Source organism: Methyloceanibacter superfactus (genome assembly GCF_001723305.1).
GTDB classification, from domain to species: Bacteria; Pseudomonadota; Alphaproteobacteria; order Rhizobiales; family Methyloligellaceae; genus Methyloceanibacter; species Methyloceanibacter superfactus.
The window spans coordinates 1-110,887 of record NZ_LPWF01000013.1; the positions used below are offsets into that span (position 1 = coordinate 1).

General features: G+C 65.4%; 110 protein-coding genes, 2 tRNA genes, 14 pseudogenes and 1 riboswitch (1 of these 127 cut by a window edge). Of the genes and pseudogenes, 58 read left to right on the forward strand and 68 right to left on the reverse strand.

What is annotated here, in order from left to right; translation table 11 throughout:
• Together AUC69_RS03760 and AUC69_RS19860 are read right to left on the reverse strand one after the other, a co-directional pair.
• The coding region (locus AUC69_RS03760; protein WP_069440974.1) for an AsmA family protein at positions 1-2,512 on the reverse strand (2,512 nt) is incomplete at its 3' end.
• A gap of 137 nt (positions 2,513-2,649) precedes the next feature.
• Positions 2,650-2,976, reverse strand: a pseudogene (locus AUC69_RS19860) (hypothetical protein); the annotation flags it as partial.
• 238 nt (positions 2,977-3,214) lie between these two features.
• Here AUC69_RS19860 and AUC69_RS03770 point away from each other — a divergent pair.
• Complete coding sequence (locus AUC69_RS03770; protein WP_069440976.1) at positions 3,215-3,478, forward strand: DUF3303 domain-containing protein; 264 nt, start codon at positions 3,215-3,217, stop codon at positions 3,476-3,478.
• 19 nt (positions 3,479-3,497) lie between these two features.
• On the opposite strand, the gene AUC69_RS03775 is transcribed toward AUC69_RS03770, so the two are convergent.
• The 5 genes and pseudogenes from AUC69_RS03775 to murA all read right to left on the reverse strand — a co-directional run bounded on the left by AUC69_RS03775 (position 3,498) and on the right by murA (position 7,671).
• Positions 3,498-3,950, reverse strand: a complete 453-nt coding sequence (locus tag AUC69_RS03775) for an arsenate reductase ArsC (RefSeq protein WP_083239065.1) — start codon at positions 3,948-3,950, stop codon at positions 3,498-3,500.
• 3 nt (positions 3,951-3,953) lie between these two features.
• Positions 3,954-4,484: a UPF0262 family protein gene (locus AUC69_RS03780; RefSeq protein ID WP_083239066.1), complete on the reverse strand. Its 531-nt coding sequence runs from the start codon at positions 4,482-4,484 to the stop codon at positions 3,954-3,956.
• Positions 4,485-4,486: 2 nt separating this feature from the next.
• Complete coding sequence (gene hisD, locus AUC69_RS03785; RefSeq protein ID WP_069440977.1) at positions 4,487-5,785, reverse strand: histidinol dehydrogenase; 1,299 nt, start codon at positions 5,783-5,785, stop codon at positions 4,487-4,489.
• Positions 5,786-5,796: 11 nt separating this feature from the next.
• Entirely contained in the window at positions 5,797-6,309 is a 513-nt protein-coding gene (locus AUC69_RS03790) for a DUF2948 family protein (RefSeq protein ID WP_069440978.1), read from the reverse strand.
• Between the two features lie 73 nt (positions 6,310-6,382).
• Positions 6,383-7,671: pseudogene (murA, locus tag AUC69_RS03795) on the reverse strand (UDP-N-acetylglucosamine 1-carboxyvinyltransferase).
• 492 nt (positions 7,672-8,163) lie between these two features.
• Here murA and AUC69_RS03805 point away from each other — a divergent pair.
• Together AUC69_RS03805 and AUC69_RS03810 are read left to right on the forward strand one after the other, a co-directional pair.
• Positions 8,164-8,238 (forward strand) — tRNA-Thr (locus AUC69_RS03805).
• 154 nt (positions 8,239-8,392) lie between these two features.
• Positions 8,393-8,629 carry a hypothetical protein gene (locus AUC69_RS03810; RefSeq protein WP_141700572.1) on the forward strand — a complete coding sequence of 79 codons (237 nt, stop codon included), beginning with the start codon at positions 8,393-8,395 and terminating at the stop codon, positions 8,627-8,629.
• Positions 8,630-8,635: 6 nt separating this feature from the next.
• On the opposite strand, the gene AUC69_RS18925 is transcribed toward AUC69_RS03810, so the two are convergent.
• The 6 genes and pseudogenes from AUC69_RS18925 to AUC69_RS18260 form a co-directional block, all read right to left on the reverse strand.
• A complete protein-coding gene (locus AUC69_RS18925) occupies positions 8,636-8,908 on the reverse strand; it encodes a TSUP family transporter (RefSeq protein ID WP_204377258.1) in 273 nt (90 codons plus the stop codon).
• Between the two features lie 124 nt (positions 8,909-9,032).
• Complete coding sequence (locus AUC69_RS18930; RefSeq protein ID WP_204377259.1) at positions 9,033-9,431, reverse strand: TSUP family transporter; 399 nt, start codon at positions 9,429-9,431, stop codon at positions 9,033-9,035.
• 44 nt (positions 9,432-9,475) lie between these two features.
• The gene (locus AUC69_RS03820) at positions 9,476-10,960 is read right to left on the reverse strand and encodes a GTP-binding protein (protein WP_069440981.1); all 1,485 of its coding nucleotides are present in this window, start codon (positions 10,958-10,960) and stop codon (positions 9,476-9,478) included.
• A complete protein-coding gene (gene cysD, locus AUC69_RS03825) occupies positions 10,960-11,865 on the reverse strand; it encodes a sulfate adenylyltransferase subunit CysD (protein ID WP_069440982.1) in 906 nt (301 codons plus the stop codon). The genes AUC69_RS03820 and cysD overlap by 1 nt, the downstream gene beginning before the upstream one ends.
• Positions 11,862-12,701 (reverse strand): phosphoadenylyl-sulfate reductase, encoded by an 840-nt coding sequence (locus tag AUC69_RS03830; RefSeq protein WP_244500079.1) that lies wholly within the window; start codon positions 12,699-12,701, stop codon positions 11,862-11,864. Before AUC69_RS03830 ends, cysD begins: the two co-directional genes overlap by 4 nt.
• Positions 12,695-12,886: pseudogene (locus AUC69_RS18260) on the reverse strand (DUF934 domain-containing protein); the annotation flags it as partial. The pseudogene AUC69_RS18260 and the gene AUC69_RS03830, both read right to left, overlap by 7 nt.
• Between AUC69_RS18260 and AUC69_RS18265 the strand changes: the two are divergent.
• Positions 12,815-13,024 (forward strand): hypothetical protein, encoded by a 210-nt coding sequence (locus AUC69_RS18265; protein WP_069440983.1) that lies wholly within the window; start codon positions 12,815-12,817, stop codon positions 13,022-13,024. The pseudogene AUC69_RS18260 and the gene AUC69_RS18265 overlap by 72 nt on opposite strands.
• Here AUC69_RS18265 and AUC69_RS03840 read toward each other — a convergent pair.
• From AUC69_RS03840 to AUC69_RS03855, 4 genes are read right to left on the reverse strand one after another with little or no spacing between them, the layout of a single operon-like run.
• Positions 12,996-14,651 (reverse strand): nitrite/sulfite reductase, encoded by a 1,656-nt coding sequence (locus tag AUC69_RS03840; RefSeq protein WP_069440984.1) that lies wholly within the window; start codon positions 14,649-14,651, stop codon positions 12,996-12,998. The two genes, AUC69_RS18265 and AUC69_RS03840, sit on opposite strands and share 29 nt — an antisense overlap.
• Positions 14,638-14,937: a DUF2849 domain-containing protein gene (locus AUC69_RS03845; protein WP_069440985.1), complete on the reverse strand. Its 300-nt coding sequence runs from the start codon at positions 14,935-14,937 to the stop codon at positions 14,638-14,640. The genes AUC69_RS03840 and AUC69_RS03845 overlap by 14 nt, the downstream gene beginning before the upstream one ends.
• Positions 14,930-16,360 (reverse strand): siroheme synthase CysG, encoded by a 1,431-nt coding sequence (cysG, locus tag AUC69_RS03850; protein WP_069440986.1) that lies wholly within the window; start codon positions 16,358-16,360, stop codon positions 14,930-14,932. The genes AUC69_RS03845 and cysG overlap by 8 nt, the downstream gene beginning before the upstream one ends.
• Positions 16,360-16,716, reverse strand: coding sequence for a 2Fe-2S iron-sulfur cluster-binding protein (locus AUC69_RS03855; protein ID WP_069440987.1), 357 nt, complete (start codon positions 16,714-16,716; stop codon positions 16,360-16,362). The genes cysG and AUC69_RS03855 overlap by 1 nt, the downstream gene beginning before the upstream one ends.
• Positions 16,717-17,216: 500 nt before the next feature.
• On the opposite strand from AUC69_RS03855, the gene AUC69_RS03865 reads away from it, so the two are divergent.
• A complete protein-coding gene (locus AUC69_RS03865; RefSeq protein WP_141700573.1) occupies positions 17,217-18,704 on the forward strand; it encodes a beta strand repeat-containing protein in 1,488 nt (495 codons plus the stop codon).
• A complete protein-coding gene (locus AUC69_RS03870) occupies positions 18,671-20,056 on the forward strand; it encodes an autotransporter outer membrane beta-barrel domain-containing protein (RefSeq protein ID WP_069440990.1) in 1,386 nt (461 codons plus the stop codon). The genes AUC69_RS03865 and AUC69_RS03870 overlap by 34 nt, the downstream gene beginning before the upstream one ends.
• A gap of 248 nt (positions 20,057-20,304) precedes the next feature.
• Here the strand turns inward: AUC69_RS03870 and mscL are convergent, their stop codons facing one another.
• Complete coding sequence (gene mscL, locus AUC69_RS03875; protein ID WP_069441065.1) at positions 20,305-20,724, reverse strand: large conductance mechanosensitive channel protein MscL; 420 nt, start codon at positions 20,722-20,724, stop codon at positions 20,305-20,307.
• 129 nt (positions 20,725-20,853) lie between these two features.
• On the opposite strand from mscL, the gene AUC69_RS03880 reads away from it, so the two are divergent.
• From AUC69_RS03880 to pip, 3 genes are read left to right on the forward strand one after another with little or no spacing between them, the layout of a single operon-like run.
• Complete coding sequence (locus AUC69_RS03880) at positions 20,854-21,147, forward strand: DUF4212 domain-containing protein (RefSeq protein WP_069440991.1); 294 nt, start codon at positions 20,854-20,856, stop codon at positions 21,145-21,147.
• A gap of 3 nt (positions 21,148-21,150) precedes the next feature.
• Positions 21,151-23,016, forward strand: a complete 1,866-nt coding sequence (locus tag AUC69_RS03885; RefSeq protein WP_069440992.1) for a solute symporter family protein — start codon at positions 21,151-21,153, stop codon at positions 23,014-23,016.
• A gap of 2 nt (positions 23,017-23,018) precedes the next feature.
• Positions 23,019-23,996: a prolyl aminopeptidase gene (pip, locus tag AUC69_RS03890; RefSeq protein WP_069440993.1), complete on the forward strand. Its 978-nt coding sequence runs from the start codon at positions 23,019-23,021 to the stop codon at positions 23,994-23,996.
• An 8-nt stretch (positions 23,997-24,004) separates the two neighbouring features.
• On the opposite strand, the gene AUC69_RS03895 is transcribed toward pip, so the two are convergent.
• Complete coding sequence (locus tag AUC69_RS03895) at positions 24,005-24,442, reverse strand: secondary thiamine-phosphate synthase enzyme YjbQ (protein ID WP_069440994.1); 438 nt, start codon at positions 24,440-24,442, stop codon at positions 24,005-24,007.
• A gap of 252 nt (positions 24,443-24,694) precedes the next feature.
• On the opposite strand from AUC69_RS03895, the gene AUC69_RS17295 reads away from it, so the two are divergent.
• The 4 genes from AUC69_RS17295 (at position 24,695) to AUC69_RS03910 (ending at position 29,544) form a co-directional block, all read left to right on the forward strand.
• Positions 24,695-26,827, forward strand: a complete 2,133-nt coding sequence (locus tag AUC69_RS17295; protein WP_069440995.1) for a hypothetical protein — start codon at positions 24,695-24,697, stop codon at positions 26,825-26,827.
• Positions 26,820-27,632, forward strand: a complete 813-nt coding sequence (locus AUC69_RS17300) for a peptidoglycan-binding protein (protein ID WP_158008006.1) — start codon at positions 26,820-26,822, stop codon at positions 27,630-27,632. The genes AUC69_RS17295 and AUC69_RS17300 overlap by 8 nt, the downstream gene beginning before the upstream one ends.
• A gap of 161 nt (positions 27,633-27,793) precedes the next feature.
• The gene (locus tag AUC69_RS03905) at positions 27,794-28,720 is read left to right on the forward strand and encodes a sulfite exporter TauE/SafE family protein (protein ID WP_069440996.1); all 927 of its coding nucleotides are present in this window, start codon (positions 27,794-27,796) and stop codon (positions 28,718-28,720) included.
• Positions 28,717-29,544 (forward strand): TIGR02186 family protein, encoded by an 828-nt coding sequence (locus AUC69_RS03910; protein ID WP_083239072.1) that lies wholly within the window; start codon positions 28,717-28,719, stop codon positions 29,542-29,544. The genes AUC69_RS03905 and AUC69_RS03910 overlap by 4 nt, the downstream gene beginning before the upstream one ends.
• 16 nt (positions 29,545-29,560) lie before the next feature.
• Here the strand turns inward: AUC69_RS03910 and pdeM are convergent, their stop codons facing one another.
• The gene (gene pdeM, locus AUC69_RS03915; protein ID WP_069440997.1) at positions 29,561-30,286 is read right to left on the reverse strand and encodes a ligase-associated DNA damage response endonuclease PdeM; all 726 of its coding nucleotides are present in this window, start codon (positions 30,284-30,286) and stop codon (positions 29,561-29,563) included.
• A complete protein-coding gene (locus AUC69_RS03920) occupies positions 30,273-32,804 on the reverse strand; it encodes a ligase-associated DNA damage response DEXH box helicase (RefSeq protein ID WP_342018520.1) in 2,532 nt (843 codons plus the stop codon). Before AUC69_RS03920 ends, pdeM begins: the two co-directional genes overlap by 14 nt.
• Before the next feature lie 145 nt (positions 32,805-32,949).
• On the opposite strand from AUC69_RS03920, the gene AUC69_RS03925 reads away from it, so the two are divergent.
• Complete coding sequence (locus AUC69_RS03925) at positions 32,950-33,252, forward strand: DUF6460 domain-containing protein (RefSeq protein WP_069440998.1); 303 nt, start codon at positions 32,950-32,952, stop codon at positions 33,250-33,252.
• On the opposite strand, the gene arsC is transcribed toward AUC69_RS03925, so the two are convergent.
• The 4 genes from arsC to AUC69_RS03940 are packed head-to-tail and all read right to left on the reverse strand — an operon-like array spanning position 33,249 to position 35,030.
• Positions 33,249-33,596 carry an arsenate reductase (glutaredoxin) gene (gene arsC, locus AUC69_RS03930; RefSeq protein ID WP_069440999.1) on the reverse strand — a complete coding sequence of 116 codons (348 nt, stop codon included), beginning with the start codon at positions 33,594-33,596 and terminating at the stop codon, positions 33,249-33,251. The two genes, AUC69_RS03925 and arsC, sit on opposite strands and share 4 nt — an antisense overlap.
• Entirely contained in the window at positions 33,593-34,294 is a 702-nt protein-coding gene (pyrD, locus tag AUC69_RS03935; RefSeq protein ID WP_342018525.1) for a dihydroorotate dehydrogenase (quinone), read from the reverse strand. Before pyrD ends, arsC begins: the two co-directional genes overlap by 4 nt.
• Positions 34,216-34,683: a dihydroorotate dehydrogenase gene (locus AUC69_RS18935; RefSeq protein ID WP_280136611.1), complete on the reverse strand. Its 468-nt coding sequence runs from the start codon at positions 34,681-34,683 to the stop codon at positions 34,216-34,218. Before AUC69_RS18935 ends, pyrD begins: the two co-directional genes overlap by 79 nt.
• Positions 34,680-35,030 (reverse strand): DUF952 domain-containing protein, encoded by a 351-nt coding sequence (locus AUC69_RS03940; protein WP_069441000.1) that lies wholly within the window; start codon positions 35,028-35,030, stop codon positions 34,680-34,682. The genes AUC69_RS18935 and AUC69_RS03940 overlap by 4 nt, the downstream gene beginning before the upstream one ends.
• A gap of 222 nt (positions 35,031-35,252) precedes the next feature.
• Here AUC69_RS03940 and AUC69_RS17305 point away from each other — a divergent pair, with 222 nt between their 5' ends.
• The 4 genes from AUC69_RS17305 to AUC69_RS17310 all read left to right on the forward strand — a co-directional run bounded on the left by AUC69_RS17305 (position 35,253) and on the right by AUC69_RS17310 (position 36,967).
• Positions 35,253-35,405 (forward strand): hypothetical protein, encoded by a 153-nt coding sequence (locus AUC69_RS17305; RefSeq protein ID WP_158008008.1) that lies wholly within the window; start codon positions 35,253-35,255, stop codon positions 35,403-35,405.
• 121 nt (positions 35,406-35,526) lie between these two features.
• Positions 35,527-36,168, forward strand: a complete 642-nt coding sequence (locus AUC69_RS03945; RefSeq protein ID WP_069441001.1) for a S24 family peptidase — start codon at positions 35,527-35,529, stop codon at positions 36,166-36,168.
• A 45-nt stretch (positions 36,169-36,213) separates the two neighbouring features.
• On the forward strand, positions 36,214-36,582 hold the full coding sequence (locus AUC69_RS03950; protein WP_069441002.1) for a hypothetical protein: 369 nt from the start codon (positions 36,214-36,216) through the stop codon (positions 36,580-36,582).
• Entirely contained in the window at positions 36,557-36,967 is a 411-nt protein-coding gene (locus tag AUC69_RS17310) for a thermonuclease family protein (protein ID WP_069441003.1), read from the forward strand. Before AUC69_RS03950 ends, AUC69_RS17310 begins: the two co-directional genes overlap by 26 nt.
• A 42-nt stretch (positions 36,968-37,009) precedes the next feature.
• Here the strand turns inward: AUC69_RS17310 and AUC69_RS03960 are convergent, their stop codons facing one another.
• The 4 genes from AUC69_RS03960 to AUC69_RS03975 form a co-directional block, all read right to left on the reverse strand.
• On the reverse strand, positions 37,010-37,237 hold the full coding sequence (locus AUC69_RS03960; RefSeq protein WP_069441004.1) for a hypothetical protein: 228 nt from the start codon (positions 37,235-37,237) through the stop codon (positions 37,010-37,012).
• A gap of 218 nt (positions 37,238-37,455) precedes the next feature.
• A complete protein-coding gene (locus tag AUC69_RS03965) occupies positions 37,456-37,848 on the reverse strand; it encodes a hypothetical protein (protein ID WP_069441005.1) in 393 nt (130 codons plus the stop codon).
• Positions 37,849-38,062: 214 nt separating this feature from the next.
• Positions 38,063-38,446, reverse strand: coding sequence for a hypothetical protein (locus tag AUC69_RS03970; RefSeq protein WP_069441006.1), 384 nt, complete (start codon positions 38,444-38,446; stop codon positions 38,063-38,065).
• A gap of 159 nt (positions 38,447-38,605) precedes the next feature.
• The gene (locus AUC69_RS03975; protein ID WP_069441007.1) at positions 38,606-40,228 is read right to left on the reverse strand and encodes a lysine--tRNA ligase; all 1,623 of its coding nucleotides are present in this window, start codon (positions 40,226-40,228) and stop codon (positions 38,606-38,608) included.
• A gap of 183 nt (positions 40,229-40,411) precedes the next feature.
• On the opposite strand from AUC69_RS03975, the gene AUC69_RS03980 reads away from it, so the two are divergent.
• Positions 40,412-40,825, forward strand: a complete 414-nt coding sequence (locus tag AUC69_RS03980; protein ID WP_069441008.1) for a tellurite resistance TerB family protein — start codon at positions 40,412-40,414, stop codon at positions 40,823-40,825.
• Positions 40,826-41,015: 190 nt separating this feature from the next.
• A complete protein-coding gene (locus AUC69_RS03985) occupies positions 41,016-41,243 on the forward strand; it encodes a hypothetical protein (protein ID WP_069441009.1) in 228 nt (75 codons plus the stop codon).
• Here the strand turns inward: AUC69_RS03985 and AUC69_RS17315 are convergent.
• Positions 41,216-42,574, reverse strand: a complete 1,359-nt coding sequence (locus AUC69_RS17315; protein ID WP_069441010.1) for a hypothetical protein — start codon at positions 42,572-42,574, stop codon at positions 41,216-41,218. The two genes, AUC69_RS03985 and AUC69_RS17315, sit on opposite strands and share 28 nt — an antisense overlap.
• Positions 42,575-42,946: 372 nt before the next feature.
• Positions 42,947-43,624, reverse strand: coding sequence for an NADPH-dependent F420 reductase (locus AUC69_RS03995; RefSeq protein WP_158008010.1), 678 nt, complete (start codon positions 43,622-43,624; stop codon positions 42,947-42,949).
• Positions 43,625-43,730: 106 nt separating this feature from the next.
• Here AUC69_RS03995 and AUC69_RS04000 point away from each other — a divergent pair, with 106 nt between their 5' ends.
• From AUC69_RS04000 to AUC69_RS04010, 3 genes and pseudogenes are all read left to right on the forward strand, one after another.
• Positions 43,731-44,666, forward strand: a complete 936-nt coding sequence (locus AUC69_RS04000; RefSeq protein ID WP_342018521.1) for a LysR family transcriptional regulator — start codon at positions 43,731-43,733, stop codon at positions 44,664-44,666.
• Positions 44,667-44,764: 98 nt separating this feature from the next.
• A complete protein-coding gene (locus AUC69_RS04005) occupies positions 44,765-45,427 on the forward strand; it encodes an HdeD family acid-resistance protein (RefSeq protein WP_069441012.1) in 663 nt (220 codons plus the stop codon).
• A 180-nt stretch (positions 45,428-45,607) separates the two neighbouring features.
• A pseudogene (locus AUC69_RS04010) lies at positions 45,608-46,479 on the forward strand (sterol desaturase family protein).
• A gap of 21 nt (positions 46,480-46,500) precedes the next feature.
• Here AUC69_RS04010 and AUC69_RS04015 read toward each other — a convergent pair.
• Positions 46,501-47,391, reverse strand: a complete 891-nt coding sequence (locus tag AUC69_RS04015; protein WP_083239073.1) for an ABC transporter substrate-binding protein — start codon at positions 47,389-47,391, stop codon at positions 46,501-46,503.
• 491 nt (positions 47,392-47,882) lie between these two features.
• Between AUC69_RS04015 and AUC69_RS04025 the strand changes: the two genes are divergently transcribed.
• Positions 47,883-48,563 (forward strand): glycosyltransferase family protein, encoded by a 681-nt coding sequence (locus tag AUC69_RS04025; RefSeq protein WP_141700575.1) that lies wholly within the window; start codon positions 47,883-47,885, stop codon positions 48,561-48,563.
• A gap of 13 nt (positions 48,564-48,576) precedes the next feature.
• Positions 48,577-49,503: a glycosyltransferase family 2 protein gene (locus tag AUC69_RS16020; protein ID WP_342018526.1), complete on the forward strand. Its 927-nt coding sequence runs from the start codon at positions 48,577-48,579 to the stop codon at positions 49,501-49,503.
• On the opposite strand, the gene AUC69_RS04035 is transcribed toward AUC69_RS16020, so the two are convergent.
• Positions 49,467-49,541, reverse strand: a tRNA-Gly gene (locus AUC69_RS04035). The two genes, AUC69_RS16020 and AUC69_RS04035, sit on opposite strands and share 37 nt — an antisense overlap.
• Before the next feature lie 124 nt (positions 49,542-49,665).
• Here AUC69_RS04035 and AUC69_RS04040 point away from each other — a divergent pair.
• Complete coding sequence (locus AUC69_RS04040) at positions 49,666-50,643, forward strand: radical SAM protein (protein ID WP_069441070.1); 978 nt, start codon at positions 49,666-49,668, stop codon at positions 50,641-50,643.
• A 17-nt stretch (positions 50,644-50,660) separates the two neighbouring features.
• Entirely contained in the window at positions 50,661-51,434 is a 774-nt protein-coding gene (locus AUC69_RS04045) for a haloacid dehalogenase type II (protein ID WP_069441015.1), read from the forward strand.
• Between the two features lie 8 nt (positions 51,435-51,442).
• Here the strand turns inward: AUC69_RS04045 and AUC69_RS04050 are convergent, their stop codons facing one another.
• The gene (locus tag AUC69_RS04050; protein ID WP_069441016.1) at positions 51,443-52,027 is read right to left on the reverse strand and encodes a hypothetical protein; all 585 of its coding nucleotides are present in this window, start codon (positions 52,025-52,027) and stop codon (positions 51,443-51,445) included.
• 135 nt (positions 52,028-52,162) lie between these two features.
• On the opposite strand from AUC69_RS04050, the gene AUC69_RS04055 reads away from it, so the two are divergent.
• On the forward strand, positions 52,163-52,543 hold the full coding sequence (locus tag AUC69_RS04055; protein WP_069441017.1) for a hypothetical protein: 381 nt from the start codon (positions 52,163-52,165) through the stop codon (positions 52,541-52,543).
• A gap of 6 nt (positions 52,544-52,549) precedes the next feature.
• On the opposite strand, the gene AUC69_RS04060 is transcribed toward AUC69_RS04055, so the two are convergent.
• Both AUC69_RS04060 and AUC69_RS04065 read right to left on the reverse strand, forming a co-directional pair.
• On the reverse strand, positions 52,550-53,911 hold the full coding sequence (locus AUC69_RS04060) for an alanine/glycine:cation symporter family protein (protein WP_069441018.1): 1,362 nt from the start codon (positions 53,909-53,911) through the stop codon (positions 52,550-52,552).
• A 69-nt stretch (positions 53,912-53,980) separates the two neighbouring features.
• Entirely contained in the window at positions 53,981-55,174 is a 1,194-nt protein-coding gene (locus tag AUC69_RS04065) for a 2'-deoxycytidine 5'-triphosphate deaminase (protein ID WP_083239075.1), read from the reverse strand.
• A gap of 112 nt (positions 55,175-55,286) precedes the next feature.
• Between AUC69_RS04065 and AUC69_RS04070 the strand changes: the two genes are divergently transcribed.
• From AUC69_RS04070 to AUC69_RS19240, 4 genes are all read left to right on the forward strand, one after another.
• Positions 55,287-56,003 carry a DJ-1/PfpI family protein gene (locus tag AUC69_RS04070; protein ID WP_069441072.1) on the forward strand — a complete coding sequence of 239 codons (717 nt, stop codon included), beginning with the start codon at positions 55,287-55,289 and terminating at the stop codon, positions 56,001-56,003.
• A 43-nt stretch (positions 56,004-56,046) separates the two neighbouring features.
• Positions 56,047-56,124, forward strand: a riboswitch (SAM riboswitch).
• Positions 56,125-56,204: 80 nt separating this feature from the next.
• The gene (locus AUC69_RS04075) at positions 56,205-57,413 is read left to right on the forward strand and encodes an O-succinylhomoserine sulfhydrylase (RefSeq protein ID WP_069441019.1); all 1,209 of its coding nucleotides are present in this window, start codon (positions 56,205-56,207) and stop codon (positions 57,411-57,413) included.
• A gap of 26 nt (positions 57,414-57,439) precedes the next feature.
• Positions 57,440-57,784: a M20/M25/M40 family metallo-hydrolase gene (locus AUC69_RS19235; RefSeq protein WP_342018522.1), complete on the forward strand. Its 345-nt coding sequence runs from the start codon at positions 57,440-57,442 to the stop codon at positions 57,782-57,784.
• A 52-nt stretch (positions 57,785-57,836) separates the two neighbouring features.
• Positions 57,837-58,559, forward strand: a complete 723-nt coding sequence (locus tag AUC69_RS19240; protein WP_342018523.1) for a M20/M25/M40 family metallo-hydrolase — start codon at positions 57,837-57,839, stop codon at positions 58,557-58,559.
• 3 nt (positions 58,560-58,562) lie between these two features.
• Here the strand turns inward: AUC69_RS19240 and AUC69_RS04085 are convergent, their stop codons facing one another.
• The 3 genes and pseudogenes from AUC69_RS04085 to AUC69_RS04100 form a co-directional block, all read right to left on the reverse strand.
• Complete coding sequence (locus AUC69_RS04085; protein ID WP_069441020.1) at positions 58,563-59,498, reverse strand: Hsp33 family molecular chaperone; 936 nt, start codon at positions 59,496-59,498, stop codon at positions 58,563-58,565.
• Between the two features lie 140 nt (positions 59,499-59,638).
• Positions 59,639-60,552 (reverse strand): annotated as a pseudogene (argF, locus tag AUC69_RS04090) (ornithine carbamoyltransferase); the annotation flags it as partial.
• 48 nt (positions 60,553-60,600) lie between these two features.
• Positions 60,601-61,788 carry an aspartate aminotransferase family protein gene (locus AUC69_RS04100; RefSeq protein WP_069441023.1) on the reverse strand — a complete coding sequence of 396 codons (1,188 nt, stop codon included), beginning with the start codon at positions 61,786-61,788 and terminating at the stop codon, positions 60,601-60,603.
• Between the two features lie 385 nt (positions 61,789-62,173).
• On the opposite strand from AUC69_RS04100, the gene AUC69_RS04105 reads away from it, so the two are divergent.
• Positions 62,174-62,680, forward strand: a complete 507-nt coding sequence (locus AUC69_RS04105; RefSeq protein WP_069441024.1) for a GcrA family cell cycle regulator — start codon at positions 62,174-62,176, stop codon at positions 62,678-62,680.
• A gap of 72 nt (positions 62,681-62,752) precedes the next feature.
• Here the strand turns inward: AUC69_RS04105 and phoB are convergent, their stop codons facing one another.
• The 7 genes from phoB to AUC69_RS04140 form a co-directional block, all read right to left on the reverse strand.
• Entirely contained in the window at positions 62,753-63,478 is a 726-nt protein-coding gene (phoB, locus tag AUC69_RS04110) for a phosphate regulon transcriptional regulator PhoB (protein ID WP_244500081.1), read from the reverse strand.
• Between the two features lie 3 nt (positions 63,479-63,481).
• Positions 63,482-64,213: a phosphate signaling complex protein PhoU gene (phoU, locus tag AUC69_RS04115; RefSeq protein ID WP_069441025.1), complete on the reverse strand. Its 732-nt coding sequence runs from the start codon at positions 64,211-64,213 to the stop codon at positions 63,482-63,484.
• Positions 64,214-64,238: 25 nt separating this feature from the next.
• The gene (gene pstB / locus AUC69_RS04120; RefSeq protein WP_069441074.1) at positions 64,239-65,033 is read right to left on the reverse strand and encodes a phosphate ABC transporter ATP-binding protein PstB; all 795 of its coding nucleotides are present in this window, start codon (positions 65,031-65,033) and stop codon (positions 64,239-64,241) included.
• 66 nt (positions 65,034-65,099) lie between these two features.
• Complete coding sequence (gene pstA / locus AUC69_RS04125) at positions 65,100-66,746, reverse strand: phosphate ABC transporter permease PstA (protein ID WP_069441026.1); 1,647 nt, start codon at positions 66,744-66,746, stop codon at positions 65,100-65,102.
• The gene (pstC, locus tag AUC69_RS04130; RefSeq protein WP_069441027.1) at positions 66,739-68,118 is read right to left on the reverse strand and encodes a phosphate ABC transporter permease subunit PstC; all 1,380 of its coding nucleotides are present in this window, start codon (positions 68,116-68,118) and stop codon (positions 66,739-66,741) included. Before pstC ends, pstA begins: the two co-directional genes overlap by 8 nt.
• 146 nt (positions 68,119-68,264) lie before the next feature.
• Positions 68,265-69,302 (reverse strand): PstS family phosphate ABC transporter substrate-binding protein, encoded by a 1,038-nt coding sequence (locus AUC69_RS04135; protein WP_069441028.1) that lies wholly within the window; start codon positions 69,300-69,302, stop codon positions 68,265-68,267.
• A gap of 180 nt (positions 69,303-69,482) precedes the next feature.
• Complete coding sequence (locus AUC69_RS04140; RefSeq protein ID WP_244500082.1) at positions 69,483-70,670, reverse strand: ATP-binding protein; 1,188 nt, start codon at positions 70,668-70,670, stop codon at positions 69,483-69,485.
• A 477-nt stretch (positions 70,671-71,147) separates the two neighbouring features.
• Here AUC69_RS04140 and AUC69_RS04145 point away from each other — a divergent pair.
• A pseudogene (locus AUC69_RS04145) lies at positions 71,148-71,648 on the forward strand (methylated-DNA--[protein]-cysteine S-methyltransferase); the annotation flags it as partial.
• Here the strand turns inward: AUC69_RS04145 and AUC69_RS04150 are convergent.
• On the reverse strand, positions 71,645-71,998 hold the full coding sequence (locus AUC69_RS04150; protein ID WP_069441031.1) for a gamma-butyrobetaine hydroxylase family protein: 354 nt from the start codon (positions 71,996-71,998) through the stop codon (positions 71,645-71,647). The pseudogene AUC69_RS04145 and the gene AUC69_RS04150 sit on opposite strands and share 4 nt — an antisense overlap.
• A gap of 4 nt (positions 71,999-72,002) precedes the next feature.
• Positions 72,003-72,197, reverse strand: a complete 195-nt coding sequence (locus AUC69_RS04155) for a DUF6494 family protein (RefSeq protein ID WP_069441075.1) — start codon at positions 72,195-72,197, stop codon at positions 72,003-72,005.
• Between the two features lie 84 nt (positions 72,198-72,281).
• Between AUC69_RS04155 and AUC69_RS04160 the strand changes: the two genes are divergently transcribed.
• The 3 genes from AUC69_RS04160 to AUC69_RS04170 all read left to right on the forward strand — a co-directional run bounded on the left by AUC69_RS04160 (position 72,282) and on the right by AUC69_RS04170 (position 75,637).
• Positions 72,282-72,482, forward strand: a complete 201-nt coding sequence (locus AUC69_RS04160; RefSeq protein WP_069441032.1) for a hypothetical protein — start codon at positions 72,282-72,284, stop codon at positions 72,480-72,482.
• Positions 72,483-73,487 (forward strand): GTP 3',8-cyclase MoaA, encoded by a 1,005-nt coding sequence (moaA, locus tag AUC69_RS04165; RefSeq protein ID WP_069441033.1) that lies wholly within the window; start codon positions 72,483-72,485, stop codon positions 73,485-73,487.
• Between the two features lie 191 nt (positions 73,488-73,678).
• The gene (locus AUC69_RS04170) at positions 73,679-75,637 is read left to right on the forward strand and encodes a putative bifunctional diguanylate cyclase/phosphodiesterase (protein ID WP_069441034.1); all 1,959 of its coding nucleotides are present in this window, start codon (positions 73,679-73,681) and stop codon (positions 75,635-75,637) included.
• A 41-nt stretch (positions 75,638-75,678) separates the two neighbouring features.
• Here AUC69_RS04170 and AUC69_RS04175 read toward each other — a convergent pair whose 3' ends face one another.
• Entirely contained in the window at positions 75,679-76,446 is a 768-nt protein-coding gene (locus tag AUC69_RS04175; protein WP_069441035.1) for a hypothetical protein, read from the reverse strand.
• Positions 76,447-76,533: 87 nt separating this feature from the next.
• Positions 76,534-77,723: pseudogene (apbC, locus tag AUC69_RS04180) on the reverse strand (iron-sulfur cluster carrier protein ApbC).
• Between the two features lie 882 nt (positions 77,724-78,605).
• Between apbC and AUC69_RS04185 the strand changes: the two are divergent.
• The 4 genes from AUC69_RS04185 to AUC69_RS04205 all read left to right on the forward strand — a co-directional run bounded on the left by AUC69_RS04185 (position 78,606) and on the right by AUC69_RS04205 (position 81,180).
• Complete coding sequence (locus tag AUC69_RS04185) at positions 78,606-79,157, forward strand: hypothetical protein (protein ID WP_141700576.1); 552 nt, start codon at positions 78,606-78,608, stop codon at positions 79,155-79,157.
• A gap of 42 nt (positions 79,158-79,199) precedes the next feature.
• Entirely contained in the window at positions 79,200-79,703 is a 504-nt protein-coding gene (locus tag AUC69_RS18940; RefSeq protein ID WP_280136612.1) for an Ivy family c-type lysozyme inhibitor, read from the forward strand.
• 51 nt (positions 79,704-79,754) lie between these two features.
• Entirely contained in the window at positions 79,755-80,066 is a 312-nt protein-coding gene (locus tag AUC69_RS04200; RefSeq protein ID WP_141700577.1) for an Ivy family c-type lysozyme inhibitor, read from the forward strand.
• Positions 80,067-80,175: 109 nt separating this feature from the next.
• On the forward strand, positions 80,176-81,180 hold the full coding sequence (locus tag AUC69_RS04205) for a zinc-dependent alcohol dehydrogenase family protein (RefSeq protein ID WP_069441076.1): 1,005 nt from the start codon (positions 80,176-80,178) through the stop codon (positions 81,178-81,180).
• On the opposite strand, the gene AUC69_RS04210 is transcribed toward AUC69_RS04205, so the two are convergent.
• Entirely contained in the window at positions 81,177-81,377 is a 201-nt protein-coding gene (locus AUC69_RS04210) for a hypothetical protein (RefSeq protein ID WP_069441040.1), read from the reverse strand. The two genes, AUC69_RS04205 and AUC69_RS04210, sit on opposite strands and share 4 nt — an antisense overlap.
• Positions 81,378-81,610: 233 nt before the next feature.
• Between AUC69_RS04210 and AUC69_RS04215 the strand changes: the two genes are divergently transcribed.
• On the forward strand, positions 81,611-82,249 hold the full coding sequence (locus AUC69_RS04215) for a LuxR C-terminal-related transcriptional regulator (RefSeq protein WP_342018527.1): 639 nt from the start codon (positions 81,611-81,613) through the stop codon (positions 82,247-82,249).
• Here AUC69_RS04215 and AUC69_RS04220 read toward each other — a convergent pair.
• Positions 82,246-83,536, reverse strand: a pseudogene (locus AUC69_RS04220) (ATP-binding response regulator). The gene AUC69_RS04215 and the pseudogene AUC69_RS04220 overlap by 4 nt on opposite strands.
• Before the next feature lie 96 nt (positions 83,537-83,632).
• Positions 83,633-84,796: an FIST N-terminal domain-containing protein gene (locus AUC69_RS04225; RefSeq protein ID WP_069441042.1), complete on the reverse strand. Its 1,164-nt coding sequence runs from the start codon at positions 84,794-84,796 to the stop codon at positions 83,633-83,635.
• 350 nt (positions 84,797-85,146) lie between these two features.
• Here AUC69_RS04225 and adh point away from each other — a divergent pair, with 350 nt between their 5' ends.
• The 4 genes and pseudogenes from adh to AUC69_RS04245 all read left to right on the forward strand — a co-directional run bounded on the left by adh (position 85,147) and on the right by AUC69_RS04245 (position 88,764).
• Positions 85,147-86,667, forward strand: coding sequence for an aldehyde dehydrogenase (adh, locus tag AUC69_RS04230; protein ID WP_069441043.1), 1,521 nt, complete (start codon positions 85,147-85,149; stop codon positions 86,665-86,667).
• A gap of 5 nt (positions 86,668-86,672) precedes the next feature.
• Positions 86,673-87,452 carry a phosphatase PAP2 family protein gene (locus AUC69_RS04235; protein WP_244500083.1) on the forward strand — a complete coding sequence of 260 codons (780 nt, stop codon included), beginning with the start codon at positions 86,673-86,675 and terminating at the stop codon, positions 87,450-87,452.
• Positions 87,442-87,803 (forward strand): annotated as a pseudogene (locus tag AUC69_RS04240) (DUF779 domain-containing protein). The gene AUC69_RS04235 and the pseudogene AUC69_RS04240 overlap by 11 nt, the downstream one beginning before the upstream one ends.
• Before the next feature lie 115 nt (positions 87,804-87,918).
• Positions 87,919-88,764 (forward strand): response regulator, encoded by an 846-nt coding sequence (locus AUC69_RS04245; protein ID WP_069441044.1) that lies wholly within the window; start codon positions 87,919-87,921, stop codon positions 88,762-88,764.
• Here the strand turns inward: AUC69_RS04245 and AUC69_RS04250 are convergent.
• From AUC69_RS04250 to AUC69_RS04270, 6 genes are all read right to left on the reverse strand, one after another.
• Positions 88,761-89,336, reverse strand: a complete 576-nt coding sequence (locus tag AUC69_RS04250; protein WP_069441045.1) for a GGDEF domain-containing protein — start codon at positions 89,334-89,336, stop codon at positions 88,761-88,763. The two genes, AUC69_RS04245 and AUC69_RS04250, sit on opposite strands and share 4 nt — an antisense overlap.
• 23 nt (positions 89,337-89,359) lie before the next feature.
• On the reverse strand, positions 89,360-89,707 hold the full coding sequence (locus AUC69_RS04255; RefSeq protein WP_069441046.1) for a response regulator: 348 nt from the start codon (positions 89,705-89,707) through the stop codon (positions 89,360-89,362).
• 95 nt (positions 89,708-89,802) lie between these two features.
• On the reverse strand, positions 89,803-90,060 hold the full coding sequence (locus tag AUC69_RS04260) for a hypothetical protein (protein WP_069441047.1): 258 nt from the start codon (positions 90,058-90,060) through the stop codon (positions 89,803-89,805).
• 8 nt (positions 90,061-90,068) lie between these two features.
• Positions 90,069-90,611: a hypothetical protein gene (locus tag AUC69_RS04265; protein WP_069441048.1), complete on the reverse strand. Its 543-nt coding sequence runs from the start codon at positions 90,609-90,611 to the stop codon at positions 90,069-90,071.
• Between the two features lie 34 nt (positions 90,612-90,645).
• A complete protein-coding gene (locus AUC69_RS19615; protein WP_425283500.1) occupies positions 90,646-90,747 on the reverse strand; it encodes a hypothetical protein in 102 nt (33 codons plus the stop codon).
• Positions 90,748-90,846: 99 nt separating this feature from the next.
• Positions 90,847-92,622 (reverse strand): cation:proton antiporter domain-containing protein, encoded by a 1,776-nt coding sequence (locus AUC69_RS04270; protein WP_069441049.1) that lies wholly within the window; start codon positions 92,620-92,622, stop codon positions 90,847-90,849.
• Between the two features lie 365 nt (positions 92,623-92,987).
• Between AUC69_RS04270 and AUC69_RS04275 the strand changes: the two genes are divergently transcribed.
• The 5 genes from AUC69_RS04275 (at position 92,988) to AUC69_RS04295 (ending at position 95,848) form a co-directional block, all read left to right on the forward strand.
• The gene (locus AUC69_RS04275) at positions 92,988-94,283 is read left to right on the forward strand and encodes a DEAD/DEAH box helicase (RefSeq protein WP_069441050.1); all 1,296 of its coding nucleotides are present in this window, start codon (positions 92,988-92,990) and stop codon (positions 94,281-94,283) included.
• Positions 94,280-94,525, forward strand: coding sequence for a hypothetical protein (locus tag AUC69_RS04280; protein ID WP_069441051.1), 246 nt, complete (start codon positions 94,280-94,282; stop codon positions 94,523-94,525). The genes AUC69_RS04275 and AUC69_RS04280 overlap by 4 nt, the downstream gene beginning before the upstream one ends.
• Before the next feature lie 18 nt (positions 94,526-94,543).
• Positions 94,544-94,747, forward strand: coding sequence for a hypothetical protein (locus AUC69_RS04285; protein ID WP_069441052.1), 204 nt, complete (start codon positions 94,544-94,546; stop codon positions 94,745-94,747).
• Positions 94,748-94,764: 17 nt separating this feature from the next.
• The gene (locus AUC69_RS04290; RefSeq protein ID WP_069441053.1) at positions 94,765-95,013 is read left to right on the forward strand and encodes a hypothetical protein; all 249 of its coding nucleotides are present in this window, start codon (positions 94,765-94,767) and stop codon (positions 95,011-95,013) included.
• A gap of 211 nt (positions 95,014-95,224) precedes the next feature.
• A complete protein-coding gene (locus AUC69_RS04295; protein ID WP_141700579.1) occupies positions 95,225-95,848 on the forward strand; it encodes a hypothetical protein in 624 nt (207 codons plus the stop codon).
• Positions 95,849-95,867: 19 nt separating this feature from the next.
• Here AUC69_RS04295 and AUC69_RS04300 read toward each other — a convergent pair whose 3' ends face one another.
• The 5 genes and pseudogenes from AUC69_RS04300 to AUC69_RS04320 form a co-directional block, all read right to left on the reverse strand.
• Positions 95,868-96,329 (reverse strand): hypothetical protein, encoded by a 462-nt coding sequence (locus tag AUC69_RS04300; protein ID WP_069441055.1) that lies wholly within the window; start codon positions 96,327-96,329, stop codon positions 95,868-95,870.
• 210 nt (positions 96,330-96,539) lie between these two features.
• A complete protein-coding gene (locus AUC69_RS04305) occupies positions 96,540-97,109 on the reverse strand; it encodes a sarcosine oxidase subunit gamma (protein ID WP_083239080.1) in 570 nt (189 codons plus the stop codon).
• Positions 97,110-97,136: 27 nt separating this feature from the next.
• Positions 97,137-100,119 (reverse strand): annotated as a pseudogene (locus AUC69_RS04310) (sarcosine oxidase subunit alpha family protein).
• Between the two features lies 1 nt (position 100,120).
• The gene (locus AUC69_RS04315; RefSeq protein WP_069441057.1) at positions 100,121-100,384 is read right to left on the reverse strand and encodes a sarcosine oxidase subunit delta; all 264 of its coding nucleotides are present in this window, start codon (positions 100,382-100,384) and stop codon (positions 100,121-100,123) included.
• A 9-nt stretch (positions 100,385-100,393) separates the two neighbouring features.
• Positions 100,394-101,642, reverse strand: a pseudogene (locus AUC69_RS04320) (sarcosine oxidase subunit beta family protein).
• A 103-nt stretch (positions 101,643-101,745) separates the two neighbouring features.
• Here AUC69_RS04320 and AUC69_RS19620 point away from each other — a divergent pair.
• The 6 genes and pseudogenes from AUC69_RS19620 to glnT all read left to right on the forward strand — a co-directional run bounded on the left by AUC69_RS19620 (position 101,746) and on the right by glnT (position 107,850).
• Entirely contained in the window at positions 101,746-102,678 is a 933-nt protein-coding gene (locus tag AUC69_RS19620; protein ID WP_425283501.1) for an AraC family transcriptional regulator, read from the forward strand.
• A 65-nt stretch (positions 102,679-102,743) separates the two neighbouring features.
• Entirely contained in the window at positions 102,744-103,475 is a 732-nt protein-coding gene (locus tag AUC69_RS04330) for a helix-turn-helix domain-containing protein (RefSeq protein WP_069441058.1), read from the forward strand.
• Positions 103,476-103,592: 117 nt separating this feature from the next.
• A complete protein-coding gene (locus AUC69_RS04335) occupies positions 103,593-104,483 on the forward strand; it encodes a class II glutamine amidotransferase (protein ID WP_069441059.1) in 891 nt (296 codons plus the stop codon).
• 2 nt (positions 104,484-104,485) lie between these two features.
• Positions 104,486-105,173: pseudogene (locus AUC69_RS04340) on the forward strand (protein glxC).
• A pseudogene (locus tag AUC69_RS04345) lies at positions 105,173-106,500 on the forward strand (FMN-binding glutamate synthase family protein). The pseudogenes AUC69_RS04340 and AUC69_RS04345 overlap by 1 nt, the downstream one beginning before the upstream one ends.
• 45 nt (positions 106,501-106,545) lie before the next feature.
• Positions 106,546-107,850, forward strand: a complete 1,305-nt coding sequence (gene glnT, locus AUC69_RS04350) for a type III glutamate--ammonia ligase (protein ID WP_069441060.1) — start codon at positions 106,546-106,548, stop codon at positions 107,848-107,850.
• Positions 107,851-108,155: 305 nt separating this feature from the next.
• Here the strand turns inward: glnT and AUC69_RS04355 are convergent, their stop codons facing one another.
• The 3 genes from AUC69_RS04355 to AUC69_RS04360 are packed head-to-tail and all read right to left on the reverse strand — an operon-like array spanning position 108,156 to position 109,753.
• A complete protein-coding gene (locus AUC69_RS04355) occupies positions 108,156-108,368 on the reverse strand; it encodes a hypothetical protein (protein ID WP_069441061.1) in 213 nt (70 codons plus the stop codon).
• Between the two features lie 33 nt (positions 108,369-108,401).
• A complete protein-coding gene (locus AUC69_RS18275) occupies positions 108,402-108,611 on the reverse strand; it encodes a hypothetical protein (RefSeq protein ID WP_244500085.1) in 210 nt (69 codons plus the stop codon).
• The gene (locus AUC69_RS04360) at positions 108,608-109,753 is read right to left on the reverse strand and encodes an ammonium transporter (protein WP_244500086.1); all 1,146 of its coding nucleotides are present in this window, start codon (positions 109,751-109,753) and stop codon (positions 108,608-108,610) included. The genes AUC69_RS18275 and AUC69_RS04360 overlap by 4 nt, the downstream gene beginning before the upstream one ends.
• A 331-nt stretch (positions 109,754-110,084) precedes the next feature.
• Between AUC69_RS04360 and AUC69_RS04365 the strand changes: the two genes are divergently transcribed.
• The gene (locus AUC69_RS04365) at positions 110,085-110,645 is read left to right on the forward strand and encodes a hypothetical protein (RefSeq protein WP_083239081.1); all 561 of its coding nucleotides are present in this window, start codon (positions 110,085-110,087) and stop codon (positions 110,643-110,645) included.
• A 49-nt stretch (positions 110,646-110,694) separates the two neighbouring features.
• Here the strand turns inward: AUC69_RS04365 and AUC69_RS04370 are convergent.
• A pseudogene (locus tag AUC69_RS04370) lies at positions 110,695-110,887 on the reverse strand (trimethylamine N-oxide permease); it runs 1,404 nt beyond the window's last position.

Here is a 110,887-nt window from a genome sequence, read left to right on the forward strand (position 1 = left end):
GGCGGGGGCGCCGCTTCGGCGGCGGCGCCTGCGCGGCAGCGGGGGCCTCGGCCTCGGCCGGCGCGGCGTCGCCGGACGCCGGCGCGGCGGTCTCGCCCGGCACAGGCGGCGCGGTCTCACCTTGCGGCGCCACGGCTTGGCCTTGCGGCGCGGCCCCGTCCTTCTTCTTGACGCCGAGCACCTGACCGATGCCGCCGAGCACGCCTTTGGTGATCGCCGTCGGGACGGCCACGCTCTTCTCCACGAGACCGCCGTCGCCCGTATCGATGCCGAGCAGATTGGTCGGCATGGAGATCAAGCCGCCACCGAGCGCGTTGAGCTGACTATACGCGGCGACCGGATTTTCGAGCACGCCGACGATGTCCGGATAGATCGCCGGATTGTCCCACGGACCGGCGACAGCGATAGGCACGGGGAAGCCCAGCATGTTGTTCTTGCCGCTTTGCCCTTCGACGCTCGCCAGCATGAACGGATTGACGCGGAACTTGAGGCGCTGCGCCGGGATGTCGACGGTGCCGGCGCCGCCGACGGAGACCAGCGGCCCCAAGAGCCGCAAATCGTCGGTGACCGCCTGACCGCTAGCGATCTTGAAGCTGGCGCCGAATTTGTTGAAGACGGTCTTGGCTTCCTGCTTGAACTGCCAGCCGGTGAGGATGCCGGTGGTCAGGGTGCGCAGCATGTTGGCGACGTTGAGCCCGCGCAGCGCACCGTCGGTGAAGTTGAAACTCGCCGAGCCGTTGAGGCTCGACACCATGGCCCGCTCGCTGTCGCCGCTGGCGGCGAGATCGGCATCGAGCGCCGCCTTGCCCTCGATGGTGGTGAAGTCGGCGACATCGCGCAAAAACGGATAGGCGTCGAGACCGGCGAGCGCGAGCTTGAGGCTATAGGCCGGCGCCGGCCCGCTCGCATCGATCACGAGGTTCAAGGAGCCGCCGCCGCCATAGGCCTTGAGGTCCGGCGCGGCGATCGTGAGCTTGCCGCCGGCAAGCGTCGCCTTGACCGTGGCGGCGCCGATGCGGATGCCCTCATGGACCGCTTGATCGAGCGTCAGGGTGATGTCGGCATTGACGCCCTTCAGGGCCAAGACGCCGATCTTCTCCGCGCGCCAGCCGAAACCGCTGTCTCGCGTGCCGGGCTTGGCCGCCGGCTTGGGCGCAGGCGCCTTGGACGCGGGCGCCTCGGATGCGGGCGCTTCCGCTGCCGGGATGCCGGCGGCGGGCGGGGCGATGGCAATCTCCGTCTCGCTGCCGGGCGGCGCCGCCAAGGGATTGCCCCCCGTTGGGGGCGCCGGGGTCTTGGCTTTCTCGGCCGGGACCGTCTGCTCCGGCGGCGGCGCGGCATCCTTGGCTTGCCCTGTGGAGGTCGCGTTAAGGGTCGCGGTGATGGTCGGCACGTCGCCCGCGAGATTGGCGGTCATCGCGCCCGACACGGTCTGCTCGCCGGTCGCGGCGGTGATGGGATCGAGAACCAGGATGTCGTCTTTATATGTGCCGTTGCCGGTCAGCCGGTATGGGCCGGAGACGGCGGTGAAGCCGGTCAAAACTAGCGTGTCGTCCTTGTAGTAGGCCGCGCCGTCGACGGAAGCGGGGGCCGGCAGACGGTCCGGTGCATCGATGGTGATCTTGATCGGCGCCGGCTCGCCGCCGAGGAGCTTGTCGATGGCCGTGACCGAGCCCGCGATCTTCGCCGGCTTGCCGTCCTCGGTCACGGTGACGTCGAGGATCACCGCATCGTCCTTATAGGTGGCATCGCCGGCGATCGTCCGCTCTCCGAGCTTCGCCGTGAAACCGCTCAGCGACAGGGCGTCGTCCTTGTAGAGCGCCGCACCGGACAGCGTGTCCGCGCCCGAGGCCGCGGTGAACCGGGGTAGCGCGAAGGCGCCGTCTTTATATGTGGCGGTGCCGGACAGATCCGCGCCAGCCGGAAGATAATCGGGCGCAGCGACCTTCAGTGCGAGCGGCGCCTCGCCGCCGGCGAAAAACTGGTCGATCTGGTTCAGCGCGCCCGTGATCCCGACCGGCTTGCCGTCGATGGCGGCGTTGACGGCGACGGTCAGGGCGCCGTCGGCAAGCTTCGCCCGGCCGGCAAAGGGAGTCTTGTCGAAGCTCCCTTGCGCGATCGTCAGGGTGTCGTCGGCGTAGGTGGCGTTGCCGGAGAGCGTATGGGCGCCTGACCGGGCGGCGAATTCCGCCAGCGTCAGCGTGCCGTCCTTATAGGTCGCCGCGCCGTCGATCGTGGCGCCGTCGGGGAGAAGGTCCGGAGATCGGAGCGCCAGCTTGACCGACGACGGCCCGCCGGCGAGGAGCTGCGCGAAGCTGCCGATCGAACCCGACGCCGCCACCCGGTCACCGTCATAGCTGCCCGAGGCCTCGAAGGTGAGCGGGCCGTCGGCATGCGGAAGCGTCGCGTCGAGATCGAGGCCGGTGACCCGCTTGCCGGGGGCGCCGTCGGACTCGGGCAGAATGACGGTGCCGTTGCGGACATGCAGCTTGTCCAGGGTGAGTTGCTGCATCGTGCCGGCCGGCTCGGGCGCATCAGCCGCGGCGGCTCCGGCGCCGCGCCCTCCGGTTCCGCTCCCTGGGGCAGCGGCAGTTTGACGACCGGATCGACGAGCGTCATCTCGGTGAACTGCACCTTGCCGGTCAACAAGCCGCTCAGCACCAGACCGAATCGCACATTCCGCGCCGTGGCGAACTCGGCCGGGCCGCCCGCCGCCGGTTGGGCGATGCCGACATCTGACGCCACGAGATCGAGGGAGGGAAAGAGCGCGATCTTGATGGGGCCGTCGACGCGCACGCGGTAGCCCGTGGTCGATTCCACTTGGGCCAAGGCCTTTTTCCACAATGCGTCGGTGGAGATGAACAGCGGCGCGATGAAGACGAGTCCGGCGCCGATGACTGCGAGAATCGCAAGGCCAATCAAGATACGTCGCAAAACTTTTCCCTTCGAGCAGGCTAGAGCCCCAATTGTCGCCAAAAATGGCGCAAGGCGGCCCTAACCTAGGGACAAATGGCGGCGGAGTCTTGTCTCGGCGGGAGGGCCCGTGGGATCACGGACCCTCTTTCAGCGCATCACTGCCCACAGATCTGTCTTTCGCGATCAATGTCGCCAAGGCAGGCGATAGCCGAATTTCTTTAACAGAGGTGCCGTAAATTCCCTCTGATTGGTCGGGCTGAGGCAGCGCGGCTTCACATGAAATCACCGGAGAAACCCCATGCTGTTCGTTTGCTACGTGACCATTGACCCCGACAACCGCGACGAGAGCCTCGCGCGCTTCAAGGAGCAAGGCATCGTCGAGCCGAAAGGCGCCAAGCTGCTCGGCGCCTGGATCTCGCTGACCATGCAGGAGACCTGGGCGATCTTCGAGGCGGACGACGCCGCGGCGATCATGAAGCTCTACGAGCCGTGGACCGACCTCAACGTGCATGAGATCGCCCCGGTCATGACCTTCGACGAACTGAAGAAAGTCATCAGCTAAAGGCGCCGGCGCGAGAAGACTAGACGCTCGGCGCCCCCGCCACCGGGAAGCGTTGTTTGATCTTGGCAAACAGCCGATCGCGCACGATGCGATAGGCGTCGAGAATCTGCTCGCGGCTGCCGGTCGACAGCGTCGGGTCCGGCGTCGGCCAATACTCCACGTCGATGGCGTAGGCATGGGCGAGATCGAGGGCCGCGTGATGGGCCTCGGGCGCCAAGGTGACGATGAGATCGAAAGAGGTGTCGTGCAGATCGGCGATCGACACCGGAACATGGCGCGACATGTCGATGCCGATCTCCTCCATCACGGCGATGGCGAAAGGGTCCGGCTCGCCCGGGCGCACGCCGGCGGATTCCACATAGACGCGATTGCCGGCGAGATATTTGAGAATGGCGGCGGCCATGGGCGAGCGGACGGCGTTGCGGCTGCAGGCGAAGAGCACGGCGCCTGGCAGGTCGCCCCTATCGCCCACCCATCAGCCCTTCCAGTGCAGCGCGCAGAGCAGCGTGAACAGGCGTCTTGCCGTGGCGATGTCGACGGCGATCTTGCCGCGTAGCCGCTCCATAAGGAGATGGCTGCCCTCGTCGTGCAGCCCGCGGCGGCCCATGTCGATGGCCTCGATCTTAGAGGCGGGCTGGGTCTTGATGGCGGCGTAATAGCTGTCGCAGATGAGGAAGTAGTCCTTGACGATGCGCCGGAAGGGCGACAGCGACAGCATCACATGCTGCAACGGCGCGCGCTCGGCGTCGTTCACCGAGAAGACGAGGCGATTGTCGGCGAGCGACAGGTGCAGCGTATAGGGGCCCGTGCCTTCATGGCCCTCCAGCTTGAACTTGTTCTTCTCGAGAAGATCGAAGATGGCGACCTCGCGCTCGTGCTCGACCTCGGAATTGTCGCGGCCGAGCGAGGCCTCATCGAGCGTCACCTCGACGAGACGCGCGTCCTCGGCCCAGGACCGGTCTTCCGCTTCGTTGTCTTGCTCGTTCTCTGGCGCGTCGTCGGTCATATCTATTCCGGCAAATTCAAGCGAATGGAGACGGAGCGCCGGTGGGCCTCGAGGCCTTCGGCCCGGGCCAAAGACATGGCGGAGGGCCCGAGCGCCTTGAGGCTGTCGGCATCGAGCTTGAGAATGGAGGTGCGCTTCATGAAGTCGAGCACGCCGAGCCCCGAGGCGAAGCGGGCGCTGCGCGCGGTGGGCAGTACGTGGTTGGTGCCAGCCACGTAGTCGCCGATCACCTCTGGCGTGTAGCGGCCGACGAAGATGGCGCCGGCATCGCTGACCTTCGCGGTGAGTTCATCGGCGTTGCCGGTGGCGATCTCCAAATGCTCGGGCGCGAGACGGTCGGCGAGCGCGGGCGCCTCGTCCAAGCTTGCCACCAGGATCACGGCGCCGAAGTCGTCCCAACTGGCGCGGGCGGTCTCGGCGCGCGGCAGCGTGGCGAGTTGGCTCTCGACCGCTTCGATCACGGCATCGGCGAAGGCCGCATCGTCGGTGATGAGGATCGACTGGGCGGCGGCGTCATGCTCGGCCTGGGCGAGAAGGTCGGCGGCGATCCAGGCCGGGTCGTTCTCGGCGTCGGCGATGACCACGACCTCGGACGGGCCGGCCACCATGTCGATGCCGACCTGGCCGAACACTTGCCGCTTGGCCGCGGCCACATAGGCGTTGCCGGGGCCGACGATCTTGACCACTGGCTTGATGGTCTCCGTGCCGAAAGCGAGCGCGGCGACGGCCTGCGCACCGCCAATGCGATAGATCTCGTCGACGCCGGCAAGCTTGGCGGCCACCAGCACCAGCGGGTTCAACTCGCCGCGGCGGCTCGGCACCACCATGACGAGGCGTTTCACGCCCGCGACCTTGGCGGGAACTGCATTCATCAACACCGAGCTCGGATAGCTCGCCGTGCCACCCGGCACATAAAGTCCGGCCGAGGCGACTGGCGTCCAGCGCTGGCCGATATCGACTCCGCGGTCGTCGGTGTAGCGGTCGTCGCCGGGACGCTGGCGGCTGTGATGATCGAGAATGCGCGCATTCGCCAGCTCGAGCGCGGCAAAGGTCGCGTCGTCCACTTGCGCGCGGGCGGCGTCGACCTCGTCCGCCGAGACGGCGATGCCGGTCTCGTTAAGATCGAGGCGATCGAATTGCCGCGTGAGATCGATCAGCGCGGCATCGCCCTCCTCGCGCACGCGCGCGATGATCTTGGCGACCGCGTCATTGACGTCGGCGGCGCTCTCCCGCTTCTCGCCGAGAAGCGCGGTGAAGCGCGCCTCGAAATCGCGATCGCGCGTATCGAGCCTTTGAGCCATGACAGGGATTCCTATGCGCCCGACGCGCCGGCGTCTTCCGCGCTGGCTGCGGCATCTTCACCGGCCGCCTCTTGTTCGCCGGCACTGGTTTGGCCCGGATGCTCCGGCTTGTGGCGCGTGGGCCAGGCCGGTCCGAGATCGCGCAGCTCCACCTCGAGACATTCCACCTCGAGTTGGACGGTGACGTCGCCGGAGAAGTCGAGCGTGACGCGGCCACTCGGCGCATCGGTCGCCTCGAAGCGAATGGCGAGCAGCGACAGCACGCGATCGGGGACGTGCGGACGGAGATCCTTGTGCTTGGCGCTCAGCACCCGGTCGAATCTGAGCGCGGTGCGGCGCCGCCGGTAGTCCTCGGCCTTCCCGCCGGCCGCCCGCTCCCAGTCGAACCGATTGAGGACCGCGGCGAAGCGCTTCTGCGATGGCAGATACGCCATGTCGCCGACGCGGACGACGGCGTCCTGAAGATGGGACGACACGACCGCGAGGTCTTCTTCATCGAGGGCGAGCAGCTTGAGTGGGGTCATGGTCAAAAAGGCAGCCTCTCTCGCATGGGGGTCCATGCGCCGGGATTGAGGAGAATGCATAACCCAGGAGACGCTAGCCGGAAAGCCGCTCGATCTGGGCGCCGCAAGACCGCAACTTCTCCTCGATGCGGTCGAAACCGCGGTCGAGATGATAGACGCGGCCGATCAGGGTCTCGCCTTGGGCGGCGAGCCCGGCGATGATCAGCGACACGGAAGCGCGCAGATCGGTGGCCATGACCTGCGCCCCGCGCAGGCCGTTCACGCCGTGGACCAGCGCGGTATCGCCCTTGAGATCGATGCGGGCGCCGAGCCGGGCCAGTTCCTGCACATGCATGAAACGGTTCTCGAAAATGGTCTCACGCACCTCGGAGACGCCGCGCGCCGTGCACATCAGCGCCATGAGCTGGGCCTGGAGATCGGTCGGAAAACCGGGGAAGGGCTGGGTCTCGACGTTGACCGCATCGAGACCATGGCCGTTCCGTGCCACGCGGATGCCGGCGTCGCTCTCCTCGACCTCGACGCCGCTACCGCGCAGGAGCTGAAGCGCCTCGTGCAACAGGTCGCCACGGGCGCCTTCGAGGAACACGTCGCCGCCGGTGATGGCGGCGGCCATGGCATAAGTTCCCGTCTCGATGCGGTCGGGGAGCACGGCATGCTCGGCCGCATGGAGCGACGGCACGCCCTGGATATTCAGGGTGGCGGTGCCGATGCCTTCGATCTTCGCGCCCATCTCCACGAGACAGGTGGCGAGATCGGCGACCTCGGGCTCGCGGGCCGCATTCTCGATCACCGTGTCGCCGCGGGCGAGCACGGCCGCCATCAGGGCATTATGGGTGGCGCCGACGGAGACCTTGCCGAGATGGATGCGGCCGCCGATCAGGCCTTTCGGGGCCTTGGCGATGACATAGCCGCCGTCGAGCTCGATATCGGCGCCGAGCGCTTGCAGCGCCGTGAGATGAAGATCGACGGGCCGCGTGCCGATGGCGCAGCCGCCGGGCAAGGACACCGTGGCCTCGCCGCAGCGGGCCAGGATCGGCGCCAGCACCCAAAAGCTCGCCCGCATGCGCGCGACCATCTCATAAGGCGCCGTGGTGTCGACGATCTCGGCCGCGGTCAGGCGGAAGGTCTGGCCGTCGCTGGTGCTCTGGCCGACGCGCTTGCCGGCAATGGTAATGTCCACGCCGTGATTGCCGAGGATGCGGCCGAGCAGCGTGACGTCGGCGAGGCGCGGCACGCCGTGGAGCGTCAGCGTCTCACGGGTGAGCAGGCTGGCGATCATCAGGGCAGCGCGGCGTTCTTGGCACCACTGATGGGTATGGTGCCGCTCAAGCGCTCGCCGCCGACAATGCGGATACGATCCATGACGATGTTGGCTCCCTCGCGCGATCAAGATCCCTCGCGCCGGCAAATTCCCCGTTCGGCCGCCCCACTAGTTCCCTCGGTAGGGCGGCGGGCAGCCAGTCTACTCTCCTAGGCTTAGGTCTGTCCCCCCTCTTTGGGGGACGATTGCGGGGCTTTTCGGGCGCGGCTTTGCGCCTTGCGTTTCAACAGGTTAGCGCGAAGTTCCTGCTCCAGCCGGGCACGGCGGGCCTCGGCCGCTGCGTCGCCCGCCTTCGGCTTCCCGCGGTTGCTACTGTCGTCCTTCGGCTCCGTCATCAGGGGCGTCATATATCATGTGCGGCCCCGGCGCGAAGGCCCCCGAACGTGACTTGTTCTGGCGTTGCCCGCAGCTTGGCCTGGCGTCGCACGCGGCTTGCACCGGCTGCCGCCCTATGGCAGTTTGCGCGCCGCACGCGAGGCCGCCCGAAAGCTTCGAGGGTTTCGCCTCCCGAGCCGATTCACCGGTCTCAATTCGCCGCCGTAGCTCAGTGGTAGAGCGCGTCATTGGTAATGACGAGGTCCTCAGTTCAATCCTGAGCGGCGGCACCAGTTTTCCCGAAAATCTTGCCTGAAGCCGCCTCAACCTTAACGGCGGATTCTGCCTGTTTCGTGCGCTTTGTTGCCACAAAGCGGGTGAAACCTCCGGACCACAATCGGCGTTTAACACTCAGCATTCGGGGGGCACGCTTTACGGAGCATGCCCATGCTTGACGACCTGACGAACCAGACGGCTGGCGAGCGGCCGGAATATCGCGGCTACGAGATCCAGTTGCGGCACGAGTGGTCGAACTGGTGCGCGGCCGTGCATCCGACGCGGGCCAACCTTCCCATTCTCGCCCAATCGCCCCTGCTCACGCTTTCCCTCAACCGGGACGAGGCGCTAGCCGCGGCCAAACGCAATATCGACGAGGCGCTCGGCGGTCTCGAGAAGGTCGCGTAAGGCGGTCTATTTGCTGAGTAGGGCGTAAGCCGCGTAGCACAGTGTCAGCGCCAGCAGCGGCCGCAAGAGCCACTCCGGCGCGACGCCGGCGAGCCGCGTGCCGATGAGGATGCCAGGGATCGACCCGCAGAGCAGCGCCACCAGAACACCCGGATCGACATGGCCGAGCCCGAGATGGCCGGCACCGGCGACCAGCGTCAGCGGTACCGCATGGGCGATGTCGGACCCGACGATGCGCTTGGCCGGCAGCGCGGGAAACAGGAAGGCCAGCACCACCACGCCGATGCGCCGGCGCCGACCGATGTCAGAGTCACGAGCAAGCCAAGCGCCGCGCCGAACAGCACCGTGGGAACGGTGCGCGGCGGCACCGTGCCGGTCGCGCTGTCGCCGATGTGTCCCTTCATCAAGATGGGATAGAGCACGATGCGATGGCGCTGACCGGCAGCGCGAAGGCGAGGCCGTAGCGAATCCATCCAGCCATGACGGCGGTGTCGAAAGGAATGAACGCCATGACCGCGAGCACGAGGAGGGCCGCCGGGATGCTGCCCGCGGCTAAGCGCAGCACGATCGGCCAATCGACATTCTCGGCCACATGGTGGCGCCACCCGCCCACCGTCTTGGTCACCGAGGCATAGAGCAAGTCAGTGCCGACGGCGACCGCCGGGGGAACGCCGAAGGTCGAGATGAGTAGCGGCGTCATCAGTGCGCCACCGCCGACTCCCGTCAGGCCGACGAGGAACCCGACTCCAAAGCCAGCGCCAGCGAGCGGCAGCAGGGCCATGGCCCAGCTGAGGTCAACCATTGATGAGAGCCTCCCCCTACGCTACCGGCGAGATCGCACCGTTATTATTGGTCAGCTTCGATCAGAACCGGAACCCCCGCCGAGCGTAGCAGAATTGCCACTTCTTGGGCACGCCGCTCGAATTCGGCACGATCGGCCGGGGAATCGCCGAGATCAGAGCACAGCCCTGCCAGACGCGCACGGTCGAGGACAAGAACATTGTCGCCGACGGCGGCCGCGCCTGTCTGCACCCAGGTAATCACGCCACCCGCCACGGTAGCGCCATCGACGGCGTTGACCAGCACGAAATTGCCGGTGAGTGGGAGGTCGCCGAACAGGTCGAGCGCGGTGGCCCGGCCGAGCAGGATGCGGCAATCGGCGATGTCGTTGACGCCGCATTCATGGGCGGGCGTTACGCCAAGCGTCTCGAAGTCCACCAAAGCCGACACGCTCATGGAGGTGACCGGCGTGAGATCGGTGGCGGTACGCAACAGATAGCCGGCTTCCGGATCGAAGGATTTTTCCGAGAGCCAGACGAGGCGCGCCTCGATGACGTCGGCGTTGACGGGCCGGCGCTTGATCTCCGACAGCACGGCGCCACGCGAGATATCGAGATCGGTGTCGAGCACGAGGGTGACGGCATCGCCCTTCTGGGCGGAGGGCTGGTCGCCGTCCATGGTGGCAATTCGCCGCAAGGTCGCGCCGAGGCCGCTGCGCGCATCGACCACGCGGTCGCCAACACTGATCGTGCCCGAGGTGACGGTGCCGGCATAGCCGCGGAAATCGCCCGAAGCGCGCAGCACGAGCTGCACCGGCATGCGGAACGGCGCATCCTCCGGCTCGACCTTGGGATCGACGTTCTCGAGATAGTCGAGCAGCGTCGGGCCGGTGTACCAGGCCATCTCCGCCGAGCGGGCGACCACATTGGCGCCGGTGAGCGCCGCCACCGGAATGGTTGTGGTCTCGGCAAAATCGAAATTGCCGGCGAGGGCCGCGAAGTCCGCCTCGATGGCGCGGTAGCGCTCTTCCGACCAATCGATCTGGTCCATCTTGTTGACGGCGACAATGACCTTCTTAATGCCGACGAGATTGCAGATGGCGGCATGGCGGCGGGTCTGACGCTTCACGCCGTGACGAGCATCGACCAGCAGTATGGCGAGATCGGCATGGGAGGCGCCGGTGGCCATGTTGCGGGTGTATTGCTCGTGGCCCGGAGAATCGATGATGACGAAGCGGCGGCGCTCGGTCTCGAAATAGCGCCAGGCGATGTCGATGGTGATGCCCTGCTCGCGCTCGGCCACGAGGCCGTCGAGCAGCAGCGAGAAGTCGATGCGCTCGCCGTTGACCGCGCGGTTGTGGGAGGCATGCAGGATGGCGGCGCGCTGGTCGTCGGTGACGCCGGCCGCGTCCCACAACAGACGGCCGATCAGCGTGGACTTGCCGTCATCGACCGAGCCGCAGGTGAGAAGCCGGACCATGGGGCCCAGTTTCTGGCCGGGCGCATGAGCGGTGCCGGGCGAGGTTCTTTCTTCGAGCGCAGCCAAGTTCATCAGAAGTAACCCTCACGCTTCTTCATCTCCATGGCGCCGGCCTGATCGTGGTCGATCAGCCGCCCCGCCCGCTCGGACACACGCGCCTCCAAGGTCTCGGTCACCACGGCGTCGAGATCGGCCGCTTCCGATTCGACGGCCGCGGTCAGCGGATAGCAGCCGAGCGTACGGAAACGCACCTTGCGCGTTTGCGGCGCTTCTCCCGGAAGCAAGCGCATGCGCTCGTCGTCGACCATGAGAAGCTGGCCATTGCGCTCCACCACGGGGCGATCGGCGGCGAAATAGAGCGGCACCACGTCGAGCTTCTCGAGCGTGATGTAGCGCCACACATCGCCCTCGGTCCAATTGGACAGCGGGAAGACGCGCACGGTCTCGCCCCGGCCGAGACGGCCGTTCAAGAGCTGCCACATCTCGGGACGCTGCAGGCGCGGGTCCCAGGTATGACCGGCGGCGCGGAAGGAGAACACGCGCTCCTTGGCGCGGCTCGCCTCCTCGTCGCGGCGGGCGCCGCCGAAGGCCGCGTCGAAACCGCCGGCGTCTAGCGCCTGGCGCAGAGCCTGGGGTCTCATGATGTCGGTATAGATGGACGGCGGATGATCGAACGGGTTCATGCCGCGGGCGAGCCCGTCGTGGTTGGTGTGCACGATGAGATCGAGGCCGAGCTCCTTCACGGTGCGGTCGCGGAAGGCGATCATGTCGTGGAACTTCCAGGTGGTGTCCACGTGGAGCAGCGGAAACGGCGGCTTGGCCGGCCAGAAGGCCTTGCGCGCCAGATGCAGCAGGACGGTGGAGTCCTTGCCGATGGAATAGAGCAGCACGGGCGTGCGGAACTGCGCCGCCGCCTCGCGGAAGATGTGGATGCTCTCGGCTTCGAGAAGCTTCAGATGCGAGGTGAGCGCGGTCATGCGGCTTTCTCTTTTTCTTTCCCGTTCTCGTTCACGTGGAGGCCGCACTCCTTTTTCTCCTCGTTCTCCCACCACCAGCGGCCGGCGCGCGGGTTCTCGCCGGGCTGGATAGCGCGGGTGCACGGCGCGCAGCCGATGGAGACGAAGCCCCGTGCGTGCAGCGGATTCACGGGGATGTTGTTGGCGGCGATGTAATCCATCAGCGTTTCCGTCGACCAGTCGGCCACCGGGTTCACCTTGGTGAGCCCGCGCTCGGCGTCCCAGGCGGCCAACGGCACGTCGGAGCGTGCGTCGGAATGCTCGCGGCGCAAGCCCGTGATCCAGCCTTGGGCGCCGTCGAGCGCGCGGTTCAGGGGACGCACCTTGCGGATCTCGCAGCAGGCCTTGCGGTTCTCGATGGCGTGGCGGAAGCCGAACACGCCGTCGCGGGCGACGAGCTCTTCGACCTCGGCCGCTTCCGGCGTGACGAGACGGATGCGGAGGCGGAAGCGCAGCTCCGACAGTTCGACGGTCTCCAGCACCTCGGGGAACAGGCGGCCCGTGTCGAGGGTGAACACGTCGACGTCGCCCGACTTGTCGGCGCCAGACTTGGCGATGCCGGATTTGGCGATGGCGTGGAGAATGGCCTGATCCTCCAGGCCGAGACTGGTCGAGAAGGCGATGCGCCCTTCGATATGCTCGCCCACCGCCTTGATGCGGGCCACGAGATCGTCGGTCTGGCGCAGCGTCTCATCGAGCGCCAGCGCGGCCTTGCGCGAAGCTCCCAGCGCAGCGGCAGGGTGTTGCGGACGGCGGGCTGATAGTTGCGGCTGATGCGCTCGAGCGAGGCCTTCCACACGCGCTCGGCTTCCGGATCGGCGATCTCGGCGGTGTCGAAGCCGGAGCGCAGCAGGAACTGCGCCTGATCGGGAATGAGATAGCCGATCGCCCTGATCTCGCCCTTGAAGCCGTGCCGCTCGCGCAGCAGGCGCGCGAGGCTGAAGCCGCGCCCGTCGGTGAAGCTCGGAAAGGCGATGGCGATGGGTCCGGCATTGCCGCCGGCCGCGGCGGCGAGCGCGGTCTCGTCGGCCGCGGGCTCCAACACCGTGGCGACCTCGTCGGGCTCGGCGACGAGCCTTCCGGTGGCGAGATCAACGAGCACCATAAAGAGCCTCCTTGAAGGGCGCCGCGCCCACGCGCCGCCACGTTTCGAGGAAGCTCTCTCCCTCGTCGCGGTTTTCGATATAGGTGTCGACGATGGTGTCGATGGCCTGCGGCACGGCTTCCGCGCGGAAGCCCGGGCCGATGATGGTGCCGACCGAGGCGCTGTCCTTCGGATTGCCGCCGAGCGTGATTTGGTAGAGCTCGGTGCCTTTCTTGTCGACGCCGAGAATGCCGATATTGCCGGAATGGTGATGCCCGCAGGCATTGATGCAGCCCGACATGTTCAGCCGCAACTGGCCGATCTCTTCCTGGCGCGAGGGATCCTCGAAGCGCTTGGCGATCTCCTTGGCGATGGGGATCGAGCGCGCGTTGGCGAGGTTGCAGTAGTCGAGGCCCGGGCAGCAGATCATGTCGCCGAGCAGCTCGTTATTGCCGGTGGCGAGGTCCGCCGGCACCAGCGCGTCATACAGCGCGGGCACGTCGGCGATGGCCACATGGGGCAGTACCAGGTTCTGGGTGTAGTTGACGCGCACCTCGTCATGGCCGAAGCGCTCGGTGAGATCGGCGACCAGGTCCATCGCGTCGGAGGACGCATCGCCCGGCGTGCGGCCCGGCTCTTTCAGCGAGATCACCACCGAGGCATAGCCCGGCACGCGATGGGCGAGCACGTTGTGCTTGTACCAATTGGCGAAGGCGGGATCGGAGGCGCGGCGCGCGGCGACCGCCTCGTCGCGGGCAGGCCGCGGCGGCAGATCGGGCGGCGCGAAATAAGACATGATGCGCCGCTTCTCGTCCTCGGGCAGATCGACGGCGGACTTGTGCGTCGCCTCCCAATCGGCCTCGACCTCCTCGCGGAATTTGTCGATGCCGAGCGCGTTGACGAGAATCTTGATGCGGGCCTTGTGAATGTTGTCGCGGCGGCCGAACAGATTGTACACGCGCAAGATCGACTCGATGTAGGAGAGCAGATGCTCCTTCGGCAGGAAGGACCGGATCTCCTGGCCGACATAGGGAATGCGGCCCATGCCGCCGCCGACCAGCACGCGAAAGCCGTTCTCGCCGTTCGGACCCTTGACGATGCGAAGGCCGATATCGTGGAAGGCGGTCGCGGCGCGATCCTCGGCGGCGCCGGAGATGGCGATCTTGAACTTGCGCGGCAGCCAGCTGAACTCCGGATGCAACGTCGACCATTGGCGCAAGATCTCGCACCAGGGACGCGGGTCCTCGAGCTCGTCGACGGCTGCGGCCGCATAGGGATCGGCGGTGACGTTGCGCACGCAGTTGCCGCTGGTCTGGATGCAGTGCATCTCGACGTCGGCGAGCGCGGCCAGCACATCGGGGATGTCGACCAGCTTCACCCAGTTGAGCTGCAGATTCTGCCGCGTGGTGAAATGGCCGTAGCCGCGATCCCATGTGCGGGCGATCATGGCGAGCTGACGCAGCTGCCGCGACGACAGCACGCCGTAGGGAATGGCGATGCGCAGCATATAGGCGTGGAGCTGCAGGTAGAGCCCGTTCCGCAAACGAAGCGGTCGGAACTCTTCCTCGTTCAGCGCGCCCGATAGGCGACGCTCGACCTGGTCCTTGAACTCCGCCACGCGATCGCGAACGAAAGCGTGGTCGAACTCATCATAGCGGTACATCGTACCAGTCCTTCGTCAGTGTTGTGCGGTGGGCGGCGCGGATGCGCTCACGCACGGAAAGCGGATCGACCGCGCCGTCAACCAGCGCGACCGGCATGGGATAGACGCCGACAACCTCGCGCTCGCGCACGGCGTTCTCGGCGATGGTTTCAAGCGCCTTGGTTTCTTCCTCGCCCTCGGCGACTTGCGCGTTGGCGATGGCTTCCGTCCATTGGCCTTCGGCGGCGAGATAGACGACAACGCCGTCGGTGAGGCGGTTGGCGGTGATGACGTTAGGCTTAGCCATAGGCGCGCTTGACCTCCTCGGATGCGAGGATGTCCTCGACGACGCCGGATGCCGGCAGCCCAGCCACTTCGCCGAAGATCAGGACCGCCGGGCTCTTGAGCCCCAGACTTTCCGGATGGGCGGCAAGGGCGGCGATGGTGGTGGCGACGCGGCGCTCGGTGTCGCGGCTGGCGTTCTCCACGGCGAGCACCGGCAGCCCGGTCCGGAAACCGGCCTCAAGCAGCTTCTGCGCGACGGCGGATGCGGTGGTGACGCCCATATAGACAATGAGCGTGTTCTTGCCGGCGGCGAGAGCGGCGAGATCGAGATATTCGAACCCCGGCTCCTGACCGCTCGCCTCATGGCCCGAGACGAAGGTCACGCTGTGAGACACGTCGCGATGGGTGAGCGGAATCTGTAAGCTCGCGGCGGCGGCGATGCCGGCGGTGACGCCGGGCACGATCTCGATGGCGATGCCTTCGGCGCGCAGCGCATCGAGCTCCTCGCCGCCACGGCCGAAGATGAAGGGATCGCCACCTTTCAGCCGCACCACGGTCTGGCCGGCCTTGGCGCGGGCGACGAGCAGGGCATTGATCTCGCTCTGCGGCACGCTATGGGCGCCCTTGGCCTTGCCGACCGGCACCAGCTCGGCCTCGCGGCGGGCATGATCGAGCACGCCATCGCCGACCAGGCGGTCGTAGAAAATGACATCGGCGGATTTCAGCGCGCGCACCGCCTTCATGGTGAGAAGCTCGGGGTCGCCGGGACCGGCGCCGACCAGAAGCACGCGCCCTTGCGATGCGCCCTCGCCGGTCGCCTTCTCGATCGCCTCGTCGATCAGCGCACGGGCCTTCGGCTCATCGCCTTCCAGCATGGCTTCGGCGGCGGCGCCTTCGAACACCGCCTCCCAGAATCGCCGCCGCGGCGGACCGGACGGGACGCGCTCGGCGACGCGGCCGCGGAACTCACCCGCGAGCTTCGCCAGCGCATCGAGGCGCGGATGCAGCTCGCGCTCGAGCCAAGCCCGGAGACGCTGCGCCAGCACGGGCGCCGCCGTGGCGGTGCCGATGGCCACGGTGACCTCGCCACGGTCGACGATCGCCGGCAGCACGAAGGTGCAAAGCTCGGGACGGTCCGGCACGTTCACCGGCACGCCGAGCGCCCGGGCCATGGCCGAGACACGCGTGTCCTCCGCGTCGTCCTCGGTGGCGGCGATGACGAGCGGGCGGCCACGCACCTGATCGATGCCGGGCTGCGGGGTGAGACGCGCGACCTGTCCGGCTTCGGCGAGCTTGGCAAGCTCGGGCACGAGCTCCATCGCCGCGACCTCGACCACGGGCGCCCGTTTCAACAGGAGGCGCGTCTTGATGGCCGCAAGCTCGCCGCCGCCGACCACCAAAGGCGGCCTGCCGTCGAAGCTCACGAAGATGGGGAAGGTGCGCATCAGCCCCGGCCTCCCACCGCCATCGGCTCCTCGGGCGCGTCGGTCAAGCTTTCCGGCGCGAGCTCCACCTCGAGCCCGTCGAGCTCGGGTGTCATGATCAATTGGCAGCACAGACGGGAGCGCTCGTCGACCTGAAAGGCGCCGTCGAGCATCTCCATTTCCTCGTCGGTCGGCGGCACGAGCTTGCCGACCCAGCCCTCGTCCACCCACACATGGCAGGTCGCGCAGGCGCAAGCCCCGCCGCACTCCGCCTTGATGGGGAGACCCCAATCGCGGATCACCTCCATCACGCGCCAGCCCTCGAGGGCTTCAAGGCGGTGGGTGGTGCCGTCGGGCAAGCGGACGGTGATGAACATGTTTAGGCAACCCTCGCAACGCGTTGCGCCTCGACCGAGGCGCTCGTGTACTCGAAACGTGACGGCTTGTCAGGCGCAAGATCACACCGGCGCTGGGCATGGGAGATGCCGCGAGGCGCCGCGGGACGCGGCCCGGACGCAGCTGTACCCGATGCGTTCGCCGCGAAATCTGCGTCGATGAAGTCGATCATCATGTCGCGCGCCTGTCCGGTCACTCTCGGGCCGGTCCCGAGCGTCCCCCTCAATATGGGGGACAGTACTGAAAAATAATTCTTCCAAAAAGAGATTATAATAGAAAAAGTGGAACTTTGTTCCGATAGAGCCTTAAAAGGAGAACTGTTTTTCAAAACAGCTCCCAGACGAACGTTGAATCTCTACGGCCCCCGATGAACGGAAAAGTCTTCTGGCGCCACAGCCTGTGGACGATTCGGCGCCGGGGGCTGGTAAGCGCGCCAAAACCCGCCACAATTGGCTGGGGACAGTTAAGTGGGGGGCTTGAAATGGGGCGGTTGCATCGCCGCAGGCGTGATTTGCGCGCCGATGCGGAGTCCACGTCCACTCAAGCGCCCTCGCGGCCGGCGCGGATCTTTCTCAAGCGCGCCGAGCGCCGCATCCTGCTGGCCGGCACGGCCCTGGTCTCGACCCTGGTCGCCGCCGCACCCGCGCCCGTCTCGGCGCAGCAGGCGGTGAACATCACCGGCTCGCTGGTATCGGTCGACATCACCAATAATCAGAACTGCGTCTTTCCCGGAACGTGCGCCATCATCACCACCTTCGGTCTGGCATCGATCGATTTCACCAACACGGGAAACTTCGCCACCGCGGGCGGCGCCGCCATCGGTATCGCGACCGCTACGGGCGCCTTGGGCGGCTCGATCGACATCAACAATTCCGGCGACATCGCCACCGTCGGCGCGGCCGCGATCGGCATCGAAGCCCTGACGATTGGACCATTCAGTCCGATCAACATTACCAATAGCGGCGACATTGCCACCGCCGGCGCGCTGGCGATGGGCATTTCCGCCAATACCAGCATCTTGGCTCCAAGCAGCCCGATCACGATCACCAATAGCGGCAACATTGCCACCACGGGCCTGGGCGCGATTGGCATCGAGGCGGCCACCTTCGCCAGATCGAGCTCGATCTCCATCGTCAACAGCGGCGGGATCTCGACGCGGGCCCTAAATGGCGACGGCGTCAACGCCGCTACCACCGGGCGCAACAGCGATCTTTCGGTCGTGAATAGCGGCGATATCTTCACGCGGGGCGAAGAGGCCGAGGGCGTCTTTGCCACGACCGTGGGCCGGAATGCCGGGATCAGCATCAACAACAGCGGCACGATCAACACCCGGGGGCGGTTCGCCGAGGGCATCAACGCGGCGACCTACGGAACCAACGGCGATCTCTCCATCGTCAACAGCGGCGACATCGAAACGCGGGGCTTCCTCTCCGACGGCATCTACGCCGCGACATTCAGCGAGAACAGCGCACTGACCATCGTGAACAGCGGCACCGTGCGCGCCCGCGGCGTGTTCGGCTACGGCATCTACGCCCAGACTTATGAACCGTCCTCGCCGATCGAGATTCAAAACTCGGGCGAGATCTACGGCACGACGGTCGGCATCTATACCTATAGCGCCACCTCGACGACGATTACCAATAGCGGCTCGATCTCGGCAGGCAGCGGGCTTGCCATCGACACCGAGGGCGCCAGCACCACGATCAACAATACGGGACTGATCACCGGCTTCATCGACCTCACCGGCAACCGCGACATCTTCAACAACAATGGCGGCGGCGAATTCAACGCCATGCAGACGAGCTATTTCGGCGGCGGCGGCGACGTATTCATCAACAATTCCGGCGCCACGTTGCGCACGGCGGACGACCGCAACAACAGCGAGTTCACCAGCTTCGAGGGACTCGAGCAGTTCAGAACCGCGGCGTCATCACCATGCAGGACGGCAAGCAGGGCGACGTGTTCATGATCTCGAACACCGTCGGCGGCACCGACCTCAGCTTCGACGGCTCGGGCGATTCCACGTTGAAGGTCGACACCTTCCTCGGCGGCCCCAAAACGTCGAAATCGGACATTCTCATCGTCGAAGGCGACGTGACCGGCAAGACGCTCGTTCAGGTGCTGAACACCAATCCCGGCGCGGCGCAACTCGACCGGAAGGGTATCCCCGTCGTCTTCGTCGAGGGCGACGTGAGCAAGAGCAATTTCTATCTGGAGAAGCCGATCGACGCGGGCTTCTTCGATTACGACCTGATCTTCCGCCCGACGGGCAGTGGCGTGTTCGAGCTCAAGAACCATCCGGGCGGCGGCTCGCATATCCTGCCGCATGTCGTGACCTTCACCCACGACACGTTCCACAACACGACGGAGACGTGGTTCGACCAGAGCACGGATCTGCGCGCGCTGCTGGCGGAGGGCTCGGTTTGTAACGATCCGGCCCGCCGGCAAGACGTGGTGCGCTGCCAGCAGCTCTATAATTTCACGCCGGGCGTATGGGTGCGCGGCGCCGGGGCCTGGCTGGACTTGGAGGACAACGCCACCACCAAGGCCAACGGCAAGACCTACCGCTACAATCTCGACCGTGAACTCGACATCTGGACCTTCGAGACCGGCATCGACTTCGGCAAGCGGGACCTGTTCGCCGACGGCGACATCCTGGTGTTCGGCGTGCTCGGCGGCGCGGTCGAGTCCTCGCTCGAGTACAAGTCCTTGAGCCGCAACTTTCATCTGGGAGGCGCCGAGGCCGGCGCCTACGCCACCTATCTGAATGGCGGATTGTTCGTCGACACGCTGTTCAAGGCGCAGTTCCTCAAGCTCGACCCGAGCGACGTCCGCGGCTTCCCGGACAAGCTGGACAGCACGACCTACGGTTTCCGGACCGATACCGGCTACCGCTTCGGCGGCGTGCGGCACGGTCCCTTCTTCGAGCCGCTGGCCACCATCGCCGTCTCGTGGAACGAGACGGACGACTTCGCGCTCGACGGCAACGGCATAGACTTCAACGACGACGAGGATGTGCGCGGCCGCGTCGGCATGCGCCTCGGCACCAGCAGCGAAGTCTGGGAGGGCACCACCATGGAGCCCTTCGTGGTCGGCAGCCTGTGGAGCAACCTATCGGGCTCGCATTCGACGACGCTGACCTCGGGCGGAACGACCTTCAAGTTCACCGACGACCCCGAGGAGGTTTGGGGCGTCGTCTCGGCCGGGGTGAACTTCTTCAACCCGGGCGCCCAGACCGCGGTCTTCGCCAAATTCGACTACACCTTCGCCGAGCAGACCGAAGGCGTCGGCGTCAAGGGCGGCATGCGCTACAACTGGTAAGCGCGTGCCGGGCGGCGCATCCGGCACCATCAACTATTCCGGCTCGGTGTTTGCCGGCGGGAGTGGCGAGACGATCGCGGGCAACTTCGGCGCTATCGGCCGGCATGCGCGTCAGCTGGTAGGACTCTTAAACTTGCGCTACTGGCCTCTGGCTACCTTGAGCGCGTTCACTTGCGCTACCGGCCTCTGGCCTGCTTGAGCGCGTTCACTTGCGCTACCGGCCTCTGGCCTGCTTGAGCGCGTTCGCTCTAGCCGCGCTTCACCAGCGCGTCACGGATTTCCTGAAGCAGCACCACCTCTTGCGAGGGCGGCGGCTCGGTCGCCGGGGCTTCCTCCTGCTTGCGGCGCAGCCGGTTCATGGCCTTGATCACCATGAACAGGACGAAGGCGACGATGGTGAAGCTGATCACGCTGTTGATGAACAAGCCGACATTCATGGTCGGCGCACCCGCCTCCCGGGCCTGGGCCAAGGAGTCATAGTCGGCGCCGCTGAGCGGGATATAGATGTTGGAAAAGTCGACCCCGCCAGTGAGGACGCCGATCGGCGGCATGATGATGTCGTCCACCAGCGATTTGACGATGGTCGAAAAGGCGGCGCCGATGACGATACCGACCGCCATGTCCACCACATTGCCACGCAGCGCGAATTCCTTGAATTCCTGGAGCATCTTGCGCACCTCCCTCCGGCGACATCCCGTCGACTCTCTGCCATGTTTCGGCGCAAATTGCATCCCAAGGCTAGTTTGCAAGCGTGCGCCTAACTGCTACCTGCTTGGTGGAGTTGGGGAGGAGGGAGCGTGACGGGGCAAGGGCCCGATACGGAGCATGCGGTCGAGACCGCGGTGCGCGACCGGCATCAATTGCGGACGCTGGCCGTCGCCATCACGACGCTCGCGGCCGTGCTGTGCGCCGTTATCGTCGTCATCGTCTATGCCCTGTCGCTCAACCGGCTCTGGTTCCTGCATTTCCCGCTCGGGCTCTATCTCCTGGCGCAAGGCCTGCTGATCTTCGCTGTCTTCGTGATGTTCTGGCATGTGCGCGTGCAAGAGCGCATCGACCACACGCGCAGCGTGACCGAAGAGATTGTCTAGCCGATGACCGCCCCGTCGCGTCAGCACACCCCGAACCCGCATCTCGGGGCCTATTACGGCATCATCACCGCCGCCTTCGTCTCGCTGGCGATCATGCTGGCCATGTTCGAGCAGCTCGGCTGGACCGAAGGCGTGATCGCGCGCTGCATGATCCTGCTGCCGCTGGCGCTCTATCTGGTCGTCGCCGTCGGCTCGCGCACGCTCGACGCGGAAGACTACTTCGCCTCGGGGCGGCGCGTGCCCCAGGTCTATAACGCGCTGGTGCTGGCGGCGATCACCGTCGGCGGCGTCGGCTTCTTCGCCTATACCGGCGCGGTGTTCTTCCTCGGCTTCGACGCGCTCGCCATCGGCCTCGGCTGGACTTGCGGCCTGTTGCTCGCCGGGGTGCTGTTCGTGCCGTATTTGCGCAAGGCCGGCGCCTACACGCTCCCCGCCTTTCTCGGTCAGCGCTTCCGGTCGCGCCAGCTCCGCATGGCCGCGAGCGTGGCGCAGGTGGTGCCCACGACGCTGCTGCTCGCCGCCGAGATGAGCATCGCCGCCGTGGTCGCCTCGATCTTCCTGCCGGTGTCCTTTTGGCTCGCCGTGCTGCTCGTCACCCTGTTCGTCGCCGCCGTGGGCATTCTCGGCGGCATGCGCGCCTTGACTTGGTCGGGAAGCGCGGAGTTCATCACCGGCGCCGTCGGCTTGGCCGTGCCGCTCATCGTCGTGTCGGTGCTGCTCACCCACCTGCCCGCGCCGCAATTCACCTATGGCGAGATGTTCGGCTCCTTGAAAGGCGCCGAGACCGCGGCCGGCATGCTGCCGGTGACGCCGGGCGATCTGGCGCCGGCCCTGACCGGCCCCGCGCCCACGGCGGTGACCAAGCCGTTCCTGCAAGCCTTCGGGGCCATCAACGAGGCGGGCTTCCTCGCGCTGTTCTTCTGCTTCGCGCTCGGCACCGCCGCCTTGCCGAGCCTGCTCGTCCGCAGCGGGGTCACCTGCTCGGTCGCCGATCAGCGGCGATCCACCGCTTGGGCGCTGGCGCTGGTGGCGCTGTTTGTCATCACGGCGCCGTCGCTCGCGGTGTTCGCCAAGCTGCTGATGTTCCGCGACATGGCGTTGGCGCCCACGGCAGGCTTGCCGGCATGGCTGTCCGAGTTGAACGGCCGGCAATTGGTGCAGGCGAGCGATCTCAACGGCGATGGCACGCTCGTGGCGAGCGAGATTCTCGTCCTGCGCGATCGCGTGGCGCTGACGCTGCCGATGCTGGCGCGGCTGCCCTTCGTGCTGACCGCGACCCTTGCCTCCGCCGGCATGGCCATCGCGCTAGCGGCAGCAAGCTCTCATCTGTTCACGGTCTCGGCGAGCCTCGCCGACGACATCTACGGCGTGCTGGACAAGCGCCCGATCGCCCTGCCCCGTCTCATGGCGGCTTGGGCGGCGATCGGGGCGTGCGCCCTGTTCACCCTCGTCTTCCTGCTGATCGCCGATGTCGACATCCTGCGCATGGCCGTGACGGCCTTCGCCTTCGCCGCCGCGACCTTCTTCCCGGTTCTTCTGCTGGCGTTGTGGTGGCCGCGCTTCACGTCATGGGGCGCGCTGGCAAGTCTCGGGACCGGATTCGGGATCCTATTTCTCGCCGTCACGGTGGGCGGCCTGTTCGGCATCGCCGAGACCGCCGTGGGCACCGGCATCGCCGGCCTCATCGCCGCGGTTCTGGCGCTCGGCGCCGGTGTCGGGACCAGCCTGTACGGGCCCGGTCCCACCGCCTCAGAGACGGCCTATTACGAGGAGATGCGCAAGCCCGAAGGCGAGACCATGTTCGATCAGGCGCAAGCGCGGGCGCTGACCGCTTCGGCGCGGGAGACCGAGGAGCTGAGTGCGCTCTAGCCATGGACCCGCAACGGACACCAGGCTCGTCACGCCTGTCGCTCTACCCCGAGATCGTTCCGTACCGCACCGGGCGGCTCAAGGTCTCCGACGTGCACGAGCTCTATTTCGAGGAATGCGGCACGCCCTCGGGCAAGCCCGTGGTCATGTTGCATGGCGGACCGGGCGGCGGCATCTCGCCGGTCATGCGCCGCTATCACGATCCGCGCCTCTACCGCATCGTGCTGTTCGATCAGCGCGGCTGCGGCCGCTCCATACCGCACGCCTCGCTTGAGGAGAACACGACCTGGGATCTGGTCGCCGATATCGAGCGCTTGCGCGAACATCTCGCCATTGACCGCTGGCAGGTGTTCGGCGGCTCATGGGGCTCGACGCTGGCGCTGGCTTACGCGGAAGCGCATCCGGCGCGCGTGGCCGAGCTCATCCTGCGCGGCATCTTCACGCTGCGCCGCGCCGAGCTCGAATGGTTCTATCAAGACGGCTGTAGCTGGCTGTTCCCCGACGCCTTCGCCGATTACGTCAAGGCAATCCCCGAGGCCGAGCGCGCCGACATGATCGCCGCCTATTACCGGCGGCTGACGAGCGATGATCAGAAGACGCAAACCGAGGCGGCGCGTGCGTGGAGCGCCTGGGAATGGCGCACGCTGTCGCTCCTGCCCGACTTCGACCGGGTGCGGCAATTCTCGGAGGACCACTACGCCTTGGCCTTCGCCCGGATCGAGAGCCACTACTTCATCAATGGCGGCTTCTTCGAGACCGACGACCAGCTCATCCGCGACGCACGTCTCCTCGCGGACATCCCGGGCGCAATCGTGCATGGCCGCTATGACGTGGTGACGCCGGTCAAGAACGCCTTCGATCTCGCGCGCGCCTGGCCCAAGGCCGATCTGCGCGTGGTGCCGGATGCGGGCCACGCCATGACGGAGCCCGGTATCGTGCACGAGCTGATCGCCGCCACGCGGATCTTCTCCGGGAACTGACGTTTCCTTTAGCCGCCGGCCACTTCGCCGATGAAGCTCAAGGCCACGCGCCGCTGATGGGCAGCATTGCGGTGCTCGATCAGATAGACGCCCTGCCAGGTCCCGAGCGTCATCGCCCCGCCGCGGACCGGGATCGACAGGCTCACGGAGGTGACCATCGCCTTGATGTGGCTCGGCATGTCGTCGGGGCCTTCCTCATGATGGGCGTAAGCCCGGTCCTCCGGTGCCAGGATCTCCAGCGCGTCGAGAAGGTCGCGGCGCACATTCGGGTCGGCATTCTCCTGAATGGTGAGCGAGGCGGAGGTATGGGAGACGAACACGGTGAGGAGGCCGTCTTCGGCGCCCAGGCTGTCGAGCCAAGCCGAAAGCTGCCGCGTGATCTCGACGAAGCCCTTGCCGCGTGTCGGGACGGCGAGAGCATGGCTCGCCTGCACGAGGCCGGCCATGGCGTGTCCCCCTTATTCCCTTTCAGGCGAGCGTCTGTGTCCCGCTCTAGGGCACTCCTTAACACAAAATTTACTCGGGCTTGACACCGTCAGTACGGCCGCTTCGTCACGCGTCTCCTCGGACCGGTCCCACAACGCAAGGGGCGCGGTTCAGCGGCGTCAACGCCTTGGGGAACGGGTATGGCTTCAGAAGCAAGTTGGCAATCGAGCAATGCCGGCGGGGGCAGCACCGCCTTCTCGACGGAGCAGCCAATGGATCAACGCACCGTCGAAAGTCTTTTGCGCCGCCTGGTGGAGCGGGTCGAGGATAGCGAGCGCCGCTACGGCGAAGCCCTCGATGAGCTCCACACGCGGCTCGACAAGCTGTCGCAGACCACGGAAGCCGCGCGGGATACCGGCGCGCCCGAGAACAGCGACACCTTCGACCGCCTGCACGCCCAAGTCAGCGATCTCGCCCGCCGCCTGGAGCAAGACACCTCGACGCCGCTCGACGATTTCGAGCGGCTCGGCAAGGCCCTGTCGGGCGCCCTGCATGGCGACCTGGAAAGCGATTTCGACGACGACGGGGCCTATCCGGCGCCCGAGCCCTTCGGCTACACGCCCGAGCCGAGCCCGTTCGCCAAAGCCGCCATGAGCGGCGACTATTCCGGGGAGCCGGCGCCCGACTCGGCAACCAGAACCGGCTACCCGGATTTCGGCTATGGCGCGGCAGAGTCGGCGCAGCCCGCATGGCGCGAGCCGCAGACCGGCGGGACCGGCGACCTCGACAAGCGGCTGGTGGAAATGGCTCAGCGGCTCGAGGAGTCGATCGGCACGGCGATGCCGACCGGGGCGATCGAGGCCCTAAACACGAGATTGGACGAGATCGGCGGCCAGCTCAGCCAAGCGCTGGAGACGGCCCCGACGCGCGACGCTCTGGAGCATGTGGAGCGGCAAATTTCCGAAATGGGTCAGCAAGTTAGCCGGGCCGAGCAGCAGCTTGGCAAGGTGGCGGGCATCGAGGCCCATCTGATCAAGCTCATCGCGCGCCTGGACGAGAAGGCCGACGCGCCGGCCCCGCAAGCCGATCCGGCGCAGCTCGAAGAGGTTGCCAACAAGGCCGCCGAAGGCGCTGCGCGCCTGGTGGCTGCCGATACGCAAAAGACCAACGAACGCCTCGACGCCATGCATCGCGATCTCACCGCCATGAGCGACAAGGGCCGCGAGAGCGGCGACCGGCTCGTGAGCACGCTCGAGGCGGTGCATGAATCCCTGAAGCAGCTGGTGCAGCAGGTCGAGCGGGGCTCCGCCTTGCAGGCGAAGCCGCGTCCGCCTTTCGTGGAGCGGGCGCGCCAAGCCGACGCCAAGTCCTCCCAGCCGCAAGCCAAGCCCACCATGCAGCAGCCGCGGCCCAGCGCACCCGCCGCCGGCGGTCAGCCCGCCGGTGAAGCGGCGAAGGCCAAGGCGCCGGCGCCTGTTCCCCAGTCGCCGTCCATCGAGCCGGCCAAAGCGACAGCGGCGCCGCAAGCGCCGGCCAAGACCGAACAAGCCGCTGCGGCCCCGACCAGGGAGCGCACGCTGCGCGACCGGCTCGGTGCGGCCATTCCCGACTTCAAGGAGACGGAGGCGGAGACCGAGACCCCGCCGCCATTCGGCCGCGCCAAGCGTCTCGCCTCGGACGACGAAGCCGTCGATCTCGATGCGGCCATGCCTAGCAAGCGATGGCGGGCCTCGAGCATCCGTTCGCGTCTGGGGATGGGCTCGATGCGGAACCCGATGCGCCCGACGATCTCGTGGCGGCGGCGCGCCGTGCGGCGCAGGCCGCGGCGCTCCGGGCCGAAGGACGCGGCGGACGCCGGTCGTCCAATCCTCTGCGGGCAGCGCCGCCGAGCAGCCGGGGCGCCGCAAGCGCTCCTTCCTGATCATTGCGGCCGCCGTCCTTCTCGTGCTGAGCGCGCTCCTACTCTATTCGCGCCTCGGCTCGCGGCCCGAGCCGGCCGCGCCCGAGATCGAGCAGATCACGCCGGCCCCGAGCGAGGGCAGCGGCGAGGACATGACCGCTCCCGACACGGACGGCGCGGCCCCCGCGGCCGAGCCCGAGAAGTCGGGATCGTGGGAGCCGAAGCCGAACATGAACGAGAACCCGTCGGACAGCGCCGCGAGCGGGACCTCGGGCTTCACCGAGATGGCCAAGTCTTCAGGCGGCCGCGTGCCCCCGATGCCGGCCAGCGAGCTGACCCCCGAGCCGCAGCTGGCTTCGCTGAAGCCGTCGGGCATGGCCGTGATGCCGTCGGGCGTGACCTTCTCCATCGAGGATCCGTCCTTCGGCCCCACAGCTGCCCATACTGCCAAACCGGCGCAACTTCCGCTGCCGCCCGAGGCGCTCGGCCCGCTTCCCTTGCGTGAGGCCGCCGCCAAGGGCGACGCCGCCGCGCAATACGCCATCGCCACCCGCTATGCCGAAGGCGTGGGCACGAAGGCCGACCCGAAAGAGGCCGTGAAGTGGCTGGAGCCCGCCGCAGCCGCCGGCCTGGCCCCGGCCCAGTACTCGCTCGCCGCCATGTATGAGCGCGGTCTCGGCGTCGACGCGGATCTCGGCAAAGCACGGTTCTGGTATGCTGCCGCCGCCGCGAAGGGCAACGTCAAGGCCATGCACAACCTCGCCGTCAGCGTCAGCGGACGTGACGGCGGCGAGCCCGACTACACGCTGGCCGTGAAATGGTATCGCGAGGCCGCCGGCTACGGCCTGGCCGACAGCCAATTCAATCTCGGCATTCTCGCCGAGCACGGCCTCGGCATGACGAAGAATCTCAGCGAGGCCTATAAATGGTTCTCACTCGCCGCGGCGAGCGGCGACGCCGAAGCCGCCAAGCGCCGCGAGGTCATCCGGGTGCAGCTCGCCCCGGCCACGCTGGCGGAGGCCGAAGCCGCCGTAACGGCCTGGAAGGTCAAGGTTGCCCCGGCGGACGCCAATGAGGTGGTCGAGCAAGTCGCTTGGGCGGCCACGGCGCCGGCCACGGAAAATACCGCCCTCGTGGCCCGGGCGCAGACGCTCCTCAACGGGCTCGGCTACGACGTCGGCCCGCCCGACGGTCTGATCGGCAGCCGCACCCGTACCGCGGTCAAGCGGTTCCAGAACCGCAACGGCCTGGCCGAGACCGGCGAGATCTCCATCCCGCTCGTCACCCAGCTCGAGCGTCTGTCCAGCTAACGCGGGACGGCCGGCGGCCGCGCCAAGCGGTCCCTTGCGGCAATGATGCCGCGCTCCTCCAAAAAGTGATGACATTTCGGTAAGTTCCGAGCCTAACGCATTGACAGGCTGGCGCGCGGCGAACAGGTTGCAAGAGCGCATCTTTTCCAACGCCCCGGCCGATGTTTCAGATTTATCTGCCTATTGCCGAGATCTCAGTGAACCTCTTGGTGATGCTGGGCCTGGGCGCGGCGGTCGGCTTTCTCTCGGGCATGTTCGGCGTCGGTGGCGGGTTTCTGCTCACGCCGTTTCTGATGCTCTCCGGCATTCCGCCCGCCATCGCCGTCGCCACCGGCGCCAACCAGATCGTCGGCACCTCGGTCTCGGGGACCCTCGCCCAGTGGCGGCGCGGCAATGTCGATCTACGCATGGGCTTCGTGCTCATCGCCGGCGGCGTGGTCGGCGCGTTCGTCGGCGTCTTCCTCCTCAAGATCCTGCGCGAGGCCGGCCAAGCCGGCCTGATGATCTCGCTGACCTATGTGTGCTTCCTCGGCGTGATCGGCGCGCTGATGCTGTGGGAGAGCCTCAACGCCATCCGGCGCCAGAGAGCCGGCAAGACCGTCTCGGCGCGCAAAGCCAGCCAGCACAACTGGATCCACGGCCTGCCGTTCAAGATGCGCTTTCCGCGCTCGCGCCTCTATATCAGCGCCATCCCGCCGCTGGTGATCGGTGGCCTGGTCGGCCTGCTCGCCTCGTTCCTCGGCGTCGGCGGCGGGTTCATCATGGTGCCAGCGCTGATCTATCTGCTGCGCATGCCGACCAATGTCGTCATCGGCACGTCGATCTTTCAGATCATCTTCATCACCGCCATCGTCACCCTGCTGCACGCGACGCTCAACTACACGCTGGACATCGTGCTTGCCTTCCTGCTCGTGATCGGCGGCGTCATCGGCGGCCAGTTCGGCGTGCGCGCCGGACAAAAGTTGCGCGGCGAGCAATTGCGCGCGCTGCTGGCGCTGATGGTGCTCGGCGTGGCCATCCGCATCCTGCTCGATTTGCTGCTCAAGCCGTCCGAGCTGTTCAGCATCGTGCCGCTGTCGGGGGCATGATGAAGACCGCCCTCCTCCAAATAAGTGCTCTCCTCCTCGCCCTGCCGGTGAGCGTGGCGCTGTCGAGCCCGGTGCTTGCACAAAAGAAGGCGGCAGAGCCGGCGGCGGGGGAGCCGGCAAGCCAGGAGCAGGTGCAGTCCGACATCTCCACGCGCGAGATCGCCATCCAGTCGAACTTCACCGGTATCGAGATCCTGATCTTCGGCAGCGTCGACTTCAGCGACTCGCGAACGCCCGGCGAAGGAACCTACGACGTGATCGCGGTCGTGCGCGGCCCCAACGAGCCGATCATCCTGCGCAAGAAGGAGCGGGTCGCCGGAATCTGGGTGAACGGACCGGGCAAGACCTACAGCACCGTGCCGGGCTTCTATGCGGTGCTGTCGACGCGGCCGGTCAGGGCGATCGCCTCGGACCAGACGCTGAAAGCTCTCGGCATCGGCCTCTCCGACCTGGACTTCGGGCGCTATACGCAAGGCAATCCGAACGAGCAGGCCTATCGCTCCGCCATGATCCGGCTGAAGAAGGAGAAGAAGCTGTTTCAGGAGCGGGACGATGCGGTGAAATTCATCGGGCGCAGCCTGTTCCGGGCCACCGTGGCGCTGCCGGTGAATGTCCCGATCGGGCGCTACACGGTCGATGTCTATCTCTTCCGCGACGGCGCGGTGGCGAGCAAGAGCCAGGGCTCGCTTGAGGTCAACAAGGCCGGTCTCGAAAAGCTGGTCTACAGGCTCGCGTTCCAGCGGCCGTTCATCTACGGCCTGCTCGGAGTCTTGATTGCCGTCCTGGCCGGGCTCGCCGGATGGTATGCCTTCCGCCGCGACTAAAGCGCTTGTCGCAAAACTAGTCGGGCAGGAGCAGGCTGCCGAGCACGGGATAGACGGCGTGCCGGCCCATCATCCAGGCTTCGAGCTGGTGGCGCAGGAACAGAGGCCGGAAGGCCTCATGCAGCACATTCAAGCCGCCCGCATAGGCGCCGAAGGCCGGCATCACCAGCCGCTTGCCGTCGGTGGCGAAGCAGCGCCGCCGGATCACGGTGCCGCGCCGGGCAATGCGCGCGATGGGATGGAGATGACCCACGATCTCCGGTCCCGAGGGCGCTTCCGACGGCTCGTGCCTGAGCGTCACCCCGGACATGGAGAGCGTGGCGCAGACGGTGCCGCCAATGCTGTCGGGCAAATGCGGATCGTGATTGCCGCAAATCCAAAACCAGTCCCGGCCGCGCTGAAGCTTGGTCAGCATGGCGAGATCCTCGGCCACCAGATTGTCGGCGCACTCGCTGCGGTGGAAGCTGTCGCCGAGCGCCACCACCCGGGCCGGGTCCACATGGGCGATGATCTTGCCGAGGCGCGAGAGCGTGGAGCGGGTATCGTAGGGCGGCAGCAACATGCCGAGCGCGGCGAATGCGGCGCCCTTCTCCAGATGCAGGTCGGCGACGAGAAGCGTGTCCTCCGCCTCCCAGTAGAGCGCGCCTGCGGCGAGAGGCTTCAGCGCATGACCCGCGACCTCCACATGGGAGCGGAGCGTTGGCGCCGTTTCCGGCATCAGATCGGGCCTAGCGCGCAGCATGTTCCCCCAATGCTTCAGCGATGAGTTCCTCGGCGGTCTCACGCAACAAGGTGTCGCCAATGTCGCTCGGAACGCTCTCGCGCCCGATCTCCAGCATGACCGGCACGGCGAGCGGCGAAACATGACTGACCGCACTATGCCTGATTCGTCCGCCGATCCGGTTCAAGAATTGCCCGAGACGGCCGACGTCGATCAAGCCGGTAGCGGCATCGGCGAAGGCGGCCTTGAGCAGGACGTGCTCCGGCTCGTGCTGACGCAATACATCATAGATCAGATCGGAGGAGACGGTCATCTGCCGCCCGGTCTTCTCGCGGCCGGGGTGACGCCGCTCGATGAGACCGGAGATGATGGCGCAAACTCGGAAGGAGCGTTTCATCAGGTTCGACTCGGCGAGCCACGCGTCGAGATCGTCACCGAGCATGTCCTCGTCGAACAGCGCCGCGAGATCGATGGCACCGGAGCGCACCATCTCGCTCATGTCGTTGAGGCCCCAGATGGCGAGCGCATATTCATTGGCGACGAAACCGAGAGGCGCCGCGCCGGCTCGTTCGAGCCGCCGCGTCAGCAACATGCCGAGACTCTGGTGGGCCAGCCTGCCCTCGAAGGGATAGCAGACGAGATAATGACGCTGACCGCGCGGAAAGGTCTCGATCAACATCTCGTCGGCGGCGGGCACCACGGAGAACTCGGCCTGGAGCCTGAGCCAGTCGGAGACCTGGTCGGGGAGCTTCGCCCAGGCGTCACGCGCGGCCAGCATGTGGCGGACGCGGTCGGCCAGATAGGTGGAGAGCGGGAACTTGCCGCCTTCGTAAGCGGGCACCTTGGGGTCGGTGGCGTGGGCCCGGGTGACGATGGCGTCCATCTCGCGCAAGCCCTCGAAGCGTAAGACCTCACCGGCGAAGACGAAGGTATCGCCGGGGCTGAGCTGCTCGATGAAATATTCCTCCACCTCGCCGAGGACGCGGCCGCCGGCGATCGCGCCGGACTTTTTCAGCGCGCCCCGCGCCAGCCGCACCCGCAGCATGGGCGCCTCGACGATGGTGCCGACATTGAGCCGGTATTGCTGAGCGAGGCGCGGATGGGCGAGGCGGTATTGGCCGCCCTTCGTCCGCTTCAGCTTGGCGTAGCGGTCGTAATTGGCGAGCGCATAGCCGCCGGTGGCGACGAAGGCCAGCACCTGATCGAAGCCGTCGCGGGTCAGCCCCTGATAGGGCGAGGCGCTGGTCACCTCGGCAAAGAGCGCGTCCGGATCGAACGGGCCGGCGCAAGCCATGCCGAGAATATGCTGGGCGAGCACGTCGAGCGCGCCGGGTTTCGGCGGCGGGGTGTCTTGCGCGCCTTCCTCCGCGGCTTCGAGCGCCGCCTGGCATTCCATGACCTCGAAGCGGTTGGCGGGGACGAGCAGCGCCTTGCTCGGCTCGTCGAGACGATGATTGGCCCGGCCGATACGCTGGCTTAGCCGGCTCGCGCCTTTCGGCGCGCCCACATTGACGACGAGATCGACATCGCCCCAGTCGATGCCGAGATCGAGCGTCGAGGTGCAGACCACGGCGCGGAGCTTGCCCGCCACCATGGCCGCTTCGACCTTGCGGCGCTGGCCGACATCGAGCGAGCCGTGATGAAGCGCGATGGCGAGATTGTCGTCATTGCAGCGCCACAGCTCGTGGAACAGCATCTCGGCCTGGGAGCGCGTGTTGACGAACATCAGCGACAAGCGGTGCGCCTTGATCGCCGCGTAGATCTCGGGCAGCGCATAGCGCGCGGCATGCCCCGCCCAGGGCAGATCGGCATCGGACTTGAGAATGGAGATGTCGGCCTTGACGCCACCTTCGGCCATGACGATCTCGGCCAGCCGCGTGGCGGTCTGTCCCTGATGCGGCACCAAGAATGCGGCAAGCTCGGACGGCCGCGCCACCGTTGCCGACAAGCCGATGGCCGTGAGGTCCGGCGACAGGGTGCGCAGGCGCGCCAGATCGAGCGCCAAGAGATCGCCGCGCTTGCTGGTGGCGAGCGCATGCAGCTCATCGAGGATCACGCATTTCAGCGAACCGAACAGCTCGGCGGCGCTCTCATGGGACAGCATCAGGGCGATCTGCTCGGGCGTGGTGAGCAGAATGTCCGGCGGCAGCACGCGCTGGCGGGCCCGGCGCGCGGGTGGCGTGTCGCCGGTGCGCGTCTCGAGCGTGACGGGCAGTGCCATCTCGGCTACGGGCGTTGCGAGGTTGCGGGCGATGTCGGTGGCGAGCGCCTTGAGCGGCGAGACGTAAAGCGTATGGATGCCGCGCGCGGGCGCCGTCTTGGGACCTTTGGCGGCGAGATCGACGAGGCTCGGCAGGAAGCCGGCCAAGGTCTTGCCGCCGCCGGTCGGCGCGATGAGGAGCGTGTCGCGGCCCTTGGCGACCGTGTCCAGAAGGGCCAATTGGTGCACGCGCGGCTGCCAGCCGCGGGATGCGAACCAGCCGGCGAAGGGCTCCGGCAGTTCGCTGTGAGGAATACGGGTCTCGGGGGCCTCCACCACGCGGCTCCGTTTCGCGCTCCCGCGACTTGCCGTGCCTTCGCGCTTTGTCGCGCTCAAAATTCCGCCCTTCTTGATCTTGGCCGGCTCCGGCCCCAATTGTGATAAAATTCGAGTCGAAGCTCTGGACTACAAAGGAAGCGGACAGATGGAACGGTTTTTTGGCGGCAATCCGGCACTTGTCCTGCTCCGGCTGGCGATCCTATCGCTGATCGTCGGCGTCGTCCTGGCGGCGTTGGGCTTCAGCCCCTACGACATCATCCAGAACATCCGCGATCTCGCGGCCCGCATCTACGATATGGGCTTCGTGGCGGTGGAGAAGGCGTTCCGCTACTTCCTGCTCGGCGCGGTCATCGTCTTCCCGGTCTGGGTGGTGATGCGGCTGGTGAAGGTGGCGAGCCGCGACACCAGCGACATGGCGGACACCACGCCATCCAAGCGCGAAGCCTAGACGATCTTCAGCACCGCTTCGGGCGGCCGGCCAATGGCGGCCTTATCGCCCGAAACCACGATGGGGCGCTCGATGAGGATCGGGCTCTTGACCATGAGCGCGAGCAGCTCGTCGTCGGTGTGGCCGCTGTCCTTGAGGCCGAGCTCGTCATAGGCCGCCTCGCCCTTGCGCAGAATATCGCGCGCTTTCAGTCCGAGTTTCTTCAAGATCCGTTTCAGTTCGGCGACCGACGGCGGCGTCTCCAGATATTTCACGACCTTCGGCGCGATGCCCTTGTCCTCGAGCAACGCAAGGGTCTGGCGCGACTTCGAGCAACGCGGGTTGTGGTAGATGGTGACGGTCATACGACGATCTCCGGCAGCTTGGCTTCGGCCCAGTCGGATGCGCGCCGGCCGATGAGGGGTTTGAGCGTCTCGCAGTTTTCGCGCGCCATGGCGTCCATCAATGTTTGCTTGATGCGGGCGATCAGGCCGGGCCCCTCGAATACCAGCCCCGTGTAGAGCTGGATGAGCGAGGCGCCGGCCTCGATCTTGGCGAGGGCCGCCTCCCCGGAGTCGATGCCGCCGACGCCGACGAGCGGCAGCTTGCCTTTGGTGAGCCGATAAACGCGCGCCAGCATGCGGGTCGTGCGCAAAAAGGCCGGACGTCCCGACAGGCCGCCGGCCTCGCGGATCAGCGTCTGGTCGCGGAGATCATCGCGAGCGAGCGTGGTGTTAGAGATGACGATACCGTCGGCGCCGCTGTCCTGAATGACCGCGACGACGTCCGGAAGGTCGGCGTCGGCGAGATCCGGCGCGAGCTTGACCAGAAGCGGCGGGGTTTTGGGCCCGAGGGTATTCCGGGCCGCCTGCACCTTGCTCAGCAGCTCATCGAGCTTCCGCGGCGCCTGAAGATCACGCAAGCCGGGCGTGTTGGGCGAGGAAATATTGACGGTGAAGTAGCGCGCCGCGGGCGCCATGCGCTTCACTCCCTCCACATAGTCGGCGATGCGGTCGGCACTGTCGCGGTTGGCGCCGAGATTGACGCCGACAATGCCGCGCAGACGATCCTTCTGAGACGCGCCAGCGCCGCCGCCTGCCCCTCGTTATTGAAGCCGAGACGGTTGACGATGGCGCGATCGGCATGGGAGCGGAAGACGCGCGGGCGCGGATTGCCCGCCTGCGGCTGCGGCGTCAGCGTGCCCACTTCGGCGAAGCCGAGCCCCATGTCGAGAAGCTGACGCGGCACGCGCGCATTCTTGTCGAAGCCCGCCGCCATGCCGATGGGGTTGGGGAAATCAAGCCCGAACAGGGTTTGCGCCAAGCGCTTGTCGTCCGGGCGGTCGCTGCGCGGATAAATCCCAAGCTCGAGGGTCTTGATGGCGAGCTCATGCGCCCGTTCGGGATCGAAGGCGAGCAGCAGGGTTTGACCGAGACCGAACAGCGCGCTCAAGCCGCCACCCCGTCGGGGAGGATGTGGCGCGCGTCGTCGTCGAGCTCCAGCGCATCGACGGAAACGATGGCATCGAGCGGAAGCGGCCCATAGAGATGCGGGAAGAGATCGCCGCCCCGGGACTCCTCCCATTTCAGGCCGGGACCGAGCCGCTCGGCATCGACGGTGAGGAGCAGCAGATCCTCCTGCCCGCCATAATGCTTGGCGAGCGTTTCGGCGACCTGATGGCCGGCGGAGAGATGGATGAAGCCGTCCCGCAGATCGTCGCCCGTTCCCATGATCCGGCCTTCGCTCTTCGCGGCCTCGAGGGCGGCTTCGGCCAGGATCTTGTAGACGGGCTGGGACATCTTGGACGGGGGTCTCCATTTTTGGCTTCGCGGCGAGACTAGCCGTCCCCTTGGGCCCCAACAAGGTGGCCGGCTTGCCCTATCCCGTGCTGCGACTCCATTTGCGGCTTCTAAGTTGGCATCCGGCCGCCGGCCTCCTATATGGTGCCGGCAAACGCTATCTCCGGAGAAACAATGAGCTATTCGATTCGGCGGGGAACCCCGCCCAATACCAGAACCGTCATGCGCCTGACGACCAGGGATACCGTCAAGCAGGCGCGCGAGCTGATCGAAGGCGGCGACCTCGAGTTCCGAATCTTCAACAGCCGCGGCGAACCGGTCAAACTCAAGGATCTGGAGCGTGTCCTCGAATCGCTGAACGCCCGGTCGGGCTAGCCGGCCCCTCCAAATACGGTGGACGAGCACCGCGCAAATAAGTCATAATTCCTATCTGTAGGCATATATTCCGATTCGGCATGCGCCCGTCGGCTCTTGCCGCCGCTTCGAGGCACACTCCTTGAACAGGCTCACCCATGCCCGGGTTTGGTCGGCTATCGATGCGCTGGCGCGCCGCTATGGGCTATCGGTCTCCGGCCTCGCCAAGCAGGCCGGCCTCGACCCCACCGCCTTCAACAAGTCGAAGCGGGTGACCAGCGAAGGCCGCCCCCGCTGGCCGACCACCGAGAGCATCGCCAAGGTGCTGAGCGCCACCGGCGCCTCCTTCGACGACTTCACCGCGCTGGTCACGGCGGAGCCGCGGCGGCGGAACCCGGCCCAGCCGATCCCGCTGATCGGCATGACCCAGGCCGGCGGCGGCGGGTTCTTCGACGATGGCGGCTTTCCCGTTGGCGGCGGCTGGGACCAGATTCGCTTCCCGCGCGTGGACGACGACAACGCCTACGCGCTCGAGGTCACCGGCGACAGCATGGCGCCGCTCTACCGGGACGGGGACGTGCTCATCGTGTCGCCGAACGCGGCGCCGCGCAAAGGCGACCGCGTGGTGTTGCGCACCCTCGACGGCGAGGTGATGGCCAAGGTCCTGGTGCGGCGAACGGCCAAGACCGTGGAGCTCGCCTCGCTCAACCCGGCCCACACCAATCTCGTCTTTCCGGTCGACCGGATCGACTGGATCGCCCGCATCATCTGGGCGAGCCAATAGCGACAGACCTTAAAGCTGCCGCGCATCTCCCTTAAGATCGCGGCCATGCGGCTCGCCTCACGTCTTCTCACCGCGGCTCTCGGTCTGGCGCTGATCTGGTTCTTCTGGCCGTTCGGCGGCAGCGACGAGGTCGTGACCGCCGTGTCGCCGCCGCCGGTTGGGCAGGATGGGCGCCTGTTCACCCAGCCGGCCGCGCCGATCCCGAGTGCCGCGTCCCCCAAGGCGGCCGGGCCCAATGCGGCAGCCCCCAAGACGGCGCCGGAACAAGCGGGCCATGCCGTTCCCGGTCTGCAAGGCGCCCCGCCGGCCGAGCAGACGGCGGCCCTTTCGACGGACACGGACACCAAGCCCAAACTCAAGCTTCACGCCGAAGCTCTATTACCGGGTAGTGGTGCGCGACGGGGGCACGCTTGAGTCCGCCGGCACCGTGATCGTCCTCGAGGGCATCAAGGCGCGCGCGGCGAACGCCCAATGCAAGGACAAGTCGGGGCACACATGGGCGTGCGGGGCACGGGCGCGGCTCGCGCTGACCCGGCTGATCCACGGCCGCGCCGTCCGTTGCGCCGTGCCCGTGTCAGGCGCGCCGAAGTCGCTGACGGCCCGCTGTAGCGTGGGCGGCAAGGATCTGTCCGTCTGGATGGTGCACCAAGGCTGGGCCGAGGCGGCCGCGCCGGCGGAACCCAAGCTCGCCGAGGCGGCGGACGCGCGCGCAAGAAGCGCATCGGCCTTTGGCGCTGAGCGCCGTCGCACCCCAAAGAAAATGCGGACCAAGCGGCAAAGCCCGATCCGCATCTTCTAGACAGATCACGCCGCTCGCGCGAGCGGCGCTCAGCCAAGGCGACTACGAGTTGTCGCAGATGACCTGGACGTCGATATTGGCTTCCTCGCGGGAGGGATAGCCCTGCTTGCCGATCTGCATGCCGAGCTCGTCCTCGCTGACGAGCTTCTTGTCGATGACGCGGCAATGCTGATTCTTGTCCTTGATGATCACGAACTGGCTGGCGTCGGCGGCAATGGCCGCGCCGGCAAAACCGAAGATCAGAGCGGCCGCAAAGGTGTACTTCACCATGGGGGTGTCCTCCTGAGACAAACGGGGTGGCCGACAAAATGTCGAACGCCTGCATTTCCTGCCACGCCGCTTAATGAGCGGTGAAAGGTTTAGCGCGCCGCTTCAGGTGGTTAGTGCCGCGCTACGCCGTTCATTCAAGTTAGGCGCTAACTTGCCTCAGCGGCCAGACGCAGAAGCGGCCCCGCAAGGGGGCCGCTCCCAATCGCTGATGGCGTTCTCTACTGCGACGCGTTCTCGTCCACAGTCGGCTTCTTCTCATTCTTCATCATCGTCGTGTCGGACCCGGACGACCCGTTGGACATGCGGTCGCTGCCAGACTTCGCGGCGGAGCTGGCATCAGCGCTGACCCAGCCCTTCTTGCAGCCGGCCTTCCATTCCTTGGCCGAAATCCGGCTATCGTTCGAGGTATCGACCCTCGCGAAGTTCAGGATGTAGGGCGCAGCCTTCGCCTTGGAGAGCATTTTGCCGTCAGGGCCTGCGGCCTTCCAAGCCTGCTTGCACTGCGCCTTGTCCAGGATCTGACCCGGGCGGCCAGACGGATTGTCGGCGGCGAGCGCGAGGCCGGTCGTACACATCAGCGCGATGGCGGTCATGGGAATGAGCTTGTTCATGGGAATTTCTCCTTCTGGTTGGAAATGTTCTCGCCAGCGCCGCAGCGGGCGAGCGGCGGCCGAACTGCATTGGCAGAGGCCGGGGGCGAGCATCGCCGCCCTTAGAGAGATTCAATGCATGCCGCCGCTATGAGTTCCGAGGTGTGCGACAAGCGGCCCCGAGAAAAACTCGGAGCCGCCTGTTTGGCTATCCGCTTGGGGAGGAAGCGGTCAGCTACATCTTCTTCTTGTCGGAGCCCTCGCTCATGCCGGGGTCGGAGGGCGTGCCTTCCATGTCCTTCTGGGTGGCCGCGTCGGCGCTGACCCAACCCTTGGCACAGCCGTCTTTCCACTCATCGGCGGAGATCTTGGCGTCCTTGGACGAGTCGACCATCTGGAAGTTCAGGATGTACGGCGTGGCCTTGTCTTCTGACAGGGTATCGCCATCCGGCCCGGCCATCTCCCAGGCCTTTTGGCACTCGGCCTCGCTCAGGATCTTGCCCGGACGGCCGGACGGATCATCCTTCTGCGAACCTTCGGGAACCGGCGCACCGCCGCCGGCAAAGGCATAGGTGGCGCTGGTCAACAGCATCACGGCGGTCAGAGTGGTGAGTCTCATAATACGTCTCCTAACGTTTCCTCGTGGGCTCAGCCCGAAGCCGCGGACTTGTTTCTGTTCCGCGACCCCAGTTGTTGAAGAAACGCGCGGCGGCGGCGTCAGTTCCGAATTGTCTGTGTGGAGATCGCGGCGTTCACCTGAGCCGCGCGGAAGCAGGAGCTAAGCGACGAGGTCGCCCGCCAACGCCTTGCCGATGAGCGCCCGGGTCTCGGGGATGCCGTAGAGCTCGACGAAGGAGCCGAAGCGCGGCCCTTGCGTCTGACCGAGCAGCACCTCGTAGAGCGCGGAGAACCAGTCGCGCAGCGGCTCGAAGCCGTGCTCCTTGCCGACCGCGTACACCTCGCCTTGAATTTCCTCGGCGAGAATTTTTTCGGGCAGCGCGCCGAGGCGGGCATCGAGATCGGTCAGCGCCACGCGTTCCTTGTCGGTCGGCGCGCGGTAGCGCTTCGCCGGCTTCACGAAATCATGGAAGTAGCGGATGGCGTAAGCGACGAGCTCGTCGAGCAGCGGATGGCCCTCCGGCGTCGCGTCCGGCGCGTAGCGGCGGATGAAGCCCCACAGCACCTCGGCGTCCTCGGAGTTCGAGGCGGAGGCCAAGTTCAGCAGCAACGCAAAGCTGATGGGCAGCTCGGCTTCCGGCGGCGTCCCTTTATGGATATGCCAGACCGCGTTCATCAATCTGGCCGACCACTCTTCCTTCGGATACGCGGCGAGATGGCCGACATATTCGTCGACCGCGCGCGGGATCACGTCGAAATAAAGCCGCTTCGCCTTTTTCGGACTTTGAAACATGTAGAGCGCGAGGCTCTCCGGCGAGGCGTAGGTCAGCCACTCCTCGATGGTGAGACCATTGCCGCGTGACTTCGAGATCTTCTCCCCATTCTCGTCGAGGAACAGCTCGTAGTTGAAGCCTTCGGGCTGCTGGCGGCCGAGAATGCGGCAGATCCGGCCTGATAGGCGCACCGAGTCGATCAGGTCCTTGCCTGCCATCTCATAGTCGACGCCGAGCGCCGCCCAGCGCATGGCCCAGTCCGCCTTCCACTGCAGCTTGCAATGGCCGCGCGTCACCGGCACTTGCGTGAGCTTGCCGGTGTCGGGGTCCTTGTAGAGAACGGTGCCCGCGGCGAGATCGCGGTCGATGATGGGGACTTGCAGCACCTTGCCGGTCGCCGGCGAGATTGGCAGGAAGGGGCTGTAGGTGGCGCGGCGCTCCGGCCCGAGCGTCGGCAGGATGACGTCACGGATTTCCTCGTAATGCTCGAGCACCTTGAGCAGCGTCGCGTCGAAGCGCCCCGAGGCATAGCATTCGGTGGCCGAGAGAAACTCGTACTCGAAGCCGAACGTGTCGAGGAAGGCCTTAAGGCGTGCATTGTTGTGCTGGCCGAAGCTCGGATGCTCACCGAACGGGTCCGGCACCTGAGTCAGAGGCTTGCCGAGATGCTGGGTCACCATCTCCTTGTTGGGGATGTTGTCCGGGACTTTCCGCAGGCCGTCCATGTCGTCGGAGAAGCAGATCAGCCGGGTCGGCACCTTGTCCTCGGTGAGCACGCGGAAGGCATGGCGGACCATGGTGGTGCGGGCGACCTCGCCGAAGGTGCCGATATGCGGCAGCCCCGAAGGCCCATAGCCCGTCTCGAAGATGATCGGGCCGGTCGGCTGCGGGATCCGCTTGATGCGGCTCAAGACTTTGCGCGCTTCCTCGAACGGCCAGGCCTTGCTGACATGGGCGTGGGCGAGCAGCTCGGAATTGATCTCGATCTTGGCGCGGGACGCAGAAGCCATTGGTGAGAAAGCCCGTTGGTGATTTTTACGAGTGTTAAAGGGCGCGGGCCCGACAAATTTCACAGTTTTCAGCAACGCGCCAGTATTTCCGCCCTTCCCGCACTCCGGGCTTGCCCGGAAACCTGCAATTTCCTACCGTCGCGCCGCTTCGGGACCAACAGAGACGAGAGAGGTGGAGAGCCCATGACCGCGCCATTGGACCATCACGACGCACTCATCTATGCGATGGTCACCATCTCGGCCGTGGACCGCACGATGACCGACGCCGAGCTCGCCCGTATCGGCGAGATCGTCTCCCACCTGCCCGTCTTCGCCAATTATGACGAGAATAGGCTGATCGCCGCCTCCCAGGCCTGCGGCGAACTCTTGAGCCAAGAGAACGGTCTCGAGGAGGTGCTGCAAATGCTTCGGCTCGCCCTGCCGAAACGCTTGCGCGAGACAGCCTATGCCGTGGCGCTCGAAGTTGCCGCCGCCGACCTCGACGTGCGGCCCGAGGAAACGCGCTTCCTCGAGATGCTGGGCGATAGCCTGGAGCTCGATAGGCTCACCACCACGGCGATCGAACGGGGCATCCGGGCGCGCAACACGGTGCTTTGAGCGAGAAGACCGCTCCCGGACTTTACCTTTTGCGAACACTGGCGGCTGGAACCAAGGGTGCCGCGCGCCCGTTACTGTAGGATGAGCAGTCTCAAGACGGCGCACGTGCGCCTGCAGTTCAATTCAGGAGGAAGACATCATGTGGGGCTTGGCTGAACGCAAGACGTCTAGGTTCGGAAGAGACCTCGACATGGACGACCTCTACGATCAGATCGATACCTTGCGCGGTTACGTGCAGGATCTGTCGCGCAGCGCCGGCAAGAGCGCCGGACATGGCTACGAACGCGCCCGCGATCTGGCATCGGTGGCAGCACATGACGCCGAAGACACGATGCGGGACAACCTTGCCGCCTCGCTCGTGGTCGCCATGGGGCTCGGCGTCGTTGTCGGCTATTTCCTGCGCCGCGGCACCGAGTAGCGCTCAGCGGGCGAGCTTGCCGCGCCGGTGAACAGAGCCCCGCCTATCACGCATGGCACCGCAATCTGCGGCTGACCGAGCGCAGTCGCCGCGACGCAACCGGTGGCGATGGCGAGAGAGCTTGCGGTCATGCCTTTCGACATGCCTGCTTCGGCGCTCAGCTGTCTTTTCTGCGCGTCCTCGATGGCGCCGAACTGATCCTTGCGGATTTTCTCCGACTCGAAGAGCTCGGCCGCCTCGATGACATCCTTCAGCGGCTTGGCCACCTCAGGCGGCTGGCGCTCATATTCCGCGCGGTAGAGCTTGATTAGCTCGCGGTCGCGCTCGGCATAGGAGGCAAGCGTCCACTTCGCGGTGCCGCCGGTCGAAATCTTGTCGACGGCGCTCGGGTCCGTGCTCCAGCCGGTGAAGATCTTGCGGAAGGAGAAGTTGGAGTCCGCGTCGTTCTTGGACCATTGCAGCGCCTGCATGATGCGCATGACAGGCTGATGCTGTCCGGTGGCAACGTAGTAGCCCCAGAGCGCGTAAATACCGGGCGCGCCCCCCTGCTCCAGCGGCAAATCCATCAGGGCCGGACGCTTGCCATTGAGAAAATCGTCGATGAGCGGACGGCGCAGGGGCATGCGCGAGGAATTCTTCTCCAGCAGGGTGCGCCAGTCGGGTCGCCCCGAATAGACGATCGCCCTGATGATGACCTCCTGCTCCTTGTCGGGCATGGGGAACATGCGCGCGACAAGCGCGGGACCGTCATGGGGATTGGTGCCGAGCACGCCGGCGATGAAGCCAATGCAGAACCACTGCTTCTCCTCGTCGCCGAAGAGACCGTAATCGAGCATCGCGTGCACCGCCGCCGGCACGTTCCAAAGATCGGGCTGCTTGCGATAGTTGGACACCCAGTCCATGAGCCGCTCGGGCGAGGAGAACGCGGATTGGGGCGCGGGCTGCTGGGTCTGCGCCGGGGTGAAGGTCGGCGTCGTCTGCATCGCGGGCGCGTAAGCCTGCTGTGGGGCGGCCTGTTGCGGGGTGGCCTGCGCGGGCGCGGCCTGTTGTGGGGCAGGCTGCAGCGGCAGCACCCGTTGGCGCGTGACCGGTTGTGGAGCGGCAGTTGCCGGCTGGGGAGGCAGAGGCTGCACGTCCTCGCGTGCCGCCTTGTCCGCGCGCGCCGCTTGCGGGGCGGGCGATTCCGGCGGGCCCAGACGCTGCGGCGCCGCCTGCTTCGGCACGTAGCTCGTCTTGGGCGCCTCGGACACCGCGCGGCTTTGCGCGGCGCAAGGCAACGCCAAGGCGAGAACGCCGGACGCGGCGAGCGCTATGGTCGCGACGATACGCATGTCATCAGCTTCCTCCCCCCGGCCCCAGAGTGCTGACGATTTACATCGACATGGTTAACGGGCGCCGGCCGGTGGCCAGCGCGAAACATCATGATTTTCAAGCGTTTCGTGGCGATTTAATGGCCGGAGCGTTAACCATAACAAAAGGTTACCGCCCCTTCGGCGTGGGGGCGCCGATTGGAGTGTCCGGCCGCCCTTCCAACTCGCGAAGCAGAAGGACGGCCGGGGCCTCGCACTCACGCCGCTAGGGAGCGATTTTCATCGCGCGAGGTCGACCTTGAATCCGAGCATCTCCTGGGTCTCGTCGTCCTAACGTTTGCCCAAGGCGCCAGAGTGGCAAGCTGGCGCCTTGGGCCAAATGGGTCGCCCGTCTCAGCCGGCCCCCAGCGCCACCACGGCGCATGGATGCTCGGCTTCAACCTCGGCCGGCTCCCGTGACGCCAGGACGAAGGCGAAGTCGCCTTTCCGGCCTTGCGCCGCCAGTTCCAGACACAACATGCCGAGCGGCTCGAGCAAGCGCGCGGCGCGTAACTCGCCCGCATCCACGGCCTCGAAGCCGACATCGTCGACCAAGCCAAGCACCGCCTGCTTTTGCGGGCCCGCGGGCCCGGCGACGAACATGACGGCCCGGCCTTGCGGATAAGACGGCTGGGCGATGGCGTCCGCGCCGGCGGCGTTGAACGTCTTGAAGAAGGTCGCGCCTTGCGCGTGGCTTTGCAGGATCTCGACGCCGGAGCTGTCGAAGCCGAGCGCGAGCCGGCTGGAGGTCGCATTCAGCGGGTTGGTGGCATCGATCACGATCTTGCCGGTGAGCGCCCGGGCATGCTCGCAGACGATGGCCTCCGTCGAGGTCCAGGGGATGGCAAGAATCACCGCGTCGGACCCAGCAATCGCGCCGCCGATGGTCTCCATGTCCTCGCCGCCGCCGTGCACCGGGCGGGCCGAGAGCTCATCCGACCGGACGCCGTAGACAATCCGGTGGCGTGTGGCGCGGAGGGCCGCGCCCAGGGACTTGCCGACGCGCCCTGCGCCGATGATGGCAATCCTCATCTCATGCCCCGCCTTGATCAGCCTGCCGGTTCCTACCTCTGCGGTCCCGATTGCTGTTGCCTTCAACATGGGCGCTCCGTTAGCATTATTCCAATCGATGGGATCGATGATGAGTATCGATCATGCCAATCTCAGCCGGCTAGACCTTAACCTTCTGGTTGCGTTCGACGCGCTCCTGACGGAGCGCAGCGTCACGCGCGCCGCGGCCCGCGTCGGGCTCGGCCAGTCGGCCATGAGTCATAATCTCGCCCGGCTCAGGACCCTGTTCGGCGATGAACTCCTGACCCGCGGCGCCGAGGGCATGCGCCCCACCCCGCGGGCGAGGGCGCTGGCCGACCCCGTGCGGATGACCCTGGCGCAGATTCAGTCGGCGGTGCTGCAACGCGAGGCGTTCGATCCGGCGACAGCCGACCGCGTGTTCAGGATCGGGCTCGCCGATTCCATCGAGGTCGCCGTCATCCCCACGCTCATCGAGCGCTTGCAGGACTCCGCCCCGGGCGTCTCGCTACGCCTCCGCTCCACCAACCGCATCAGCATTCTGGAGGAGCTCGATACCGGCGATCTCGATCTCGGCATCGGCGTGTTCAATGAAGGCCAGACCCACCACAAGCGCCGCCAACTCTACACCGACAGCTTTCTCTGCCTGTTCAGCGCCGAGCAACTCAACCTCGCGCCGCCGATCTCGCTGAAGGACTATCTCCGCTGGCCGCATGTGCTGACGAGTCTCGCCGACGATTCCCGCGGCGCGGTGGACGAGGTGCTGGCCAAGCACAAGCTCAGCCGCAGCATCGTGATGACGACGCCCGGCTTTCTCGCCGTGCCCTTCGTGGTGCGCCGCGCGCGGGTCATCACCACCATGCCGTCGCGGCTGGCGCGCTATTTCTCCGAGACCTTCGGTCTCGTGACGAGCCCGGTGCCGATCGATCTGCCGAGCTTCACCATCTCGTTGCTGTGGCATGCGAGCTTCGATCACGATCCCGGGCATGTCTGGCTGCGCCAGACCGTGTCGGGGCTGGTTTCCGAGCACAATCTCGAGCTCTGAGGCTGTCCGCGGGATGTGGACAAGTGCCGTTTTCACGGCACGCCGGTTCACTTATGACTACATCATTGCGCAAATTGCGAATCGCAGGAGGTCGTTTCATGGCTACGAGCACTTCACCCAAAGACCGCGCGGAGCGCTGCGAAGCGCTGAGCGAGGTCCTGGCCGATAGCTGGTGGGCCGTCGGCCTGCGCGGCCTGTTCGGCATCGCTTTCGGTCTCATCTGCCTGCTGGTGCCGCAAGCGGCGATCCTCGCGCTCATTCTTCTGTTCTCCGCCTATATGCTGGTGGACGGCGTGTTCGCCATCGCCTCCGGCATCAAGGCGGCGCGCAACGGCCAGCGCTGGGGCCTCTTGATCCTGGAAGGCGTCGTCGACATCGCCGCCGGCGCCATCGCCTTCCTGTGGCCGGCGATCACCGCGGTCGCCTTCGTCATCCTCATCGCGGTGTGGGCGATCGTCTCCGGCGCGCTGATGCTCGGCGCCGCCTTGACCCTGAAGCTCGACCACGGCCGCTGGTGGCTCGCGCTCGGCGCCATCGCGTCGGTGATCTTCGGCATCGTGCTGTTGGTCGCGCCGGTGGTGGGTGCCGTGGTGCTGACTTGGTGGCTCGGCGCCTATGCCATCGTGTTCGGCGGCTTCCTCCTGGTGCTGGCTTTCAAGCTCCACGCCAAGAAAGAGGAGCGCGAGGCAAAGACGCCTGCCGCGCGTCCGGCCGCCAAACGGCCAGCCGCGAAAACGGCGGCGAAGAAGGCTTCAGCCTAATCGGCGCCAACGGATGATTTTTTGGGGGCGGGGCTTTCTGGCGCCGCCCCTTTTTTCATACCCGCTGCTCTTGGCCGTTGCTGACCGTTCTCGGCCTTGTGATGGGCCGTGTGGTTGGCTTGCCGTGGCCCGCGCGGCACACTAGCTGACAACCAGCACTCTCACGCACACGGCGCTTTCATGGATAATCTTTTCGGCCAAGGCGATAGCCTGATCCGGCTCGGCGTGTTCATCGGCGTCTTCGTCGTGATGGCCTGGTGGAACTCGGCTGGCCGAAGCGGGCGCTCATCGCCTCGAAAGGACGCCGCTGGCTCACCAATGTGGGGATCAGCGTCACCGCCGCATTCCTGCTCCGGCTGATGGCCGCGACCGCGGTGCCGGTCGCCGCGATCGCCGCGGCATTCTACGCGCAGAGGCACGGCATCGGACTGCTGAACACCGTGGCTTGGCCGGCATGGTTGAAAATCGTCATCGCCCTCGTCGTGCTCGACCTCGCCATCTGGGCGCAGCATCTCGCCTCCCACAAGATCCCGATCCTGTGGCGCTTGCACCGCGTGCATCATGCAGACCGCGACATCGACGTGACCACGGCGATCCGATTTCACCCGGTGGAGATCGCGTTGTCGATGCTGTGGAAGATCGTCGTGGTGGTGCCGCTCGGGGCGTCGCCCTTGGCGGTGTTCCTGTTCGAAGTGATCCTCAACGCCTGCGCCATGTTCAACCACGCCAATGTGGCGTTGCCCGGTTGGATCGACCGCCCCTTGCGGCTCCTCATCGTGACGCCGGACATGCACCGCGTGCACCACTCGGTGCTGCGCCGCGAGCATGACTCCAATTACGGCTTCAATCTCTCGCTGTGGGACAGGCTGTTCAGGACTTATACGGCGCAGCCGCAAGGCGGCCATCAGGGCATGACCATCGGCCTTACCCCCTATCAGAGCGAGGACCCGACCCGTTTCGGCTGGAGTCTATGGCTGCCGTTCCGGCGGTCGGGCTTCAAGACGACGCCGGCGCCAAGCCCTTCGCGCGATATGGACGACCGCGCCGCCTAAGCCCGTCTAGAAAAAGTGCATCTAGAAAAAGCTCATGGGGAAGTAGCGCAGGAACAGCTCCTCATAGCGGCCGCTGTCATGCACCTGCTCGAGTCCGTAGCTGAGGATCTCGGCGAGCTTGCGGTTGCCCTTCTTGACGGCGATGCCGACGCCCTCGCCGAAATATTTCGAGTCGATATAGGGGCCGCCTCGAAACTCGCAGCACGCCTCGCTGGTCACGCCGTTGAGCCAGAATGTCAGCGTGATGCCATCGCCGAAGATGAGGTCGATGGCGCCGTTCTTGAGCGCCTTTTGCGCGTCCTCGGGCGTGTCGAAGGCGGCGATAGCGGCGTCGGGGAAGAATTTCTGGAGATAGGCCTCGTGGCCTGTGCCCTTGGCCACGCCGATCTTCAGACCCTTCACCGTCTCCGGACGGATGTCCTTGAGATCGGTTCCCTTGTGCACGACGAAGCGCGCCGGCGTGGCGTAGTAGCGCGAGGTGAAGTCGGCGGACTTCAGGGCCTCCTCGGTGATGCGGATGGAGGCGATGGCCGCGTCGGCCTCACCCTTGTCGAGACTCGGGATGAGGTCGTTCCAATTCGTAGCGTTGATCTCGCACTGAACCTCGAGCACCTCGCAGATGGCCTTGGCCAAATCCACGTTGAAGCCGGTTAGTGCGCCCACCTCGTCGTAATAGTGGAACGGCGGGTAGTCGGAGTCGGTAATGAAGCGGAGCTTGTCCAGGCCCTTCATGTCCGGCTTCGGACGCAGCGCATCGCCTTGCCAATTGTCCGGTACGATGGCGCTGCGGCCTTGGGCAAAGGCCGGGGCGGGCAGCCAAGCGAAGGCAACCGCGAGCGCCAGCGCGGCAAGCCAGCAGGCCGTCAGGTTTTGTCTTGTCGAAGGTGGAATCACGGTGCCGCTCTTGTTCACCCGATCCTCTTAGCGCGGCTTTGCAGGCGCCGCCAGAGAGACATGGCGCGGTAAAGTTGCATATACAATGTCTGCGCTTTTTAATTGTATAAATCCAATTCAACTTCCGGTTCTTAATCAATATTGCGCCTCCTCCTAGACGTGCAAAGATGGCGTCAGGGAGTTGCTGGGGGCGTTCCCGTGTCATCTGTGCTCCAGAGTCGCCCGGTCAGGGAACCGGACTTGCGTGGTCGTGCCGCCGCGATGACGGACGGTTCCGCGGAGGCCGAATACCACTTTCTCTTGGACCACCTCGTCGACGCCGCGACGCTGACGCAGGCTTGCCGCCTCGCCGCCCAGTGGGGCGTCCATCCCCACGACGTGCTGATCGCCAATGGCTGGCTCGACGCGGACGACTATTACCGCGCCCTGGCGGGCGTCTGCGGCACGGCGTTCAAGGAGGCGTTGTCGCCGGCACAAGCCGTCCCCGCCGCCAAGACGACGCCACGGCAATGTTTGGCGACCGGGCTCCTGAAGGAGCGGGCGAAGGCGCGCCGGTTCGTTCTGGCGCCGGAGCGCTCCGCCCCACCGCGCTGCGCGCCATGCTGGCGCAGCTCGCCCCGTATGACATCGCCTTGGCCACGCCGCGTGCCGTGCGAGACGCGGTCTATCATCACTTCGCGCCGGTGCTGGCACGGGGCGCGGTCGAGACGCTGGCCATGCGCCGTCCGGCACAGAGCGCGCGCATGTATGGGCCGCGCTGGCAGCGCCTCTCCTTCATCGCCGGCGCGACGGCCCTGATGCTCGCCTTACTGCTAGCGCCAAGCGAAACCGTCCGCGGCGTCACTCTACTGCTGGGGGTGGTGTTCGTGCCGGTGATCGGACTTCGCGCCGTCGCCGCCTATGGACTGATGCGGCAAACCGAAGACACAGCGCCGCAATCGCGCGTCCCCGATGCAGACCTGCCCACCTACACGATCCTCGCACCGCTCTTCCGCGAAGCGCATATGCTGCCGTCGCTCGTCCACGCGCTGCGGCAGCTCGACTGGCCGGCGGCGAAGCTCGATATCAAGCTGATCCTCGAGGCAACGGATCGCGAGACGGTGGCGGCGGCGCGGGCGCTCTCGCTTCCCGGCAACGTGGAAATCGTCGTCGTGCCGGTGTCAGCCCGCGCACCAAACCGAAGGCGCTGAACTATGCACTGCCATTGGCGCGCGGCGAGTATCTGGTGATCTACGACGCCGAGGACAGGCCGGACGCGGACCAGCTCCGCCGGGCCTTCGCCGCCTTCGCCGCCGGGCCGCCCAACCTCGCCACGGTGCAGGCCAGGCTGAATATCTACAACGCTGGCGACAACTGGCTGACGCGCAGTTCACCCTCGAATACTCCGCCCTGTTCGACGGGCTGCTGCCGGCGCTCGACCGGCTCAAGCTGCCGATCCCGCTCGGTGGCACCTCCAATCATTTTCGCGTCGCGGCATTGAAATGGCTGATGGCGTGGGACCCGTTCAACGTCACCGAGGACGCCGATCTCGGCACGCGGCTGGCGCGGGCCGGTTATCGTTGCCAAGTGATCGCCTCCACCACCTACGAGGAAGCGCCGCGCCGGTTCGGCAGCTGGATCTGCCAGCGCACCCGCTGGCTCAAGGGTTTCGTGCAGACCTGGCTCGTGCATATGCGCGAGCCCAGCGCCCTGTGGCGGGAGCTCGGCCCGCGCGGCTTCCTCGCCTTTCAGGTGATGGTGGGCGGCACCGTGCTGTCGGCGCTGGTGCATCCCTGGTTCTACGCGCTGGTCGGCTACGAGCTGTTCGGCGGCGGCGGCTTCCTGGCGCGGCCGGTGAGCCTGGTCGGCCTCCCTTTCTGGACGATCGCCTGGTTCGACCTCATCACCGGCTACGCGGCGGCCATGGCGCTCGCGCTCCTGGCGGCACGCCGCCGTGGTCTCGGCCGCCTGTCCTGGCAGATCCTGCTGATGCCGGCCTATTGGTTGTTGATCTCGGCGGCGGCGTACCGTGCGCTTTGGCAGTTCGTCACCGCGCCGTTCAAATGGGAGAAGACCGAGCATGGCGGTCCTGCAATGCGCCATTCCGGGAAGAATGGAGCGGGTAGGGGGAATCGAACCCCCGACACGTAGCTTGGGAAGCTACTGCTCTACCACTGAGCTACACCCGCGATCTTCGCCTCATACAATGAAACGAGAGCGGCGAAAAGCAAGTTGGCTTCACGCAGTGGTGAAGGGCGCCGGTCTTGCGGTTCAGCCCCGCCGGCCTGTTAATGGGCCGTGCTGGAGGGCTTCATGACCGACGCCGCGCTTCTGACGAGGCCCGCGAAATTCGCCGACCCCGACGTGACCGCCTCAGGCGGGCCCCGCGCGCGGGTGCCGCTCGTGGCCCTGCGGACGCTGTGGATCGCCACCGGGAGCCTCTGCAACATCACCTGCCGCAATTGCTATATCGAATCGAGCCCGGAGAACGACCGGCTCGCCTATATCGCCCGCGCCGAGGCAGCCGCCTTTCTCGACGAGATCGCGCGCGAGGGGCTTCCCGTCACCGAGATCGGCTTCACGGGGGGCGAGCCGTTCATGAATCCGGACATTCTCGGCATGCTGGAGGACGTGCTGCGGCGCGGTCTAAAAGCGCTGGTGCTGACCAACGCCATGCAGCCCATGCTGCGGGCGCGCGTGCGTGACGGGCTTCTTGCCTTGCGCGCGGCCCATGGCGACCGGCTGACCTTGCGCGTCAGCCTCGACCATTACACGCGAACGCTGCACGATGAGGAGCGCGGGCCCGGCAGTTTCGACAAGACACTGGAAGGGATCGACTGGCTGGCGCGCGAATCCTTTTCGCTGGCGCTGGCGGGGCGGACCTGCTGGGGCGAGAGCGAGGAGCAAGCGCGGGCCGGCTATGCGCGGCTCATCGCGGAGCGCCGTTGGCCGGTCGATGCGGAGGATGCCGCCTCGCTCGTGCTGTTCCCCGAAATGGACGAGACGGCCGACGTGCCTGAAATCACGGAAGCGTGCTGGACCATTCTCGGCAAGTCGCCGTCCGCGGTGATGTGCGCTTCGAGCCGCATGGTGGTGAAGCGGAAAGGCGCCGCCGCTCCCACCGTGCTGCCTTGCACGCTCCTGCCCTACGATCCGGCTTTCGAAATGGGTGCGAACCTGGTTGAAGCGGCGCGCGCCGATCGGGGCATGTTCGACCATGGCGCCGTCAAGCTCTGCCACCCGCATTGTGCCAAGTTCTGCGTGCTCGGCGGCGGCGCGTGCTCGGCCTGACACCCTAGAGAGACGTCATGCCGCTTACACGACGCGATGCGCTGGGACTTACCACCACGTTTGCCGCAACCGCGCTCGCCGGCACGCTGATCCGCATGCCACGCGCGGCGGCGGCGGCGAAAATCGAGGCCGTCGTGTTCGATGCGTTCCCGATCTTCGATCCCCGCCCGATCTTCGCCGGCCTCGACAAGATCGTGCCGGGCCGCGGCAAGACGCTCGGCGATCTCTGGCGCACGCGGCAGTTCGAATATACCTGGCTGCGCACGGCGGCCGGAGAATATGAGGATTTCTGGAAGATCACTCGGGACGCGCTGACCTACGCGGCCGAGGCGCTGAAGATCGATCTCTCGGCAGAGCAAGCCGACGCCGTGATGGACGCCTATCTCCACCTCAAGGCCTGGCCGGATGCGCGGCCGGCGCTCGACGCTCTCAGGCAGTCCGGGCTTCGCCTGGGCTTCCTGTCGAACTTCACGCCGGCCATGCTGGAGGCGGCCATCGAGAGTGCGGGGCTACAAGGCTATTTCGATCAGGTGTTAAGCACCGACCTCATCGGCACCTTCAAGCCCGACCCGAATGCGTACCGCATGCCAACCGACGCCTTCGATCTCCCCGTGGCCAAAATTCTCTTCGTGCCGTTCGCGGGGTGGGATGCGGCGGGCGCAAAATGGTTCGGCTACGAGACGTTCTGGGTCAACCGCTTAGGCACACCACCGGAGGCGCTAGGCGTGCATGCCGACGGCAGCGGGCGCAATCTCGACGATCTGGCGGCCTATCTGCGCGCCCGCGCCTAGAACGAAGGCTACTGCGCCTCCTTGATCTCGAAGGGCAGCTCGAAACTTGCCGACTTGTCGCCCAGCTTGTCGTTGAATTTGAGCTCGGCAATGTATTTGCCCGCCGGCGCGCCGCTGAAGTCAATGGTCAGAACGGACATCACCTCCATGTTCTTCTCATGGCTCTTGAAGGTGAACGTGCCGAAGCCCTCTTGCTGCGCAACGACCGTGCCTTCGCCGTCCTTGACGATCAAATCGGCGACCAGAAGGGCGTTATTGAGACCGTCCTTCGGCTGCCAGGTGAAGCCGACCGGCTCGACATAGATCACGAGCTTCTCACCCTTCTTGAAGACATTGTCGGCGCGCGGGTCGTAGATGCCGAAACCGCCGGGGTCCCCGGCGACAAAGAGCGATTTGCGAAACAGCAACGGAGCCGCCTCCCACTCTGTGAGCGCGGCCTTGCGTATGGTGTCATAGGCCTCGAGATGCTTGCCCGCCTTGGCATCGCTTTCAGCTTGCTTCGCCAAATCCGTCAACTCTCCGGCGCGCGCGGCGCCTGACAAAGACGCGTAAGCCAGAACGGCGAACGTGAGCACGACTGCGACGTGTTTCATGATGGCCTCCCCAGACACTCTCGCAAAAAATCATTGGGCGGCGGAAGCATCGCATATGGATTGGGCTTTCGCCACTCAGTACGCCCCGGCGCGGATCGCCGTTGCCCCCTCTCGGCGTGACGATAGTATGGACCCATGGACGCTATCGCCCACGCTCTCGCCGATCCCGGGACCCGCAGCTGGTACCTTATCGGTTGCCTCGCGCTGCTGGCCCTGCCGATGGCGGCGCTCGCCATCTGGTTTCACCGCGGCATCAAACAGAGCTCCGGCGGCCGGGCGCTGATGCGGCGGCAGCGCGGCGCGCGGACATGGGCGCGCGGTTCCTTGGCGGATGCCGCCTACAACGCCGGCGACGGCGTCTCGATCATGCAAGACATCCGCGCGGGGCGTTACGGCCAGCACGCCAAGGCCATGATGACCCGCGTCTACTGGATCACCGGCGCGTGGGTTCTCCTCAACACCATCGCCTTCGGTATCCTGATCTGGGCGGATGAGATCAACCGCGTGGTCGAGTGACGGCCTTCAGAACGGATTGTGCTCGGACTTGCCGCGCGTCCTGAAGAACTCGCGGGCGGCGCCGAAGACGATCGGGCTTAGCAGAGTCAGCGCAATCAGGTTCGGAATGGCCATGAGCGCGTTCAGCACGTCGGCCAAGAGCCAGATGAAGCTGAGCTTGACCGTGGCGCCGATGATCGGCGCCAGCGACCAGACGATGCGGAACGGGATGATGACCTTGACGCCGAGCAAGAACTGCCAAGCGCGCTCGCAATAATAGCTCCAGCCGAGCAGCGAGGTGAAGGCGAAGATCGCCAGCGCCAGCGAGGTGATCTCGCTGCCCACGCCTGGCAGCGCCGTCTCGAAAGCGAGCGAGGTAAGCTCGGCGCCCGTTTGGCCGCTGGTCCAGGCGCCCGTGGTCAAGATCACCAGCGCGGTGAAACTGCAGACGAGGATGGTATCGATAAAGGTGCCGAGCATGGCGACGAGGCCCTGACTCACCGGACCTTTGCACTCCGCGGCGGCGTGGGCGATGGGCGCGGACCCGAGGCCGGCCTCGTTGGAAGAGACGCCGCGCGCCACGCCGAAGCGGATCGCCGCCCACACCGCGGCACCGGCGAAGCCCCCCGTCGCGGCAATCGGCGAGAAGGCATGAGCGAAGATCAGGCGAAAAGCCTCCGGCACCTGCCCGACATTTAGCGCGATGACGACAAGACCGGCGCCGACATAGCTGATGGCCATGAACGGCACGAGGAAGCCGGCGACCGCGGCGATGCGGTGAATGCCGCCGATCAGCACGAGGCCGACGAGCGCCGTCAGGGCGTAGCCGGTCGCCCAGAAGGGCACGCCGAAGGAGGCCTCCAGCGCATCGGCCACGGAGTTCGCTTGCACCATGTTGCCGATGCCGAAGCCGGCGAACCCGGCGAACAGCGCGAAGCATACGCCGAGCCAGGCCCAATTCGGCCCGAGCCCGTTCTTGATGTAGTACATGGGACCGCCGACATAATTGCCGCGCTTGTCCCGCTCGCGATACTTCACCGCGAGCACGGCCTCGGCGAATTTGGTGGCCATGCCGACCAGTGCCGTCATCCACATCCAGAACACCGCGCCCGGACCGCCGATGAATATGGCGGTGGCGACGCCGGCGATATTGCCGGTGCCGATGGTCGCGGCAAGCGCGGTCATCAGGGCGTTGAACGGGGTGATCTCGCCCTTGCCCTCGGCGACGCGCCCGCGCCACAGCATCCAGAAGGCGAAGGGCAGATCGCGCAGGGTGCGGAAGCGCAGGCCGGCGGTCAGATAAAGGCCGACGCCGAGCAGGAGGACCAGCATGGGCACGCCCCACACGAGGTCGTCCAGCCAAGTCACCGCAGATGTGATCGCCTGCATGCCCGTCCCCCCTCAATTCTTGATTATTCTTGCCGTCCCCGCGCCCCCCGGCGCGTCACTCGTGACAAATCACTCCTGGCGGAAGTGCTTGGACAGCTTCAGCCCCTGGGCCTGATAATGCGAGCCGATGCCTTGACCGTAAAGCGTTTCCGGCAGCTCCGTGAGCCGGTCGTAGACCAGACGGCCGACAATCTGGCCATCCTCGACGATGAACGGGATATCGAGGCTCCGCACCTCGAGCACCGCCTTGGCGCCGGGCGCCTTGCCTTCGCTATAGCCGAAGCCCGGATCGAAGAAGCCGGCATAATGCACGCGATATTCACCGATCAGCGGATCGAAGGGCGCCATCTCGGCCACGTATTCGGGCGGCACGGAGACGCTTTCCTTGGACGCCAGGATGTAAAACTCGTGCGGATCGAGCACGAGGCGGCGGTCGCCGCCGAGATGCACCGCCTCCCAGAACTGCTGGACGTCGTAGGCGCCGACCTGATCGACGTCGATGACGCCGGCATAGCGGCGGGCGCGGTAGCCGACGAGGCCCGTCGGCGGAATCGGCTCCAGGCTGATGCGCAGGTTCAGCCCTTCGCGGATCGCGGCCTCGCCCTCGACCAGCCCGACGTCGGAGTGGATGGCGCGCAACGCGCGGTCGCCCACCCGGCCGGGCCGCTCATCGGAGTCGATCTGCTGGCTGACGCGGCGGCGGAAGCGGATCTGGCTGAGGCGCGACCCATAGCGCACCTTGATGGAGAAAGTGCGCGGGCAGATCTCGGCGAAGAGCGGTCCGGCATAGCCTTCCGACACGGCATCGAAAGCTGCCTGATAATCGCCGATGAGGCGCGTGAACACGTCGAGCCGGCCAGTCGAGCTTTTCGGGTTGGCGAAGGCGGCGATGGTGGGCCGCAGCTTCAGATGCTCGACCAGAGGCACGAGATAGACGCAGCCCGCCTCAAGCACCGCGCCTTTGGTGAGGTCGATCTCGTGGAAGGTCACCGCCGTGAGCTTCTCGCGCACGGTGGCCTTGGTGCCGGGCAGGAAGCTCGCACGGATGCGGTAGGCCACCTTGCCGAGACGGAGATCGAGGCTCGCGGGCTGGATCTGGGCATCCTCGATCTCGGCCATGCCTGCGATCTCGCCGGAGGCGATCAGCGCGCGGATGGCTTGGCTCGGCAGAATGCCGGTGCGGCCGAGCCCGCTCTTCCGGGGCTCACCGGATGGCGCGGCGTCCTCGGGGAGCGCCTCGAAAAGCTGGTCGGACTGGCTCATGGTCGATCTTCTTGGCATTTGCCGGGGCTTCGGTCACCCTAAGCTCGGTCTTCTCCCCCAGATTCACAAGGGGCCCGGCCTGATGGCGGGTCCAGGCGTTCCGGAAAACCCCATGATCCCACACGATGAGCCCCTGCAAATCGGCTCGCTCCTATTCGAGGGGCTGGACCAGATCGACCTCACCGGGCCATTCGAGGTGCTCTCCCGCATTCCCAATGCCACCTACCGCATCTACGGCAGCTCGCTCGCGCCGGCGCGGGACGTGAAGGGCCTGCGCCTCGCCCCGGACGCCACATTGGACGAGGCGCCGCGGCTCGACGTGCTGCACGTGCCCGGCGGTCCCGGCCAGGAAGCCCTCATGGACGACGAGGCGGTGCTCGGCTGGGTCCGGCACCAGGCTGGGGGCGCGCGGATCGTGTTCTCGGTCTGCACCGGCGCGCTCATCTGCGGCGCGGCGGGGCTGCTCGAGGGGCGGCGAGCCACGACCTATTGGGCGGCGCTGCATCTCCTGCCCTATTTCGGGGCCATGCCGGTCGACGAACGGGTGGTGGTGGACGGGACTCTGGTCTGCGCCGCGGGCGTCACGGCGGGCATCGACGGCGCGTTGCGGGTGGCGGCCCTGCTGCGCGGGGACGCAGCGGCCGAGACCATTCAGCTCTACATGCAATATGCGCCGGAGCCGCCCTTCAACGCCGGCAGCCCCGAAACAGCGCCGCCGGAAGCCGTTGCCGAGGTTAGGGGCGCCGCCGCCGAGATCATGGCGCGGCGAGAAGTCACGGCGCGAAGGATCGCCAAACGGCTCGGCATCGCCCTGCCCCAAGACGTCTAACTCTTTGGTGGGCTTGACGGCAGCGCCTGCCCGCGACATTAATCGCCTCACTCGTGGTGATTTGGCCGGCCGGCTTGCAGCCACGTAAAATAAGTCGCTAAAAGGCCGTGCGAGGCGTTTCAGCCGATCCCGGTCATTTGGCGGCAGCCAAGGTCCGGGTTTTTTTATGGCCGGCCACAACAGAAAGCAGGAGTTCTGAGCATGGCCGCTAAGAACAAGACCGACCGCAGCACAGCCTGGCAGCCCGCCACGCGGCTCGTGCATGAGGGGACGCTCCGCAGCCAATTCGGCGAGACCTCGGAGGCCATCTTCCTCAACTCGGGCTATGTGTATGAGAGCGCCGAGCAGGCGGAAGCCCGGTTCAAGGGCGACGAGGACGGCTATGTCTATAGCCGCTACGCCAACCCGACCGTTTCCATGTTCGAGACGCGCATGTGCGCGCTCGAAGGCGCGGAGGCCGCGCGCGGCACCGCGAGCGGCATGGCGGCGGTGGCGGCGTCGCTGCTGTGTCACCTCAAGGCCGGCGACCACGTGGTCTCGGGGCGCGCGCTGTTCGGCAGCTGCCGCTACATCGTGGAGGATCTGCTGCCGCGCTACGGCGTCACCTCGACGCTGGTGGACGGACGCGATCTGGCGGCGTGGGAAGCGGCGGTCACGCCCAACACCCGCGCCTTCTTCTTCGAGTCACCGACCAATCCTGTGCTGGAGCTGGTGGACATCGAAGGCGTGGCCAAGATCGCCAAAGGCTGCGGTGCGCTCACGGTCGTCGACAACGTGTTCGCCACGCCGCTCGGCCAGCGCCCCATGGCGCTCGGCGCCGATATCGTCGTCTATTCGGCAACCAAGCATATCGACGGCCAAGGCCGCTGCCTCGGCGGCGTCGTGCTCGGCCCCGCCGAATTCATCGACGAGAGTCTGCATACTTTCCTCAAGCATACCGGCCCGTCGCTCAGCCCGTTCAATGCCTGGGTGATGCTCAAGGGGCTCGAGACGCTGCCCTTGCGCGTGGCGCGCCATAACGAGACGGCGGCCCGGATCGCCGAGTTCCTGGCCGAGCGGTCCGAGGTCGAGCGGGTGTTTTATCCCGGCCGTACCGATCACCCGCAACACGACCTCGCCAAGCGTCAGATGACCGGTGGCGGTCCGATCGTCGCCTTCGAAATCAAGGGCGGGAAGAAAGCGGCCTTCCGCTTCTTGAACGCATTGTCGATCTTCAAGATCAGCAACAATCTCGGCGACGCGAAAAGCCTTGCCACGCACCCGGCCACGACCACGCATCAGCGGCTGTCGGAGGAGGCGCGCAGCGAGCTCGGCATCTTCGACACCACCATTCGCCTGTCGATCGGACTGGAGGACGCTGGCGACCTGGAGGCCGATCTCGACCAGGCCTTGGCGGCAGCGAGGGGATAGATGCCGGAGACCAAGACGCCGAGGACATGCTCGCCACGCTCGTGGGCTTCGACACCACGAGCGCCAAGTCCAATCTCGCGCTGATCGGCTTCGTCCAGGACTATCTCGACGGCCACGGCATCGCCTCGACGCTGGTGACGTCGGAGGACGGCGAGAAGGCGAATCTCTACGCCACGATCGGCGAGGGCGCGGGCGGCATCGGCCTGTCAGGCCATAGCGACTGCGTGCCCGTCGCAGGTCAGAACTGGACGAGCGATCCGTTCTCGCTGACCAAGCGGGACGGCAAGCTCTACGGCCGCGGCACCTGCGACATGAAGGGCTTCATCGCTTGCGTGCTGGCCTCCGTGCCGCTGTTCAAGTCGCGGGCGTGAAAGAGCCGATCCACATCATCGTCTCCTATGACGAGGAAGTGGCTGCGCCGGGGTGCGGCCGCTGATCGCGCAGCTTGGCGCCGACTTGCCCCGGCCCCGCGCCGTGATCATCGGCGAGCCCACGTCCATGACGGTGATCGACGCCCATAAGCGGATCGACGTCTACCGCACCAAGATCACCGGCAAGGAAGCTCATTCGAGCCTGCCGTCGCTTGGCGTCAACGCCATCTCGGTGGCGGCCAAGCTGATCGGCGAGATCGACCGCATGGCGGAGACTTCCGCCGCGACGGAGAACGATCAGCGCTTCGAGCCACCCTACTCCACCATGAGCGTCGGCGTGATTGAGGGCGGCACGGCGGCGAATATCGTGCCGCAGCATTGCGCCTTCCGCTGGCAGGTCCGCAGCCTGCCGAACACAGCCCTCGACGCGCCGCGCGACCTCGCCGCTTTCGCCGAGACCCTGCTGCCGAAAATGCGCGACGTGGCCAAGGATGCCGCGATCGAGACGGAGGGGCAAACATCGGTGCCGGCCTTTACCGCCGCACCAAAGTCCGACGCCGTGGCCTTGGCGCTGGCACTGACCGGCGCCAACCGGACCAGCGCGGTGTCCTATGCGACGGAAGCGGGGCTCTTTGAGCAGGCCGGATGTCCGGCGGTGGTGTGCGGGCCCGGCGACATCGCCCAAGCCCATGCGGCGGACGAATATGTGTCGATCGCCCAGATCGAGGCGTGCCTGAAATTTCTCGAAGATCTCGCGGACCGGCTCAGAAGCTGAGCGCTACTCGATGCCGAATGCCGCCGGGTCGAACTGGTAACGGGCGTTGCAGAACTCGCAGGTCACCCACATCTCGCCGTCGACGACCATGTCGGCGAGCTCCTCCGGCGTGAAGCGGGAGAGCAGCTCCTCGACCCGCTCGCGCGAGCAGCTGCAATAGGTCTCGAGCGGGACCGCGCGGTAGACCCGCACCTGCTCCTCGTGGAAGAGGCGATAGAGCAAACGCTCCGGCGGCAGCAGCGGGTCGAGCAGCTCGTGGTCCTCCACCGTCTCAGCCAGCGTCTTGGCCCGGGTCCAATCCTCTTCAAAGTCCTTGGGGCTCGTCTTGCCGCCCTCGCGGGTGAGCTTCTGCACCAGGAGCCCGCCGGCGCGCCAGGTCCATGCGCCCTCGCCGCCGGTCCCGGCGCGGTAGTGCCGCGCCACGGCCAGGCGGATGAAGGTCGGAAGCTGCTCCGACTGGCGGAAATAGGTATGGGCGGCCTCGGTGAGGCTTTCGCCTTCAAGCGGCACGACGCCCTGATAGCGCTCGGTGTCCTGGCCGCGATCGATGGTCATGGCGAGATGGCCGTCGCCCAGCAGCGAGAACTCGTCGCCGGCCTCGAACGCCGCCAGGCGCTCGGCGGAGAAGCGGGCGTAGCCCCGTAAGGCTCCGGGTACCTGATAGTCGGCGACCAGCAGATCCACGGGGCCGTCGGTGGAGGCCTGGAGGATGAACTTGCCTTCGAATTTGAGCGCGGCGCCAAGGAGCGCCGTCAGCGCCACCGCTTCGCCCAAGAGCCGCGATACGGGCTCGGGGTAAGCGTGACGCGAAAGGATGCTGTCGACCGTGGGGCCGATTTTGACCAGGCGGCCGAGAACGTCGGCCTGCTCCGCCTGAAAGGGTAGGACCAGATCGTCCGCTGGGATGACGAGTTCGGCCTCGGCAGACGACTCGCTCACCTCTTGGCTCCGCGCGCCTTGACCTTGGCCACCCGGGGCTTCGCCAGTTTCGAGGCCGCCTTGCGGCGCTTCACCGCGCGCTTGGCGTCGGCCAGGTTCACGACTTTGGCCCGCTTCGCCTTCGCTCCGCCGAGCGTCCCGGACCCGAGGCACCAAGCGAGAATGGCCTTCTGCACGTGAAGCCGGTTCTCCGCCTCGTCCCATACGACCGATTGCGGGCCGTCGATGACCGCCGCGCTCACCTCGTCGCCGCGATGGGCCGGCAGGCAGTGCATGAAGATCGCGTCCGACTTGGCCGCGCCCATCAAGGCCGCATCGACCTGGAACGGACGCAGCAGGGATTTGCGCTTCTCCTCGTCGTTATCGCCCATGGACACCCAGACATCGGTGACCACGCAATCGGCGCCGCGCGCGGCGTCCAGCGCACTCTCGCTGACTTCGACATCGGCGCCCTCGGTCCAGGCCCAGGCGAGAAGCTCTGGCGCAGGGGCGAACTCGTCCGGCGTGGCGATGCGCAAGGTGAAGCCGAAGCGCGCCGCGGCATGGACCCAAGACGTCGCCACGTTATTAGCGTCGCCGATCCAGGCGATGGTGCGGCCTTTGATCGGGCCTTTGCGCTCCTCGAAGGTCAGCACGTCGGCCATCACCTGGCAGGGATGGGAGCGCACGGTAAGGCCGTTGATCACCGGGATCGACGCATTGTCGGCGAATTCGGTGAGCGTCTCATGCGGCCCGGTGCGCAGCATGATGGCGTCGACATAGCGCGACAGAACTTTCGCCGTGTCGGCGACGGTCTCGCCGCGGCCGAGCTGCATGCCTGCGGATTGAGCACGATGGAGGTGCCGCCGAGCTGATGCATGGCGACCTCGAAGGAGACGCGCGTGCGGGTGGACGGCTTCTCGAAAATCATGGCCAGTACCGCGCTGGCGGGCACCCCGAGGGCTTTCGGCAGCTTGCCGGACTTCTTGATGCGGGCCGCGGTGTCGACGATGGCGCGCAAGGTCGTGGCGTCCAATGCGTCGAGATCGAGGAAATGCTTGGGTGACGGTGCCATAGGTGAAAATCTCGGACAGGAGTCTCGGTCGAAAGGTCTCGTAGGGCGCTAGGCCTGCTCGCGCGCGCGGCTCTTCAAGGCGCCGCAGGCGGCATCGATGGTGGCGCAAGCAAGATCGATCTCCGCCTCGCCGACGATCAACGGCGGCAGGAGGCGCACGACGTTGTCGCCGGCCTGGACGGTGAGCATGCCCCGCTCGCGCAACGCGGCGATCAGCTTCGAATTCTCCGTCTTGCACTTCAGACCGACCATCAAGCCTTGGCCTCGCACCTCTTCGAGGATGTCGTCATGCTCGTCGGCGAGCCCGGCGAGCCGCTGCTTCAACCTTAGGCCCATTTGCGCGACATCTTCGAGAAAGCCGGGCTCCAGAACGACATCGAGCACGGCGTTGCCGACGGCCATGGCCAGCGGATTGCCGCCGAAGGTGGAGCCGTGAGTCCCCGGCGTCATGGCGGCGCCCACCGCCTCGGTGGTGAGGCAAGCACCCACGGGAAAGCCGCCGCCGAGCCCCTTGGCCGACGACATGATGTCGGGCGTGATGCCGGCCCATTCATGGGCATAGAAGCGTCCGGTGCGGCCGACGCCGGTCTGCACCTCGTCGAGCAGGAGCAGAATGCCCTTCTCGTCACAGAGCGCGCGCAAGTCCTGGAGGAAGCGCCAGGGCACCTCGCGCATGCCGCCCTCGCCCATGATCGGCTCGAGCAGCACGCCGGCGGTCTCATCGCCGATGGCCGCCTCGACCGCCTCGATGTCCGAGCCCGCGACCTGGTCGAAGCCGTCGACCGGCGGGCCGAAGCCTTCGAGATGCTTGCCCTGCCCGCCAGCGGCGATGGTGGCGAGCGTGCGGCCGTGAAAGGCGCCCTGGAAGGTGATCAGCCGGTAGCGCTCGGGCGCGCCGTTGACGAAGTGATAGCGCCGCGCCGCCTTGATCGCCGCCTCGACGGCTTCCGCGCCCGAATTGGCGAAGAAGACGCGGTCGGCGAAGGTGGCGTCGCACAACCGCTGCCCCAGCCGCTCCTGATCGGCGATGTGGTGCAGGTTGGAGACGTGCCAGACCTTCTTTGCCTGCTCGGTCAGGGCCTCCACGAGGCGCGGATGCGCGTGGCCGAGCGCCGTGACGGCGATGCCGCTCGAGAAGTCGAGATAGCGCTCCCCCGTCTCCGTAAAGAGAAAGGCGCCTTCGCCCCGCGCGAAGGACAATCCGCTGCGGGCATAGGTCGGAAGGAGGGCCGACATGAAAGTTGCGTATCCCTGAAACAAAATTGCCGCCGAGGGGCGGCAGCAAGGAAAGTCAGAGTGTTAGGTCCCGTATAGGAGCCTGTCAATCTGCCCCAGCAACCGCTTATCCAAGGTTTCTCCACGCTTCCATCACGCGCGCGTTTGTGTTCTCGCATGAGAAGTGGCAGAATCGGCTTGTTCCGGTGGAAAACGAGGCCTTCAAGCGTGGCGGACGCTTGTCGGAGTCTACCGGGCTTAGTAGGGTAATAACTGCTCGGCTACCAGATGTCGTGGGTGCTGTTGGCGCCCGAGCGGTCATTCTCAGCAGTAAATTCCGAGTATTCGAAAATGCCGTCTCTTCACGGGACGGGGGGATTCTGAGTCCAAACGAGGAGGCCAAACCATGGGTTGGACTGATGAAAGAGTCGAACTGCTGAAGAAACTCTGGGCTGAGGGATTGAGCGCAAGCCAAATCGCGGGTCGCTTAGGCGGCGTGACCCGTAATGCGGTGATCGGCAAGGTCCATCGGCTTGGACTTTCGGGGCGGGCCACGAGCTCGCGGTCGAGCGCGCCGAGACCGAGGCGTGCGCACGCGCCGCGGCAGAACCGGGCGCCGTCGCTGACCTTCGGGACACGCGGCAACGTGGCGCTCAAGCCGTCATACGAAGCCGAGTACGAGCCGGCTCCGGCGCCGGTCACGGAACTGGTCATCCCGCTGCATGAGCGGGCGACCATTCTCACGCTGAAGGAGTCGATGTGCCGTTGGCCCATCGGCGACCCGACCGAGGAGGATTTCCACTTCTGCGGCCGCAAGAAGGAGGGCCCGGTGCCCTATTGCGAGCACCATGCACGCATGGCCTATCAGCCGGTGCAGGCGCGCCGGCGCGAGAAGCGCTTCGCCTCCGGCTAGCGGCGAGCACAGCGAGAAACAAAAGAGGCGCCGGCTCATCCCGGCGCCTTTTTCATGTCTGGGATCGGGAAATCAGGCGGTTTCTTCGAGCTTGTCGGAGAAGGCATAGCCCGCGCCGCGCACCGTGCGGACCGGATCGCGCTCATTGCCCCGCATCATGGCCTTGCGCAGACGGCCGATATGCACGTCCACGGTCCGCTCATCCACATAGACGTTGCGGCCCCACACGCCGTCGAGCAATTGGGCCCGGCTGAACACGCGGCCGGGGCTCTGCATGAGGAATTCCAGCAGCCGGAACTCGGTCGGGCCGAGATGCACCTGGCGGCCGTTGCGGGTCACGCGGTGGGAGTCCCGGTCGAGCTCGATATCGCCGACGGTCAGCACCGAGGCGATGCGCTCTGGATTGGTGCGGCGGAGGATGGCCCGGACCCGAGCCATGAGCTCAGGGAGCGAGAACGGCTTGACCACATAGTCGTCGGCGCCAGTGGTCAGACCCCGGATCCGGTCGTTCTCCTCGCTGCGCGCCGTCAGCAAGATGATCGGGATAGTCCGCGAGTCCTTGCCCGTGCGCAAGCGCCGGCAAAGCTCGAGCCCCGAAAGGCCGGGCAGCATCCAATCGAGCACGATCAGGTCGGGCGAACTCTCGGCTATGGCTACCTCCGCCTCGTCGCCCCGGTGGACGACGTCGACGGAATAGCCCTCGGCCTCGAGGTTGTAGCGCAGAAGAAGGGCGAGAGGCTCTTCATCCTCGACAACCAGAACCTTGGCTCCAGCGCTCATCGCGTTCGTCTGCAACATGTATTAGACCGCAGTCCGCTTCATGGAGACCGGCGTCGAGGCGGTGGTATCGCCCTTGGGACGCTGATCGGTGATCGCCCGGCCATGCACCAGATAATAGACCGTCTCGGCAATGTTGGTGGCATGGTCGCCGACGCGCTCGATATTCTTGGCGCCGAACAACAGATGGGTGCAGAGCCCGATATTGCGCGGATCCTCCATCATATAAGTCAGGAGCTCGCGGAACAGCGAGTTGTACATCGCGTCGATCTCTTCATCCTTGTACCAGACGGCCAGCGCCCGGTCGGCGTCGCGCTCGATGAAGGCGTCGAGCACCTCTTTCAGCTGACCAAGGGCAAGCTCGCCCATATGCTTGAGGCCAAGCATGAGCTGCTTGGGCTGCTGCTCACTGACGACGGCAACGGCGCGCTTGGCGATGTTCTTGCCGAGGTCGCCAATGCGCTCGAGATCGGTGGAGATGCGTAGCGCCGCCATGATCTGACGCAGATCGTAGGCCATGGGCTGCCGCCGGGCGATCATCACCACGGCCTGCTCCTCGATCTCCCGCTGGAGCTCGTCGATCTCCTCGTCCTCATTGATGGTCGACGCGGCGAGATCGGGATCGCGCCGCTCGAGAGCCTCGAAGGACTGGCCGAGAACCTGCTCGGCAAGGCCGCCCATCTTGGCGATCTTATTGTTGAGAAGGGCTAGCTCCTCCTCGTAGGACCTGACGATGTGTTCGTGCTGCTGTTCCATTAAGGGAACTCCTAGTGAGCCGGCATCAACCGAAGCGGCCGGTGACGTAATCCTGCGTCCGCTGGTCGGTGGGATTGGTGAAAATCTTGGATGTCTCGTCGACCTCGACGAGCTTGCCGAGATGGAAGAAGGCGGTACGCTGCGAGACGCGCGCGGCTTGCTGCATCGAGTGGGTGACGATGACGATGCAGAGGTTCTTCTTCAGCTCGTCCATCAGCGTCTCGATCTTGGCGGTGGCGATGGGATCAAGCGCCGAGCAGGGCTCGTCCATGAGCAGCACTTCGGGGTTCACGGAGATGGCGCGGGCGATGCAAAGCCGTTGCTGCTGACCGCCCGACAGGCCAGTGCCGGACTCGTCCAGCCGATCCTTCACCTCATCCCATAGGCCTGCCCGGGTCAGGCTCTTCTCCACGACGTCGGCGTATTCGGCCTTCGTTTTACAGAGCCCGTGAATCCGAGGCCCATAGGCCACGTTCTCGAAGATCGATTTGGGGAACGGGTTCGGCTTTTGGAAGACCATCCCGACCCGGGCACGGAGCTGCACCGGATCGACCCGGGGCGCGTAAATATCCTCGCCGTCCAATCGAATGTCGCCCTCGACACGGCAGCCATCGATCACGTCATTCATGCGATCGAGGCAGCGCAAGAAGGTCGACTTGCCGCAACCGGACGGACCGATCAGCGCCGTGACCGAACTATCGAACATGTCGAGGCTGACGCCGAACAGCGCTTGCTTCTCGCCGTACCAGAGGTTGACGTCGCGCGCCGCCATCTTGAGCTCGAGCCGAGCGACCGATTGGCCTTCTCTCGGCTCCGGCACGGCGGGTGCCTGTACGCGGACAGCTGGTTGCGCCTCCACCTTAGCCTCCATCACATCAACCCCTTTCTACCACTTTCTCTGGAACATCTGGCGCAACGTGATGGCGACGATGTTCATGATCACGAGGAAGCCGAGCAGCACCAAAATCGCTGCGGACGTGCGGGAGACGAAGCCACGCTCGGGGCTGTCGGCCCAGCTAAAGATCTGGGTCGGCAGCGACGTTGCCGGCTCCAGGAGCCCCATGTTCTCAATGCTAGGAATAAAGGCGTTCATGCCGATCAAAAGCAGGGGCGCCGTCTCGCCAAGCGCCTGCGCCATGCCGATGATGGTACCGGTGAGAATTCCCGGCAGCGCGAGCGGCAGCACGTGATGTATCATAACCTGGTGCTTCGACGCGCCGACGCCAAGGGCTGCCTCGCGGATCGAAGGTGGCACGGCCTTGAGCGCGGCACGCGTGGTAATGATGATCGTCGGCAGGGTCATGAGGCTGAGCACCATGCCGCCGACCAGCGGCGCGGAGCGCGGCAAGCCGAAGAAGCCGAGAAACACCGCGAGGCCCAAGAGGCCGAACACCACCGAAGGAACGGCGGCGAGGTTGTTGATATTCACCTCAATGAGATCGGTGAACCGGTTCTTCGGGGCGAACTCCTCCAGATAGACCGCCGCGGCAATGCCGATGGGGAAGCTCAGCAGGAAACAGACCAGCAGAGCGTAGAACGAACCGGTGATGGCGCCGGCCAATCCCGCCCGCTCGGGGAAGCGGCTGTCGGCATTGAAGAACAGTTCCCAGTTGAACGGCGTGCGCACGAGCCCCTTCCCGTCCAGGATGTCAAGTGCCGCTAGCTGATCTTGGGAAAAGCGTGGGTTGAGAACCTTCGGCGTCTCGCCCTTGGCCAGGACGGCATAATGGGGCGAAAGCGGGAAGTACATTTGGACCGTCTTGCCGATGATGTCCGGTTCGGCCGCGATACGCGCGCCAATCACTTCGGGCGCCTCCGCGGCGAGCATGTCGACTAGCGACGTATCGTTGATTCGGGGCAGATAGGCCTTGAGGCTGCTTTGTGCGAGGACGGCGAAGTTGCCGCTGGGCGGCGGCCCGGCCTCAACGATCTCCGGATTGACGTAGACGTCCAGCTTGAGGCTCATGCGCCCGTCATGCTCGACCACAAGCCCCCGGTTATCGAGGCGCTCGAACCAACCGACCTGGGTCCAGTTGAGCGCGTCCATCTCTTTCGGGATCACACCCTTATGGAGCTGGTCGAAGGGATCGGAAACGGCGATCGGCAGCGTGATGGTCTTGCCGATTACGTCGGGATGGTCGACGACATAGTCGCGCACGATATAGGCCGCGTCTGACGTCAGGATCTTGCCGATACTCCGCTTCTGTTCCTCCGGAATGCCGGGGACGACCTTATCGACAGCCTCGCGGACCAACGCCCGATATTTGCCGGAACCCGGATCCTGGGGATCGACCTGCGCCGGATCGATATAGATCGGCAGTTCAACTTTGGTCTGGATGAAGGCCGGAAAGCCCGTGGAGATTAGAGACGCAATGAGCACGCCAAGCAGTCCGACGGCCAGCGCGATGGCGATGATGCCGTAGGCTTGCAGCCGCCGGTCGGCGGCATAGCGCCTGCGGACACGCCGCTGGGCCTGGTCCGAGCTCCAGTCCAAATTCGGTGCGGTAGGGCCTATGGCCTGTGCATTACTCATATTGCTCTCGATATTTGCGCACGATGTGAAGGGCTAGGACGTTGAGCGCCAAGGTGACGAGGAACAGCACGAGGCCGAGCGCGAAGGCGGCGAGCGTCTTCGGGTTATCGAACTCAGTGTCGCCAATGAGAAGCGTCACGATCTGCACGGTCACGGTGGTCACGGGCTCGAGCGGATTTGCCGTCAGCGAGGCGATAATGCCGGCCGCCATGACCACGATCATGGTCTCGCCGATGGCGCGGCTGACCGCGAGCAGTATGCCGCCCATGATGCCTGGGAGCGCCGCCGGCAGCAGCACTTTGGTAATGGTCTCGCCCTTGGTGGCCCCCATGGCGTAGGACCCATCACGCATGGCGCGCGGAACAGCGGCGATGGCGTCGTCGGACAAGGACGAAATAAAGGGAATGATCATGATGCCCATGACGCCGCCGGCAGCAAGCGCACTGTTCGGCGCGATCGGCACGCCGATCATATCGCCGAATTGGCGCATGGCCGGGGCCACGGTGAGGACGGCGAAGAAGCCGTAAACGACCGTCGGAATGCCCGCGAGCAGCTCCAACACCGGCTTAATCACGGCGCGCACTTTAGGATGGGCATATTCGGTGAGGTAGATGGCCGAGTAGAGACCTATGGGCGTGGCCACGGCCATGGCGATCAGCGCAATGAGAAGCGTACCGGTGAAGACCGGGATGGCGCCGAAGGCGCCGCCGCCAGTGACTTGGCCTTCCCGAATGGGGATCTGCGGCTCCCAGTTCAAGCCAAAGAAGAACTCAAGCGCCGGAATGCGGTCGAAGAAGCGTAGGGCCTCGATGAGAAGCGACAGCACGATGCCGAGCGTGGTGAGAATGGCGATCAGCGAGCAGGCGATCATCAGGCCGCTCAGAATATGCTCCGCGCCGTGCCGTGCCCGGAACTCCGGGCTGATGCGGCGGCTGGCGAAGAAAAGACCGAGGAGTGCGATGCTCAAGGCGACGGCAGCCATGGCCCAGCGGGCGATGATCTGCCAGCTGTGGTAGCGCGCGGCGGCGTCCTGAACGGCCAGGCTCGGCTCGCTGAAAACGTTGCCGGCGGCGACGGACTTAATCTCGCTCAAGAGCAGGCTGATTTGGCCCGAGGTTAGGCCGTCCACGGTGCCGGGAGGCAAGCTCCACAGCAGAAGATTGTCGATGACGGGGCCTTGCAGCAGAAGCCAGATCAGGACAAGGAACGCGGACGGCAGTCCAACCCAGGCGGCGACATAGGCACCATGATAGCTTGGACGTGAATGAAGCTCCTGCTGGCGGCCACCGACCACAGCCGCGGCGCGCTTACGGCCGAAGAAATAGCTGGCCACGGCCAGCACGGTGATCAGGAGCAGAACGTAACCGAGCATCTTGGCCTGCCAGTCCCCGGTTGCCCGCCACGGAGCGGAGCACGCCGTTAAATCGTTTGTTGCCTCATGATCGCCGGCGTGGCCGCGTCGTTACGTCGTGCGGCCACGCCTTCGATCAACTCAAGCCCCGAAGATTGCCTGCCGTCTTACGACGTCGGCGCAGCCATCTTCTCGCCGTCCTTGGCGCGTTCTTGCATTTCCTTCAGCTTATCTTCGGGAAGCACGACCAGACCGCGCTCATGAAGATAGCCGCCCTCACCCATGGATTCGTCGCTGGTATACTCGGCGATGAACTCATCCATGCCGGGGATGACCTTGCGGTGAGGGTTCTTGATGTAGATGAACAGCGGACGGGAAAGGCCGTAGCTGCCATCGGCGATCGTCTCGAAGCTCGGCGTGGTGCCGCCAACCTTCACGCCCCGAAGCTTGTCCTGGTTCTCGTACAAGAACGAGTAGCCGAAGATGCCAAGCGCCTTGGGATCGGCCTCGATGCGCTGCACGATGAGATTGTCGTTCTCGCCAGCCTCGATGAAGGGGCCGTCCTGACGCATCGGCGTGCACTTCTCTTTGACCTGGTCCTTGTTCTTCTTGAAGTACTCAAGCTCCTCGCAGCCCTCGTGCATGGCCAGCTCGACGAAGGCGTCGCGCGTGCCGGAGGTGGGCGGCGGGCCGTAGACCGTGATCTCGATATCCGGAAGCGACTTGTCGACGTCGCTCCACTTCTTGTTGGGATTCTTCACCAGCTTCTCGCCGCTCTCGTCCGGAACCTCAGAAGCGAGCGCGAGGAAGATCTGCTTTTTGCTAAGATCCATGGGCTTGCCCTGCTTGGACTGGGCAATCGAGAGGCCGTCATAGCCGATCAGCAGCTCGGTGACGTCCGTCACACCGTTCGTGGTGCAGAGTTCGAACTCGGACTTCTTCATGGCGCGTGATGCCCCGGTGATGTCCGGCTTGTCCTCGCCGATGCCCTGGCAGAAAATCTTCATACCGCCACCGGTACCAGTGGACTCGACGACCGGGGCCTTTTTGCCCGTCTTCTTGCCGAACTCTTCGGCCACGGCCTGGGTGTAGGGGAAGACCGTCGACGAGCCGACGATCTTGATCTGATCACGAGCCAGCGCCGGGCCGCCCGTGCATAAAGCGGCGACGGCAAGCGTCGACACTGCGATACCAATCCTATTCACTTCACTCTCCCTTTTTGGATGTGAGCCTCCGCCAGCGCGAGCAACGCCGCCAGCTCGCGGGCACGCTAGTCCCCAGGGATATTGGTTTTATGACAGCGATGATTCGACTTTATGACAGTCTAAGTCGCTGAATTATTTTGAATTTGTGATTTTTGGCTGGGGATAACTAAAGCCGCTGCTTTAACTTGCGCGGACTTCGTTAAGCATGACCGTGAAGGTCGAGCCCTTGCCGGGCTTGGAGGCGATGGCAAGCTCGCCGCGATGGCGGTTCAGGATGTGCTTGACGATGGCCAAGCCCAGCCCGGTGCCGCCCTTCTCGCGGCTGGAGGCCACATCCACGCGGTAGAAGCGCTCGGTCAGGCGCGGCAGATGCTCCGGCGGGATACCGGGGCCGTCATCCACAACGGCAATGGCATAGCGGCCGGTGGTTTGGCGGCCGAGCGAGGGAATGTGCTTGGCCTCGATCCGGACGTGGCCGCCGGGATTCCCGTATTTCAGCGCGTTCTGCACCAGGTTCTGCAGGACTTGCAGCAATTCGTCCCGGTCGCCGCGAACAATGGCCGGGCGCGGGAAGCGCTCCACTTCGAGATGCATGCCCGAATCGACGGCGAGCGGCTCGAGGGTGTCGCCCGCATGGCCTAAGACATCGTTCAGGTCGACGAGGTCGCTGGGCGGCACGTGGGCGTTCATCTCCACGCGGCTGAGCGACAGCAGCGCATCGATGAGGCGGGTCATGCGCGAGGCCTGCTCGGCCATGATGGGCAGAAAGCGCTCGCGGGCCCCCGGATCCTGCTTGGCCGTGCCTTGCAGCGTCTCAATGAAGCCGCGCAAGGACGCGAGCGGCGTGCGCAGCTCGTGGCTGGCAAAGGCGATGAAGTCGGCGCGCATCTGGTTGATCCGCTCGATCTCTGTGAGGTCGCGAAGCAGAACGAGAATATTGCCGCTCCGCTCGTTTCCCCCGGTCAAAGGAGCAACCGTCACGGCCATGCGGCGGCCGACGGGCACGCGCTCCGCATAGGTGACGGTGACGGCGCGCCCGCGCTTGGGGGCGGCGCTGACCGCGTCGAGAAATTCCGGGGTGCGGATCACCGATGAGATATGGCTGCCCTCCCGCAAGGGGGCGAAGAGCCCGCGCGCCGGAGCGTTGCAGGACAGCACCTGGCCCGAGCGATCGAGCAGGATGACCGGATCTGGCAGCGCCTCCGCCATGACATGCATGGCCGAGGTGGAGCGGGCCGATGATAACGAGCGCGGCAGATCCGGCCCGAGGACCTGGTCCACGTCTTGGCGGGGAAGCAGCGCCACGGAGGCGACGAAGCTGATAAAGGCCGTCAGCGCCAGCGGCACCGAAAGGTCGCCGAGCGCCACCAGGCGGCCATGATCACGGCGACGATCACGACCTGCCATAGCGAGGCCCAGAGTCTGGCGGCGAGCTCGCGCATGCCCCGCCTGGCGGCCTGACCGGCGCGCCAAAAGAGGCCCGGAGGCAGCCTCGTGCGTCCTGCTCCGCCTGGTTGGTCACGCCTTCTCCTACAGTCTGCTACGAATCGCCGCGCTCATGATCCCAGCTATCTTTGTTCCTGGATTATCACGATTTTGCGACAGGCTCCCTCCCGGTCTGCGACGTCTTCATGACCAAGGGCCGTTGATGTCATGGCACGCAGCGCCGAGTCCCAGGGTGGATGTGGGGCCTCGCTCCCGGCAATGCCATACCTATGAATCCCAGACCTGCAATCGGTTTATCATCGAGTTGGAAAGCATAGATCGGGGTGCGGGAGCGCAGGGCAACGGACTAGGGTTCGGTCCAACGCTCTGGCAAGGATAAACGCGATGCCACAGGCGGCGGCCGGAATCAGCTATGTGGTGAGTTCCTGCTCCCTGGGCTCCATCCTTGTCGCGGCGAGCGACAAGGGCGTGTGTGCGATTCTGCTCGGCGATGACGTAGAGACGCTGCTCGCCGATCTGCGCCGGCAATTCCCCCGCGCGGCGATCGGCGCTGGCGACGAGGACTTCGCGGCGCTTGCCGCCAAGATGATCGATCATGTCGAGACGCCGAGCGTCGGCCTCGACGTGCCGCTCGATATCAGGGGCACCGCGTTTCAGCATCGCGTCTGGGACGCACTGCGGCGCATTCCTGCCGGCACGACGGCGAGCTATACGGACATCGCCAAGGCCATCGGCGCGCCGACATCCGCCCGCGCCGTCGCCGGCGCATGCGCGGCCAACAGGCTGGCAGTCGCCATTCCCTGCCACCGCGTGGTGCGCGGCGACGGATCGCTCTCAGGCTATCGCTGGGGTGTAGACCGCAAGCGCGCACTGCTCGCCAAGGAACAATCGATCCGCTAGCGCGTCAGCCCCTTGCTGGCGAGCTCGGCAAGATAGCTCTGGAAATGCGCGTCCTGGTGCTCGCCGAGATCGCGCAGATAGTCCCAAACGTAGAGGCCGGTGTCGTGGCCATCGTCGAAGCCGATCCGCACCGCGTAGTTGCCGACCGGCTCGAGACGGAGAATCCGCACATTCTTCTTGCCGGGTACGGTGATGCGCTGCTCGGGGCTATGGCCCTGCACCTCGGCGCTGGGGCTCATCACGCGCAAAAGCTCGGCCGGTAAGGTGAAGCTCCGTCCATCGTCGAAGCTCACGGCGAGATTGCGCTTCTCCGCGTCGAGCTTGAGCTCGGTGGGCCAGGATGCCGCCACGGGGTCAGCCCAGGTCGATATCGCCCTCGACCACATGGTCGAGCGGCGTGTCTTCGGCGGTCAACACCATTTTCACGCGAAGCTTGCCCTTCCCGCCCAGTCCTTCCTCGCGGACCACACGTTCGATGGCCTGCTGCGAGGTCACGCCGACCTCTTTCAGGAATTTCCGCATCGACATGTTGAAGCGCTGCTCATCCATCTTGGCCTCCTCCACCTTGCTGTCCCGTGATATGCAGACAGGAGGGTATATATATAGGCGAACGACCGTTAGAGACGAAAGAAGATGGCTGTCACCACGCAAAGGACAGGCCGGGCCAAGGCAAAGTCGCGGGCCGGCAAGACGGCGGCCAAACGCACGGTGAAGCCCAAGAACGTGCCCGCCGCCGCGCTTGCCGATGCGCGCTACCACAAGCGCGTCGTCAAGAGCGCCAAGACCTACAGCCGCAAAGGCGAGCCCGCCGTGGCGGAGGATGAAGACGCTTAGATGAGTGAGACCCTGACCCCGTTGGTCGACCGCTTCGGCCGTGCCGTCACCTATTTGCGCGTCTCGGTGACTGACCGCTGCGACTTCCGCTGCACCTATTGCATGTCCGAGGCCATGACCTTCCTCCCGCGCAAGGACCTCCTAACGCTGGAGGAGATCGACCGGCTAGCGAGCGCGTTCGTGGCAAGAGGTGTCCGCAAGCTGCGGCTCACCGGCGGAGAGCCGCTCGTGCGGCGGAACATCATGTGGCTGATCGAGGCGCTGTCGCGGCATCTCGGCAACGGGCTCGATGAGCTCACGCTCACTACCAACGGCAGCCAGCTCGAGCACCACGCCGAGGCATTGGCCGCGTGCGGCGTGAAACGTATCAACGTATCGCTCGACACGCTCGATGCCGCCAAGTTCCGCGTCCTGACCCGGTGGGGCGACTTCGACAAGGTTCTGCGCGGCATCGATGCCGCGGACCGCGCCGGATTGAAGATCAAGATCAACGCCGTGGCGCTCAGGGGCTGCAACGAGGACGAGATCGCCGAGCTGCTGCGCTGGAGCCATGGCCGCGGATTCGATCTCACCCTGATCGAGACCATGCCCATGGGCGAGATCGACGCGGACCGAACCGATCAATATCTGCCGCTGTCGCTGGTGCGCGCACGCCTCGAGCAACACTTCACGCTTGCCGATATTCCCTTTCAGTCGGGTGGCCCGGCGCGATACACCCAGGTCGCCGAGACCGGCGGCCGGCTCGGCTTCATCACGCCGATGACCCACAATTTCTGCGAATCCTGCAACCGGGTGCGGGTCACCTGCACCGGCACGCTGTTTATGTGCCTGGGCCAGGAAGATGCCGCCGATCTCAAACAGCCCATGCGCGCCAGCAAATCCGACGCTGTGCTGCACGCGGCGATCGACGAAGCCATCGGGCGCAAGCCCAAGGGCCACGACTTCATTATCGATCGAACCGCCGCCCCGTCGCTCTCTCGCCATATGTCGACGACCGGCGGATAGCGGGGACCAAGGTTAAGAGAGCGTTAGCGCGCCTCACGACGCGGTGAGGCCATCGCTCAAGGGGAGCCCGCGCTCGGCCCCCGCATGGTTTTGTTAATCACTCAGCTTACGGCGTTTTTAACTTACACCCGGATAGATTCGGCTCCGGGATCAGTGAGCTACGCCCGTTCACTGAAGAAGCTGCGGTACACATGTCGGGACTCGAGACGATCACCAAATATTGGCATTGGGCTGGGCTGGCAGCGCTGGCAGCGCTGATCGCCGCCATGGCATTTGTCGTGCCCGACCGTGTGAGCCGATTGGAGCTTGAGCGCGAGGCGCTGATGGCCGAGGAGCGCATCCAAGCGCAATTGTTGGAAGAACCCAACATCGTCATCGACGCGCTGACACGCCCCGGCTTCGCGCCGCAGCTCAACCAGATCTTCCAGCAATCGGGATACGCCCATCGAGTGCTCCGCTACGAGCTCTACGACGCGAAGGGCCGGCTCAGCTTCACCAGCGGCCACGCCAGCCTTCCCCTCGACGACCAACTCGTAGACGTGACTAGCAGTCCCGCGCAGGACGGCGCCGTCATCGGCCTTTACACGGGAGTCGACGAGGGCGCGGCGGAGCATTTCGCGGTGCTGAGGATTCCTATCGATCTCAACCAGCACGTCCGCGGGACGCTCATCGCCTATCTCGATCAAAGCGACCAGGCAAAGGTCTTCTCCGGCTATTTCAGCCTCATTGCCGTGATCACCCTGCTGCTGCTGTGCGTCGGCGTCGCCACGCCTATCGCTTTCGCCTGGATGCGCGGCCAAGAGCGGCGCGCCGCCCAAGAGCAGGTGCGCTATCTCGAAAGTCATGACGCCCTGACAGGCCTCGCCAACCGCCGGGCCTTCGCGGAGTCTCTGGGTGAGGCCATGACCCGCATGGAGCGGGACAACACCCATATCGCCGTCATCTGTCTCGACATCGACAAGTTCAAGGAGGTCAACGACGCCAGCGAGCATGGCGGCGGCGACCAGGTGCTGCGCGAGATCGGCACGCGCATCAGGGGCACGCTGCGGGACCGGGACATCATCGCCCGGCTCGGTGCAGACGAATTCGCCATCGCGCTCGTGGACATCACCAATCTGGGCGACGTCATGGCGTTCATGAACCGGCTGGTTGCGGCCTTGCGGCTTCCGTTCCATGTCAACGGCAAGGAAATTCTCATCACCACCAGCGTCGGCATCGCTCTGGCGCCGGCCGACGGCGATACCGCCGCGACGGTTCTGCGCCACGCCACCATCGCGCTATCCCGCGCCAAGGGCGATGGCGGCCAACGCATGTGCTTCTTCGAAGAAAGCATGGACAAGGCGCTGCAGCGCCGGCGCACGGTCGAGCACGAGCTTCGCCTGGCGCTCGGACGTGAGGAGTTCGAGGTCGTCTATCAGCCGCAATACGATCTGACCTCGGAGAGCCAATCGGGATCGGAAGCGCTCATCCGCTGGCACCATCCGGTACACGGCAAGATCGCCCCGGGACACTTCATCTCGGTGGCCGAGGAGACGGGTCTCATCGTTCCCATCGGCGAGTGGGTCCTGCGGCGCGCCTGCATGGACGCGGCAACGTGGCCCGAGACATTGAGCGTCGCGGTCAACCTGTCACCGGCGCAGTTCCGCGACAGCGACATCGCCGAAACGGTGGCGGAAGTCCTCAAGGAAACGGGTTTGCCGGCCAACCGTCTCGAGCTTGAGATCACCGAGAGCCTTCTGATCAACGACACCGAGGAAGTGCTGACGAAGCTGAACCGCCTGCGCGATCTCGGCGTCGCCATCGCCATGGACGATTTCGGCACCGGCTATTCGAGCCTGAGCTATCTCGCACGCTTCCCGTTCTCGAAGATTAAGATCGACCGCCAGTTCATCCGCAACATGACCCGGGACCCGGCAATGCGGGCGATCGTCAAGACCATCATCGCGCTCGGCAAATCGCTCGACGTGACCATCACGGCCGAAGGGGTGGAAACCCCGGAACAGGCCGAGATGCTGCGCAAGTTCGGCTGCCGTCAGGTCCAGGGTTTCCTCTACGGCTATCCTGAGGCGGCGCAAACCAACGCCCAGCCGAAGGAAACCGCCGACGGCAAGGTCACCCCCATCCGGGGACGGCGATCGAGCGCCGCCTGACGCGGCGTTTCCCTTTTCCGAAGACTATCCAGCGGGCGCCCCTAAAGGGCGGGCTTGCCGAGAAGAGATTCCCACGAGCCCTTATAGGGTGCCGCATCCCCGGCCTTGGCGACCGGCGCGCGGGGCGGCTTGGCGAGACCGAACAGGCCCCGCTTCGGCGGCGGCGCCCGGCGGACGACGGGCTTGGCCGCTTCAACCGGCGGCGATGGCGCCGGCCGGCTCTGGATGATGGCCTCGCCGGTATCGTCGCGGCGGACCCGTATGGGCAACGGCGGCATCACGGTATCCACATTGGCGACCTCGGCCGGCACCGGTTCCTCTTGGGGCAGTTGCTCTTGGGGCGGCTCCTCTTGGGTAGCCGATTCCATGCCGTTATCAGCCTCAGGCACTTCGGCCGCCGGCGCGGTCTCGGTGAGCGATCCGTCGGGCAAGGCGCCTGTGACGTCCTCCGACAAGGCGGCGACGTCCTCTGCCGCATTGCCGTCAGCCCCATCTTCGTTAGACCAATCATCGTTAGACTTGGCGGGCGTGCCGTCCGCGATGCCGGAGACAGTCTCGGCAGGATCGGCGTCGCCCTCGCCCACATTGTCCATCAGCGCGCCGATGAGGTCGGCCGGCGACGGCGTGGCGGTCACGGATGCCGGTGCAGTGGCGACGATCTTGACGGGGATGGCAACGAGCTTGGTGCTGCTTTCGCCGGGCGCCGGGAGCGTGATCATCAGCGGCAGGACGAGCGCCAGGGCCGCGGCATGGGCGACGCCGGCGCCGAGAGCGCAAACCGGCAGGTTGACTGTATTGCTTGGGATCACGGACGGCCGAGGGCAGAGGTTTCGCCGATACGCTCGTCACTCACGTCCCACTTGAGTTAGCTGAGTCGGCTTGCGCCCTGCAAGCCTTTAGTTTTCCATGACAATTTTGGGCGCTTGGCGATCGCCGCCGGATGCGCTGGCAAGCTCGCTCCAGGCGGCGCGGCGATCTGCCGATAGGCCGCGGCAACGGGCGAGTCCGGGTCCGTCGCCACCACCGGCTTGCCCGCATCGGAGGTCTCGCGCACGGCCATGGTGAGCGGCACCTCGCCCAAGAAGGGCACGCCGAGCCTCTCGGCCTCAGCCTTGGCGCCGCCATGGCCGAAAATGTCCGACCGCTCGCCGCAATGAGGGCAGAGGAAGGTCGACATATTCTCGACGATGCCGAGCACCGGCACATTGACCTTCTTGAACATGTTCAAGCCCTTGCGCGCATCGATCAGGGCCAGGTCTTGCGGCGTCGACACGATGACGGCGCCGGCCAGCGGCACTTGCTGGGCCATGGTGAGCTGCGCGTCGCCGGTGCCGGGCGGCATGTCGACCACGAGCACGTCGAGCTCACCCCAGGCCACATCCTTCAGCATCTGGGTCAACGCCGACATGACCATGGGACCGCGCCAGATCATCGGCGTCTCCTCATCGACGAGGAAGCCCATGGACATGACCTTCAGCCCGTAAGCGCGCATGGGATCGAGCTTGTTGCCGGCAAGCTGCTGCGGCTGGCCGTGAATGCCGAGAAGCCGGGGCATGGACGGCCCGTAAATATCCGCGTCGAGCACGCCGACCTTGAGGCCCTGGTCTTTCAGCGCCAACGCGAAATTGACCGCGGTGGTCGATTTGCCGACGCCGCCCTTGCCCGAGGCCACGGCGATGATGTTCTTCACCCCAGGCACCCGCCCGGCTGGCGGGCATCGCGGGCCGCGCCCGGCGCGGTGCGCCAGGGCCCTGAGGTGCATGACCTTGGGGAGCATGGGCTTGCGGCGCGGGCTGGGCGGCCGCGCCATTGCCGTTCCTCCGGAGCCGGGCTCACGGTCGGCGGTGAGGGTCACGGCGACGCCCTCGACGCCCGGAATGTCTTTCACCACGTTCTCGGCCGCCCGCCGCAGATCTTCGAGCTCAGCCGCGCGCGCCGGGTCCACTGAAATCGCGAAATAAACCTTGCCCTTGTGGATCACCACTTCGGAGACGAGGCCCAGCGATACGATATCGGCATCGCGGTCGGGATCGCGCACGCCTTTCAGGGCGGCGAGGATCTGGTCTTTGGAAAGTGTCTCGGTCATCTTGGAAAATGTAATGACGAACGTCCCGCAACGCAAAATAGCAAATTGAAGCGGTGTTCTTTTGGTTGCGCTACCGCGATTTGCGCTACCTGAGGCGGGACGGGGACGACGCAAAAAAGAAAGCCCGGCCGAAGAGCCGGGCTTGGATGAGGGAAGTTCCGGAGTCCCGGCGCAGGTCGGGGCTGGGGGGCTCGTCGCGCCGCGCCGGGTCCGTAAGAGCCGAACGTGGGAAGCCCCCGATGGTTCCTCGACCTCCGAAAAAAATTTTGGGATCGGCAAAAATCGCCGAAACCCGCCAAAAGAAAAGCCCCGGCCGCTAGTGAAGGCGGGGGCCGGGGCTTTTCGACAGGCTCTTATCAGGAGCTTCGAACGCTAGCGGCGGATTATGACAGCGCTGCTACAGCGAGGGGCAAACTCCCTAGGGACAAATGTAGGCGACCTTGTTGCATGGGGGTGCCGGGACTTTGCTCTCCCCGTCCAACCCCTGTCACATTTCCCACCTTCAATAGGGATGGATTGGCCGCGTTGGGAGCGCCGCGGCCGGTCTTCAGAGGGATCTCGGAAGCGGCAGCCGCCGTTCCCGCACTTTGCAACGACCCCCAGATGGAAGGACCCGCGGGCCTTGGCCCGGTGGACGTTAACCTTTGGCGTCGCGAAAACGGACGGCAGTCAAGCCTTCCTTAACCTAGCGCGGGCTATTCCTGTCACCGACGGGGGCAAGCGCCATAGCGTCGGCCCGGCAGGCACTTCCACATCAGCGGGGGAACTTCATGCGCCTTGTGGTCGGTTCGGAACTCATCAACGAATTCAAGCAGGCCGAGCTCGATCGGCATCTCGACGCTTTGTCGGGGTTTGTCGAGCGGGCTCGCGAGACCGGCGCGCGTGCGCCTCCTGCAATATGATCCTGCGATCGGCCAATTCGACCCCGGCGCAAGCCTTATCGTCATGAAGGACACGCTCGCCGCCGCCGGCGTGCAGGCTTGCGCCATCCTTGCCAAGCTCGAACCGGAAGACGAGCTTCGGCAGTTGTTCCACACCCTTTCGGCGCTGTCCCCCAACGCGCCGGCCACGGGGCTGATCCGCTGGGCGCGCAACCCGCGCCTGCTCGACGCCCATGAGCAAGTGACCTATGGCGCCGATATGTGCTGGTCGGGCGACGCCATGCGCCGCGATGCCGACAAGCGCAATCCGCTGATCCTATTCCACATGGACGCGCCCGACACGGCGTTGCTCGCACAGCGCGCCTTCACCGCGCTGTGGGGTGCCTCGGTGCAGGTGCCGGAGCGTCATCTCCTGGCCCGTACTGGCGCCAAGCTTCGGGCGCCTATGAGCAGGCCGCCGATGCCCCTATCACGGCGCTGCGGCCGCATGTCCAGGGCTGGCCGCTGGTCCGCCACTAGGCCGGTTCGTCCAGGCGGGCGCCCCCGTCATTAAACTCTCATATTAGTCGTCATTCTGAGGCGGCCCGCGGAAGCGGTGCCCTCGAAGGATGACGCTCGCTTTTGCCCATGCCATCCTTCGCGGCTTGACCTCAAACGATGCGCACGACGGAGTGACTATGATTGCGAGACTGCTGTTTGCCGTGCTGCTGGCCTTTGCCGCGCCGGCGCTTGCCGAGGATGCCCCGGCGGCCGGACCGGCCAAGGCCCCGCCGATGGCCGAGCTGATGCGGCTGCGGCCTATGTCTATGCCTGGCAGGGCATGCTGGCGGGCGAGACGCCGCCGGAATGGGTGACAACCTTCGGCGCCACCCTGGACGGACCGCCGACACCGACCATTCCGGTGCCGCTGGACGGCGAGACCTATACGCTGGGCTTCACCTGCAAGGCCAATGACTGCGAGGCCAATCAACTCTACGTCCTGTTCGCGCCGCAAGCGCGCGACGCCTGGGGTATGCTGGCGAGCCCCGAGGGCATCTCCTGGCTCGGCCGGCCGAACAAGCGAATCCAGGACGCCATCACGGACGCATTGCGGAAATAGCGCGCGCCGCTATCCGCGTTTCGACCTTTAGGAGTCTCCCATGCTTACCAGGTGGCTGCTCGTTCTCCTGCTTCTCTCGCCCGCGGCGGTCTACGCCGCGACGAGGAGGCGTCGTATCTTCCCGATCTGATGGGCCAACCGGCTTATCTCAAGGCGTGGAAGGCGATGCTGGCGGGAGAGACGGTGCCGCCCTGGGTCAACAGTTTCACCCAAACGCAGAACGCCACGTCCGCCCCCTCCAAGTCCGTTCCGGTCGGCGGTCAGCCCTATACGCTCGGCTGGATCTGTAAGCCGCATGATTGCGGCGACAACCAGCTCTACGTTCTGTTCACGCCGCAGGCGCGCCAGGCTGGGGACTTCTGATCAGCCCCGGGGACAAGCGGAAATGGCTCGGCCGGCCCGATCCCGCCATTCAAGCGGCGATCCTGAGCGGCGTGCAATAGGGGGCGCGAGCCTCATGCCACCGGAAACGATGCATGCCATGGTGCTGGAGGCGCCCGGAGAGCAGCTCAAAGAGCGCGAGCTGCCGGTGCCGATACCGGGGCATGACCAGATCCTGCTGAAGGTGCTCGCTTGCGGGGTGTGCCGCACCGATCTGCACATCGTCGACGGCGAACTAAACCAACCTAAGCTGCCTCTGGTGCTCGGCCATGAGATCGTCGGCCGGGTCGAGGCGCTGGGGCCCGGGGTGAAGGGCTTCGAGATCGGGATGCGCGTCGGGGTGCCGTGGCTCGGCTTCACCGATGGCACCTGTCCCTATTGCCGTGAGGGACGCGAAAATCTCTGCGACGACCCGCGCTTCACTGGCTATCAGATCGACGGCGGCTATGCGGGATATACGGTGGCGGACGCGCGCTACTGCTTCGCCCTGCCCGACGGCTATTCGGACGCGGAAGCCGCACCGCTGCTCTGCGCCGGACTGATCGGCTATCGCTGTCTCAAGATGGCGGACGACGCGCTTCACGGGCCCACCAAGCGGCTCGGCATCTACGGCTTCGGCGCCGCGGCGCATATCGTGGCGCAAGTGGCGCGCGCGCAAGGCTGCGAGATCTACGCTTTCACCAGTCCCGGCGACACCACGGCGCAAGACTTCGCGCGGTCGCTGGGCGCCGTGTGGGCGGGCGGCTCGGACCAGGCCCCGCCGGACCTCCTGGACGCGGCGATCATCTTCGCCCCGGTCGGCGCGCTGGTGCCGGCGGCCTTGCGTGCGGTGAAAAAGGGCGGCGTCGTGGTGTGCGGCGGCATCCATATGAGCGACATCCCGAGCTTCCCCTACGACATTCTGTGGGAGGAACGTGTGGTGCGCTCGGTGGCCAATCTCACCCGCGACGACGCGCGGGAGTTTCTGGCGCTAGCGCCGACCGTGCCAGTCAAGACTAGCGTGGTGCCCATGAAATTGTCGGAGGCGAACGCGGCGCTTGCAGCGCTGCGCAACGGCGAACTGTCCGGCGCCGCGGTGCTTCTGCCGGACGGCTAGTCCTTCTCCTTGCCGATCTCGATATCGACGCCGTCGCCTTTGGTGATGGAACCCTCGAAGCCGGGAACGTCGATCTTCACCACCTCTTGCTGCCTCTGATAGTAGAAATAGCCCAGCACGCCCAAGGCGATCACCGCTATGGCGAGCAGGACGACGAGCACCGGATTGGTCCCGCCCCGATTCGCGTCATTGGCCATCAATTTCCCTCCCTTAGTGGTCATCTGGAACTGAACGCCTGCCGCAAAAGGCGGTTCCCCAAGCGCTCGGGCTCCTCCCGATTCATACCCGACTCGCATGAAAGAATACTCGCCTCGTAGGGCGGCAGGACTAGTATGGAGGAAGGCGGCCCGGGTTTACGGGGTTTTCAACTGAGGGAGGCCGCCGGTCGCCGGTTCCTATGACCAAGGTGCTCATCGTCGACGATCACCCGATGTTCCGCGAAGCTTTGCGGGGCGCCGTCCAGTTCGCGCTGGCCGATGTGGAGGTGTTCGAGGCGGGGAGCATCGACGCGGCCTGCGTCGCCATTCGCAGCGAGCCCGGCATCGAGATCATCCTGCTCGATCTGTCCATGCCCGGAACATCGAGCTTTGATGGGCTGATGCTGTTGCGCTCCACCTTTCCCCGGATCCCGATCATGATCGTGTCCGGCCTCGACGATCCTAGGATCGTGCAGGAAGCGATTCGGCTGGGCGCCGCCGGGTTCGTCTCCAAATCCGTGGATAAGGCGACGCTCGCCGAGGCGATGTCGGAAGTGTTGGGCGGCTCCGTGTTCGTGCCCCCCGATCTGGCAGCGGCCATGTCTGGCGCACGCGGGAGTGCCGCGCCAGGCGATATCGGCAGCCGCGTGGCGGATTTGACCCCGGCCCAAATGCGCGTGCTTCACCTGCTGCGGCACGGCCGATTGAACAAGCAGATCGCGCATGAGCTGGGCGTCAGCGAGACCACGATCAAGGCGCATGTTTCGGAAATCTTGCGCAAGCTCAACGTGGTGAGCCGCACGCAAGCGGTCATCGAGACGGCGCAACTCGATTTCGAGGCGATCCTCAACGGTCAGCCCAACAGAGATTAGGCCCGCGACGCGCGATGCTCCGCCAAGAGGTGGGTCATGAGCGCTCGAAGCTCCGCCGGTCTGATGGGCTTGTGCATCAACTCGCAGGCGGCCGCCCGAACATCCGCCGACGATCGAGGTGCTGCGGTCCGCGGTGACGACCACCGCGGGAATTTGTTGCCCGGCAAGCCGCCGCACCATCTGCACGGCGGCGAGACCCGTCTCGCCCTCGTCGAGGTGGTAATCCGCCAGGATGATATCGGGCAGGCCGTCCAAGCCCGCCAACAGAGGACCTAACTCTTCAAGCCGCTCGGCGGTCACCGCGCGGCACGACCAGCGGCTCAGCAGACGCAGCGTGGCGGTGCGGACATCTTCATCGTTCTCGATGAGTAGCACGACGGCGTCCGTCGCGGCGTCGGGGCTCTCCCGCCGTTCGGCCACGGCAAACGCGCTCGGGACCGGACCCGCATGTCGAAGCGCAAGCCGGAAGGTCGAGCCCCGGCCGGGCTCCGACTTCAGGACCAGCGGGTGGCCGAGGGTCGAGGCTGTGCGCTGCACGATCGCGAGCCCGAGCCCCAGGCCGGCGTGCGCGCCGCCCGCCGCCGCCTTCCCCCGGTAAAACTCCTCGAAGATCGTCTCACGCTCGCTCTCCGAGATGCCGCATCCGGTATCGGTGACCTCGATCACGCAATGCTCGCCGCGCCGCCGCACACCCACCAGGACGCCACCGTCTTGCGTGTAGCGCACGGCATTGGAGACGAGGTTCTGCAGCACCCGCAGGAGCAGCATGGGATCGCTCTCCACGAGAAGTCCGCAGTGCCGGACCTTGAGCTTCAGCCCCTTAGCGGCGGCTTGCGGGCGGAAGCTCGCCTCCAGCACCGACAGCACCTCGTCGAGGGGAAATGCCCTCACCTCCGGCTTCACCACGCCCGCGTCGAGCTTGGAGATATCGAGGAGGGTCTTGATCAGATCCTCGATGGTCTGGAGCGACTGGTCGATCTGACCCGCCAGCGAACCGGCGTCGTCCGTGGTCTGCAACTCCGACAGCACGGAGATCGACAGCCGCGCCGCGTTCAAGGGCTGCAACAAATCGTGGCTGGCGGCGGCGAGGAAACGCGTCTTGCTGAGATTGGCCCGCTCCGCCTCTTCCTTGGCGACCACCAGCTCCTCGTTCGAGCGCTCCAGGCGGCGCAGAACCGACGTCAGTTCCTCGGTGCGCGCGCGAACCTTGGCCTCGAGACCGATCGCCGTCTGGAACAGCGAGAAGGCATTGCCCTGCTGGTCCATGGACCGTTCGACTCGGTCCATGAGCACCGCGTTGATCTTGAGGACCTTTTCCAACCGCCGCTCGAGCGCTTCGGGATCGTTGCCAGGCTCTCTTTCATTCCACTGGATCGACACGGCTCAAGTCCCCTGGCAGCCGATCGCGACGCCGGTGAAGGTCTGGTTCAAGTGCATCGCATTGTACTGTTCGCCATAGGTATGAAACCCGGCCACATGATAGCGCCGGTAAAGATCGCTGATCTTGTGCTTGACCTGGCGATTCTCGGCGTCGAGCCGCCGCAGCACGCATTCGAACCCGAGCATCAGATCAACGCCGCCGATCTCGTCGTCGAGCCGCTCGAGCTCGCAGGTCATGGATGACACCATGTCGCGGGGCTCCGCCACCGTAAGCACGACCCCGTCGTCGATGGCGCAGAAGAACGACAGCGAGCCGTCGGGATTCACGCGCTGGATCGACCGGCAATAATAGTCGCCGCCGACGCGGACGATCACCGGATGCGCCGCGAAGCTCATGGGCGCCAAGGAGGACGGTTCAAGACCGACGGAACTCGCGTATTCCAAAGCCGCCGGCTCCGCATTGAGCTCGTACACGGTTCGGCTCTCCGTGTCGGAGGCGGTCACCACGAGCTTCGTCTCGGTCGGCTCGAAATGATCGTGCTTGAAGCTGCGGACCGGATGGTCGGTCTCGGCGAGAAGCAACAGAGCGGCGCCGCTATAGACCTGACCGTCATGAAGCAGGTTGGTTCCCGTTAGGGCGAGATCGTCGCCGGCGGACCCACCGACCAGCGGGATGTCGTCAAGCGCCCAGGCAATCGCGGAGACGATCACTTCCTCGCATTTGGACAGCCCGTCGATGAGGGAGACGGCGAAACGATTGGCATGCCGCCCGGCGCCAAGCCGATCGAGTTTTGCCCGCAAGGACCGTACGGTCTCCGTCCCGCGCTCCACCGTAAGGCCGCGCACGTCGGGAATGAGCGTGCTGACGAAGGTGAAGCCTGCCTTGGGGAAGGCCACTACGAGGAGACAGCCGTCGGTGAAGCCGTCGGGGGTTATTTCTCCCGACGTGGTGCAGCCGGCGACCGGTATCCCCTTGAACAAGCGAGCAAAAGCCTCGCTCAGGGCGTCGGCCGGGTACCGGTTGGAAAAGAAGACGAGGAGTTGTCCAAGATCGGAGCGGTCGAGAACTCCGGCGATCTCGGCAACAGCGATTTCGGGCAAATCCGCACCCGTCCACGCGGTTTGCACCCCGCAGACATGACGCTTCGCTTGCACTCCGTGGAGCACGGGCTTCCTCCAACGGCCCCCCTTCGCTTGGTCTCATTCTCGTTGTCGTCGGTGCGATCCGCCAAGCTGGGGCGCTCAGTCGTTTTATCGATCAAGAGTAGAGTACCACCGCCGATTTCGCGCCGATAGGCCGTCTAACGCGCGAAAAGACATGGCGAATAGGGCCTCCCGCGCGGTCCGCTGTGTGCCCCAGGCGCCGTAGGCCCAAAGTACAATTCCCACGGGCTCTGGCGGTGCATAAGCTCTGGCCCAAGCTCGACTTTTCAAGGCCCAATCGCCGCTTGACCAGCGTCGGAGACAGGGCTCTGATTGAGGGCAAATAACCATAAACACGTGTAAGGGAGGATCCCATGCTTCACCAGGTCATCGAGACCCTGAACTCGCGGGTGGCGTTGCGCTCCCGCTACGACAATTTTATCGGCGGCGATTGGGTGGCCCCAACCGACGGCCGGTATTTCGACAATGTCAGCCCCCTCACCGGCAAGCCGGTGTGCCAAATCGCCCGCTCGCAGGCGGCCGATATCGAGCTGGCGCTCGACGCCGCTCATAAGGCGAAGGATGCTTGGGGCAACCAGTCTCCGGCCCAGCGCGCCGCGATCCTCAACAAGATCGCCGACCGCATGGAGGAGAATCTCGAGCTCATCGCCGCGGTCGAGACCATCGACAACGGCAAGCCGATCCGCGAGACCCGCGCCGCCGACATCCCGCTCGCCATCGATCATTTCCGCTATTTCGCGGCCTGCGTGCGGGCACAGGAAGGCACGCTCGGCGAGCTCGACCACGACACCATCGCCTATCACTTCCACGAGCCGCTCGGCGTCGTGGGCCAGATCATCCCGTGGAACTTCCCGATCCTCATGGCCTGCTGGAAGCTGGCGCCCGCTCTTGCCGCCGGCAACTGCGTGGTGCTGAAGCCCGCCGAGCAGACCCCGATGTCGATCATGGTTCTGATGGACATCATCGGCGACCTTCTGCCTCCGGGCGTGCTCAACGTGGTCAATGGCTTCGGCGTGGAAGCCGGTAAGCCGCTCGCCCAGAACAAGCGCATCGCCAAGATCGCCTTCACCGGCGAGACGACGACCGGCCGGCTGATCATGCAGTACGCGTCTGAGAACCTGATCCCGGTGACGCTGGAGCTCGGCGGCAAGTCGCCAAACATCTTCTTCGCCGACGTGATGGCCGAGGATGACGACTATTTCGACAAGGCGCTCGAAGCTTTCGCCATGTTCGCGCTGAACCAGGGCGAGGTCTGCACCTGCCCGTCGCGCGCGCTGGTGCAGAAGTCGATCTACGACCGCTTCATCGAGAAGGCCATCGCCCGCGTCAACAAGATCAAGCAGGGCAACCCGCTCGACGCCGACACCATGATCGGCGCACAAGCCTCCAACGATCAGCTTGAGAAGATCCTCTCCTACATCGACATCGGTGAGAAGGAAGGCGCCAAGCTGCTGACCGGCGGCGAGCGGCTGAAGCTCGAGGGCGAACTCGCCGAGGGCTATTACGTGAAGCCCACGGTGTTCGAGGGTCACAACAAGATGCGCATCTTCCAGGAAGAGATCTTCGGCCCCGTGCTGTCGGTCACCACCTTCGAGGATGAAGCGGAGGCGCTCGAGATCGCCAACGACACGCTCTACGGCCTCGGCTCCGGCGTGTGGACGCGCGATATCAACTGCGCCTATCGCATGGGCCGCGGCATTCAGGCCGGCCGGGTGTGGACCAACTGCTATCACCTGTATCCGGCGCATGCGGCCTTCGGCGGCTATAAGAAGTCCGGCATCGGGCGCGAGACCCACAAGATGATGCTCGACCATTACCAGCAGACCAAGAATGTGCTGGTGAGCTATAGCCCCAAAGCGCTCGGCTTCTTCTAGAAGGCGTGACGCAGCACAAGCCCAACAGCGCTTTCGCGCTGGCCACGAGCCTTCCTGTTTGGGCTTGGCGCAATAGACCGGAACTGTGGTTGCTCGGCGGGATTTTTCTCGCCGGGCTTCTTCTTTTGGCCTTCGGACATATCGCCGAGGAGGTGCTGGAAGGCGACGCCACAAAGTTCGACCAAACCGTTCTCCTGGCCTTGCGCAACCCGGCCGATCCCGCCGACCCGCTGGGGCCGCCCTGGCTGGAGGAAGCCGCCCGGGACGTCACGGCACTGGGCAGTTATTCGGTTCTCGGCATCATCTTCATCGCCGTCCTTGCCTTCTTGTTGATGACGCAGCGCCGCGCCGCCGCGCTGTGGGTCGCGATGGCGGTCGGCGGCGGCGTGTTGCTGAGCAATGTGTTGAAGCACGCCTTCGACCGGCCCCGGCCGGATCTGGTGGCGCATGCGGCACGGGTGTTCACCCCAAGCTTTCCGAGCGGACACGCCACGCTGTCGGCCGTGACCTTCCTCACGCTCGGCGCGCTACTCGCCAGCATGCAAACGTCGCGGCGCCTCAAGGTATTTTTCCTCGGCGTCGCCATCGCCCTCACCGTGGCCGTCGGCGTCACCCGCATCTATCTCGGCGTCCATTATCCGACGGACGTGCTGGCGGGCTGGTGCGTGGGCGCTGGCTGGGCGGCCATCTGCTGGACGGTTTTCCATTGGCTGCAACAACGCGGTAGGATCGAGCCGGCGGCGAATGACGCCCTGAGCGAAGGAGATCTGACCAATGGTCGATAGAGTTCTGGCGACGGACGCAGCACTCGACTTGATCGAGGCCCTCAAGGGGCAACACGGCCCGCTGATGTTCCACCAATCCGGCGGCTGCTGCGACGGGTCGGCGCCATGTGCTATCCGCAAGGCGAATTCAGCGTCGGCGGCAGCGACGTGCAACTCGGCGAGATCGGCGGCTGCCCCTTCTATATGAGCGCCGATCAGTTCGATTATTGGAAGCATACCCAGCTGATCATCGACGTGGTGCCGGGCCGCGGCTCGGGCTTCTCGCTGGAGGCACCGGAAGGCATGCGCTTCCTGACGCGCAGCCGCGTGTTCACCGACGAAGAGGTCGACACGCTGGCGGCGGCCGGTTAGCTCCCGGTTTGGGCCGAATCGCAGTAACCTGTTAGGGTTTACAGCCTAGATTCGGGTTCCATATTCGCCTCGACGAGCTTGGTGAGCCCCATCGGGCGCAACGGGTGTACGCGAGATGCCGGCGATCAGCACAGCACTTTCCGGGCCGCAAAGCAGGCCGAGCCTCGAAGGCAAGACCGTCGTCATCGCCGACGACGATCCGATCATCCTGGATTATCTCGAACTGCGTTGCCGTCACCTCGGCCTGAAGGTGGAGACGGCCAGCGACGGGCTCCGGGCGGTCCTCAAGGTTGGCCGGGCGCGGCCCGACCTGCTCATCCTCGACCTCAACCTGCCGGACGTTGAAGGCTTCAGAGTTGTTGAGCGGCTTTCCGATCCGAAATTCGCGCCCGTGCCCGTGATTATCCTCACCGGACGATCGGATGAGGCCTCCAAGCAGCGCTGCGAGGACTTGAATGTCTTCTATGTTCACAAAAGCACGGAGACCTGGGCCGACGTCGAGCCGCTGATCTACGAGCTTCTCGCCCACAAGCCAGCAGAGGCTCAGGAGGAAGCGCCACAGCCGGAGGCCGCGCCGCTCGTGCTCGTGGTCGACAACAACCCTGCCGTCCTGACAGAGCTGACGCAGCGCCTGCAAAAGTATCACCTGAACGTCATTCAGGCCTCAGGCGGCACGCAGGGCTATCTACTTGCGCTCAGGAGCAAGCCGGATCTCATCCTCACCGAATACGACATGGACGAAGGCAGCGGTCACTATCTGCTTAGCCGGGTCAAGGGCTCGCCATCGACCCAGCATATTCCGGTGATCGTCTACACCGGCACGACCCTCAGCAAGGGCGAGGAGTTCGCCATTCAGCGCGATCTACGCGGCCGGGGCCAGGCTGCCGCGTTCATGATGCGGGGCGCCAACTCGGCCGAACTCATGGCCGAGGTCGGCAAACTGATTCCGTTACCTGGCTAGGCGGCGGGCTTTCGCTTGACCGCGCGGGCGACCCGAGACGCTTTGAGGGGATTTTCCTCAAGCCAAACCGGCGGGGGCGTCGTAGCGGCACAGTCCCGTCCTTCCAGCTTGGCGCGATAGAGCGCGAGATCGGCATTTCTAATCAGGCCGTCGACGTCATCCCCTGGCGCGAGCTGGCTGACGCCGAGACTGCATGTCAGGCTCGTCCGTCCTTGAGCGGTCTTTACGGACAGGTTGGCAATTCCTGCACGCAGCTTCTCCGCCGCCCGCAGGGCTTCGGTTTCGGTGGAGCCCTTTAGAAGAACGCAGATCTCGTCGCCGCCCAGCCGGCCGACGATAGGCTGACCCTGCCCCACCTCGCGAGCGACGACGCGGAGCGCTTCGTCGCCCGTCGAATGGCCGTAGAGGTCGTTGACCTCCTTGAAGTAGTCGATGTCGAGCAGGATAGCCGAGACGCTGCCGGTCTTGGGCGCTTGGGCGCAAATCTCGGTGGCGCGCTCGAAGAACGCCCGGCGGTTGAGCAGTCCTGTGAGCGAATCGATGGTGGCGAGGCGGATCAACTTGCGCTGCAAGGTGAGCAGACGCTCGGCCGCCCTCAGCTTGGCATGGATCTCTGCTTTCTTCGGCGGCTTTTGAATGAGTCGTCGGCGCCGACGTCGAGAGCCTCGATCGCCGTTTGTCCATCGATATTCGACGACATCACGGCGACATAGATCGGCCTGTGCTCGCCGGAAATCAGCCGGACCTCCCAGCAGAGCTCGACGCCGGTCATCGGCGTCAGTTCGGCCGCAGTGACCACCCCGTCGACGGATTCGTCCGCCTTGATCATATCCAGCGCCGCGAGCGGGTCGGCGAGCGCCGTCACCACATGGCCGGCTGGCTCCAGCATCTCCGATATGGCCGCCTGAACGACGTGGCTTGGCTCGATTAAGACAATATGCATGGCGTTCTCTCCGACTGCGCACTATGCGTCGGCGAACTTAAGCCGCTCTTAAAAGCGGCTCGTATTCCGGGGTCGTGGGACGGCGGCAGGGGGCCTTATTGGCCGGAGAAATACTTGCCCGGCGCCGAAAACAGGCGCTCGACCTCCCGGCGCAAGCTCCGGCTGCGCTTCTTCGCCGTCTTTGTTTTCACCTTGGGCTTGGGCTCGGCCGTATCCTCGACCTTGGCCGGTTTCGCCTCGGGTGGCGGCGGGGTATCGGCCGTCGCGTTTACGGCGCCCGTACTCTGGGGATCGGCCGTCGCCGTCTCGGTCGCCGTCTCTTCCTTACACCTCGGGGCTTGGCCCTCCGGCACGCCCGCCTCTAGGGCCGGCGTGCCGGGACCACAAAAGGGTTGGTTTGGACCGCTCTCTCGTTCTTCTCGACGCACCGGTCGAGACGGTCCAAGGCCGCCGTGCTGCTGTCGAGAGGCACTTTGATGGTGGCGCCAGCGGCGACGACGTTCAGCGCATTCGCCGCTTTCAGCGAGCGCTCGAACTTCGCGTCCTTGACCTCCATGGAGACGGAGCTTTCTTCCGCCGCGACCTCCCGATCCCAGCTCTGGGCGCCCAGCTTCATCGTCACCGGATATTGCTTGCCGCGCTCCAGCTTCCAGTTCGGCGAGGAGAGCAAAAGGGTCAACCCCTCGCCCGTGCGCATGAAGGTCGCGAGGATGTCGTCGTCGAGCTTTCGGCTAATGGTGCACCGATCGAACGTGTCGCCCTTGTAGGCCGCTTCGATTTCCCAAGGCCCGATCGCCTCGGTCATGCTTTCCGCAGTCTCGGCGGCGGCCGCGAATGGCAGGAGCGCCAGGCCGGGTGCCGCGAGAAGCAGGAGCCCGAAAATTCGGCCGGCTTTGTTCGGCATGGGCCTTCCTCCGCGAATATGCGTTTCTAGCGTATCAGATCCTCGGGAGCCGCGCGTGGGCGAGACGCTGTCTCTCCACTTGGCGCGTCAAATACCGCTCCAGCAGCATGGCGTTCTTGCGATTGGCCTTGAACACGAGATCGAAGAGATCGCCGATGATTCACCCTCGCCGGCGGCCGGCGGCCGCTCCGGGGAGAACACGCCGGTATCGGCCGTGAAGTTCCGGCCGGCGGCGCTACTGAACCTCGTCGGCCGCGACCACCACCACTTTGGCGTCGGGCGGTGACGGTGCGGCGTCACCGGCATCTGCTCTGGTGGGCGAGCGCACGTCGCCGACATCGCCAATCATCGCCTTGGCGATTTCGTGCTCGCCCATGACCACGAGATTGGCTCCGAGCTTGATGAGATGCTCGATCTCCGCTTCCGAATGCGCCCGGGCGATGATCGGCAGGACCGGATTGAGCGCCCGCGCCTGCTCGACCACTTGGCCGCCCTCGAAGGCGTCGGGAATGGCCACCAGAAGGCAGCGCGCTGCGCTGAGATTGGCGGCCTGAATGAGTTCCGGATCGGCGGCATTGCCGCTCACCGCCTCGATGCCCTGCTCCTTCAGCGCGGCGACGTCGTCCGCATTGTCCTCGATGATGAAGAGCGGCGTGCCGCGCTCGCGCAGCGCATTGGAAATGAACTTGCCGACCCGACCATGACCGATAAGCACCACGTGATCCTCGAGCGTGGTCGGGTGGATGGGTTCACGCGTCGGCAGTTCCTCTTCCACTTCGACTTCCGCCGGGGAGGCCGGCTCCGCCGCATCGGCGGCGGCCTTCTCGCGGCGGGCGAAATAAGCATCGAGCACGGCGAAGAGAATCGGGTTGAGCAGGATGGAGATGATGGCGCCGGCCAGGATCAGGTCGCGCCCCTCCCCGGGCAGCAGGCCGAGCCGCATGCCGAGATTGGCCAGGATGAAGGAGAACTCGCCGATCTGCGCGAGCGAAGCTGAGATGATGAGCCCGGTCGTGCGTCCGTGGCCGAACAGGCGGACGACGGCGAAGGCCGCCGCAGACTTGGCGACGATGATAATCAACACCGTGGCGATCAGGGCGAGCGGCGCATCGACGATGATCGCTGGGTGGAACAACATGCCGACCGAAACGAAGAACAGCACGGCGAACGCATCGCGCAGCGGCAAGGACTCGGTCGCGGCCTGCTGGCTCAATTGAGATTCGCTCAGCATCATGCCGGCGAAGAAGGCGCCGAGCGCCAGGGACACGCCGAACAGCTCGGCGGCGAGGAACGCGAAGCCGAGTGCGATCGACAGCACAGCCAGTCGGAATAGCTCACGGCTGCCGGTATGTGCCACATAGTGAAGGAGCATGGGGATCAGCTTCTTGCCGATCAGCAACATGCCGACGATGAAAATGGCGAGCTTGCCGAGCACTTCGGCGGTCTGCCGGGCCATCTCGGCCAGGTTCGGCGCCGCCTGCCCCTCCTGAAACAAGCCGGTCAGCCCCGGCAGCAGAACGAGGGCCAGGACCATGGCGATATCCTGAACGATCAGCCAGCCGACGGTGATCCGGCCGCGCTCGGTGTCCAGCAAGCGGCGCTCCTGGAGCATGCGCAACAGCACCACGGTACTGGCCACCGACAGGGCCAGGCCGAAGATGAAGCCGGCGCCCGGGCTCCAGCCCAGCCACCAGCCGACCGCCATGCCCAGCGGGGTCGCCACCAAGCCTTGCGCGAACGCACCCGGAATAGCGATGGCGCGCACCGACATGAGATCCTGCACCGAAAAATGCAGCCCGACGCCGAACAGAAGGAGGATGACGCCCACCTCTGCCAGCTGATTGGCGATATTCACGTCTGTGCCGAACCCGGGGGTAAAGCCGATGGCAATCCCGGCGACCAGATAGCCGACGAGCGGCGGCAGCTTGAGCCGATGCGCCAGCACGCCGAGGCTAAAGGCGAGCACGAGGCCAATCGTCAGCGTGGATACGAGTGGCGGCACATGCAGCATCGAAGGGGCCCTTGAATCGGGAGCGCCGGCCGTAAAGCCCGCGTTTCCCTAGCGTGACAACGAATTGTGGCGGCGACAATCCCTCGATTACCACAAAGCGGCCCACGCGGGGTCGTGCGACACATAAGCGCCATAAGGCGTTTACGCCGTTAGGCATCTCTCCTTGACACTATGGCACCTGGCCTCCATGTTGCAGGCACACTGATTGCTCGCGATCGCGCGTAGCTGCCGCAACAAGTGCGGCGCCTCATCCCGAGACAATTTCCCGATTTTCGTCTGCCCCCAGAAGCGCGTGGGGTGAGGCAAGCGTCCTCACGATCGCGCATGTCCGTGCGCCGTGCTTGGCGTTCAAGGAATAATTATACGTGACACCGACTTTTGACACGCTCGGCCTAGCCGAGCCGATACTGCGTGCCCTCAAGGCCGAAAGCTATCTGACGCCGACACCTATTCAGGTGCAGACGATTCCTATTCTCACCGAAGGCAAGGACCTGCTCGGCGTCGCCGAGACCGGCACCGGCAAGACGGCGGCCTTCTCGCTGCCATTGCTGCATCGCCTTTCCCTCAATTCCGAGCCGCGGACGCCTTCCGCCCCGCGCGCCCTCATCCTGGCGCCGACGCGCGAACTCGCCGGTCAGATCGCCGAGCGGGTCAACGCCTATGGGCGCCACCTCAATTTGCGCTCGGCCGTCATCTTCGGCGGCGTTGGCCAAGGAGCGCAGGTCAAGGCGCTCAAAGCCGGCGTGGATGTTCTGATCGCAACGCCGGGCCGCTTGCTCGATCTTTGCTCCCAGCGCCTCGTGCGGTTGGACAAAGTCTCGGTGCTGGTGCTCGACGAGGCCGACCGCATGCTCGACATGGGGTTCATCCACGACGTGCGGAAGATCGTCGGGTTCTGCCGCAAGGAGCGGCAGACGCTGCTGTTCTCCGCGACCATGCCGCCGACGATCGCCAAGCTCGCGCACGATATTCTCGACAATCCGGTCCGCGTGGACATCTCGCCGGTCAAGGTGAGCGTCGAGCGGATCGAGCAGAAGGTCTATTTCGTCAGCGCCAATGACAAGCGCACGGTTCTGACGGACTTAGTCAACGACAAGGCGACAGGCCAAGCCATTGTGTTCACGCGCACCAAGCGGGGCGCCGATCGGGTTTGCAAGCATCTCGAGCAGGCGGGCGTTAGCGCGGTCGCGCTGCACGGCAACAAGGCGCAGAACGCCCGCGTGCGGGCCCTCGACGGGTTCCGCTCGGGCCGCGTACGCATCCTGGTCGCCACCGATATCGCCGCGCGCGGCATCGACGTTCCCGGCATCTCCCATGTCATCAACTACGAGCTGCCGAATGAGCCCGAGAGCTATGTGCACCGTATCGGGCGCACGGCCCGGGCCGGGGCGCAAGGCATCGCTCTGTCGCTTTGCGATCCAGGTGAGCGCGCCTATCTGCGGGCCATCGAACGGCTGATGCGGACCGATGTGGACGTCGGCGACCACCGTCTCGCGGAAACGCGGGAACAGGCGGCGCAGCGTCAGCCGGCGCGTACCGCCGCGGCACGGCCCTCTGCGAGCAAACGTCGGCGCCGGCCTCGTGGCCGCCGCCCGAACGGCGCGGCCGCCACTGTCGGCAAGTCGCGCGGGGCACCCCGTCAACCGGAGGCACGCATATGACAAAGTCGACTCCACGCGTCTCGGCCGCGCGGCGCAATGCCGAGACGATCTTGAGTCAGAGCCGGAAACGGCAAGAGAGCTTCAAGCTCGATCAACAGATTGCGCATGACGCCATGATGCAGAAGACGGCGCGGCTGCGGGAGCTTCGCCTGGCGAAAGAGGCGGCGGATGCGGAAGCGGCGGCAGCCGCGCCCGCTCCCAAGGCACGGAAGGCGCGCAAAGCGAAGACCACGACGGACTAGAGGAGACTGAGACCAGAGATGGCGTTTAAACCCAACTACAACTTTCAGAAGGCCGAGCGAGCCCGGGCCAAGGCGCAGAAGAAGCAGGAAAAGCTCAAGCGCAAGGCCGAGGCACGCGGCGACGAACAAGATGGCGAGACGGGCGCGAGCGATACGGACGAGGCCGCCGAAGCCTCGGTCGAAACGAACGCCGATGCTGAAACGAGCACGGACGGCGCCTAGCCAAAGGTTGGAGTATCATGGCTAAGAAACAGCAGGCGCGCCCGAGCGGCTTCGTGTTATTCGACGTGTTCTATGAAGACGGCACGCAGACGTCCAACCGGAAGGTGCCGGCCACGGAGCTCGGCGGCCTGGACGGCGACGAGCCGGCGCGCACCTTTGTCGAGGACCAAGACCGCAAGATCGGCGAGATGTCCGGCAGCCCTCGGGCCGCCATCAAGACAATCACCCGGTCGGGCAAGGCGAAAGCCAAGGCCAAAGCTTCCTAAGGCCGACCCAAGACGCCGGCCCCAAGACGCCGCCCCCCAAGGCGCGGTCCGAATCCCGCGCAAATTCCCCAGTAACACTTTTTGGCAGACCGTCCGGACATGCGCCAGGACGGTTCCCTCACGCGCGGCGCCGCTATAGTGTGACGCCCGCCGCAAGGACGCGGCCTAAAGCCGTTTTGAAAGGCAATTCTCTGTCTGGGAGGTAGTGTTCATGCAAGTTCTCTTCGCCGCCGTGAAGGGCGTGTTGGCTGTTGGCGTCGCGATGCTCTTCATCGGCGATGCGAAAGCGCAGGTTCCCATCGAGGACGAGTCCGGAACCATCACGATGACCGGCACGGTCGAGGAAATCGAGGTGCCGGAGCGGCTGATCACGGTGATTGGGCTGGGCGGCAATACGATCGCGGCGGTCATCAGCCCCGACGTGAAGGACATCAAAGAAATCAAGCTGAAAGAGACGGTCACCATCCAGTTCACGCAGGAAGTGGCGACGGCGCTGAGACAATCGGACGAAGCACCGCAGACCAAGGAAGAAGGCCTTGTCAACGAGGAAGAGGCCGGCATGGACATGAACGCGCCGACCGTGGCCGAGCAGGATTGGGTCGAGTCGACCCCGTCAGGTGGCGAAAGCGACCTCACCACGATTGAGGTGACCGACACGATCAGCGCGATCAACCGGCAACAGCGGCTGGTCACGTTCGCCGGCACCGGCGGCAAGACCCGGACGATCTACATCGCGCCGGGCGTCCCGGGCTTCGACGGTCTCGAAGTGGGCGACGAAGTGGTTCTCGAAGTGACCCGCGCCGTGGTTGTCAATATCACGCTGAAGCGCGCCTAAGAATAAAGGCGCGGCGGCGTTACATCGTCGTCGCGCCGATCACCTCGTGATCGGTAATCACGCATTGCCATGCGCCGACGGCCGGGAACTCGGCGAGATCCTGCCGCTGCTCGAGAAACTGCATGGCAGCGAGAAATCCCGCATGCCCCATGCAGGCGTTGGGCGACATGAGGTCGGCAAGAAACTCCATAGGCACCGGCACGTCGATACATCCGAGGGCCGTCAGAGCGGCCTTCCGCTCCTCGAGGGTCTGGGCCTTCTCGTTGTCGTAGATCTTGCCTTGACCCGTGGGCTCGAGCGGCGTCTCGGCGCGATGGCACGCCTTGACGATGAGTTGCACATAAACCGGCTTCTCCTTCTCCTCACCCATGCGCGTGGGCTGGGACGGGTCGGACTCGGTCTTTGCTTCGGGCTCGGTGGCGGCGGCGGTGCCACACGCCATGACGGCCAGCGCGAGCGCGGCAATCAAAGGACGGATCATGGCGACGTCTCACTCTTTCAGAGCCGACGGCCGTGCTCTTGCGCTTTAGCCTCGTTTACGGCTGGCCGGTGCCGCGTGGGGCACGCGCCCCAAAACCCGCCGGTAAGCGGGAAGATATTCTAACGGCTCTTGCCACGAATCCCAAAGCACCTTTCCAGGGCGAAGGCCGCGCCAAGGCCCCTGTTCGGCGGGAAATCGGCGCTTCTCGGGTCACGATGTCGTGACAACCTCGTAGCCATATTCAGCGGCGCTCGCCGTCAGCCAGCGCCAGAAACTTGCCGACACGCTGCGGAAGATGGCGATGTCATAGCTGTCAGCCTCACCCTCCTGCCAGAGCTGCACACCCATATGGGAAATGGTGCTGGTCACCGCGCCGCCGGCCGGGAAGGCGCGGGGGTCGAGATCGACGGCGAGGCCCTTGGCGAGCACGTCACGGGCGCGCGGCCCGCTCACGCGCAGCACGGCCCGGCCGCCGCTCTGGTCCGAGACGGAGGCGAGGCCCTTAAGCCGCGTGGCGAGATCCTCAGCCAGCGCCTCATGGGCGAGCGTCTCCGACACCACGAGCCACTGACCTGGTCCATAGCCGATGAAATTCACGGACTTGCCCCGCGCCGTCACTGACTTGGCGGGAAGATCGACGCCATAGGCTTCGCGCACGGCCGCCGTCAAAGCCTTGTCCTGGCCCTTGCGCGCGGCCAGCGTGGCGAGGCCGAGATTGGCGCGTTCGGCGATGGTAACGCCGGGGGTATCCGCCTTGCCGACGCGGCCGGGGTTGGCGATGCCGTGGAGCGCGAAAGGGATGCGAGCTTAGGCACGGAGGCGTGCTCCTTCCGGATCGATGAAGCAGGTCGGACCGACCTCGGCGAGCAACTCGGTGCCGCGCAAGGGATCGCACACTTTGATCACTTCGCCGTGGCGCTCCGGCCCGCGGGCGAGCAGCGCCAGCGCGATCCAGCTTCCGAGCTCCGGCGAGTAGGCCATGGAGGTGACATAGCCTGATCGTTGGACGCGGTCGCATCGGCATCCTTAGGCACCAGATGGGCGCCGGCGCGGATGCGCGTGTCCTTGTCCACAGGCCGCAAGCCCACCATCGAGGCGCGCTCGATCTCGGTGAGCGCAGGCCGCTCGCCCATGAAGCGGCCGATGAAGTCCTTCTTCTTCGACACCATCTTGCCGAGACCGAGGTCGTGCGCAGTCGTCTGGCCACTCACTTCCGGCCCCGCGGCGTGGCCCTTCTCGATGCGCATCACGCCGAGCGCCTCGGTGCCGTAAGGCACAATGCCGTGCGGGGCACCGGCCTCAATGATCGCGCGGATGAGGGCGTCGCCGAAGCGCGCCGGCACGCCGATCTCATAAGCTAACTCGCCGGAGAAGGAGAGCCGGTAGAGACGCGCCTTGGTACCGCCGCAGACCGTGAAGCTGCCGGCGGCCATATAGGGGAAGGCCTCGTTGGAGATATCCTGGCCGGAATCGAGCAGCGCCGCGATGACCTCTCGCGCCTTCGGCCCGGCGACAGCGTATTGCGCCCATTGCTCGGTGGCGGAGACGGTCTGCACATCGAGCTCGGGCCACAGCACTTGCTGGCAGAATTCGAGATGCTGCATGACCTTGACCGCATTGGCGGTGGTGGTGGTCATGAAATAATGGTCCTCGGCCAGCCGCGCGGTCGTGCCGTCATCCATGGCGAAGCCGTCCTCGCGCAGCATCATGCCGTAGCGCGCCTTGCCAACGGCGAGCGTCGAGAAGGTGTTGGCATAGACGCGGTCGAGAAAGGTCCCGGCATCGGTGCCTTGCACGTCGATTTTGCCGAGGGTGGACACGTCGCACACGCCGACCTTGCTGCGCACGGTTGCCACTTCGCGATTCACGGTGTCTTGCGGCGCTTCGCCGGCTTGCGGGAAATAGAGCGCGCGCAGCCATGCCCCGGCCTCGACGAAGACGGCGTTCCGCTCCTTGGCGAAGGCATGAGACGGGGTCAGCCGCGTGGGACGGAAGTCGGGTCCGCGATGATGGCCGACGAGCGCGGCGATGGCCACCGGCGTGTAAGGGGGGCGGAACGTCGTGGTGCCCACGGCGCCGATATAGCGTCCCGTCAGCCCGGCGATCACGGCAGCGCCGTTCAGATTCGAGGTCTTGCCCTGATCGGTCGCCATGCCGAGCGTGGTGTAGCGCTTGACGTGCTCGGGCACGCGGAAACCTTCCCGGGTGGCGAGCTTCACGTCGGACACCGTGACGTCGTTCTGGAAATCGACGAAGGCCTTGCCGCGACTCTTCTCTACTTGCCAGAGCGGGCTTGCGGGCGTCGCGGCCTCCTCTTTTGCAACGGGGCGGGCGGGCGCCGAAGGAGAGTAGCCACAATTACGCGCGGCCTCGGCCCCCGCCCCCTCGCCACTTGCAAGACAGGCGTCCAAACTGAATTTGCCGGCGGCGGCGCCAGCCACGCTCATGCCTGGGGGCAAATCGCCCGGAACCAGCGCCGATAGTCCGTTGTCCCACGCCGGCTTGCCGCCCAGATGAGTGGTCAGGTTGAGCGTCGGGCTCCAGCCGCCGGACATGGCCAGCACATCGCAATCGAATTGCTGGTTCTGGCCGTTCATATCGGTGATCAGGACGGACTTGATGCCAAGCGCGCCCCGCACGCTGGTGACGGCGGCGCCGGAAAAATACGGCGCGCGGGCAGACTCGGCGGCGGCTTGCGCGGCCGGCGACGGGTCGCGGCGTGCATCGATGAGGGCGTTCACCGCGATACCGGCATCGGCGAGATCGGTTGCGGTGCGGAAGGCCGCGTCGTTGTCGGCGAAGACGACCGCATGCCGTCCGGGCGCGGCGCCGTACCGGTTGACATAGCTGCGTACGGCACCGGCAAGCATCACCCCGGGCCGGTCGTTGTCGCCGAACAGGAGCGGCCGCTCGATGGCACCGGCGCAGACGACCGATTGCTTGGCGACGATGCGCCAAAGACGCTGGCGTGGCGCATGCTCGGGCGGCACCGGCACATGATCGTTGACCCGCTCGATGGCGGCATAGGTGCCGCCGTCATAGACGCCGAACACGGTCGTACGGCGCAGGATGCGACAGTCGGGAAGACTCATCAGCTCCGCTTCAGCCGCCTTGAGCCAATCGAGCGCCGGCTGGCCGTCGATCTCGTCGCGTTCGGCCAGGAGACGGCCGCCGAGGCGGAAGTCCTCGTCGCACAGGATGACCCGCGCTCCGGCACGGCCCGCGGCCAAGGCGGCGGAGAGGCCGGCGGCGCCACCACCGATCACCAGTACGTCGCAAAACGCGTTGGTCTTCTCGTAGTGGTCCGGGTCGGCTGTATCCGCGGCGCGGCCGAGACCGGCCGAGCGGCGGATCAGCGGCTCGTAGACCTTCTCCCAGAAGGCGCCGGCCACATGAAGGTCTTGTAGTAGAAGCCCGCGCTGAAGATTGGCCCGGCCAGTTGGGTTGCCGCGCGTAGATCATATTTCAGCGACGGCCAGCGATTCTGGCTCGCGGCGTTGAGCCCATCATAGAGCTCGACAGTGGTGGCACGCGTGTTGGGCTCGCGCCGCGCGCCGCCGCGCAGCTCCACCAAGGCGTTCGGCTCCTCGGAGCCGGCGGTGAGGATGCCGCGCGGCCGATGATATTTGAACGAGCGGCCGACCAGCCTGATGCCGTTCGCCAGAAGCGCCGAGGCCAGCGTATCGCCGGGATGGCCGGTCAGTCTCGTGCCATCGAAGTCGAAGCGCAGGACTTTCTTTCGGTCGACGAGACCCTTGTCGCGCAAGCGGTTGATTTGCGGCGGCGGCATGTCAGCTCCCCTCGCGTGCGAATTCGACGGCGAGTATCTCGTGGGTGCGGGTGTCGCGCGTCACCACCAGCCAGGCATGGCAGCCGGCGCTGTGATGCCAATGTTCCTTGTGCGGGCCCGCCGGGTTGTCACGGAGGTAGACGTAATCCACCCAAGCGTCGGTGGCGGACGCATCGAGGCTTTCCGGACGCGTCACGGTGGCATCGCCGCGATAGGTGAACTCTTCCAAAGCGCGCTCACCGCAATAAGGGCATTTGATCCGCATGGTGTCCCCTCAGTGCAGGTTCGGTTGCGCGCCCATGCCCTTTTCGTCGATGACGCGCCCTTGCGCGAAACGATCGAGACGGTAGGCGGCGGCGTAAGGGTGGGATTGGCCCGTGGCGACGAGATGGGCGAAGCACCAGCCGGCGGCGGGCGTCGCCTTGAAGCCGCCATAGCACCAGCCGGCGTGAGATAGAGGCCCTCGACGGGCGTCACGTCGATGATCGGCGAGCCGTCCATGCTCATGTCGAGAAGGCCGCCCCAGGAGCGCAGCAGCCGCAGGCGCCCGATGACCGGCATCAGGGCCATGCCGCCTTCGGCGACGTCCTCGACGACCGGCAGATTGCCGCGCTGGGCGTAGGTATTGTAGCCGTCGATATCGCCGCCGAACACGAGCCCACCCTTGTCGGACTGGCTGCAATAGAAATGTCCAGCGCCGAAGGTGATGACGGTGTCGAGGAGCGGCTTGATGCCTTCGGTGACGAAGGCCTGCAAGACATGCGCCTCGATCGGCAGCCGCAGGCCCGCCATCTCGGCGACGCGAGACGAGCTACCGGCGACGGACATCGCCACCTTCTTGGCGCCGATGAACCCCTTCTCGGTTTCGACGCCGATGACCCGTCCGTTCTCGATGCGGAAGCGGTGACGGCACAGTTCTGGATGATGTCGACGCCACGGCTATCGGCGGCGCGGGCATAACCCCAAGCCACCGCATCGTGGCGCACGGTGCCCCCGCGCGGCTGAATCAAACCGCCGCGCACCGGGAAGCGGGCGTTGTCGAGATCGACGTGAGGCACGAGCTTCTTGATCTGATCGCGATCCAGGAGTTCGGCATCGATGCCGTGCAGGCGCATGGCATTGCCACGCCTTACAAATGCGTCGCGCTGTGCATCGGAGTGGAAGACATTGAGTACGCCGCGCTGGCTGACCATGGCGTTGTAGTTGAGGTCCTGCTCCAGCCCTTCCCACAGCTTCATCGACCATTCGTAGAATGGCGCATTGCCTGGCAGCATATAGTTGGAGCGGACGATGGTGGTGTTGCGCCCGACATTGCCGGATCCGAGATAGGACTTCTCCAGCACGGCGACATTGGTGATGCCGTGCTGCTTGGCGAGATAGTGGGCCGTGGCGAGACCATGGCCGCCGCCGCCGACAACGATCACATCGTATTGGGGCTTGGGCTCAGGCTCACGCCACACCGGTTTCCAGTTCCGGTTTCCGGTCAGAGCGTTCGTGAGGAGGCTGCCGAGCGAGTAGCGCATGGCCGACATGCTGGCGCTGTTTCTGCGGCGACTGTTGACATTTCACGCCGCTTATTTGACGTTTTGCGTCATGACGGCATACCCTAAGAGAGATACCAAAACGGTGGGCTTTTTGCTGGTACCGGGCTTCGCGTTGATGTCCTACGCGGCCGCCATGGAGCCGTTGCGCGCGGCTAATCTACTGTCCGGCACGACGCTCTATCGCTGGTGGCATGCGGCGCCGAGACCAGAGCCGGTGACCGCCTCGAACGGCGTGGCCATCATTCCCGACTGCGGCACCGGCACGGACCGCAAGGCGGACATGGTGTTCGTCTGCGCCGGCGGAAATCCCGCCACCTTCGCCGACAAGCCGACCTTCGCCTGGCTCAGGCGGCTGGCGCGCCGTGGCACGGTCCTCGGCGGCATCTCGGGCGGGCCATACATCTTGGCGCGCGCCGGCCTTCTCGACGAGCGCCGGGCGACGCTGCACTGGGAGCATCTACCGGCATTCCGTGAGGCGTTCCCCGATGTGGGCGTGGTCCCGTCGCTGTTCGAGATCGACGGCAACCGCATCACCTGTTCGGGCGGCATTTCGGCGCTCGACATGATGGTGGCGCTGATCGAGCGCGATCATGGACGTCAGCTGGCGGCCGCGGTCGGCGATTGGTTCCTGCATACCCATATTCGTGAAGGTTATGGCCCGCAGCGCATGGATCTGCGCTACCGGCTCGGCATCGCCGACGAGAAGCTGCTGGGCGTGCTCGGCGCCATGGAGATGAGTCTGGAGACGCCGCTGCCGCGCGCGAGCTGGCGCGCCAGGCCGGCATTTCGCTGCGGCAGCTCGAACGCCTGTTCAATGCCCATGTGGGCCACGGCATCCACCAGCATTACCGCTGGCTCAGGCTCGAGCGCGCCCGTCAGCTCTTGCGGGAAACCGCGCTGCCGGTCCTTGACGTGGCTCTGGCCACGGGTTTCGCCTCGTCAAGCCAGTTTGCCCGGGCCTATTCTCGTGCCTTCGGCGAGCCACCGAGCCGCACCCGTGCTAGCGCCTAAATAGTGGCCCACGAAATTTTTGGTGCTAGGTTCGTTGCAACGGGCCGAAATGCTCGCATTGGGAGCCTGATGGCGACGACGAGACTCTCTTCGAAAAAGCTTCGCGAGCGTACCAAGGCGCGGCAAGGTTCACGCCCAGCGCGCAGCAAGGCGGCTAAGCCCGCTGACACTGAAGCCGCGGTCAAGGACGACGACACCTACGCCACTGGCTCCAACGCCCCCACCACGGGTGAGCTCAATCTCGAAATCTCCATCGGCCGGCGCGTGAGGCACCTTCGCCAGCGCTTGCAGCTCACCGCGACGGAGCTGGCGGCGGAGGCGGGCCTGTCGCCCGGCATGTTGTCGAAGATCGAGAATGGCGGCACGTCTCCGTCCCTATCGACCCTTCGCGCTTTGGCGCGGGCGCTCAATGTGCCGATGACGAGCTTTTTCGCCGATTTCGAGGAGCGGCGTGATTGCTCCTACGTCCATGCCGGGCAAGGCGTGCTGATCGAGCGGCGGGGCACCAAGGCCGGTCACCGCTACGAGCTGCTGGGACACTCGCTGTCCGGGGATATCGTGGTCGAGCCCTATCTGATCACCCTCAGCGAGGACGCCAACCCCTATACCCAGTTCCAGCATGACGGCATGGAGTTCATTTTCATGCTGTCCGGCAGGGTCATCTACCGGCACGCCGACAAGCTCTATCCGATGGGGCCGGGCGACGCCTTGTTCTTCGACGCGGGCGCGCCACATGGGCCTGAAGAACTGATCGACCGGCCGATGACCTATCTCTCGATCATTATTTATCCCCGGCCGTAAATTCCTCGCCACACGCCTCTGGACTTTCCCCAAAGGAAACTTTATTTCATGTGGGTTGACGACACCACTCGCGCCGTAGCATGGTGAACGGCGCTTTAACTCGGAGCTTTTCTAGCCATGTGCGGCATTGTCGGATTGTTTCTCAAAGACCCAACGCTCGAGCCGGAGCTTGGCAGGCTGACCGCCGCCATGCTGGCCACCATGTCCGACCGCGGGCCGGATAGCGCCGGCTTCGCCGTCTATGGCACGGGCGAGGCGGGCCAGACCAAGCTCACCGTCCGCGGGACTTCTCCCCTCAGCATCGAGGAACGGGCGGCGGAGATCGAGGCGGCCTTTCCTGGGGCGCAAACGGCGCTGCACGACACCCATGCCGTCATCTCGGTGCCCGAGCAAGAGGTCGAGGCCCTGATCAAATGGCTCGAGCGCGAGGCGCCGGAGACGGAGATCGTCGGCCGGGGCGCGCGCATGGAGATCTTCAAGGAGGTCGGCCTGCCGGCGCAGGTGGCGGAGCGGTTCGGGCTTGCCTCCATGCGCGGTACCCACGCCATCGGCCATACCCGCATGGCGACGGAATCGGCGGTGACGACCGACGGCGCACACCCCTATTCCACCGGCAAGGACCAGTGCCTGGTGCATAACGGTTCGCTCTCGAACCACAACAATCTCCGCCGTGAGCTGCGGCGCGAGGGCCTGAAATTCGAGACCGAGAACGACACGGAGGTCGCCGCCGGCTATCTCACCTGGCGCATGCGCGAGGGGCTGTCGCTCGGCGATGCCCTGAAAGTGAGCCTCGACGATCTGGACGGCTTTTACACCTTCGTGGTCGGCACCGAGAACGGCTTCGGGGTGTTGCGCGACGGCATCGCCTGCAAGCCCGCGGTCATGGCCGAGACGGACCGCTACGTGGCCTTCGGCTCCGAATACCGGGTGCTCGCGGACTTGCCTGGGATCGACCAGGCCCGCATTTGGGAGCCCGAGCCCGCCACCGTCTATTTCTGGGAACGCTAAACATGCCGGATATCGATCTCAGCGTCACGCCGCTCAGGGAGCTCAACGCAACCCTGCATCGGCTTTCGCCCGAGACTAACGAGCGCCACTGGATCATCGAGCATCCGGCCGGCCGTCACGCGATCGCCGCGGGCCTCAAGTGCCGGTCACCGTCGAGATCAACGGCCCCGTCGGCTACTATTGCGCCGGCATGAACAGCTCGCCACGGTGCTCGTCCATGGCAGCGCTGGTGTGGGCGTCGCCGAGAACATGATGAGCGGCTTCGTCCATGTCTCGGGCAATGCCAGCCAATCGGCGGGCGCCACCGGGCGCGGCGGCCTCTTGCGGATCGACGGCAACGCCTCCTCGCGTTGCGGCATTTCCATGAAGGGCATCGACATCGTCGTGCAGGGTTCCGTCGGCCATATGAGCGCGTTCATGGCGCAGACCGGCAATCTCGTGGTGTTCGGCGACGCCGGCGACGCGCTCGGCGATTCCATCTACGAGGCTCGGTTGTTCGTGCGCGGCACGGTCAAGAGCCTCGGCGCCGACTGCATCGAGAAAGAGATGCGCGACGAGCATAAGGCCTCGGTGCATGAGGTTCTGAAGAAGGCCGGCTTCGATGGCGAGGTCGATCCCGGCGAGTTCAAGCGCTACGGCTCGGCCCGGACGCTCTATAATTTCAACGTCGATCACGCAGGAGAGTATTGATGGACGCGACGCCCAGGACCACGCCGCGCAAGTCTGCAACGTTCGACGATTACAGCCTGTCCGAGATTCGCCGCGCGGCGGCGAGCGGCATCTACGATATCCGTGGCGGCGGCGCTAAGCGGAAAGTCCCGCATTTCGACGACCTGCTGTTCCTCGGCGCCTCCATGAGCCGCTACCCGCTCGAAGGTTATCGCGAGAAATGCGCCACCGATGTGTGGCTGGGCACCCGTTTCGCCGAGAAACCGATCCACTTGAAGATTCCGATCACCATCGCCGGCATGAGCTTCGGCTCGCTGTCCGCGCAGGCCAAGGAGTCGCTTGGCCGCGGCGCCAGCCAAGTGGGCACGTCGACCACCACCGGCGACGGCGGCATGACCGAGGAAGAGCGCCAGAACTCGACGATTCTCGTCTATCAGCTCCTGCCCTCGCGCTATGGCATGAATCCCGACGATCTTCGCCGCGCCGACGCGATCGAGATCGTCATCGGTCAGGGCGCGAAGCCCGGCGGCGGCGGCATGTTGTTGGGTCAAAAGATCTCCGACCGCGTGGCCGAGATGCGCACCCTGCCTAAAGGTATCGATCAGCGATCGGCGTGCCGTCACCCCGACTGGACGGGCCCGGACGATCTAGAGATCAAGATCCAGGAGCTGCGCGAGATCACCGACTGGCAGAAGCCCATCTACATTAAGGTCGGCGCGTCGCGGCCGTATTACGACACTGCGCTGGCAATCAAATCCGGCGCCGATGTGGTGGTGCTCGACGGCATGCAAGGCGGAACGGCGGCCACGCAAGAAGTGTTCATCGAGCATGTTGGCCTGCCGATCCTGGGGGCCATTCGCCCGGCGGTGCAGGCGCTGCAGGACCTCGGCATGCATCGCAAGGTTCAGCTGATCGTCTCCGGCGGCATCCGCAACGGCGCCGACGCGGCCAAAGCCTTGGCGCTGGGCGCCGACGCGGTGTCGATCGGGACCGCGGCGCTGGTCGCCATCGGCGACAACGATCCAGTGCTCGAGGAGGACTATCAGAAGCTCGGCACCACGGCGGGCGCGTATGACGACTGGCATGAGGGCCAAGACCCGGCCGGCATCAACACGCAGAACCCGGAGCTTTCCGCGCGGCTCGACCCGCTACTCGGCGCCGCAGGCTGGCCAATTATCTTTCCGTCATGACGCTCGAGGCGCAGACCATCGCGCGCGCCTGCGGCAAGAGTCATGTGCATAATCTGGAGCCTGAGGATCTCGTCGCGCTGACGGTGGAAGCTGCGGCAATGGCCAAAGTTCCGCTCGCCGGCACCGACTGGGTACCGGGATCGAAATCGCACGAGTAAGGCGACGCAAAAAGCGCGCCTAGAGATGCAACGAAGGGGAGTAGCATGGCGGTTGATCTGGCAATCGAGGCCCGCGAGCGCGGGATCAAATATTTCCTGATTTCCTTTGTCGATCTGTTCGGGACGCTCAGGGCCAAGCTCGCCCCGGCGAGTGCCATTGCCGACATGGCCGAGGACGGCGCGGGCTTCGCGGGCTTTGCCAGCTGGCTCGACATGACGCCCGCCGACCCGGACGTGCTCGCCATTCCCGATCCTTCGAGCCTCATACAGCTTCCCTGGAAGCCTGAGGTCGGCTGGCTCGCCGCCGATCCCTACATGCACGGGAAGCTGGTCGAACAGGCGCCCCGTAACATCCTCCAGGCCATGCTCAAGAAGGCCGAGGCCGCCGGCTATACGCTGAAGACCGGCGTGGAATGCGAATTCTTCCTGGTAAGCCCGGACGGTACGTCGCTCAGCGACGCCGCCGACACGCAAGCCAAGCCCTGCTACGACCAGACCGCGCTGATGCGGCGTTACGACGTGATCAGCGAAATCTGCGACTCCATGTTGGAGCTCGGCTGGGCGCCCTATCAGAACGACCATGAGGACGCCAACGGCCAGTTCGAGATGAACTGGGCGTTCGACGACGCCCTCAAGACCGCCGACCGCATGGCCTTTTTCAAATATATGGCCAAGGCCATCGCCGAGAAGCACGGTTTGCGCGCGACCTTCATGCCGAAGCCGTTCGCCCACCTCACCGGCAATGGCTGCCACGTGCATGTGTCGCTGTGGAAGGACGGCAAGAACGTGTTCGAGGACCGCGGCGACCCCCTGGGGCTGTCGAAGGAAGCCTACAATTTCATCGGCGGCCTCATCAGCGTCGCCGACGAGATGTGCTCCATCACCAATCCGACGGTGAACTCCTATAAGCGGATCAACGCGCCGGTGACGACGTCCGGTGCCACCTGGTCGCCCAACACCGTCACTTTCGCGGGCAACAACCGCACCCATATGATCCGGGTGCCAGGCGGCGGACGCTTCGAGTTCCGTCTCGCCGACGGTGCCACCAATCCTTACCTGTTGCCCGCCGCGGTGCTGGCCGCCGGGCTCGACGGCATCGCCAAGGGCATCGATCCGGGCAAGCCCCTCGACATCAATATGTATGAGGATGGCCACAAGGCGCCTGCCGACGTGAAGAAGCTGCCGCTCAATCTGCTCGATGCCTTACGCCTGACGGCTAAATCCGAGCTGTTGCGGCGCGAGCTCGGCGACGAGTTCGTGGACTCCTACGTCAAGCTCAAGACCAAGGACTGGAACGAGTGTCAGAAGCAGCTGACACCGTGGGAGCGCGCCACCACCCTCGACTGCTAGGTGGCGGCGGGGCGTCCCGCCAAACCCTCACGCGCGATCCGACACAGCATGACGAGCGGCGTGGCACCGCCTTCGGGCGGGCCATGTCGCCTTCTATGAGGCAAAGGTCAACGACGCGGCGACGGCGGTCGGCTCCCCGCAGCTACGCCCGTTGGATGATCTTGTCCGCTACCCCGCCTCTTCCTCACCTGAGAAACATACCGGCGACTTGCTTCGTCCATCCGGGACGTGCCCTCGCCTGAAACGCAAAGAGGCGCCGGCTCGTTGAGCCGACGCCCCTCTGGAGGGTCAGACCGTCCGCTAGGTCAGACCGGATGCTCGTCGAGAGCTTTCTTGATGCCCTCCTTGCTACCGTACTTCTGAATGTCCTCGGCAAACTCCGCCTTCTCCTCGCGGAGCTGGATGATGTGCCAGAGGATCCACAAGGCGACAGCTACGATCACCATGATCAGCTCATAACCCTGCCAGGGGTAAACCGCCCCGGTATTGGCAAGGTCGACTGCCCAAGTGCTACCCATTTCGGTTCTCCTTTGTCTCGGTTATGGCGCGGATCAGACGAGAGCCTTCTCGGCCCGCCGGACCTCTTCACGTGCTTCCTCTTCCTCATGGAGCGTCTTGAAGTCGAGACCCATGAGCTCGACCTCGCGCGGCACCCGCAAGAGGCCTCCGGCATCCAACAGCTTGGACACGACCCAAGCCGGCAGGAAGCCGAGGACGAAGAACATGATGACGGCGCCGATCGTGTTACCGAGCGGGTTCACTGTGGCGTAGCCTCGAAGGGCGACGACGGATAACCCCACAAAACGAAGCCGGCGATGACCAAGCCGATGAAGCCGGCATAGCCGTGAACTGCCACGGAACCCACGGCATCATCGATCTTGAATGTGCGCTCGACCCAGTAATGCAGCTTGTAGGCAATCCAGATGCCAACACCACCGATGACGAAGGCCTGGATCGGGTGGTAGAGGTCGTTGCCGGCCGAGGCGGTAATGATTCCGGCGAGACCGCCCGAGTAGGTCCAGAACGCATCGCCCTTCGAGATGAGATAAGCGACCATCAGGCCACCCGAAAGAGACATCAAGAAGTTGACGGTGATGGCGCCCAGCGTGGTCGGCGTGAGATAGATGGTCGTTGCCGTCCACGTCTCACCGGTGATCTGGCCACCGATAGCCTCCGGAGAGATGATCGGCACGTTACACGCGGCGTAGAAGCCCCAGAAGCCGGTGTAGATCAAGAACAGACCGATCGTCACCATCCAGGGATTGTGCGGCACGAAGGCACGCGGCGTGCCGTCGGCCATGAAGCGCCCGAGCCGCGGCCCGAGCACGACGAGCACGCCAAGCGCCGTACCGCCGGCGATGGCATGGATGACGCCAGAGGCATAAGCGTCATGATAGCCGAGAAGCTTGACCATCCAACCTTCCGGATGCCAGCCCCAGGCCGCGTCGATAATCCAAGTCACCGATCCGATCATCACGGCGATGATCCAGAACGCGCCCGAGCGAATGCGCTCGATCACCGCGCCCGAGACGATCGACGCCGCCGTCCACGAGAACAGCAGGAAGGCCGCCCAGAACACGCCGGTGATACGGTCGCCGAGATTGGTGGCCATGGTCGGCGAGACGGGCGAGTTCGGCGCCGCAGCTTCACTCAGCAGCGGTCCGGTGATGAACGGCCCATTGGGGAAAGCCCAATAAATCCACCAGCCGAAAAAGAAGAACGTGATGGTGACCAACGGGATCAACATCGTGTTCTTCATCAGCGTATGCATGTGGTTCCGCTTTCGGCTGACGCCGACCTCGTACATGCAGAAGCCCACATGGATCAGAAACATAAAGACAACCGTCACCCAGTAATAAAACTCGGTGAAGACGGTTGTCAGCGCGTCTAAGTTATTGCCCATTGATGTAACCCCCCTAGGTTCATTACCGGTGGGACGCTCAGTTTCGCGACTTTTGTCCCACGGGCTCGATGGATGATTTCAGCTACGTCGTTGTCTTCCTCTCCTGCAAAACGAGAAGGCTCTTTACGGCCCTCCCGGTCCTCGCCACGTCGTCGGGCCGAGATTCACCCCATCGTAACGCGATGCTAGGCGGTGCCCCCGGCTCCGTCAACCAAGATGAAATATGTTTTCCTATGAGGAAATCTCCGTTCATAATGGCCCGTATGGTGCGCACGGCCCATTCTACAGCCAAAATCGACGAAAGGACCCCTTTTGGGGGCAGTGATTCACAGTGAGCAAATCGAAGCGCAAGAGCCTCCGGGACAGTTTTCTCACCTGGCAGTGCCACGTGCGGCAGGTGGCCATGCGCGAGAACGGCGGCCGCCCCTCCCCTGGCATGCAACCGCAGATCTTGGACGAAGCGGGCGCCCAGCTGGTGCCTGGGCTGACCGTGCTGCTGGCGCCGAAGGAGCCGAAGGAGAGCACCGCTTTCCTTCGCTTTCAGGTGCTGAAATATGCCGATCCGCGCGAGACCTACGAGAAGGCTCTGGCCTATTTGCAGGCCGATTACTTTCAGACTGGGAAGGCCTTCAGCGGCCGGTTGCTCGCGGCGTTGCCGAGCGACGCGCCGCTCGCCGAGACCCTCCTGGCGACCAAGCGCTGCGTGCTCGCATTCGCGCAAGGACGCTACGCCTTTCGCCTGCCGTGCAAAGTCAAGAGGCTGAAGGCGCACAGCGCGGACCGCGAGGCCGCGATCTGGCATAACCGAGTTTTCAACCCTGCTCTGCCCGACACGGTGCAGGTCTTGGCTTTCAAACCGGATTGGGACGCGGCCGAGACCAAAAAAATCTGATCTCGACCGCTCTGCCCAGCAAGCCACGTTGGCTTCCTCTTTCGATCGCCTAGGTCCAGAAGATGACGTAGGCGGTGGTGGCGACCAGGATGCCGCCGGCGAGCGCCAAGTAGGGCAAGAAGCCCGCCTTTGGCGCACTGATCGAGTGTCCGTCGACCGACAGGTCGGCCAGCATCTGGGGCGGGAACACGCCCTTATCCTGGATGAAGTGCCGGTAGATGAAGACCGGGATGACGAGCGCG

Bases quoted from the DNA above. Each gene is read 5' to 3' on its own strand.
- AUC69_RS03770 (WP_069440976.1), top strand. From the start codon at position 3,215: ATGCTGTTCGTTTGCTACGTGACCATTGACCCCGACAACCGCGACGAG.
- AUC69_RS03780 (WP_083239066.1), bottom strand. From the start codon at position 4,484: ATGACCGACGACGCGCCAGAGAACGAGCAAGACAACGAAGCGGAAGAC.
- hisD (WP_069440977.1), bottom strand. From the start codon at position 5,785: ATGGCTCAAAGGCTCGATACGCGCGATCGCGATTTCGAGGCGCGCTTC.
- AUC69_RS03790 (WP_069440978.1), bottom strand. From the start codon at position 6,309: ATGACCCCACTCAAGCTGCTCGCCCTCGATGAAGAAGACCTCGCGGTC.
- AUC69_RS03810 (WP_141700572.1), top strand. From the start codon at position 8,393: ATGCTTGACGACCTGACGAACCAGACGGCTGGCGAGCGGCCGGAATAT.
- AUC69_RS18930 (WP_204377259.1), bottom strand. From the start codon at position 9,431: ATGGTTGACCTCAGCTGGGCCATGGCCCTGCTGCCGCTCGCTGGCGCT.
- AUC69_RS03820 (WP_069440981.1), bottom strand. From the start codon at position 10,960: ATGAACTTGGCTGCGCTCGAAGAAAGAACCTCGCCCGGCACCGCTCAT.
- cysD (WP_069440982.1), bottom strand. From the start codon at position 11,865: ATGACCGCGCTCACCTCGCATCTGAAGCTTCTCGAAGCCGAGAGCATC.
- AUC69_RS03840 (WP_069440984.1), bottom strand. From the start codon at position 14,651: ATGTACCGCTATGATGAGTTCGACCACGCTTTCGTTCGCGATCGCGTG.
- AUC69_RS03845 (WP_069440985.1), bottom strand. From the start codon at position 14,937: ATGGCTAAGCCTAACGTCATCACCGCCAACCGCCTCACCGACGGCGTT.
- cysG (WP_069440986.1), bottom strand. From the start codon at position 16,360: ATGCGCACCTTCCCCATCTTCGTGAGCTTCGACGGCAGGCCGCCTTTG.
- AUC69_RS03855 (WP_069440987.1), bottom strand. From the start codon at position 16,716: ATGTTCATCACCGTCCGCTTGCCCGACGGCACCACCCACCGCCTTGAA.
- AUC69_RS03865 (WP_141700573.1), top strand. From the start codon at position 17,217: ATGGGGCGGTTGCATCGCCGCAGGCGTGATTTGCGCGCCGATGCGGAG.
- AUC69_RS03870 (WP_069440990.1), top strand. From the start codon at position 18,671: ATGCAGGACGGCAAGCAGGGCGACGTGTTCATGATCTCGAACACCGTC.
- mscL (WP_069441065.1), bottom strand. From the start codon at position 20,724: ATGCTCCAGGAATTCAAGGAATTCGCGCTGCGTGGCAATGTGGTGGAC.
- AUC69_RS03885 (WP_069440992.1), top strand. From the start codon at position 21,151: ATGACCGCCCCGTCGCGTCAGCACACCCCGAACCCGCATCTCGGGGCC.
- pip (WP_069440993.1), top strand. From the start codon at position 23,019: ATGGACCCGCAACGGACACCAGGCTCGTCACGCCTGTCGCTCTACCCC.
- AUC69_RS03895 (WP_069440994.1), bottom strand. From the start codon at position 24,442: ATGGCCGGCCTCGTGCAGGCGAGCCATGCTCTCGCCGTCCCGACACGC.
- AUC69_RS17295 (WP_069440995.1), top strand. From the start codon at position 24,695: ATGGATCAACGCACCGTCGAAAGTCTTTTGCGCCGCCTGGTGGAGCGG.
- AUC69_RS03905 (WP_069440996.1), top strand. From the start codon at position 27,794: ATGTTTCAGATTTATCTGCCTATTGCCGAGATCTCAGTGAACCTCTTG.
- AUC69_RS03910 (WP_083239072.1), top strand. From the start codon at position 28,717: ATGATGAAGACCGCCCTCCTCCAAATAAGTGCTCTCCTCCTCGCCCTG.
- pdeM (WP_069440997.1), bottom strand. From the start codon at position 30,286: ATGCTGCGCGCTAGGCCCGATCTGATGCCGGAAACGGCGCCAACGCTC.
- AUC69_RS03925 (WP_069440998.1), top strand. From the start codon at position 32,950: ATGGAACGGTTTTTTGGCGGCAATCCGGCACTTGTCCTGCTCCGGCTG.
- arsC (WP_069440999.1), bottom strand. From the start codon at position 33,596: ATGACCGTCACCATCTACCACAACCCGCGTTGCTCGAAGTCGCGCCAG.
- AUC69_RS03940 (WP_069441000.1), bottom strand. From the start codon at position 35,030: ATGTCCCAGCCCGTCTACAAGATCCTGGCCGAAGCCGCCCTCGAGGCC.
- AUC69_RS17305 (WP_158008008.1), top strand. From the start codon at position 35,253: ATGCGCCTGACGACCAGGGATACCGTCAAGCAGGCGCGCGAGCTGATC.
- AUC69_RS03950 (WP_069441002.1), top strand. From the start codon at position 36,214: ATGCGGCTCGCCTCACGTCTTCTCACCGCGGCTCTCGGTCTGGCGCTG.
- AUC69_RS03960 (WP_069441004.1), bottom strand. From the start codon at position 37,237: ATGGTGAAGTACACCTTTGCGGCCGCTCTGATCTTCGGTTTTGCCGGC.
- AUC69_RS03965 (WP_069441005.1), bottom strand. From the start codon at position 37,848: ATGAACAAGCTCATTCCCATGACCGCCATCGCGCTGATGTGTACGACC.
- AUC69_RS03970 (WP_069441006.1), bottom strand. From the start codon at position 38,446: ATGAGACTCACCACTCTGACCGCCGTGATGCTGTTGACCAGCGCCACC.
- AUC69_RS03975 (WP_069441007.1), bottom strand. From the start codon at position 40,228: ATGGCTTCTGCGTCCCGCGCCAAGATCGAGATCAATTCCGAGCTGCTC.
- AUC69_RS03980 (WP_069441008.1), top strand. From the start codon at position 40,412: ATGACCGCGCCATTGGACCATCACGACGCACTCATCTATGCGATGGTC.
- AUC69_RS03985 (WP_069441009.1), top strand. From the start codon at position 41,016: ATGGACGACCTCTACGATCAGATCGATACCTTGCGCGGTTACGTGCAG.
- AUC69_RS17315 (WP_069441010.1), bottom strand. From the start codon at position 42,574: ATGCGTATCGTCGCGACCATAGCGCTCGCCGCGTCCGGCGTTCTCGCC.
- AUC69_RS03995 (WP_158008010.1), bottom strand. From the start codon at position 43,624: ATGAGGATTGCCATCATCGGCGCAGGGCGCGTCGGCAAGTCCCTGGGC.
- AUC69_RS04000 (WP_342018521.1), top strand. From the start codon at position 43,731: ATGATGAGTATCGATCATGCCAATCTCAGCCGGCTAGACCTTAACCTT.
- AUC69_RS04005 (WP_069441012.1), top strand. From the start codon at position 44,765: ATGGCTACGAGCACTTCACCCAAAGACCGCGCGGAGCGCTGCGAAGCG.
- AUC69_RS04025 (WP_141700575.1), top strand. From the start codon at position 47,883: ATGTTTGGCGACCGGGCTCCTGAAGGAGCGGGCGAAGGCGCGCCGGTT.
- AUC69_RS04040 (WP_069441070.1), top strand. From the start codon at position 49,666: ATGACCGACGCCGCGCTTCTGACGAGGCCCGCGAAATTCGCCGACCCC.
- AUC69_RS04045 (WP_069441015.1), top strand. From the start codon at position 50,661: ATGCCGCTTACACGACGCGATGCGCTGGGACTTACCACCACGTTTGCC.
- AUC69_RS04050 (WP_069441016.1), bottom strand. From the start codon at position 52,027: ATGAAACACGTCGCAGTCGTGCTCACGTTCGCCGTTCTGGCTTACGCG.
- AUC69_RS04055 (WP_069441017.1), top strand. From the start codon at position 52,163: ATGGACGCTATCGCCCACGCTCTCGCCGATCCCGGGACCCGCAGCTGG.
- AUC69_RS04060 (WP_069441018.1), bottom strand. From the start codon at position 53,911: ATGCAGGCGATCACATCTGCGGTGACTTGGCTGGACGACCTCGTGTGG.
- AUC69_RS04065 (WP_083239075.1), bottom strand. From the start codon at position 55,174: ATGAGCCAGTCCGACCAGCTTTTCGAGGCGCTCCCCGAGGACGCCGCG.
- AUC69_RS04070 (WP_069441072.1), top strand. From the start codon at position 55,287: ATGATCCCACACGATGAGCCCCTGCAAATCGGCTCGCTCCTATTCGAG.
- AUC69_RS04075 (WP_069441019.1), top strand. From the start codon at position 56,205: ATGGCCGCTAAGAACAAGACCGACCGCAGCACAGCCTGGCAGCCCGCC.
- AUC69_RS19235 (WP_342018522.1), top strand. From the start codon at position 57,440: ATGCTCGCCACGCTCGTGGGCTTCGACACCACGAGCGCCAAGTCCAAT.
- AUC69_RS04100 (WP_069441023.1), bottom strand. From the start codon at position 61,788: ATGTCGGCCCTCCTTCCGACCTATGCCCGCAGCGGATTGTCCTTCGCG.
- AUC69_RS04105 (WP_069441024.1), top strand. From the start codon at position 62,174: ATGGGTTGGACTGATGAAAGAGTCGAACTGCTGAAGAAACTCTGGGCT.
- phoB (WP_244500081.1), bottom strand. From the start codon at position 63,478: ATGTTGCAGACGAACGCGATGAGCGCTGGAGCCAAGGTTCTGGTTGTC.
- phoU (WP_069441025.1), bottom strand. From the start codon at position 64,213: ATGGAACAGCAGCACGAACACATCGTCAGGTCCTACGAGGAGGAGCTA.
- pstA (WP_069441026.1), bottom strand. From the start codon at position 66,746: ATGAGTAATGCACAGGCCATAGGCCCTACCGCACCGAATTTGGACTGG.
- pstC (WP_069441027.1), bottom strand. From the start codon at position 68,118: ATGCTCGGTTACGTTCTGCTCCTGATCACCGTGCTGGCCGTGGCCAGC.
- AUC69_RS04155 (WP_069441075.1), bottom strand. From the start codon at position 72,197: ATGGATGAGCAGCGCTTCAACATGTCGATGCGGAAATTCCTGAAAGAG.
- AUC69_RS04160 (WP_069441032.1), top strand. From the start codon at position 72,282: ATGGCTGTCACCACGCAAAGGACAGGCCGGGCCAAGGCAAAGTCGCGG.
- moaA (WP_069441033.1), top strand. From the start codon at position 72,483: ATGAGTGAGACCCTGACCCCGTTGGTCGACCGCTTCGGCCGTGCCGTC.
- AUC69_RS04170 (WP_069441034.1), top strand. From the start codon at position 73,679: ATGTCGGGACTCGAGACGATCACCAAATATTGGCATTGGGCTGGGCTG.
- AUC69_RS04205 (WP_069441076.1), top strand. From the start codon at position 80,176: ATGCATGCCATGGTGCTGGAGGCGCCCGGAGAGCAGCTCAAAGAGCGC.
- AUC69_RS04210 (WP_069441040.1), bottom strand. From the start codon at position 81,377: ATGGCCAATGACGCGAATCGGGGCGGGACCAATCCGGTGCTCGTCGTC.
- AUC69_RS04215 (WP_342018527.1), top strand. From the start codon at position 81,611: ATGTTCCGCGAAGCTTTGCGGGGCGCCGTCCAGTTCGCGCTGGCCGAT.
- adh (WP_069441043.1), top strand. From the start codon at position 85,147: ATGCTTCACCAGGTCATCGAGACCCTGAACTCGCGGGTGGCGTTGCGC.
- AUC69_RS04245 (WP_069441044.1), top strand. From the start codon at position 87,919: ATGCCGGCGATCAGCACAGCACTTTCCGGGCCGCAAAGCAGGCCGAGC.
- AUC69_RS04255 (WP_069441046.1), bottom strand. From the start codon at position 89,707: ATGCATATTGTCTTAATCGAGCCAAGCCACGTCGTTCAGGCGGCCATA.
- AUC69_RS04265 (WP_069441048.1), bottom strand. From the start codon at position 90,611: ATGCCGAACAAAGCCGGCCGAATTTTCGGGCTCCTGCTTCTCGCGGCA.
- AUC69_RS04270 (WP_069441049.1), bottom strand. From the start codon at position 92,622: ATGCTGCATGTGCCGCCACTCGTATCCACGCTGACGATTGGCCTCGTG.
- AUC69_RS04280 (WP_069441051.1), top strand. From the start codon at position 94,280: ATGACAAAGTCGACTCCACGCGTCTCGGCCGCGCGGCGCAATGCCGAG.
- AUC69_RS04285 (WP_069441052.1), top strand. From the start codon at position 94,544: ATGGCGTTTAAACCCAACTACAACTTTCAGAAGGCCGAGCGAGCCCGG.
- AUC69_RS04290 (WP_069441053.1), top strand. From the start codon at position 94,765: ATGGCTAAGAAACAGCAGGCGCGCCCGAGCGGCTTCGTGTTATTCGAC.
- AUC69_RS04295 (WP_141700579.1), top strand. From the start codon at position 95,225: ATGCAAGTTCTCTTCGCCGCCGTGAAGGGCGTGTTGGCTGTTGGCGTC.
- AUC69_RS04300 (WP_069441055.1), bottom strand. From the start codon at position 96,329: ATGATCCGTCCTTTGATTGCCGCGCTCGCGCTGGCCGTCATGGCGTGT.
- AUC69_RS04315 (WP_069441057.1), bottom strand. From the start codon at position 100,384: ATGCGGATCAAATGCCCTTATTGCGGTGAGCGCGCTTTGGAAGAGTTC.
- AUC69_RS04330 (WP_069441058.1), top strand. From the start codon at position 102,744: ATGGCGACGACGAGACTCTCTTCGAAAAAGCTTCGCGAGCGTACCAAG.
- AUC69_RS04335 (WP_069441059.1), top strand. From the start codon at position 103,593: ATGTGCGGCATTGTCGGATTGTTTCTCAAAGACCCAACGCTCGAGCCG.
- glnT (WP_069441060.1), top strand. From the start codon at position 106,546: ATGGCGGTTGATCTGGCAATCGAGGCCCGCGAGCGCGGGATCAAATAT.
- AUC69_RS04355 (WP_069441061.1), bottom strand. From the start codon at position 108,368: ATGGGTAGCACTTGGGCAGTCGACCTTGCCAATACCGGGGCGGTTTAC.
- AUC69_RS04360 (WP_244500086.1), bottom strand. From the start codon at position 109,753: ATGGGCAATAACTTAGACGCGCTGACAACCGTCTTCACCGAGTTTTAT.